The organism is Rhodococcus ruitaii (assembly GCF_055230935.1).
This window is the reverse complement of sequence record NZ_JBUYWC010000003.1, coordinates 517,507-618,911: the sequence shown is the minus strand read 5'-3', so window position 1 is coordinate 618,911 and position 101,405 is coordinate 517,507. Positions and strand designations below refer to the sequence as shown.

The following is a 101,405-nucleotide window of genomic DNA, read 5'->3' as shown; positions in this document are numbered from 1 at the left end:
CAGGTCCAGCAGGCATGGAACGCCGACATCCCCCGCATCATCTACGGCCAGCAGTACTACCTCACCGCCTGGACCCCCGACCTGCAGGGCGCACTCCCGTCCTGGCAGCTCGACATCGACCTCTCCCGCGCATGGCTCGAAAACTGACACGTATCGGTCGGACATGATCCCAGTTATGAGGAGGAAAGCAGCGTATGAGTGTCAAGATCCACGCCCAGAGCATCTACACACCTCGGATGCCTGGATTCGATACCGATGGCGAAGACGGATACAGCCGCATCAATGCAGGCGCGGTACGCGTCTACGAGAAGGTACTCCGCCCCGACACCGTGGTCGATGTTCACTTCCTGCCACGATCGACCTACCGAACCTCCCACAGCTACCTGGAGATGCTCAACAACGCCGAAGTCGTTCGTAGTGTCATCAATGGTGCGGAACAGAACGACTGCGACGTCGTCTTCATTCGTTGCGGGAACGACCCGGGCGTACGCGAGGCCCGCGAGAGCGTGTCGGTTCCCGTGGTGGGAATGAGTGAGGCCGCCATGCATCTGGCGTGCCAACTTGGCTCCAGGTTCGCCGTCATCGGCGTCGACGACAAGTCGACGCCCCTCGCCGAGCGCAATCTGCGTCTGTACGGACTCGAGAACCGGGCGATCGCGCGCCGCCCCGTCCGTGTCCCGCCGGGCGATGCTTTCCAAGAGATCGTTCGGCAGGGTGCCCGTTGGTTCGATTCTCCCGAATTCGTCTGGGAACACGTCGTTCCTGACTTCGAAAAGGTGGCACTCGAGTGCATCGACGAGGGAGCCGAGGTGATCGTCACCGGATGCGCGCTCTTCGGGAGCCTCACACTCGCCGGATACGACAAGATCTCCGGCACGGACGTTCCCGTCCTGGAAAGCCTCGCAGTCGGAATCAAGACCGCCGAGATGCTCGGTGATCTCCACCGCAGCATCGGACTGGCGACCAGCAAGCAGCTGACCTACCGTTCGCAGCTGGCACCGGAAGTGCGTGACCACCTCGTAAAACCCTACTTCGCGTAGTGTCCTGCTCGAGCAGACCCGACTGCTCTCGCCCGCGCCTGTGCGACGGTGTGAGATCGTCGGCGTCCCCGTTCGACAAGAACGACCACATCGCCGCCCTCGGCGACGCGTTGACGCAACTTCCCGGCGGCGGAGCGGGGTCAGGGCTGGTCCACACCGATTCCGGTGGCTGCTCGAAAGCGTTCCTGCAGCCTGGACTGTCCTGCACACCGCCTGGCCACCTGCCCCTGCACCGACAACCCGCAGAGGAGAACCGGCGGTCCCAGCGCCGGCGTCCCGTCACGCTTCGTTGCGGGTACACTGCCACCGGCGATCGATCCGCAGGCCAGCGGGGTGACGGAGCGTGTCAAATCAAATGAGACGTCTCAGGGTGTTGGAACGTAGCTAGTTTCGGCTCGTCTGGCGGGATCGTTGATGGCGGCCCGCTCGGGCAGCTTCGGCGGGCGCGGTCGTCGGCTGAACCTTTCTGGGTGGGCGTGGTAGGCGGCGTCGAGCACAGTCTGGCGCCGGGCCCGGACGTCGCTGGCGGTGCCGTAGTGGACGCTGGCGGGGGTGTGCAGTCCAATCCCGGAGTGGCGGTGTTCGTGGTTGTACCAGGTGGTGAACTCGGTCATCCATGCCCGCGCCTCACCGATCGAGGCGAACCTGTCGGGATAGTCGGGCACGTACTTCATCGTCTTGAACTGGGACTCGCTGTACGGATTGTCATTGCTGGTCCGCGGCCGGTTGTGCGATCGGGTGATATCCAGGTCGACAAGTAGCGAGGACAACGGCTTGGAAGTCATCGCTGCCCCACCGTCGGCGTGCAGATACCCGGGCGCGGTGCCCTGTGTGGTGATCGCCTCAGCGACGCGGTCGGCGGCGAGATCGCCGTCCTCGATGGTCTCGATGCGCCAGCCCACGACGTAGCGGGAGAAGATGTCCAGGACGACGTACGCGTGATACCAAATACCCTTGGCCGGGCCCCGCAATTTTGTGATATCCCACGACCACACCTCGTTTGTTGCGGTCGCGACGAGTTCGGGAATCGTCCTCGGCGGATGGGTCGCCTGCCGGCGCCGCTCCCCGGATTGGCCGGCCGCGGCGAGGATTCGGTGCATGGTGCGTTGGGAGCAGTAGTAGCGCCCTTCGTCCAGCTCACGGGCCCATACCTGCGCCACCGACAGGTCGGCGTACTCATCCGCGTTGAGAACCGACAGGATCGCCTCCCGTTCGGCCTCGCTGAGCTCGGCGGGATGGCGGGCCTTCGGGTGCGGACCACACGCCCGGGCCTTCGGGTTGGTCGGCCGGTGGTGGGTGGCCCTGGACCGGCCCACCAGGGCGCAGGCGGCCACCACGCCGAGCAGCTCGGTCAACGCTGTGGCGGTCTCGGCTTGCCAGGTGCGCCACAGCGACCGGGCCATCATCGGCTTCGGCCCTGCTGCGAGAGTGCTTCCAAGAACGCGACACCTTTTCCCAGGACCTCCAGGGCGGCCTCACGGTCGGCGAGAACCTGGTCCTTGCGTGCAGACTCCGCCTCGGCCTTGGCCAGGTCACGTTCCAGTTCGGCGATGCGGGCCTGCTCCGGGCTTCGCGGCGGGCGTCCGGACTTCTTCGATCCGCCCAGGGTGCCGGCGGCGATCGCGGCCCGCCATTCCTTCACGTGCGAATCGTAGAGCCGCTCCCGGCGCAGCACAGCGCCCTTGGAACCGGCGGGGGCCGCATCGTACTCAGCAACGATCCGGCGCTTGAAATCCGGGGTGAAGGACCGACGCTTCGCGCGGTCGGACCGCGGCCCTTCCGGGGCTGCCTGAGCGACGAGTTTCAGCTCGGCAGTCTCGGAGGGTCCGGTGGCCCCGGTGGTCGTAGTGCTCGGGATGGTCATGCTGGGAACTCCTATCCAAGCCCCAGCCTCATTCCGCACTGACCGGGTGTCTCACTTCAGTCTGGCGGATAGGGGGCCAGGGAAAACACCTTGACGCGTCCGATCGACGTAAGGCGTCGAGCTGATGCCTGTTCGGCACGACCGGCACAACCGGGGAACTCTTCGATTCGCCTGGATCAGGAGCCTCCACCTCCAGGTTGGACTGGCACCTGCCTGACAAAGGACGGCACGTCAGACCCAAGCCGACGGTATATCCGTGTAGACATCCCCATCGCCACACGTGAACCAACCTCGAGGCGAATCACATATGCGAGCCGCCATCGACCCGCACCTCAGTGCCAGTGATGAAGTAGGCGTCGGGCGAACCGAGCATCGCAACCACCGAGGCGACCGAATCAGGACCGGCGAAGATCGCGTCATCGGCGAGCGCCAGCGCCGGAGTTGCTTTTGCGAAGAGACCAAGATCCGCGTCATCAGGCAGACCGGGCCCGATGCTCTGCTTGGCATCCCCGCTCCCATCGGTCATTCCCGAAGAGATCGAACCCGGCTGCACAGCATTGAAGCGGATGCCTTGCTTGCTGTACTCCTGCGCCAGGGCGTGCGTCATCGCTTGTATGCCACCCTTCGACGCCGCGTATGCCGACATGTACGGGTGCGCAAACATTGCCGAAGTGGAGCTGAAATTGACCACCGCGGGTCCACTCCCCTCGCGGAGAGCAGCGATGGACTCACGGGTCACCAGGAAGGTCCCCACCAGATTGATGCGCAGCACCTGTTCGAAGTCGGCGAGCGTGGTGTGCTCGAAATGCGCCGAACGCAGTACGCCCGCCGCGTTGACCAGGGTGTCGAGCCCGCCGAGCCACGTGGTTGCTGCGCTTACCCCGGCGCGCACCGACTCCTCGTCACCGATGTCCATTACTACGGGATGCAGCCGGTCGGCGGCATCGCCCGCCTTGTTGACGGTGTCCTTCAGCCCGTCGTTACTGATATCGGCGGCAACGACCCGGCCGCCCTCGGCGAGAAGGCGCAGAACGCTCGCCTGCCCGATCCCGGAACCACCGCCAGTGATGAGGGTCCGGCGGCCTGAGTAGCGCTGGAGCTGTGTCATGCGAGATTCTCCTGTGTCGGCGAGCTAGGGTCGAACGAGCCCGACTTCCACTATGCTGAGGGCCGCAAACCCCGAGGTGTGATCCTCCCACTCAGTGGGCAAGCGCAGTGAGTGGATCGTCGCCGCCGCAAGCCGCCAGATCCCTCTTCGATCGATTTGCTGACGTCCCGTCTGCGTGAGACCCGGACGCTGATTCCCTCCTGGACGAGTTCGCTCCTCGGTCGACAAGTACCGACCGATGTCGGCCGCTCAAAGGAATCTCCCATTGTCGATCATGGCGAAAATTGCTGAGATGGAGGAAGATCCACTGTTCCGGACGACCGATCCACCTCAACACACCGAGGATGCTCATGTACAACAGTAATCGGTTCGCCTTCGCCAAAATCTTCGTCGACGACATCGAAAAGCAGGCCGACTTCTACTGTGCGGCATTCAGCATGACGGAGAAGAACCGGCTCGCAATCGGAGAAGGCTCCAATGCCGTCGAGGAGATAATCCTCACCAGCGGGCGCGGCGATGATTCGTCCCTGACCGTGTGGCGCTACATCGAGCGCCCCACTCCCACACCGGGCGAGTCCGTCCTCGGATTCAATGTTCCCGACATCGAGGCCGCGGTGCGTGTCGTCGAGGCGGCAGGAGGATCCGTCGAGACTCCGATCGAGCGGATGACGGACCTCGGTTTCGCCGTGGCCTTCGTGAAAGATCCAGAGGGTCACCTCATCGAGATCGCACAAAATCTGTAGACGAAGAAGGACATTGCATTCGGGAAGGTTACGGGGACTTCAGCGGTCGGATTGCCGTCCTCCCCACCCGCCACGAGTTCGGGGCCGGGTGGGGTGGCACGTCAGCGATTCCTGCTCACTGCACGTCCACCGGGGCTTCGGCCGGATACCGGCGTGTTGCCATGCTGTAGAAGTCGGTCAATTGCGCCACGAAGGCAGCGTTGTTCATCGGGTCGCTCGGCTCCCCGACCGTAGCTCCCTTGCTACGCATGCCGTCGATCAACAGTCCGAAGACCTTCTCGCGGGTCAGGTCGTCGGTGTGATCCTGGTAGCGCTTGACATCATCGAGATCGTCGAGCAACAACGAGGTGTAATGCACGAGCATCCGCATTTCGTCCACACCGAATCGTCTGATCTCTTTGTCGCCGTTACGGACAGACCATTCATCGTCGCCGACCGGATGTAGCTCGGTCGTGATGTCCAACTCAGGGTAGTCGCGTTAGTCCCTGGCCCCGTTTGCCTCCCGGCGGTGGTACATCCGCGAGTTGTCGGTGAGGAACGCTGTGTTCCAGAACGGTGCCGCGATCCGCGCCGGGTCCTCGTCCGGACCGTCGGGCCAGTAGGTGAAGCCACCATCCACATCGGACTTGCTGAAATAAGTGAGGACCTGCGCCGACTTGACCTCCCACTCGTCGAAGAGACCGCACTTGGACATGATCGCCAGCAGCCAGATCGGCGTGTTGAACAGCCCATACCGCGGAACACCGCAGCGTCGAAGTGACCGGCATCGAAGCTGTGGGACGGCCCGCACACGTTGAACAGAAGGTTGTGCACCATGCCGTACTTCGCCCCGTGAAGTGACTTCGCGGTGTCGAGAAGCTTGCTCCCGAGGTAGATTTCCTGCAGTTCGGGGTGGAAGACGACGCCCTCGTTTCCGAGAAAGCTTCGGAAGACCGGTGCCACGAAGTCCGACAGCTTCGCGTCGGGCTTCCGGTCTCTACCACCCGAGATCGCCAGGTATTCCTCAGTGGATGAGAAGTGGTGCGCAAGGATCAGGCGCCACGGACCATTCGAACGAATCACCGAGAATAGTGTATCGATCTCCGCTGGTGTGTAGTAGTTCTCGATCAAAGATGGCGGGCGCAACGGGAATCATCGGATGACGCTCGACAGTTGGAGCAATGATCAGAACCTGTGGATCCCGGGAGGGCGCACCTTCCCGGATGATGATCGACGAAGTTACAGGAATCTGATCAAGACCAGCGTTGGCGCGCTGGCGGGAAGGCACGCCCGTGCTCACGGTAGTACACGAAGACCAGGACCCGAACGAGGCCGGCGCAGGCCGGTCGCTGCTCGATGAGATCGTCCGCGACGGGGCCCGGCAGATGCTCGCCGCAGCCCTGCAGGCCGAGGTCGCCGACTATATCGCCCGACATGCCGGTGCAGTCGACGACCACGGCCACCGACTGGTGGTGCGCAATGGGCTACCACGCTGAACGCGACGTGATGACCGCCGCCGGTGCGGTGTCGGAGAAGGCGCCGCGGGTCAACGACAAGCGCATCGACCCCGCCACCGGCACGCGCAAGAAGTTTGCCTCCGCGATCCTGCCGGCCTGGGCCCGCAAGTCCACCCTGGTGTCCGAGGTGTTGCCGCTGCTGTATCTGCACGGCCTGTCGACCAGCGACTTCGGGCCCGCGCTCAAGCAGTTCCTCGGTTCCGGTGCGGGCCTGTCGCCGGCCTCGATCACCCGCCTGACCGCGCAGTGGCAGGACGAGGCGAAAGCCTTCGCCCGGCGGGATCTCTCGCAGGTCGACTACGTGTACTGTGGGCCGACGGAATTCATGTGAAAGTACGTCTCGAGCAGGAAAAACTCTGCCTGCTGGTCATGCTGGGGGTGCGGACCGACGGAACGTAAGGAACTCGTCGCGCTCACCGACGGCCACCGGGAATCGACCGAATGTTGGGCCGATCTGCTGCGGGACTGCCGCCAGCGCGGCATGCGGGCCCCGGTGCTCGCGATCGGGGACGGAGCGCTGGGATTCTGGCGGGCGCTGCGGGAAGTGTTCCCCGACACCCGGGAGCAACGCTGCTGGTTCCATAAGCAGTCCAACGTTCTTGCTGCACTTCCGAAGTCGGCGTATCCGGGTGCGTTGGCGGCGATGAAGGAGATCATCGGGGCCGAGGATATCGACAAGGCTCAGCTCGCGATCGCGGCGTTCGAACGGGACTACGGCGCGAAGTACCCCAAGGCGGTGAAGAAGATCGTCGACGACGCCGACGTGCTGCTCGAATGCTTCCGGTATCCGGCCGAACACTGGGTGCATCTACGTACGACGAATCCGATCGAATCGACCTTCGCGACAGTTCGTTTGAGGACCAGAGTGACGAAGGGACCAGGCTCGCGAGCGGCGGGGATGGCGAGGGCCTACAAGCTGATCGAAGCGGCGCAGTCGCGGTGGCGGGCCGTCAATGCCCCGCAGCTGGTCGCACTGGCGCGAGCGGGCGCGCTGTTCCACAAGGGCAAACCCCTCGAACGGCCGGTCGACATCACCCCGGAACCCTCGCCCAACACTTCGGTGTCCGGGGTCGCCTGACGACCCCCGATCCACAGGATTTGACTATTCCTCCATGTAGCCCATGTATTGCAGTAGATCCTCGGGCAGGGCGCGGGCAACCTCCCTCGAGCAAGCGAGGTACTGGTTCTCCTCCTGGCGACCCAACCGACTGCTGTCGTGACGGCCAGTGCGCGCCGCACCGCGTCGGAATTGTTGGCTCCGCCGCCGTGCCACAGTGTGCCCGAAAAGATCATCCCCGATCCGGCCTTCATCTCGGCGGGCACGGTGTCGTCCTGTGTGTACTCCCTCGACTCCACCTTGTGGCGGCCCGGGATGACGCGCGTGGCGCCGTTCTCCTCGGTGAAGTCGGTGAGTGCCCAGATTGCGTTGCAGTAGCCCCTACCTCCACCGAGGCCGATCGCCGCGCCGCGGCAGGGACGGCACCGTGCTCGCCCTGACCGAGCACGCTGATCAACGGCCTTCACTCGAGTTGCTTGCGCCCTGTCGACGCGGTCCTGCCAGTAGTCCAGCCATTCAGGCGAGGGGAAGATGTGGGTCTTGCCCGCTGCCATGGCCGCGACGACGAGGTCCGCCACGTACTCGGTCGATACACCCTTGTCGATGTCGCTGTTCACCTGCTGTCGCAGTTCCTCGAGTTTCGGATCTGCCTGTGCTCTCGGCACATGCCCGGCCGGCGCATTGCGCTCGTCGTCGCGGATGGCTGTTGCAGTGTAGGCCGGGCACAGCACCGCGACTCCGACATGCGGGTACTCCGTGGCGAACTCGTGGGCCATGCTTTCCGACAGCGCCGTCACGGCTGCTTTCGACGCGATGTACGGATGGAGGGGCGCGGTAGTGGTGAAACCGGCCATCGATGCGGTGTTGACGATGTAGGCCTCGTCCTGAGCAGCCAGGATGGGAAGGAAGATGTTACAGCCGTTGACCACGCCCCAGAGATTGACGCCAATCGTCCACTCCCAGGTGGCCAAGCTGGTCGTCGCGAAACGCTGCATTCCGCCGACTCCGGCATTGTTGCAGAGCACGTGGACCGCCCCGAAGTTCTGCATCGTGACATCGGCGAGTGCTCGGATCGAATCTGCGTCGGCAACGTCGGTCCGGACAGGGAGAACCTCGCCGAGCGCCCCGAGTTCAGCGGCAGTGACGGCGAGGTCTTTCTCGTCGAGGTCGGCGATGACGACCTTCATGCCTTCCTTCAGAAACCGCGTGGCAAGGCCACGGCCGATTCCGTTCGCGCCGCCAGTGACGACGGCGACGCGTCCCGCAAGTTCCTTCATATTTCGAACTCCTTCGCCAAGTGCGGTTTCGGATCGATCTTGCGATCCGCAATGCCGAGGTCAGATCTGGGCTCGCACCTTGTCCACCCGCTGTTGCCACACGTCGAACCATTGGGGGTGCGGAAAGATGTGTGTCTTGCGGGCCGCCATCGCGTCGACCACCATCCCGGCGATCTCCGCGGGGGATATCCCTTCCTGCTCCAGCGTGGTGTAGACGGATTCGCGTCGTTCGTTGAGGCTCGGATCGGCAACAGCACGCGGGATGTGCCCGGGAGGGGCGTTGCGTTCGTCATTGCGGATCGATGTGGACGTGTACGCCGGGGACAACACCGCGACACCCACGTGCGGATACTCGATCTCGAACTCGTTCGCCAAACATTCGGACAACGCCACCACTCCGGCTTTGGTCGCCTTGTAGGTGGCCTGGTACGGGCCCGCCGTGAAGCCTGCCATCGAGGCGGTATTCACGATGTACGCCTCATCCTGCGCCGCAAGAATCGGAAGAAATATGCGGCAACCGTGCACGACGCCCCACAGATTGACTCCGATCGTCCATTCCCACGTCGCCTGACCGACGGTGTCGAAGCGTTGAGTCCCGCCGACACCGGCGTTGTTGCACAACACGTGGACCGCACCGAACCGAGCGACCGCAGCATCGGCGAGCGCTTGGACCGACTCTTCTCGTGCCACGTCCGTCTTCACCGCAAGCACCTCACCCGAGGCAGCCAACGACTGCTCTGCCCGCGCAAGATCTTCCTCGTTGATATCAGCAACGACGACCTTCATTCCTTCGAGCAAGAATCGCTCCGCGAGACCCAATCCGATACCGTTGGCGCCGCCGGTGACGACCGCGACGCGGCCGCGTAGTTCCTTCATGATGCTCCTGTCCGCCGTCCTATGCCGCGCGCACCCGACCCCGACGAGCCAGACGCCTATGCCAGGAAGAGCTCGAAAAATGTTCTCTTCCATAGGCGTATATGAATCGATTCCACACCATCCGGCCACCCGCTCAGTGGAACACCCATTTTTTGCTATCGGCGCCGCTGTCACCCTCTTCGCCTCCTCTACGGTCGCACCGCCGAGGATTAGCGGTCCTCACCGACTGAGAGGGGTCAATTTTCGGTTGCCGGAAAGGGGTCAAGATTCAGGTGTCGTTGACAAAACCCTGGCCTATGCGTTCAGTACCGAATCCCAATCCGTCGATCCGGCGACCTGCGCGACCGGTATCGGTGTAGCTCCATGTCAGGCCGTGTACAGTGCACTTCTCGACTACAACTTCGAAACCGGCGAGTTCGATCCGGGCATTGCGGAGTTGTTCACCACCGAAGACGGAAAGAATTGGACCTGAAGCGCCATCCCGCGATGCTGTCGGCGAGCGCGGCGGTCGCCACGACGATCGACTGGGAGTCGTCGATCCCACGACGCTCTCGGTCACCTCCGAGAAGGTCGACTACCAGCTCGACTTCGGCTCGCCGAAGCCTTCACCTATATTGCCTCGCCACCGCGATCAAGGGAATAGGCCATGACTTCGGCACAAATTTCGAGACGCGACTCCACGGAACCCGAGCAACGCCACACGGCCCCGATCACTCACCGCTCCTCGTAACCTGGCTGCCGGCGTCGGCGCAGGTCACGACCACCGGCGTAGGCCGGACTGTTCGTCGCTGCAACTGCAGTCCCAGAAAAAAGAGCGCGAGGGCCAGGCAGGCGACCACCGCTCCGCCGAGCGCGATGGCCGAACCACCACCGGGTACCAGTTGTGCTCCGATCAACGGCGCGAGTGCAATACCGAGATAGTTCGTGGTGGAGAACCAGGAGAGTGACACCGTGGCCAACTGCGGCGCGATCGAGATCAGTTGATCCTGACGGGGAACGATCACCAAGTACGAGGCCATGCCGTATGCCGCAAACCCGGCAGCGGCCAATGCGTAGCTGTTCCCGGCGGACATGAGAAACAGCAGCGTGCATGCCAGTAGCGCACTGCCGAGCAAACCGACTGGGCCGTGACCCCATCTGTCGTTGAGCAGACCTCCGACCAGATTACCAACGATGGCCGCCAAACCGAGTATCAGCAGCAGGAGCGCCAATGGAGTTCCCGTTCGGCCCGACACTTCGGAACCGAATATGTACGCGATGTCCATAGCCAGTACGGCGAGAACGTTGCCGGCCAACGCGATCAGGAGAAGCGGATTCGAGAAGACCGTGAGCAGCGCCCGACCAACCGTCACGTGGCCGGTCGGCAGATCTCGCATGAAACCGAGCATTGCAAGTGACACCAGAGTTGCCAGCCCAGCTACGATTGCCATCGAGATCCGCCAGTCCGTCATAGCCGCGAGCGTGGTCGCGATAGGTGCGCCCAGCACGGATGCGGCCGTGAAACCCAGACCCACCGCCGCCAAGGCACGCCCACGCTTCTCGGGTGCGACGATCTCCGGCGCTACTGCCATGGCCACCGGCACCACGGCTGCCGCGCCCAGCGCCGAGATCATACGACCGCCGATGAACCAGGAGAGGCTGGGCGCCGCAGCCGCCACCAATGTGCCGACGGCAACGACGACGAGGCCGGCTGTCAGGACGGCGGTTCGAGAGCGGCGAGAGAAGACGGACGCAAACAGAGGAGCGCAGAGCGCTGCGACGAATGCGTAAGCCGTGATCCCGTAGCTCACGCTACCGATGGAGGTATCGAGCGATGCTGCGATATTCGGAAGGAGTCCGGCGATATTCAGAGAGTTCGTCGAGACGACGAACGTTGCCACGGCAAGTAACGCCAGTCGGACGGGCGATGAGCGGACGTGCACAGCACCTCTATTGCTGAGAATAGGCCGAAGACACCTGACCATGAACGGTTCCCACGGCACTCTCGACCTGTTGCGTGACCGTCGATTGCTCCTCACAATCGATTTCGCACCCACCGTAGCCCCGGATCGGAATCGACGAGAGTGTGCATCCCGTTGATCGGGAGACCAGACGTGGCAGGATGTCGGAGTGAGTGCTTTCACCTACGAGATGCCTCTGCTCCGTGGCCGACGATTTCTGTGGAGTTCATCAGATTCACCTGCCCCGCAGTGGATCTCGTGCCTCATGACACGCCTACACTGTCACATCACCGGCGGATCCGGACCCAGCGGCGTCCGCGAGCCTGTAACGTGCGCTATTCCGCGACCAGTTAGCGACTGCGACAACCTGATCCAGGACCACCCTTGCGCTTCCTCGACGCTCAGTACGCCCTGGCAGACGCAATTCGCATCGACCACCACTCGGGAGCGCAGCCATCGACAGCCTCCCTCCCACATCGTGGGACGTGCTCACCGCTCCCTGGTATCCCTGTCCGAGCCATGCGAGCATCTTTCACAGGACACGTCGGACGAGTGAGCCACGGACGGCGAACCCCTGTTCACTGCCTCGGCAGCATTGTGCCATCGCATACCAGGTCGACCAGCGACTCGATCTCTTCCGATGTCATCTCGCGTTGCTTGAACAACGCGATGGACATCGCGGTGGCCGTAAGCAGGCGCACCACCATCACAGGGTCGACGTCGGGGCGCACCTCCCCGCGACCGATGGCGCGGCCGACCATGGCGAACCACCCCGGTTCGAAGGATGCCGACCACGCATTCAACTTCTCATTGAGGTCCGAGTAGCGTCCGGAGATCATCGTGGCCTGTAGCCCCCGTTCGATCGGGTCTGCCGCGATCGAAGTAAATTGGATGACGAAAGTGCGGACGTCCTCTCTCCAGGAACCGGTGTCGGGGGCGTCACCCCGCTGCGCCTCGTGGAAGCTCAGCGCGTCGGCCAACAGGTCGCTGGCGGTGGGCCACCACCGGTAGACCGTCGCGCGGTTCACGCCGGAGCGTTCTGCCACTTCGACCACCGGTAGTTCGACCTTACCCTCGGCCAGCATGGCCAAGCAGGTCCGCAGGACGGCTTCGCGGATGCGATCGCTGCGCCCTCCGGGACGCACGCGCCGTCGTTGCGACATTGTGCTCAATGGCCTCACCCCATCAATGCTTGGCCGCGCACCCGACGTCAGTTCCGGCCGAACGCGACGCACCACCTCGATCCATTGCCAAGAGCCTAACGGTGAGTCACGGACCCCGAGGAACGTCATCCCCAATAGCGACGAAGTGTTGCTTTTAATGATGAAAGGCCCTACCTTCAGGATGACCTCCGGTTCGGACGCGACGCTGAAATGCACAGCTGAAGCCGGGTGTTCAGCACTTGACCGGTGAGACAAGGGTCCGCCTCGGATGGCGACGAAATGATGGGATGAAGAATGACACTGCGAACTTTGCCGCCAGATTGCTCGGTTGACGAAATTGTTGCGGCGATTGAGCGTGACGGTGCGTGCATAGTGCGGGATGTGCTGTCCGACGAAGCATTGACGACGCTGGACCGCGATGTGGCGCAACTGATTGAGCAGACGGAGGCTGGCACGGACGAGTGGGCCGGAACACAGACGAAGCGAACCGGTGGCCTGGTAACGCGCGCTCCGTCGTCGCGGCCGGTGATAACTCACCCGCTCGTGTTAGCCGCGGCAAACGCGGTGCTGGGGACGTTCTGTGAGCGGATCCAGTTGAACCTCACCCAGTTGATTACGATTCTTCCGGGCCAAGGGGGACAGCCGTTGCACCGTGACCGATTCGTGTGGGGAGGCGGCGGCACCGGCTTCGAGGGCGCCGGGGCGGTGCCGCGCGACGTAGAACCACAGTTCAATGCGATCTGGGCTCTGACCGATTTCACCGAGGAGAACGGTGCGACGGTCATGGCACCAGGAAGCCAGCACTGGGAGTTCGGCGGCACCGCACCTGAGCGCGAGGCACGTCCGGAGGAACTCACCCAAGCAGTGATGTCGCGGGGGTCGGTGGTTCTGTACACCGGCTCCGTAATCCACGCGGGCGGGCAGAACCGCTCGGACGCATCGCGCATCGGAATGGCCATCACCTACAGCTTGTCGTGGTTGCGCCAAGAGGAGAACCAGTACTTGTCTTGCCCGCCGGAGATCGCCAAGGATTTGAACGACTCGGCGCTGACAGAACTATTGGGCTACACCATGGGGAACTTCGCGCTGGGGTTCTGCACCAGTCCCAACCCGGCGGACTCCCCTAGGTCGACGACTCCGGAACAGCTGCTCGGCCACCTGGGCAGTCACTGACCCGCTCAAAGCTCCCACCACGACAAATCAACGCCAATCGTGGAAATCCCAACCGCAGTCACGGACTGACCAGGCCGTTCGAGCTCTGATGTCCCAGCTTCGGGCAATCGAGCACAGGCGACTCAAGCAGCGCCGACATGTGGGCGGCATTCCCACAACTCGGTGCTTGTAGCACCCGGCCGGTAAGCCGCTGCGGGTGCACGATGCTCGTTCCACGTCTGTCCGACCGTCGGACAAAGCCCGCCTCAGGAGCCGCCGGCACATGCGCACGGCGTCAGCGAACTGACTCACGATACCGAGGAGAAACTCACATGGCGCACAAAAAGTTCCACTTGGGCTACTTCACGAAGTTCGGCGCCACCTCGTGGCCGGACGATCCCGGCGGCTTCGGTTCCCAGTGGGCTGATGGCTCGTACCACAGCGAGTTGGCCAAGCAGCTGGAGGCCGCGAAGTTCGACTTCATGCTGTTCGAAGACACCACCGTGGTGGCAGACACCTATCAGGGCTCCATGGAGTTGGATCTGAAGCATGCGGTGCTGGCGCCGAAGAATGATCCGTTGCCGTTGTTGCCGGTGGTCGCTCAGGCAACGAAGCACATCGGGCTGATCGCGACGGCGTCCACCACGTTCTATCCGCCATATCTGTTGGCACGACAGTTCTCGACTATCGACTCGTTGACGGGCGGACGCGCAGGCTGGAACATCGTGACTTCCAGCGAGAAGAACGCGGCAGCCAATTTCGGGCTCGACAGATTGCCGCCGCCGACTGTCCGTTACGACGTCGCCGACGAGTATGTAGAGTTGACCCGGCAATTGTGGGACTCGTGGGAGGACGGTGCCCTGATTGCCGATGCGGAGACCGGCACGTACGTGGACCACACCAAGGTGCGCACCATTGATTTCGCCGGTGAGTACTTCAAGTCCCGCGGACCCTTGAACACGTTGCGTTCCCCGCAGGGCACGCCCGTACTGTGCCAAGCCGGTTCATCCAAGCGGGGTCGTGAGTTTGCCGGTAAGAACGCCGAGGTCGTTCTGGGAATGGTGCGCAGTGGTATTGACTCGATGAAGGAGTACCGCGCGGAGATCCGTGCGCGCGCCGCCGAGAACGGCCGCGATCCGGACAGCGTCAAGGTGATGTTCCTTACCCCCGTCGAACTGCATACCGGGAATGGCCCGACGGAGCGGTCCGAGGCCAAGAAGCAGGCCGACTTCGAGCACAACATCGTCATGTCTTCGTCGACGATGGACATCGACTTCTCCCAATTCGACGTTGACAAACCAGTACCGGATGATGCGGAGGCGGCTGGTCATACCAGCGCCCTGGACGGGATGCGCAAGGTGGGCAGGGAACAGGGTCTGACGTTGCGGGACATCTTCTCCGGCCCTCGCGGGGGCGGTGGTTCATTCCTGTCCGGCACCCCCGAAGAGGTTGCGGAGAAGATGATCGAGGTGATGGCAGAGGTGGGCGGCGACGGCTTCTTGATTGAGGGCTCCGGTTACAACCAGCAGCTCCCGACCCTCGTGAACGAGTTGGTCCCCGCCCTGCAGCGGGCCGGAGTTGTGCGAACCGAATACGTCGGCAAGAACTTCCGGGAAGTTCTTGCCGAATTCTGACCGTCGTCGCACATCCCTCTTCCTTTGACGGGTTGGGGTCGATCCGGCATTGGTGAGCCCGGATCCACCGCCGATGTGACGGTGTGATCGTATTGTAAAGCGGGAGAGCCCTGCAGAGCACAGGATCCGAACCACCACACCAAGATTCGTCCAAAGAATAGAGGTATATCGCTGGCTGATGCAGCAGTACGCGATGGCACAAGTGCAGACAAGACATGAAGCGAGGCTGCCGTTCCCAGCGTGGGTGAGTTGAGTCGAGCGGTTCACAGCAATCCTGCACGCAGGGCGAGATACCGGATCGACTCGACGATGACGATTTCCAGCCTGGCCGTGGCCGGGGACCATGCCCGCATGGAGTCCTCGCATCCGCGCGCCGATGGCTCGCGCCGACACCGTGCGTTCACCCGGCCGACAAACTCGCCCACTCGGCCGCGCACAAGCGGACCTCTAAACGGAGCGAGGGCGGCGCCTCCCTGCGCCGCGCAGTCACGTACTCGTCCCTGATCATCGAATGAGACGATTCGTGGTGCGTCCGCGTTCGCTTCGGAGGCAGTCGATCTCAACCCTTCACGAGCAGGACCCGGCGACACAGTCGACGACCGCCCGGAGCTTCACGATGGCGGTGGTGGGTGCAGCAGAGGTCCCGCAGCGGGCAGCGAGATCGGCGCGGCGGTGATGAGATAGGAGCGGTACCCGACACGGGGACGAGGTGGGTGCGGCGGTCGCGCGAGGGGCGTTCCTTCCGTGGGTGGCACGCGCATAGGCAGCCACGTCTGCGACGGTCGACGTTGTTGCAGCAGAGGATGATTCACCTGCATCTTTGTGTTCGATGATTTTGTGTTGCGAAGTTTGTGCTTCGGCAGTCGCAGCGAGCCCCGATTGCAGCACCGGCGATGGTAAAAAACGTCAATCATCTCGCTGCCGAGGACCCTGGGACACGGTGACCTACCTGCCGCGAGCTCGGATGGCACCGAGTAGCGGTTGCCTCGGTAGGCGACCAATGCCTGCCGCGCCGCGGTGTCGGCTTCGTGATGGCCACCGGTGCGGCGCAAGTGGCGGCGTGAGGCGCGCGGACGGCGACGGCCACCGACGACCGCCCGCCTGCGGTTGGCCGCAGGAGCGTGTCTCCGCGCACCCAGCGGAATGTGTCGAGTCTCGCCTGCCTGCTCGACCGTCACATCATCCGGTCGAACCACAAGCCGCGGGTCGGATCGCCGAATTTACGGACGATGCGGTCACGATCGTCGATCAGATGCGGCTGAGTCGTTCGCCGGGGCGAGCACCGTTGCCGCCACCCCGAATAGGCCAGCGATCCGACGAGCGGATCCCTGGTCTTCGCCAGCCCACACCCGGCGGATGGGGTTGTCGAGTTCGACCCAATCCCAATAGATTTCCACGCCTGGCGTGCGCGGTGTTCGAGCAGTCCGTGTCGCTGGCGCAGGACACGCACGCCGGCCGCAGATTCCGCTGGCGAATCCGGCGGGTCAAGGATTGGTACGCGGTGGTGTAATCGAGAGTTTCGCGTTCATCGCAGGTCTGATGGAAGACCTGCAATGGATCCAAGATACGCTGACATCTGTTGCATATGAAAGTGTACTGCGGTACTTTCTCTGAAACTCCCAGCCGTCTCGTCGTCAACCTGACATTGAGTTCAGTTGTTGCCGTGAAGATTTCGACCTGACTCTTGATTTCCGGTCGGATGCATTGATGCGTGACCCGCTGGCCCATGCGGCCACCGGCGTTGTCGGCAGGTCGAGGCGCTAGCCGACCTGCCCGCTTATTACACCTGCAACCAGAGAGATGAGCATGACGGACGAACACGAGGACGCGACCGATGATTCACTTGAAGACCGCGCGCAGGATGCGGCTTCTGGACCCCGCAACTGGCTCACCTTCGTTCTGACACTCGCCTTCACTACGATCGCAACGTCGATCCCGCTGACGATGCTCAACAGTGTGATCCCGTTCCTCGGCGAGAACTTGAATGCCTCCCCGGCCACCATCAGTTGGCTGAGTATCGGTACCCTCATCGCCTCGGCCGTGACCATCCCACTTGCGGCTCAGCTCGGCGAGCTGTACGGCGCCCGTCGTGTGCTTATCGCCGTGTTGTGTGTCTCCGTAGCAGGCAATGTCATCGCGGCCACCGCAGCGAGCGTCGGCATGATGATCCTGGGCATGTGCCTTGCCGGAATCGGATACGGAACGTTCCCGCTCGGCTACGCGTTGATTGGCGAGTACCTCGAAGGGTCTAGGCAGTCGATGGGCGTCGGGCTGATGGGTAGCTCACTTCTCGCTGCCATCGCGTTGTCCAATCTGGTCTCTGGTCCGATCGTCCAGACCCTCGGCTACTCGTGGGTCTTCTGGGCATGCTCGATCGTCTCTGCCGTCAGCCTCATTCTCGCTCGGCTTGTGATACCCGAATCGAGGATCGTAGTCGGCGGTCGCGTCGACTGGGCCGGCTGCACCTTGCTCGCAATAGCGGTCGGTGCGCTGCTCGCGGCGTTCAGCAAGGGCTCCGAGTGGGGCTGGAGCTCCAGTTTGACAGTCTTGCTCCTTGCCTGCGGCGTGGTTGGACTCGTAGCCTGGGTGCTGGTCGAGAAGCGTGTCGAGACGCGGGGTGCCGTGCCGACCGTGTCGCTCCGCGTTCTGGGACAGCCGTCGGTCTACCTCTCCGGCGCGATGACTCTCTTCGGCTTGGTCTGTGCCTACGGATTCACCTTCATGATTGCGTACTATGTGGTGATACCCGAGGCGGTTGGCTACGGGGTCGGCTTCGACTTGCGCCAGGTCAACTATCTGATGTTGGCCAAGGGGGTGATCGGTGCCGCTGCCTCTCTTCTTGCGGCCAAGTTGGATGTCATCTTCGGGCCGAGGGTTATGTGCCTGGTGTCCGGGGTGCTGGTCGGTGCGGCCGCTGTGGTGTTCCTCCTCGCGCACACCCAAGTCTGGCACGTCTATCTCTCAACCCTTCTCAATGGAGCGGCGGGAGGGGTGCTGATTGTGTCGGTCATGAATCTCATTCTGAGCTCGGTTTCCGATCAGGATGCCGGACCGGCCTCCGGCATCAACCTGATTCTGCAAGCCATCGCCGGTGCCGTCGGAATCTCGATGGTCGGCAGTATCCTGACCGCGGGAACGGACCCGGTCAGCGAGATCCCGTCACTCGGCGCGTTCACGGCAACTGCATGGGTGTTCGTTCTGTGCTGGGTCGCGGCCATGGTGTGCGCAGGGCTCCTCGCATATCGAAAGTCCCGCAACGACTCCCCAGATGCCGTCGAGCCACCCCCGTCCAAGGAACCGTTCAGCTCAACAGACCCGGTAGCGGACACTCTCTGAGCCCTGATCCACCGTCGTTGATTCCAAACGATTCTCCCGCCGGATGCTGGTGGGGTGACGTCCTTCGGGCACGGGCTGGTCTGCCGGTCTGTCCGGCCCTCCACTGCGGTCTCCGGTCGTACCCCGTCCAGCCGGGTGGTCAGGTGGTAATGGTGTCGGTGCCGAAGAGGTTGTGCCAGGCCCTCTCCGACGGCCACCACCCGTTTGACAGATGCTGGTTCAGTCTGCGTCCGGGCGACGTGATCCGGCCGGGATGGTGATCAGGTGGGTGAGCAGGGCCGCCGACGGCGCGGGCGTGGTTGAACGCGATCACCGCGTGCGTCAGCCACGCCACGTTCGCCGCGTGCTTCCCGATGGCAGGTGTGCGAGTGGGCCGTATTTGAACGGTGACCTACTCGACGATCGCATGGTCGCGGTGCGGGCATCGGCTTCGAGTGTGGTCAGGGTCGAGTCGGTGACGAACTCGTGATGGCGGTGGGCGGCGAGCGTCTCGTCCTGACCGACTTGGGCGGCCGGGTTCAGCCATGCGACCCGACGCATCACCAGCAGGTAGGTCACGTGCTCGTGATTTCGGCGTGAAGATGGTGACCTCGGCTTCTGCGACCTCGGCGTCAGAGACCCACCGCGCTCGTCCTCGTCGATCGAGGCAATCGCCGCCCGGCTCTGCGGGTTCATCCGGGCGGTCACTGCGAACCACTCATTAGCCCGCTGGGCGGCGACGAACTGGTTACAGAAGTAGGCGAGTGGGTACGAGCCGCGCGTCAGGTCGGTCATCTCCGGTCCGGCCGTCCAGGCCGCACCGGGAACCTGCACGGTTCGCGCGTCCGGTCGAGGAGCCAAGACTGAGAGGGTTGAGGCCAGCAGCAGGTCTGTCTTATCCAGCGCACGATTCATTTCGTCCCGCATGCGGTCACGCAGGTTTCTGGTCCCGGGCCTATTCCTCGCCGGTACGGAACATCTCAGCTCGGGGCGAATGCTGGACGTCCGACACCGCGCCACTCAGGAATCCCCGGGCCGGTCGAGGGCGATGGTTTCGGACACGACGACTCGTGGATAGACAACGGAACTCGCGGTAAGCAGGCGACGACATCGTGCGTATCCGGACACCTAACTCCGTGCAGCACTGACGCCTGCGCGGCGGCCGAAGTAGCTACCGTCACCGGGGCTGGCTCCGCTGGCGTATTCGCCAGCACAGACGCCGGCGGTGCACCGTCCCGCGGCGAAGAGTCCCGGAATCGTCTCTCCCGAAACATGCAGGACTTCGGAGTCCACGGTCGTATTCAACCCGCCCAACGGGAACCCGCTCGTCATCCCACGCAGGTCGAAGGCGGCGATCGGAGTTCCAATGGGCTTCAGCCATTTCCAGCACTTGGAGAACATCGGGTCGGATCCGCGCTCAGCATGCATGTTGTAGACGTCCAACGTAGAGGTCAGCGCTCCGCCGGGTAGCCCCATCTCTGCTTCGAGTTCGGCAGCGGATTCACACACCCACTTCGGCTGCAGGCCGACCGATACCGGTCCCAGGGCTTCGTCGTGTGTCTGCTGGTCGATGATCAGAAACGCTTCGTTGTTCTGGTGGAACAGCATCGCCTGCCCGATTCTGCCGGGATAGGTGTCCTCGGTGATGAATCGTTGGCCATGTGCATTGACGACAATTCCTCTGACCATCAGCTGAGGCAACGTATGGACGGCCACTTCTGCTGCATCCATGTGGGCTGTCGCGGCGCCGAGTGCCTGCCCGATCCGGATGGCGCGGCCGTCGTGCGCCTCGATCGCGGACCCTGGACGGTCTACGAGGGCGGGAACGTTGTCGCGCAGCATTTCTTCGTCGAATGCGAAACTCCCCATCGCGAGCACGACACCGCGACGCGCACGAACGGTGAGAAGTCGACCATACCGTCGCGCGACCACACCCACCACGCGACCGTCGTCATCGACCACGACGGTCTGCACCCGAACGTCGTATTCGGCTTCGACACCGAGACGTTCGGCTGTCTCGACGAGCGGTTTCATGAGCATGTATCCGCCGCCGCGCTCGCCCGTCTCCTTGTTGTCCATCTGCGGAAGATGCCCACGCGGCGCAGGCAGGATGACGTCTTTGAAGGGCGCCGCATTCTCTCCCCCGGAATACATCAGCCCTTCGTCGTTGCCCGGTTCCCAGCCGGGCTCACCCAGAACTCCTCCTTGAATGACGCTCCTGCGTCGACCAGCCAGTGGTAATGATCAACACTGCCTTCGCAGTAGGGATCGATCTTGGCTTCATCGGCAGCCGGTCCGAATGCGGCCGTCATGAACGCCTTCATGTTCTCGGTCGTGTCGTCGAATCCGCACGCCTTCTGCAGCGGCGTTCCCCCACCGAGATAGATGAACCCGCCCGCCATCGACGCTGCGCCACCCCAACCTCCCGAGCGCTCGAGCACCAGCACCTCGACGCCCGCGCGCGCAGCCTCGATGGCTGCTGCAGCGCCCGCGACCCGATATCCTCCTGCTACAACGACGTCAGCGGCGATATCCCACGTAGTGATCTCCGATTCGGGAATCGGACGGACGGTATCGGTAAGCATGAAATCTCCTCGGGCAAGGGGAGACGGCAAGGTGCCGCACGGTCTCACCGCGAGAATGCCCACCGGGAGAGAACCTCCCACCCAGTGGTCTATGAACGAGGCAATCGCATCAGTGACCTACAACACTTCTGTCCAATCGTTTTTGCTCAGTGTGATTCGCAGTCGACACCACGGCGTCACCGCTCGCGGCACCGAAATACACCCATCTCGACTCAGGAGAACAATCGATGTCCGATCCTTCAACTCGCTCGCCCGCCGGTCACCTCGACGGCGCAGCGGTGCCGAAATCGGCGGCCTTGGTCATAGCGGCCCTGGTCCTCGCAGAATGTGTGAGCGCATTCGAGGCCGGAATGATCTTCATTGCCCTGCCTCGCTTCGGCGAGATCTTCGATGCGCCCGCGTCGACCACCGGGTGGGCGGTGACTGCCTACATGCTGGTGGGCGCGACGACGGCGCTCGTCGGTGGCCGCCTCGGCGACATGTACGGACGCAAGAAGGTTCTCATCATCGCCATGCTGGTCTCGACGCTCGGTTCGGTGATCAGCGTCTTCGGTGATTCTATGGGTGCAATCATCATCGGCCGGGGTGTGCAGGGCGCTGCAGGCGCGATCCTGCCGCTCTGTTATGGCCTTGCACGCGAGCTGTTGCCTCCGGGGAAGGTGGCCCTCGCCATCGGATATATCGGCGGAGCAGCGCTTCTCGCCGGATCGGGCGGCTATTTCATCGCAGGAGTACTGCTCGATGTTGCGGACTGGCACATGATCTTCGTCTTCGCCGCCGTTCTCGCTGTCGTCGCGTCGGTCGTGGCCGTACTCGTCCTTCCCGGAACTCATACGCGCACAGACCTGCCACGATTCGACTATCTGGGCGCCGCCCTGCTGACGCCGGGCCTGATCGCACTCCTGTACGGCATCACCCAAGGACCCGCATGGGGCTGGACAAGTCCCGGTGTCGTCGGGCTCATCATCGGAGGCATTGCGATCCTCGCCGTGTGGACCGCGTGGGAACTCCGTCAGGAAGAGCCCCTCGTCAAACTTCGGGTACTCGCCACCAAGCGAATGACTCTCAATCTGGTCGCGTTGTCGGTACTCGCTCTGGGTCCCGTCGGGGCCGTACAGATCGTTACTCCGATGGTTCTCCAGGCTCCGACCTCGTTGCCCATCGGACTCGGAGTGTCCGCGACCGTCGCGGGCCTGATAGGTGGCATCGGTGCCATCGTTGGGTTCGCCGCGTCTCCGATTGCAGGGCTGGTCGCAGGACGCTGGGGCGGCCGGACCGCATTCTTCGTCGGGGCTGCGCTGTTCGCCGTCGCCAATCTGATGATCCTCATCGGTCACAAGTCACTCGCCGTCATGATCGGTGTGTTCGTCGTCGCCGCAGTGGCAACGGCATTCGCATACACCGGATACCCGAAGATCGTCATCGAGTCGGTCCCCGAGAACGTCACGAGTGTGATGACGGGCGTGCTGACCACTGCCCGACAGGCGTTCTCAGCGGTGAGCGTGGCCATCGTGTCGGTCATGCTCTCCCTGTGGACCGTGCCGGGAACGACGATGCCCACGCTGACGTCGTTCAACCTTGCGGTGGGGTGGTTCATTCTGTGTTCGCTCGTGGTGGCGGCTATCTGCCTGTTCATCGGCCGCCCGAAGCAGGAGACAAGCACCGTCGCTGACGCGGTGGACGAGAACGGTGCCGACATGTCGGCCGCTCCCGCCTGACCAGTAGCCTGTTCCGACCAGCGGGAGACTCACTGTACGCTCCCCGACCTGACCGACACAGAGGCCGATGAGATGGCCGCCCAGTTCGCCGCAGGTGTGGAATTCGGCTTCGAACAGGATATCGAGGTCTGGAAAGAACAAGACTGCGATCGACAACCCGCTGCTGTCCGAGGAGGACGGTCCGGTGTACCAGCTCCGCCCGCTGGTACAGCCAGTTCTACGCCGACGTCGAGGCCGTCACGGACGACATGACCACATGCTTCGAATTCGAGCTCGACACAACCCGGGCAGTGTCGAGTTGGAAGCAGTAGCTCGACGAGAACCTGGCGAAGATGGAGGCCGAAGCGCACGCAGCGCGCTGACACGACGTTTCAAGGGCAGTCCACACGGAAGCAGTGTGGACCTGCCTATTTCTATCCACAAAATCATCCCGCGAAGCGGGAGATCGCCTACGGATACGTGCTGCCGGATCGTAGGGTTTCGATATGGCTGACGAGAAGATATTTGTGGTCGACCGCGTGGTCACGAAGGCCGGATGTGCGCGCGCGTTCGTCGACAAGTACATCGCGGAGTACGCACCGGGTGGACGCGGGCGGGGGATGACCCTCGATCGGATTCTCGTGAGCCCACCGATCTGGTCCGACGAGGAAACCAACGTCGTCACGATCACCTGGACTGTGGATGGGGTCGAATCCTGGTGGCAGATGACCCGACAGGGCCGGCGGGATCCAGATCTGGGTCGATGGTGGACGAGAATGGACAACCTGGTCATCGAACGCTCGCGCACCATGGCCGCCGAATCCGGCGATGTCGAAAGGCTTTCCGATGTATAGCGTGACCAGAGTCGTGCATCTTGCCGCGTCCGCCGACGCCTCGGATCGCGCCGAGTACATCGAGACCGTCCGAATCGCAGTCAAGGATTTCGGCGCACTCCGGCATCTCGTCGCGCCTACCCTTCCCGGAGTGATCAATGGGGGGGACGCACTTGTCCACCTCCAGTTCCCATCGGCCGAGGATGCTGCCTGCTATACCGCCGAACTCGATGCGGCACTTCGTGGTCCCATCACGGTCAGGGTCGACGGGATCGGATATGCCGCGCGTTCGGCGCAGACACGCGTAGGCGAACCTCGAACCATATACCGCGCCTTGCTGATACGAGTGGATCCTGATACCCCGGCTGACTCCGTGGAGCAGTTCGAACGCGATCTGTTGAAGATGCCGAACTACATGTCTTCGATGGCCGCGTGGCGCCTGAGCCGAGTCACCGACAGCGTCGGCAGCACCGAGTGGACACACGTCTGGGAGCAGGAGTTCACCGACCACGCCGCACTCATGGGGCAATACTTGAACCACCCCGTGCATTGGAGTGTCGTCGACCGCTGGTTCGACCCCGAATGCCCCGAGTCGGTGATACGTGATCGCGTCTGTCACACGTTCTGCACCGTCGACGACATCGTCGTCGAATAGCGCAGGGGTGCTCGGACTGCCGAGGACGGTCCGAGCACCCCTACGGACTGGAACGACTCAATCGAACAGTGCGCGCATCATCTTCCAGATCTCCTGGCGCGCAGACTCGGTCTGAGACAGTGACGGGAACGTCAAGAACCCGTGGAAGAGTCCGTCGAATCGCCTATGTCGGACCTGCACTCCCGCCGCAGCAAGGCGTTCCGCATAGTCGTCGCCGGACGAGCACGGCGGATCCAGCTTAGCGGTGATCACGAGGGCGGAGGGTAATCCGGCGAGAGATCCGCTCCGCGACGGGACCACTCGTGCATCGTCGGTGCCATCCGGAGCGTACTGCTCCCAGTACCACTTCATCGCTTTGGTCGTGTTGTAGTATCCCGACCCGAACTTCCGGTACGACTCGGTGTCGAAATCATCGTCGATCACCGGGTAGAACAGCGCTTGACCGAACACTGAATGCCCGTCGTTGTCGCGAGCCGCGATCGCGACCGTCGCAGCGAGGTTTCCGCCGGCGCTGTCGCCGACGAGCACGATCCGCGACGGATCGCCCCCGTAGGTTGTAGCGTTGTCCGCGGTCCACTCGAGCGCTGCGTACATGTCTTCGTGCGCGGCCGGCGCCCGATGCTCGGGCGCAAGACGGTAGTCGACGGACACCACGACGGCACCTACACCCGCGGCCATGGCGCGGCAGAATTCGTCATGGCTGTCGAGGTCGCAGAAGACGAATCCGCCACCGTGGGCGAATACGACCACCGGAAGCGCAGACTCAACGCTTTCGGGGCGGTAGATGCGCAGCGATAACGCTGCGCCTCCTGGGCCGTCGATGGTGACGTCGTGTACTTCCCGCATGGCAGGGAGATGCTGGAGCGGCGCGCGTCTGCTGCGGATGATCTCGCGTAGTTCCGGAGGTGGAAGCGTCGTAACGTCGGGAAATCCGGAGTTCAGGGCATCGAGCATGGATGCAACTTCTGGGGGCAACGACATAGGTCGGTCTCCTCGTTGTGGTGCGAGATCACGCTAGGCCCACTGACGAGCTCCCCGAAACGCTTTCTCCCGGCCAGCGGTCCGACACATCGACGACTCCGGCCATCACGCTCAGTGGGACAGTATCTTCACTTGCCGCCGCTCGGAGCCGACGATGAAACCTGAACGCACATCCGCAGCGCGGTCCCGGCCGTGCATCACGTACAGCGTGGAGGAATCGACACGATGGCCACTTCTCCCGGCACTGCTCCAGCACCGGACGATGTCTACGATCCGGATGTCCTGCGAATGGTCGAAGCGATCCGCGCGCGGAGAGGCGGCTCGTTGCAGGACACAGGAATCGACGCCGCGCGCAACTCACTCGAGTCGATCACACGGCCACCCGGGCCCGATATGCGTTCCGTCGAGGCAGTCGAATTTGCCGGCCCCCACGGCATGATTCCCGTGCGCATCTACCGTCCGCACTCCGCGCCGGAACACGGCGCTCCTGCGCTGGTGTGGTTTCACGGCGGGGGCATGATCATGGGCACACTCGACTCCTTCGATCGTCTCGCGCGTGAAGTCTCGGAGTCGACGCAGGCCGTGGTGGTCAATGTCGACTACAGGCTCGCACCCGAATATCGGTATCCGGTTGCCCACGACGAAGCCTATGCCGCGCTGCAATGGGTTCACGGCAACGCTGATGATCGAGGTGTGGACGCCACACGCATCGGGGTCGGAGGAGACAGCGCCGGAGGTGGTCTGGCCGCTGCCACCGCACTGCGGGCACGCAACGACAACGGCCCGCACATCGCACAGCAGGTCCTGATCTACCCGGGGCTCGAGCGCCGGTGCGATCGGCCGTCTATGCGGCGCTTCGCAGACAGCCCCTTTCTCCGGGCCGACGACATCGATTGGATGAAGTCCTTATATCTGGGCAGTGACCCCGCCACAGACGATGAATACGGAACACCGGTTCTTGCAGACGATCTCACGAGGCTTCCTCCTGCTGTCGTGGCATGTGGGTACGCCGACCCCCTCCGTGACGGGGTGGAGGACTACGGAAAGCGTCTGCAGGAGGCCGGCGTGCCGACGGCGATCATTCGGTACCCAGGTGTCGGGCATGGTTTCTTCATGCAGACCTATGCCCTGTCCAGGGCCCGTCAGGCGATGGCAGAGGTCGGAGCACTGGTTGCTTCGCGGTTCACCCACTCCGCCTGACCGCACCTCCGGCACTCACCATCATTTTGCGTGACTCGCTTCACATCGGCGGCTTCGTGTGGCACTATTTCCTAATAGAAATTACGACGTCCACGCACTTTGACGCTGAGGTTGTAGGAGCACATATGACAATTTCGGTCACAGCCAACCACGCGACGCCCAGTTCAGTACTCGATCGCGTCAGTCTTGTACTCGATGCGTTCGACGGCACTGGGCGTCTCACCCTCGCCCAGATCGTGCGCCGAACGGGCCTTCCCCGTTCATCTGCCCACCGCATACTCGAGCGCCTCGTCTCGATGCGCTGGCTCCACCGCGAGGACCGCGACTACGCCCTCGGATTGCGGTTGATGGAACTCGGTTCACTCGCCGTGCACCAGGACAGGCTGCACGCCACCGCACTACCGCATCTCCAGGAACTCCACCGCGTCACCGGCTTCGTCGTCCACCTCGCAGTCCTCGACGATGAGGATGTGGTCTACCTCGAAAAGCTCGGCGGGCGGCTCGCCACGGCCGTTCCCACGCGTACAGGGGGGCGTCGTCCGGCCAACACCACAGCGCTCGGCAAGGCACTCCTGGCTTACTCGGGCGCCCTCGGCAGCACCCACGACTATGTCCGCGAACAAGGAATCGCCTACGAAGCCTCCAACTCTTTAGCCGGATTCGGTTGTATCGCAGCCCCGATCGGCCCTGTCGGTTCTGCCGTAGCTGCAGTGTCGGTGTGCGGGCCGCTGCCCCACCTGCGTTTTGAACACAAGCTGACCGCACCGGTTCGAACCACTGCAACCGCGATCTGGCGCAAACTCGACCGCAATCACGTCGTCCCGACACTCCAGCGGCGTCGACCCCTGCATGCGATACCCAGCGCCAAAGAGTCTCAATACGTGTGACCGACAGCTCCGAACAGGATCCGGCACCTACCGATCTTCGTCTTCACGTTCACCGGGCGGATCTCCATCCTGCCGGTTCGGTACACCTTTCCAACTGCCTGGATTTCGGGGGCGAGGAATCCCGAGCTCGTCGACATCACTGAGCGCGAATCGATCTGCCGCTAGGTCGATGTCGTCGAGCAGTCGCTGCGACAGTTCGATCTCGCCTTCGAAGTATCGTTCGGCCCACCACAGGCTCATCTGCGAATAGCCCCAGCCGGGTTCACGATCGGAATGTGCGGCATGCCTTCCCGCTCGATTCAGCTTGTCTTCGAGATTGGCTATATGGTCGTGGACAATCGCCTTCAGCTGCTCCGGGTCGTTGAGATGCCCCAAGTACATCCGGAGCATGACAGCATGCTTGAGGACCGGTGTCTCCACGGGCGCCTCACGTGACCACGTACGTACCGCGTCGATACCGCGCTCGGTGATCGAGTAGACCCGTCGGTCCCGCGCGTGCGTCTCACGCACCATGCGGGACTGCACGAACCCCAACTTCTCGAGCTTCTTGAGTTCCGCATAGACCTGACTCACCGACGGACTCCAGTAGAAGAACCCGATACTCCAGTCGGCCCACTTCTTCAGGTCGTTGCCGGTGAGTTCCTCGCCGAACGACAGCATGCCGAGGACAGCCCAACTCGTGGCGGGAAGGGCGGGATACTCGTCGATACCGGATTCTGACACCACGGAAGCCTAACAATGTGGATGTACAGTGCGCGTCCCGAATCTCCCACTGCGCGGGATGAACACCCTTCCTGACTCTACGACGCGGATAGCGTCAGCGAACCCGGCTCTCCTGCGCCCTCACTAGAGCCTTGAACGTTTCGAAGCCGACGCCCCGGCTTCAACCCAACCGAACTCGCGGCCACCCCGACAAGGAGACATCGTGACCGACCACAACAGGCCTGACGTACTCGCACCCGCGCAACTTGGCCCGATCACACTGCGCAATCGCATCATCAAAGCCGCAACATTCGAAGCCGCCACTCCCGGCGCACTCGTCTCCGACGATCTCATCGAGTATCACCGTCGTCCAGCGGCCGGAGGCGTCGGTATGACGACGGTGGCGTACTGCGCCGTCGCACCGGAGGGCCGGACGGAAGCGGATCAAATCTGGATGCGCCCCGGAAGCCGTGCCCGGTCTGCGACGACTCACCGACGCCATCCATGCCGAAGGCGCTGCGGCCTCGGCTCAGATCGGGCACGCCGGCCCCGTGGCCAACGGCGCGAGCAATGGATTGCCGGCACTCGGACCGACACGCCAGCTCAATCCCCTGAGCATGCGCACCGTTCACTCAGCGACACTGCACGACATCGAACGCATCCGCCTGGCTCACGGAAACGCCGCCCGTCTTGCCGTCGAGTCCGGCTTCGATGCTGTCGAAATCCACTTCGGCCACAACTATTTCGCAAGCTCGTTCCTGAGCCCCAAGATCAACAAACGAAAAGACGCGTACGGCGGGTCCTTGGCGGGCCGCGCCCGGCTGGTACGTGAGACCGCACGCACGGTCCGGGACGCTGTCGGCGGAAAGATCGCGATCCTTGCGAAACTGAACATGGACGACGGTGTGCCCGGCGGCTTCTGGCTCGACGAGTCTGTGCAAGTGGCGCAGTGGCTCGAGGAAGACGGCTCACTCGATGCCATCGAGCTCACCGTGGGTAGCTCACTGCTCAACTCGATGTATTTGTTCAAGGGAGACGTGCCGATACGCGAATTCGCTGCGGCGATGAGTGAACCTGTCCGCACCGGCATGAAACTGTTGGGCAAGCACTTCCTCAAGTCGTACCCCTACGAACCGTTGTTCATGCTGGAACAAGCTCGCCAGATCCGCGCCGCGGTGAAGATGCCGCTCGTCCTGCTCGGAGGGGTCACCGACCGTGCCGGAATGGACACCGCCATGGCCGAAGGCTTCGAGTTCGTCGCGATGGCCCGGGCATTGTTACGTGAACCGGATCTGATCAACCGGATCGCCGACGACGAGGAACACCGTTCCCTGTGCATCCACTGCAACAAGTGCATGCCGACGATATTCACCGGCACCCGCTGCGTACTGGTGGAACCGGCTCTCTCGCACTGACACGGGACGGGTCCGGGGCCGGGCGGTGAATTGCCCGGCCCCGATCCGTCGATGACGTGGGAGCCGGCTATTTCCCGCGATACGCGTAGAACGCCGGTGTGTGATCGACGCGAAGACGCGTGAGGTTGCGATAGCTGATCAGCCACGTCCCGTCCACCCTGCGGTATTCCTCGTGGTAGTGACCCCAGCCGTGCAGGTGCTCCTCCACATCGCCGTTGGTCCACCACAGCACGTCCTCCATCGCCCAGACCCCCGTCGCCGTGGTGTCGGAGGTGAGGGTGATCTCCGGGTTGTGCCCGTGATGAGCCGAGGTGACGGTGACCGCGCCGTCGAGGAACCCCCGGATCATGTTTTTCAACGGCTCGCGGCCCACGACCGCGCCGGGACGCTGGGCGGGCGGCAGATGACTGTGATCGCCGCCCTCGAGCCGGAACGTCTCGCTGACGACGTCCTCGGTGTGCAGGTCGGGGTAGCGCTCCCACTGCTTGGTGTCCATCACCCGGAGCCGGGCCGCGAACAACCGCTTGATCTCCTCGATGGCCAGTGTCTGCTCGGCAGGTGTGAGTGTCAGTTCGGTGCCCGACATCAGAGCTGACGTAGATCCGCGGGCGACCAGAACGCGCGCATCGAGGTGATGCGTCCCTGCTCGTCGAAAGTCATCACGTCGATCGGTTCGACCACATAGGTGGTGCCGCTCATGGGAGTGGAGACACGGAAGTGAAAAGCGGCGTTCGCGCCACTGATCTTCACCGCGAGCAGTTCCGTCTTCTGCGATGTACCGTCGAGTGCGCTGTAGAACTCCGTGATCGCTTCGCGCCCGACCTTCGGCTCACTGCCCACCGGGTCCTCGAGGGTCGCGTCGTCGGTGTACAACGCGGCGATGTCGGTCGACGAACCCGACTCCAGTGCGGTCATGTACCCGGTCACAGTGGCGCGGATGATGTCGGCAGAAGGCATGCTCTCGGTTGTGGACATGAGCGCGACGCTACGGCGGTTCGACCTCGACACGGATACAGTTTCCCGTTGAGCGAGAGACAAGTATCTCGCGTCGTGTTCGACCGCTGATCGGGACCCCGCCCGCGGCTGCGGATCGAGTGCCCGACACTGGAGTAACACGATTTCGGAACGGAGCTGAGTATGACCGCGGAACATGCAGTGCTGGATCCACGCACGATGCGTGATGTGATGGGCAACTTCTGCACGGGAGTCACCGTGATCACCGCACTCGACGGTGACGAACCACTGGGCTTCGCGTGCCAGTCCTTCACGTCGGTGTCGCTGGAACCACCGCTCGTGTCGTTCTGCCCGGCTCGCACGTCGACGACCTGGCCCAGGATCCGCGAGGTGGGCACATTTGCCATCAATGTCCTCGCCGAGAGCCAGCGCACGCTGTGCGGGGCATTCGCAACAAGTGGCGGAAACAAGTTTCGCGGTGTGCGCTGGTCGCCGGGCGACAACGGTGCGCCCGCCATCGACGGCGCACTTGCGCGGGTGGAAGCGACCATCGAAGCCGAGCACGACGCCGGCGACCACACCATCGTCGTTGCCCGCGTCACCGGGTTGACCACCCTGGATCCGAACAGCCCGCTGCTGTTCTACCGCGGCAACTACGGCACGTTCGAGCAGATGTGACCCACGAGGCGGAATAGCGGTCGCCGGGAGCGAGTTGCACCGAAGGTGTGCCCGGCGGCCGGTGCCGGGCCCGGACGCAAAGGATCCCTTCGGTGACCGTTCCCCTCTCCATCCTCGATCTGGCGCACATCGGCAAGGGCGAAACTGCACGCGACAGTTTCGATGCGAGCGTGAAGATGGCGCGGCTCGCCGAGAAGTGGGGCTACCGGCGGATCTGGTACGCCGAGCACCACAACATGCCGGCGATCGCGTCGTCCGCGACAAGTGTGCTGATCTCGCATATCGCCGCGCACACCTCGACGATCCGTCTCGGCGCGGGTGGCATCATGCTCCCCAACCATTCGCCCCTGACCATCGCCGAGCAGTTCGGCACCCTCGAGACACTGCATCCGGGTCGGATCGACCTCGGGCTCGGCCGCGCACCGGGCAGCGACCAGAAGACGATGCGGGCGCTGCGCCGCGACCCGTCGTCGGCCGACAGCTTCCCCCAGGACGTGCTCGAACTCCAGGCGTACCTGCGCGGTGATTCGCGCATTCCCGGCGTCGATGCGATCCCCGGCAAAGGCACCGACGTCCCGCTCTACATTCTCGGATCGTCGCTGTTCGGCGCGAAACTCGCCGCGCTCCTCGGTCTGCCGTACGCATTCGCGTCGCACTTCGCACCGCAAGCCCTCGAAGAGGCGGTGCAGCTGTACCGGAACGAGTACCAGCCGTCGGAGCAGCACCCCGAGCCGCACGTCATCGCCGGTGTCGGTGTGATCGCGGCCGACACCACCGCCGAGGCCGTGGACCTGTTCGAGAAGGCCAAGCGTCACCGTGTCGTGCAGATGGTCGGGCGCGGCCGGACGTTCACCGAGGAAGAGATCGACTTGCTCCTCGACTCCCCCGCCGGGATGCAGGTGCTCACGATGCTGCGCTACACCGCCGTCGGCACCCCGGGCGAAGTACGCGACTACCTGGACCGGTTCACCGAGCGCTCCCAGGCCGACGAGCTGATCGTCGTGTCGTCGGCGCCGGGTCGCGACGCGTGGCTGCGGTCGCTCGAACTGGTGGCGCAGGTGAGCGGTCTGGTCCCCGCGTGACGATTCCTGCTCGGGTGGAAACGGGAATGGGAAGGTAATCCCACCGATATCTACTCGTGGGTACACTTTTGGGCGGCCGGCCGGCCATTCGCGGCGGGCACCGAGACACCCGCAGGAGCACAATGAAACTTCGCACCCGCGTCATTGCCGCCGTCGTATTCGCCGCCGCAACGTTCGCGGCCCCGGCCACCGCCGGTGCCGAAGAACTCCCCGACGACGGACCCACCATCACGATGACCGTCACGAACCACACCGACGCTCCCATGATCTACGCCGGGGACAGCAACGAATACGGGCGGTGGGTCGACAAACCTGCAACGGTCATCGCAGCCAACGCGACCGTGACGATCAGCGGCGTCGCGTCGGACCGGCGCGGGTTCGGGCTCCAAGTGTCCTACACGATGCCGGGCGACGCGCACGTGACGTTGATGTCGAACAATTACGGCACCGGTCCCGCCAATGCCGACGGAACGCGGATCGACGGGGGCAACCGGCACGGGTACTCCATCACGTCGCACGTCGAAACGGGCTTCCCGTTCGTGAAGTCGACCTACACGGTCGCTCGTCCCTGACAGAACGGTCACACCCGACACGAGAAGGGGCCGGATGCCGCTCCCTTGGCCAGGGGTGTGGCATCCGGCCCCGCGTTCTCCGCAGGCTCAGCGGGTCGCAGCGTCCTTCACAGCCAGGTGCGCGAACAACGCGCTCGCGCCGATCGGGTTGCCGCCACCGGGGTAGACGGTGCCGCTCGGCGCGGCCATCGTGTTACCCGCCGCATACAGGCCGGCGATCGGAGCGCCCTCGGTGTCCAGGACGCGACCGACGGTGTCCGTCTTCAGCCCGCCCTTGGTGCCGAGGTCGGAGATGCCGAACTGTGCAGCGTGGAACGGGCCCTTCTCGATCGGGACCAGCGCGGAACCGCCACCGGTGAACGCGAGGTCGTAGGGCTCGTCACCGCGGCCGAAATCCTCGTCGACCCCCTTGGCCACGAGCTCGTTGAACCGCGCGACCGTGGCTTCGAGCGCCTCTGCGGGAACACCGATCTGCTCGGCGAGCCCGGCGAGCGTGTCGGCCGTCTTCCACAGCCCCTTCTCGACGTACTCCTCCGTCTCCACCAGCGGCACATTCGTCGCGGCGACCGGCGGCACCACACCACCACGATCGTCGTAGATCATCCAGAACGGCAACGTCAGGTCGCCGGCCTTCATGCGGTCGATGACTTCGCGCCCGAGCCGGTCGTAGGGTGCGTACTCGTTGGTGAAGCGCTTTCCGGCCTGATCGACGAAGATGCCACCGGTGAAGCAGAGCGCGAAGGCCGAGCGGCCGTCCGGGTGGGTCAGTCCCGGCGACCACCATGCCTCACCCATGAGGTCGACATCGGAGCCGACGGCAATGCCTGCCTGGTGCGCCTTACCGAGGTTCGACCACGGCCCCATCGAGTCGCGGGCGACGCCTGGAACACCGTACTTGCTGCGCATCTCGTCGTTCTGATCGAAGCCGCCGGCTGCGAGGACAACGCCCTTGCGGGCGCGGATCCCGCGACGCTCCCCGCCCTTCGACACGATTGCACCGACCACGACGCCGTCCTCGATCACAAGTTCCTCGAGCGCGGTGAGGCGGTGCAGGTTCACGTTCGGGTACTTGCGCAGGGCGATGAGGAACCGGCCGACCAGGGCACGCCCACCGATGAGCGTGTCGGGCAGCGCTTCGCCGTTACGTTCGCGTCCCAGAGGGCCGCGGATGGACTCGTTGAGTTCCGGGTCGTCGGCGACCGGCAGCGGCTTCGGGACGATGTGACGTCCCTCGGCCCGTGCCTTGGGAGCCTTGCCGAAATAGTCGGGCCACGGGTACACCATGAACTCGATGTCGTCGTCGGACTCGAGGTAGTCGATCAGGGGCGCGCCACCGCGGACATAGGCGTCCTGCAGCTCCCGCGGGGTCCGGTCGCCGACAACCGAGTGGTAGTAGGTGAGCGCATCCTCGATGGTGTCGTCGTCACCGGCGCGCGCGAGCACCGCATTGGTCGGAAACCAGACCCCACCGCCACCGGAGTATGCCGTGGTGCCACCGAAGTACTCGGACGCTTCGATGAGGGTGACCGCCAGGCCCTCACGCGCCGCGGTGTACGCGCCGCAGGAACCTCCGGCTCCCGACCCGACGACGAGTACGTCGCATTCTTCCGCCCAATCCACCATGCTTGATGCCTTCCGCTGATCGGTTCTGTGGAACACGCCACAGTGTGCCCGCGCGGACGTCTTCACGGTCGTGGAATTCCGCTGATCGGGAAGGCATCGAGGAGAGACACACCCGCTCAGCTGTCGCGCTTACCCCGTGGCTTCCACACCACCAGCGCATTGCTGCGGGGCATGGGAACAAGATCGCGTCGGGCGGAACGCAAGTGGGCGATCTCCACCGACATCTCCGCGACCCGCTGCTGCAGGGCTTCGACCTGATTGGTCAATTCGATGATCCGCTTGATACCGGAGAGACTGACACCCTCGTCCTGCGACAGCCGCTGGACCTCACGAAGCAGTTCGACGTCGCGCGGCGAGTACCGGCGACCGCCACCGCTGGTGCGGTGCGGGGTCACCAAACCGAGCCGATCGTAATTACGCAGCGTCTGCGCGTGCATCCCCGCGAGTTCGGCCGCGACCGAGATGACGTAGACACGGGCATCCGGGTCGGGCGGATTGCGGAAACCTGGCGTCTCGCTCATCGTGCACCTGCCCATCCTTCACGCGGATCGAATCCACCGGCCTCTTCGGCCTGAAGATATGCAGTCAGCGCCTCGGTCGCCTTGTCGTCGAGGTTCTGCGGGATCGCCACCTTGAGGGTCACCAGCAGATCGCCCGAGCCACCTCCGCGTTTCGCGACCCCACGACCGCGGACCCGCATGACCCGGCCGTCTGCGGTACCCGGCGGAATCTTCAGCCCGACGCGCCCTTCCAGTGTCGGCACGGACACGGTACCGCCCAACACCAGTTCGCCGTAGCTGACAGGGAGCACGAGAGTCAGGTCGTCGCCTTCGCGACCGAACACCTTGTCGGAGCGCACATGCACCGTCACGAACAGGTCGCCCGACGGCGCGCCGCGGAGTCCGGCCTCGCCCTGACCGGCAAGTCGGATCTTCGATCCGTCCTTCACCCCCGCCGGAACGCGGACCGTGATGGTGCGGGTGCGATTCTGCACTCCGGATCCGTGGCAGTCGTGGCACGGGTTGTCGATGATCGAGCCGCTGCCGCGGCAGTCGTCGCACGGTTCCGAGAATCCGAAGGCGCCCTGGTTGCGCGAGACGATGCCACTGCCGTTGCAGTTCGGGCAGACCCGCGGGCTGGTGCCCGGTTCGGCGCCGCTGCCGTGACAGGTGGTGCACGGCGCGGGGCTGGTCATGCGCAACGGAACGGTGACGCCCTGCACGGCATCACGGAAATCGAGGGTGGTTTCGGTCTCGACGTCGCTGCCGCGACGCGGACGCGACCGGGCACCACCGGGGCCCCCACGGTTGAACATGCCGCCGAAGAGATCGCCGAGACCACCGTCGCCGGCTCCTCCTCCGCCGAACAGGTCGCCGAGATCGAAGGTGCTGCCACCGGCGGAGAATCCGCCGCTGCCGGGCTGGAAGCCGCTACCGCCGCCGGGGAAGCCCCCGGAGGCGAACAGGCGGCGGGTCTCGTCGTACTCCTTCTTCTTGGCGGGATCGAGCAGCACACTCTTGGCTTCGGTTACAGCCTTGTAGCGTTCGGCGGCTGCCTCGTCGCCGGGGTTGGCGTCGGGATGCAACTCCCGCGACAGCTTCTTGAACGCCGATTTGATCTCCTCGGCCGATGCGGACGAGGAAACGCCCAGATCCTTGTAGAAGTCCTTCTCGATCCACTCCCGTTGGCTCACTGGGCGCCTCCTCCTTCCACTGATGTTGCTCTAACTCTGCGTGTTGTTCTTACTCTGCGCCGGACTCGTCCGACGACTTGTCCTGCAGTGTGTCCGACGGATCGCCGTCGGTCACGGTCACCATCGCGTGTCGCAGGATCCGCTCGTTGTAGCGGTAGCCCTTGCGCAGGACCGTCCCGAGAACGGGATGGCTTCCGTCGCCTTCCATCTGGACCGCTTCGTGGAGTTCGGGGTCGAAGGGGTCGCCTTCGACGCCGAATCCGGCGAGCCCGAGCGAGTCGAACACCGTGGTCAACTTATCCGACATAGCCTTGAGCGGGCCCGATTCGAGATCTCCGTGGGCACGAGCACGGTCGAGGTCGTCGAGCACGTCGAGGAACTTCGCCGCGACCGTGGCCTTGGCTTCCTCGACCGCTGCAGTGCGCTGGGCATCGGACCGTCGCCGGTAGTTGGCGTACTCGGCCGTGACGCGCTGCAGATCCGCAGTGCGCTCGGCGAGTTCGTCGGATTCCGGCGCCTCCACCGATGCCTCGGTGGCTGCCTCCGCGGCGCCCTCCGAGTCAGGAGCGGGCTCGACCACGTCGCCTTCGAGGGTTTCGGGGTCGCGAACCTCGAAGGTGTCCGGGTCGATCCGTCGCTTGTCGGTGACGGTGACCGGCTCCTGCTCGGGGGTACCCGCAGTCACTTCTTCTCCGTGTCGTTCGGCTCGTCGACAACCTCGGCGTCGACGACGTCGTCTCCGCCGGCTGCTGCGCCGTCACCGGCTGGCGCACCCTCGGCGCCCTGCGCCTCGTAGATGGCCTGGCCGAGAGCCTGCGACTCGGTCGCGAGCTTCTCGACGGCGGCCTTCACCGCAGCGATGTCGGAACCGGCGAGAGCGTCGTTGGCTTCCTTGATGGCAGCCTCGACCTTCTCCTTGACGTCGGCCGGCACCTTCTCCTCGTTGTCCTTGATGAACTTCTCGGTCTGATGCACGAGCGACTCGGCCTGGTTGCGAACCTCGGCCTCCTCGCGACGGGTCTTGTCTTCCTCGGCGTGAGCCTCGGCGTCCTTGACCATCCGGTCGATCTCCTCCTGGGACAGACCGGAGCCGTCCTGGATCTTGATCGTGTTCTCCTTGCCGGTGCCCTTGTCGCGAGCGGTGACGTGCACGATGCCGTTGGCGTCGATGTCGAAGGTCACCTCGATCTGCGGGACACCGCGCGGAGCCGGTGCGATGCCGCCGAGTTCGAAGGAACCGAGCAGCTTGTTGTGCGCCGCGATCTCGCGCTCGCCCTGGAAGACCTGGATCTGCACGGACGGCTGGTTGTCGTCGGCCGTGGTGAAGGTCTCGGACCGCTTGGTCGGGATCGTGGTGTTGCGCTCGATGAGCTTGGTCATCACGCCGCCCTTGGTCTCGATACCCAGCGACAGCGGGGTGACGTCGAGCAGCAGGACGTCCTTGACCTCACCCTTGAGCACGCCGGCCTGCAGGGCAGCACCCACAGCGACGACCTCGTCGGGGTTGACACCCTTGTTGGGTTCGCGGCCACCGGTGAGCTCCTTGACCAGTTCGGTGACGGCGGGCATACGGGTGGAGCCACCGACGAGCACGACGTGGTCGATGTCGCCGACCGCAATGCCTGCGTCCTTGACGACCTGCTGGAACGGTGCGCGGGTGCGCTCGAGGAGATCATTGGTGATCTTCTGGAACTCCGAGCGGGTCAGCTGCTCGTCGAGGAAGAGCGGGTTCTTGTCCGCGTCGACCGTGATGTACGGCAGGTTGATGGACGTCGACTGCGAGCTCGACAGCTCGATCTTCGCCTTCTCGGCAGCCTCACGCAGACGCTGAAGGGCCATCTTGTCCTTCGTCAGGTCGACGCCGTGCTGCGACTTGAACTTGTCGACGAGCCAGCTCACGATGCGCTCGTCCCAGTCGTCGCCACCGAGGTGGTTGTCGCCGGAGGTGGCACGCACCTCGACGACGCCGTCGCCGATCTCGAGGAGGGACACGTCGAACGTGCCGCCACCGAGGTCGAAGACGAGGATGGTCTGTTCCTTCTCGCCCTTGTCGAGCCCGTATGCGAGCGCGGCCGCGGTGGGCTCGTTGACGATGCGCAGGACGTTGAGACCGGCGATGGTGCCGGCTTCCTTCGTCGCCTGACGCTGGGAGTCGTTGAAGTACGCGGGGACCGTGATGACCGCGTCGGTGATGTCCTCGCCCAGGTACGACTCGGCGTCGCGCTTGAGCTTCATCAGCGTGCGAGCGCTGATTTCCTGCGAGGTGTACTTCTTGTCGTCGATCGCGACGTTCCAGTCGGTGCCGATGTGGCGCTTGACCGAGCGGATCGTGCGGTCGACGTTGGTGACCGCCTGGTTCTTGGCGGGCTGACCAACCAGAACTTCGCCGTTCTTGGCGAACGCAACGACCGACGGGGTGGTGCGTGAACCTTCAGCGTTGGCGACGACGACGGGTTCGCCGCCCTCCAGAACGGAGACGACCGAGTTGGTGGTCCCGAGGTCGATACCGACCGCACGAGCCATGATTTCCTCCAAATGCTTTCGAAACGTTCCTTGCTCAACCTGAGCCTGTCCGACTCACACTGAGCGCGGTCGACTCGACTTTGCACCCGCAGCACCCTGCAAGTCAAGCAAGTTGAGTGACATGCGCTCAAGTTGTCTGATGGGTCCAACGGCAGGTACGGACGGAATGTTCCGAATGTGATCCAACTCACTCATTGTCGTCGTCCGCAGGGATCTCATCAGCCACATCTCTGCTGCCGTCCTACACGGATTCGACGTGTGGGACGTCGATCTGACGTGCGTTCACCTCACCCGCGACCGCGCCTCCGGTGGTAGCCGCATCAGCACTCGACGCAGCAGGTAGGGCACGCCGACAGTAGTTACAACGGCAACGGACAGACACAGACCTCCGCCGCAAAGGTTGTATCTGTCCGCTGCTCCGCTTTTACGCCGGCCGGGCTTCTACGTCGGCCGGGTCCTACGCCGACCGAGCCTCGTTCGCCTTCGTGATGAAGTCGATCTGCTCGGGACTCGGCCCGCAGAACTCCTGCTCGATCCGCTCCGCATTCTCGGTGTGCATGCGGTACATGCTGTCGCGCAGGCCCTCGTCGCCACCGTGGAACTGTTCGAGCAGCCCCATCCACTGCGCCGCCATCTCCTGAGCTTCGGGGGACCGCGGATCCATTCCGGCGCTCAGTGCGGCATCCACGCGCGGAATGAGAACCTGCCACGACGTTTCCGCCGCCGCAATCGTCTCGTCACCGAGCAACGCGCGCCGCTCGGCAAGATCGGCCAGCTGGGATTCGCTGAAATACCGTTTCACTGTGTCGTCCACGTCGATCACTCCTCTGATCACTTCGAGGAAGTCGGCGACCGAGGCGTCCGGCGACGTGCGCACTCTCCGGGAGAGCATCTCGACATGCGCACGCAACGTGCGTGTCGCGGTGAGTTGCTCATCCAGATACGTACGGTGCGCATCGAGAATCTCCGACAGCGACAAGTCCCCGTCGGTGACCGCGGCGATGGTCTCGAGCGACAGACCCAGTTGACGCAACGCCAGCACTTCGTAGAGTCGCTGCACATCGTCTGCCTCGTAGAGGCGATGCCCCGACGTCGTCCGTCCCGACGGCCGCACCAGTCCGATGTCGTCCCAGTGATGCAGTGTCCGCACGGTCAGGCCCGTCGCCGAAGCGAGCGGCCCTACCTTCCACGTCTCGGTGGTGCGCATCGTTCACCCACTTCCACCGGCGCTCTCTGCGTCGGCACGATCGACGCTAGGACCTCACGTAACGTGAGGATCAAGCCCGAATTTGCCGGGGTATTCCCGTCGGGCTTACCACAAAATCGGTATTCTTCTGTACATTTCTGCGGAAACCAGGAACGATCGTGTCGCTCGGTCTCCGGGTGCGATGCCGAGAGCCGGCATCGAGACATCTGCTCGAATGGGGGCAACTCGGCATGTCCGTAGGCGTAGGCCTGAGGGTCGGCACCACCGTGTCATCGGTTGCCGTCACGTCCCCCACCCCCGGACGACCCGACCCGGAACCCATCGAACGGCGCACCGCGGTGCATCTGCATTCCGACGGCACCGCCACGCTGGGCGAACACCACCTCGCCGACGGCAACACCAGTTCGTTCACCGATTTCGTCGACCGGCTGGGACGATCCAACGGCGTCCGGGCCAACGACGGCGCCCTGTCTCGCGCAGAAGACCTCGTCGCGACCGCGATGGAATGCCTCATCGCCGACGCCGGGACCATGATCGGCGACGAGAACCACACCGTCGTGGCGTCCCACCCCACCGATTGGCCACCGTCGACAGTCGCGCTGCTCCGCAACGCCCTCGACTATGTGGGCCTGCGACACGTATCCCTCATCTCCGATGCCGAAGCTGCCGCCGCATGGTTCGAATCGCAGGTGTCACACCAGACCGGCAGGCTCGTTGCGGTCTACCACATCGACCCGCACGGATCGACCGTCACGCTCGTCCGCTCGGGTGTGGTCGCGGGTAAGGCGTTCCGCTTCGCCGAAGACGACGCCCCCTCGGTCTCCGTGCAGTTGTCGACGGCACTCGGAGCGTTCGGTTGGCTCGTGACCAATCTCGACGCGATCGTCGTGACTCTGGACGAAACGGTCGACACCAGCGCCGCACAGATCGTCACCCAGTCCATCAAGGCGGGTCTCGGCGTGCGGTGCGCCCTGGCACCCGACCCCCACCAGACGATGGTTCGCGGCGCCGCGCTCGCTGCCGCCGCAGGGTCGGTGGATCTCCTCGGATCCACACAGGTGCTTCCCGCCGCTCGCCCGTCGGGCTCGAAGCGTGCCGACCTGGACCCGGAAACCACGACGGTGATCGCCAAGATCACGCCTACTGCTGCGGTTGCACCTTTAGATTCCGGCAGGGGCGCGGCGTTCGCGAGCACGGCAACGTCCGACAAAACGGGTCCACCCGACACCGCGGATCCGACAGGTCCTGATACCACCACCGACGATCCCGGCAGGAAGCCGAAGATCGGCGTGTGGGCCGCAGCCGCGGCCGTGGCGTTGCTCGTCGGCGTCGGCGTCCTCATCTTCACACTGCGCGATACCTCAACCGCGAACGCGAACCCACCGGCGACGACCACGCCGAGCGCAGTCGTCCCGACGGCCACGCAGCCCCAGCCTCGTTCGACGTCGGCGACCCCCACGACCTCGGAAACCGCCGAGACCCCGACGACCGCCGACGTCGCCGAGGCCGAGTACACCGCGCCCGGGTATGTGCCCACTGTCGTCCCGCAGCCGCAGTACGAGGCAGAGCCCTCGAGCTCCGAGTCGTCGACGACACCGGAGGAGAACACCTCGGCCACCACTGCACCGACGAGTAGCAGCACCGGTTGGTCGCGCCGCAATCCACCGAGGGAGCCGAGCATCGAATCGGGAGGTGGTGGGTCCAGTTCGTCGTCGCCGGCTTCACCGACGCCGACATCTCCCGAAGAACCGGAGGAACCGGAGGACCCCGGAACCACGTCAGCCGCCCCATCATCGTCGACCACAATCACAACCTCCGGGGAGATTTAGCCGGCTCGGTCCATTCGGCCCTTTCAAGATCAATATTCGGTGCCGTACGCTATCCCAGAACTGCCCGGATTCACCTCGCAAAGTTCGCAAAACAGCTGTTCACGTACAAGATCGACCAACTACGAAGGGCCTCCATGCGTCACTCGTCGGCGTCGCGCGCCGCAGTCCGTACCACCATCCGTCGTGCTGCCGTTGTCGCGGCATCAGCGGTGCTGTTGATCGGACCGCTGGCCGCCACCGCGAACGCCGCTCCCGCGGACCACACGCCCGAACTCCCGGCAGAACTCGTCGAGGCCGTACAGCGAGATCTCGGACTCACGCCGGAGCAGTACCTCGATCGCGCAGCCCGCGCCCAGGAACTGAACAGCTACGCGCGCGACTTCCGCGCCGAGCGCCCCTCCGACTTCGCCGGAGCATGGATGAGCACCGACGGGAACCCCGTCGTCGCCGTCACCAACCAGGACGCCGCACGCCAGGCCGAGCAGGACGGCTTCGACGCCACGGTCGCGCCCGTCTCCGCCGACGGCCTCGAGCAGGCCCTTGCAGAACTCAACCGCTGGGTCGCTGCACTGCCACGTGAGGTGTCGTCGCAGGTCAACAACACCTCGATCGATGTGCTCAACAACCAGATCGTCGTCGACATCGTCAACTCGCCCGTCGGCCGCGCACTGAACCTGCCGTCGCTCATCGCGAACATCCAGGTGCAACTGACACCCGGCATGCCGCCCAACGACCCCGCCCCGCTCGGCGGCGACACCTACATCACCGCCGACGGTGATGTGCGCGATACACCGATCGAGCGCATCGGCATCTGTTCGTTCGGGTTCAACGGCGTCGACGCGAACGGCGACCCCGTCAACATCACTGCCGGCCACTGCGACGCCGTGGCCCGCGAGGACGGCGGGTCCACTGTGTACCTGCCCAACCGCGGGAATGTCGACGAGAGCGTGCAGATCGGCTCGTTCACCGATTCGACGGCGGGAACCGACAGCACGCTCGACTACGGCATCATCTCGCTCAACGACGCCGGCGTCGACGCCGGGCTCGACCGCCCGACGGTGCGTGGCGGAAACGGATCGACGCTGACGGTCACCGGTACCGCTCGTCCCGTGGTGGGCGCTCCGGTGTGCAAGTCCGGACAATCGTCGTCGTTCACCTGCGGTGTGGTTGCCGCCGACCGCGTCGAGACGCAGCTCGTATACGCCAACGGCAACGTGAGCACTATTCGCGGCTTCGCGACCACCGCGTGCACTCTCGCGGGCGACAGTGGCGGCGCAATCGTCACGGGCACCCTCGCGCTCGGTGTGATCTCGGGTTCGAACAGTGCCGGCGCACCCAACTGCGTCGAGGCCAACCTCGTGCTCTCCACCACGGGCGGGACGTCGAGCCTCGGAATCGCAGTCGGCGATATCGCAGACGCCACCGGGACCCGCGTGCGCACGGCATCCGCGCCCGCATAGCCACAGAAGTCACACGCGACACACTGGTAGTCGGGCGTCGGACCCGGGTTGCCGGTATCAGCCCATATGATCGTGTCGCCGATCCGCTCCGATCGGCCTCTCCACGCACGCGTGGAGGTCACTGAGAAAGGTATCCATGCGACGCTCCTCCGCACGCCGGGCAGCCGTCCTCGGCTCAGCAGCTGCGCTCCTCATCGGGCCGGCAGCGCTGGTGGCCCACGCCGACCCGGCTCCCGCCCAGACCACGGACCTGCCCGCCGCGCTCGTCGACGCGTTGGATCGAGACCTTCAGATCGGCCCCGAGCGGTTTCTTCAGGACGCCGCACGCAGCCAGGACCTCGCACGCTTCGCGGAGACGGCCCGCGAGCAGTTCGCGGCCGTGTTCGCCGGCGTGTGGCTCGACGACCACGGCACGCCCACCGTCGGGCTCGCAGACGGTGAGGAGTTCGACGAAGCTCGCACTTCCGCCGAGGACGCCGGGTTCGCCGTGCAGCGGACCGAGGACAGCGAGAACGCCCTCAACGACGAATTGAAGGCGCTCAACGACTGGCTCGAGACGCAGCCGCCTGCCATCGCCGATGTGGTTCGCGGGGTCGCCATCGACGTCGTCAACAACGACGTCATCGTGCGCGCCGAGAACGTTGCCGGCTTGGAGCTGCCCGACTTCCTCTCGGGTGTCCGGGTGCTGTTCGCTCCCACCGATCTGACGCCGCAGCCTGCCGCCGACCTGCATCCGGTTGCCGGCACAGCCGCGCCCGACGCCCTGCTCGGGGGCGACGCATACGCATCACTCGGACAGGGAACGGGCCTGCGCTGCTCGCTCGGCTTCAATGCTGAGGACAACCGCGGTCCCGTCAACATCACCGCCGGTCACTGCGACCCGAACCGGGCTCAGGCCGGCACCCAATGGGCATCCGACGTGTACCAGTTGCACGGGGAGGCACTCGGCCAGCATCTCGGCTCGTTCGAGAAGACCAGCCTGGACGACAGCGACTACGCGATCATCCGCCCCACCGATGAGGCCGAGGGCCGGTTCGAGAACAACGGCGTCCGCGTGCCGGGCGCCGCTCCCCTGCCGATCACCGGCACCGCCGATCCCATCGTCGGCACGCCCGTGTGCAAATCAGGTCTGCGCACCGGCTACAGCTGCGGCCTCGTGACCGCGACGAGCCAGAACGTCGAGATCGGCCACCGCGTCCTGCAGAACGGTTTCTCGACCAACCTGTGCGCGCTCCAGGGCGACAGTGGCGGCACGCTCGTCACCGGCACCCTCGCCATGGGCATCTCGAGCGCCTCGAACGTCGGCCAGTACGGCATGTGCGAGATCGCCAGCATCGTCAGCGGCCTGCTGGGCGAATCCCCCGAACTGTTCGCGACGCCGATCAACTCGATCCTCGCCGAGAACCCGGGCCTGACGATCCGCACCGGTTAACCCTCGCGCAAGCGCTCTCGCGTAAGCACCACAGTGCCCGCCTTCCACACGGATGGCGGGCACTGTCATTTCCCCGCCCCACCGTTCCCCCCGCCCCCTTTCCGAGCGAATGAATCGTTCGTCTCGGTCATCGAGCGCAATGGCGCATTCGCTCAGTCGTGGGGTCGGCGAGACGGGAGCGGCGGGGCCGGTGCGGTGTGTCGGTCCGGCACCAAGATCGAAGCGGGATACGCTTCGGAAATCTCGTTCGGCCGCAAAACGAATGATGGCGGGAACGATCCCCCATCGGCGGCAAACAACAGGGAGGTTCTGCAGATGTTCGGATCGGTCACGGGAAGCGCCGATGTGGTTGTGAACGCGATCAACTTCTTGCTTCAACTCCTCTGGTTGAGCTGACGCAGAGAGCGAAAGGCCTCGTCATCCACCGGATGACGAGGCCTTTCTACGCGTGTGTATCAGTTCGCGTACTGCGTGGTTCCCGGAGGTGCAAGCAGCGTCTGGATCAAGCTGACGCCCGCAATGGCGAGTGTCGGACCACCGACAGCGATGGTGCCGATCACCGTACCGATCGGGAAGCCGGCGATGCAGCCGACTCCGGCCGCGGCCAGGCCGATGACGCACCCGAGAATGCCGCCGACAAGACCACCGACGGCAGTCGCAATGCCGAGCTGCGACGCGAAGTTCTGCTGAGCCTTGAGGTTCTCGTCCGGCGAAGCAACGTCGGTCACCTTGAGAGCGACCGGCGTGATGCCCTGGGCAACCTTGTCCTCGGGAGCAACCGGAGTTGCCTGCGAGAGGTCGGCGACCGGGGTAAGCGTGAGAGTCTTGCCGTCCTCGCTGATCTCACGCTCGAACGGCAGCTGAATGTCGCCGAGCTGAACCGCGAGCGGCAGGCTGACGACGGTGTTACCCCCGTCGTCCTGCAGTTCGACATTCTGGCCGTCACCCGAGACCTGGAAGGCACCAGCGTCAATTACGGTGACAACGGACTGGCCGTCGACATGCGACTCGTAGTTGATCTCATCCTGGGCCGCCGGAGCGTCCGGGGCCGCATAGGAGGTTCCGGCCGTGATGCCCATGGCGGCGATGGTCATCGTCGCCACGGCGGCAAGCTTCCTGAGCTTCATGTATTTCCGTTCTGTGACATGGCGCACGTCCTGAGGACGCCCCCAAATTTCCCTGTACGCGTAGGACTTCCGAACCCCCGACGCTCGTTCTATATGTCCGAAAGTCACGTCCGGCACAGAATCATAACCGACCTCACAGCAATTTGTTATCCGGGTAGCGCCTGATAGATGCCGAATCGTGGCCGAAACCGATCGCACGTCACACATTCTGCATGGAGCACTTAGGCCATCCTGGCTCGAAATTGCGAAATGCCCGTCTATACGGTGACTGCCGCACCGGCCCTCACCACCGGAACGCCCGACTACCCACCGGTAGCCCGAGCCTAGTTACCAGCGAGTAACTTAGCGTGCGTTACGATGCGGAGGCTTATACCAGGCGGCGGCTGGCCGCGAGCGACACGAAAGGCCACGTATGAATGCCCTGACGATCACGTTGGGCACGATCGGTGTGCTGCTGAGCATCCCCGCTTGGGGCTCGTTCTTCAACGGGGTGTGGAAGATAGTCAGCGCCATCCGGATCGGTCAGCCCGCTCCGGACAGATGGCGTCCCTTCTTCCCGCGTTTCAAGCAGTTGGTCGTCGAGTTCCTCGCGCACACCCGCATGAGCAAGTTCCGTACCGTCGGCTGGGCCCACTGGCTCGTGATGATCGGCTTCCTGCTCGGTTCCATCGTCGCGATGGAGGCCTACATCCAGACCTTCAACCCCGAAGGTCACTGGCCCCTCATCGGCGGCACCGCGGTCTACCACTTCATCGATGAGCTCCTGGGCATCGGCACGGTGATCGGTGTCTTGGTGCTCATCGCGATCCGCCAGCTCAACCACCCGCGGACCCCCGCACGCATGTCGCGCTTCAGCGGCTCCAATTTCAAGGCCGCCTACTTCGTCGAAGCCGTCGTCCTCATCGAGGGTCTCGGCATGATCCTGGTCAAGGCCGGCAAGATCGCTACCTACGGTCACGCCAACCCGTGGACCGACTTCTTCACGATGAATGTCGCGAAACTGCTGCCTGCCAGCCCCGAAATGGTGTCGGTCTTCGCGTTCCTGAAGCTGATGTCTGCGATGGTCTGGCTGTACGTGGTCGGCCGCAACATCAACTGGGGTGTTGCCTGGCACCGGTTCTCCGCGTTCTTCAACATCTACTTCAAGCGTGAGGACGACGGCGGCGTCGCCCTCGGTGCCGCGAAGCCGATGATGTCGAAGGGGAAGCCCGTCGACATGGAAGACGCAGATCCCGACAACGACACGTTCGGCGCCGGTCGCATCGAGGACTTCTCCTGGAAGGGCTGGCTCGACTTCAGCACCTGCACCGAGTGCGGCCGCTGCCAGTCGCAGTGTCCCGCCTGGAACACCGGCAAGCCACTGTCGCCGAAGTTGCTGATCATGTCGCTGCGCGACCACGGCAACGCGAAGGCCCCGTACCTGCTGGCCGGTGGCCGCACCGATATGGGCGGCGACGAGGTCGGTCTCGTCGACAGTGAAGGCAAGGTCGACGAAGCCGCACTCGCCAAGATCCCCGAGGCAGCGCGCGCCGAAGCGGGGCGCAAGCTCGTCGGCGAATCGGCCGAACTCGTCGAGGCCGGCGAACTCGCCCCCGTCATCGACACCGAGACGCTGTGGAGCTGCACCAGCTGTGGTGCGTGCGTCGAGCAGTGCCCGGTGGACATCGAGCACGTCGACCACATCATCGACATGCGCCGCTACCAGGTGCTCATCGAGTCGGACTTCCCGTCCGAGCTCGCGGGTCTGTTCAAGAACCTCGAGAACAAGGGCAACCCCTGGGGCCAGAACTCCAAGGACCGTCTCAACTGGATAAACGAGATGGACTTCGACATCCCGGTGTTCGGGCAGGATGCCGACAGCTTCGACGGTTACGAGTATCTCTTCTGGGTCGGCTGCGCCGGCGCCTACGAGGACCGTGCCAAGAAGACGACGAAGGCCGTCGCCGAGTTGCTCGCCACCGCCGGTACCAAGTTCATGGTTCTCGGTGCCGACGAGACCTGCACCGGCGACTCCGCTCGCCGCGCGGGCAACGAGTTCCTGTTCCAGCAGCTCGCGCAGCAGAACATCGAGGTCCTCGACGGTGTGTTCGAGGGTGTCGAGCAGAGCAAGCGCAAGATCGTCGTCACCTGCGCGCACTGCTTCAATGCTCTGAACAACGAGTACCCGGAGGTCGGCGGCAACTACGAGGTCGTCCACCACACCCAGCTGCTCAACCGCCTGGTGCGGGCAAAGAAGCTGATTCAGGTCTCGTCGGTCGGTGAAGATGTCACCTACCACGACCCGTGCTTCCTCGGTCGCCACAACAAGGTGTACAACGCTCCGCGTGAGCTCATGGCGGCGTCCGGCGCGAAGCTCGTCGAAATGCCCCGCCACGGCGAGCGGTCCATGTGCTGTGGTGCAGGTGGCGCCCGCATGTGGATGGAAGAGCGAATCGGTAAGCGCATCAACGTCGACCGCGTCGACGAAGCGCTGAGCACCGACCCCAAGAAGATCGCAACCGGCTGCCCGTTCTGCCGCGTCATGCTGACGGACGGTGTCACGGCACGTCAAGAAGAGGGCAAGGGCGAAGGCGTCGAGGTCGTCGACGTCGCGCAACTGATGCTCGAGTCGATCTCTCGCGTCGAGCCGGAGACGCTCTCGGCGAATCTGAAGGTTGTTCAGGAGCCGAAGACTCCGGTCGAGGTCGAGGCTGTTGCCGAAGCTGTCGAAGAAGAGCGGGTCGAGGAGGTTGTGGAGGCAGCTGAAACTCCAGCGGCCCCCAAGACCACGGGTGCTCCGAAGGCCGGCGGACTGCAGATGAAGGGCGGACTCAAGGGCCCCGGCGCCAAGAAGGCAGCCGCTCCCGCGGCGGCTCCGGCCGCTGAAACTGCGGAGGCTCCCAAGGCAAAGCCCGGGGGTCTGCAGATGAAGGGCGGACTCAAGGGGCCGGGCGCCAAGAAGGCGACGGCTCCCGCAGCCGAGGCTGCACCGTCCGAAGCTCCAGCCGTCCCCAAGGCAAAGGCCGGCGGACTGCAGATGAAGGGCGGACTCAAGGGCCCCGGCGCCAAGAAGGCAGCCGCTCCCGCGGCGGCTCCGGCCGCTGAAACTGCGGAGGCTCCCAAGGCAAAGCCCGGGGGTCTGCAGATGAAGGGCGGACTCAAGGGGCCGGGCGCCAAGAAGGCGACGGCTCCCGCAGCCGAGGCTGCACCGTCCGAAGCTCCAGCCGTCCCCAAGGCAAAGCCCGGCGGACTGCAGATGAAGGGCGGACTCAAAGGCCCCGGCGCCAAGAAGGCAGCGGCCCCCGCCGCTTCGGAAGCTGCAGCTCCCGAAGCCGCTGCACCTGCAACCGAGTCGGCACCTCCGACCGCCAAGCCCGGCGGACTGCAGCTCAAGAGCGGACTCAAAGGCCCCGGCGCCAAGAAAGCAGCACCGAAGCCCGCAGCAACGCCTGCACGTGAGGCCGAGGAGCCGGAAGAGGCAGCGCTCGAAGCAGAGGCAGCGCCCGAAGCAGAGGCACCGAAGGAGACCGCGATCCCGAAGGCCAAGCCCGGCGGACTGCAGATCAAGGGTGGCCCCAAGCCTCCCGGCCGCAAGTAGGTAGGCAACGAAGAAGTGAGGCTCGCAACGCCGGTGGTCCGCCACCAGCATTGCGAGCCTCACTCTTGCGTTGCGAGCCTTCTGACTTTGAAGGTTCCCGTCGGACCGCTCCCCCGTTGCGCCAACGCAATTGCACCGCGAATCTTCGCCGCGACCGCACCGGGTGTCTCCACATCGGCCCACGTCCACCGCACCACCACCCACCCCGCGTGCCGTAGCCGATCCTCACGAAGCTTCTCCCGATAGACGACGTCCTCCGCGTCGGTCGTAGCGACACCATCGCGCCGATACTTGATCCGCCCGTCGAACTCGCCTATCACCCCGTGTTGAGGTAGCAGAAAGTCGACGCGTGCCAACCATCGGCCGGCTGCGTCCAACACATCGACCTGTGTAAGAGGAGTGGGTAGTTGCTCCCGCGACATCAACACTCGGCTGCGTGACTCGCCGACACTGTCACTTCGATCGCTCATGCAACGCACCGCTCGCAACGCGCGAGGACGGCCCGGACGGCTACCCATTCGCTCGACAGCATGTTCCAGCCCGCCGATGTCGACAAGCCCCTGACGCAATGACTGGTCGCCGAGCACCACGGCCTGCTCGAACGGCTCCGACACCGAAAGATCGAGGATGGTCCGAGCCACACCCAGGACACGAACCCCATGTTTCGCCCTCAGGTCGCACTCATCCACACGCGCCGCGTGCAGCACCCTCCCGCGCGACCGCTTGCTTCCGCTCGGCCGGCTCCGGGTCAAGTGGACGTCCTCGAGTGATATCCGCCAGGGCCGCAAGCCGTGGAGCACCGCAGCCGACACGTGGCTGAGTGCGGTGTCCGCAGACGCCACCTGCACTACAGCCAGCGAATGAAAAGCATGGCGACCGTAGTCGTCGGCAGCGTCGTAGGTGTCGCGGGGAAGGAAGACTCCGGCAGCCAACCGCACCCATCGGCCGGACGAGACGAGGCCGCGGATCTCCCCCGCTGTATAGCCGAGCGCGAGCGCTTCTCTGCGATGGATGAGTGGTTCGTCTCCCATGCACAACAGCGTCGCGTACTCGTCGGACGACATACCTCGAACGTCTCGTCGCAGCACGAATCTGTGGATGGATCGACCGCCTGTGGAGAAGTTCCATACAGCCGCCATGTGGAGGAATGGGCCTAAGCTCGTTGTCTGTGTTGTCTCGTGTCCTACCAGTTCTCGGAGCGGCGGCGCTCGCCCTCTCGATCACACCCACCGCGTTCGCCCAGGACCGGCTACCCGTGCCCTACGACTACCACAACGGGGTCGCCGTCGAACTGGCGAACCCGGGTGGTTCACCCGCCGGAGCGAACACGTCGTGCAGATCCGCAGACCAACCCGTCGTACTCGTGCACAACACCCTCGGCAACAAGCAGATCGGCTGGCAGACTCTGGCCCCGCGCCTCGCCAACGAAGGCCGGTGTGTCTTCAGCTTCACGTACGGCGAGTACGGCGGACCGTGGCCCGTCGACGCTGTCGGGGGCCTACGACCCATCGACGAGAGCGCTCGGGAACTGTCCGTATTCGTGGACGACGTCCTCACGCAGACCGGCGCCTCGCAGGTGGATGTCGTCGGCCACTCGCAGGGCACACTCGTCCCGACCTACTGGGTGCAGCTCCAGGGTGGCGCGGGCAAGGTCGACGACTACGTGTCGCTCGCACCGATGTGGCACGGCACCGACGTGTTCGGGTCAGAGACACCGGGCGCGATCCGTCCCGCTTTGGAAGCGGTGTGTCGGGCATGCGCCGATATGGCGCCTGGCTCACCGCTCCTGGACCGCCTCTGGAACACCGGGATTTTCGACCCGTCGATCGACTACACGAACATCCTCACCCGCCACGACCAGACCGTCGTGCCCTACACCAGCGGGTACGCGGAGGCGCCGAACGTCACGAACGTCGTGCTGCAGGACGTGTGTCCATCGAGCAACGCCGGGCACCTCGGTCTACTCGCCGATCCCACGGCCGTGGAGCTCGTACTGAGCGCACTGGACGATCACAGCTCCATCGACGCGGCGAGCTGCGGCCAGGAACGCTGAAGCTCGTCTTCCCAGTATCCCCACGAGTGAGTGCCCTCGGGCCGGAAGTGGAACGTCGCGGGGATGTCGAGTTCGTCCAACCGTTCCTGGAGCCGGTGAGTGCAGATGTTGGTGGCGGCCTCGATGACGCCGCCCACGACGACCTGGTCGAGCAGCGGCGGCGATTGCGGTGTCCGCGGAAGAGCCGGGTCCTCGTGCGGTCCGGGCAGACCCGATCCGTTCGAGATGTACAACGAGAGGCCGCGTAGACCTTCTGCGTTGACCGTCGGGTCGTGCTCCACCCAGCCCGCACCGTTGTATGGGCCCCACATATTCGTCGCGTCGGTCTCCCCCATGCCCTCGATGACCGACCGGAGGTAGGCCTGACCGAGTGGATCGCTGGTCTGCGCGCATCCGCTGTACGAGGCGACACCACGGTAGAGGTCGGGCGCATGAATCGCGAGAGAGAGCACCGACGTCGCAGCCATCGACAGGCCCGCAATCGCATTGACTCCCGTCGTGCCCAAGGCGTCGTCGATGACCGGGGGCAACTCCTCCGTCAGGAACGTCTGCCACTTGGCCACCCCGACAACCGGGTCTTCCTTGATCCAGTCGGTGTAGTACGTGAACATTCCCTCGGCCGGGATCACGACGTTGACGTTCTTGTTCGCGAGAAAGTCGAGGATTTTGGTCTGGTTGAGCCAGTTGGCGCCGTCCTCGCCGCCGCCGGCCCCGTTGAGCAGGTACAGCGTCGGACGCGGAGCAGACGTATCAGCCGGCGTGATGACCTGCAGGGGGATGTTTCTGTCCATCGACGGCGAGTACACGTACATGTCCGAGTACCGGTCGTCGATCTGCTCGATGCGGTCCAGGTGAGGTGCCGGGGCAGCGACAGCGGGCACGGCAGGCGCCGCAAGGGCGAACGCGACCGCAGCACACAAGGCAGTTCGGCGCAGAACGTTCATCTTCATGTAGCGGATTCGCCCTTATCGGTAGTCGGATGCAGTTCGATGACTCTACGCACCGCGGGGCCGACGACCGCAAGCGCCTCGGGCGACGTCATGTGCCAATGCGTCACAGGCACTGAATGATCATGGACTTCGCCGGTGACGGCGTCGGTCCAGCCCGTGACTCCACGACGACCGTCGGCTGCCGCGGTGAAGTACAGGACGTCGCCGTCGAACACCCCCGGGCGGTGCCTGCTGAGCAGCATCGAGTTGTGTTCCGCCGTGGTGATCAGTCGCTGCACCATCTTTTCGGCGTCGTCGACAGAATTACCGGTCAGTTCTGCGACGGTCGCGACGAGCCCGGTGACATCCTGCGGTTCGTTGCCGTCGAAGCCGAAGCCTGCGAGCAGGTCTGCCATGGACACCGGTGCACGGTCGTCGGCCGGCGGCTCCGACGACCCGTTCACGAAGCTGTCGAGCATCACGAGATTGTCCACCGATTCACCTGCGGCCTGCAGCTGCACCGCCATTGCATGGGCAATCACACCGCCCAGCGACCAGCCGAGCAGACGGTACGGCCCGTGCGGTTGCACGCGGCGAAGCTCCTCGACGTACCGCGTAGCGAGATGGTCGAGGGTGGCCGGTGCGAAGTCGTCTTCGAGAGCGGCGGGTGTCTGCAGACCGTAGACATCGGTATCGAGCTGCTGGGACAGGCCGGTGTAGCACCACGACAACCCGACGATCGGATGCACGCAGAACAGCGGTGTGCCCGAACCATTCGTGCGCAGCCGTACCACCGGACGGAGCGCGTCCGACATGTTCGCGTCGGAGCCCTCGGAGACCAATCGGGCGAGGCCCTCGACGGTCGACTCCCGGAACAGCCACTGCAAGGGCACCTGGGCGTCCACCTCTGTACGCAGGCGCGAGACGAGTTTCGTCGCGACGAGGGAGGTACCACCGAGCGCGAAGAAGTCGTCGTCCAAACCCACCCGCTCGATCCCGAGCACCTCGGCGAACACCGCCGCCACCGACTCCTCCACCGGCGACACCGGCACACGGAACTCACGAACCTCGAACACCGGATCCGGCAGAGCCTTCCGATCCAACTTCCCGTTCACATTCAACGGCAACGCCTCGAGCACCACGAACGCCGACGGCACCATGTACGACGGCACACGCCCACCGAGCGCAACTCTCAGCTCGGCCACATCGAGTTCCACACCCGACCCCGGCACCACATACGCCACCAACTGCGCACCCGCGCGCTCATCCACACGAGCAACCACCGCCACGTCACGGACACCGCCCACACCACGCAACGCCGACTCGATCTCACCGAGCTCGATCCGGAAACCACGCACCTTCACCTGGAAGTCCGTACGCCCCACATAATCCAACGCACCATCAGCAGTGAACCTCACAAGATCACCCGTGCGATACAACCGCTCCCCCACCGCAAACGGCGACGCCACGAAACGATCCGCAGTCAGATCCACCCGACCGTGATAACCCCGCGCCAACTGCACACCCGCCAGATACAACTCACCCGCAACCCCCACCGGCACCGGATGCAACCGCTCATCGAGAACATAGACACGAGTATTCCACTCCGGCACACCGATCGACACCGACGCACCCGATACCTCGGCGACCTCACCGGCCGTCACCGACACCGCAGCCTCGGTCGGACCGTACAAGTTCACCAACCGCGTATCGTTCGACGCCACGAACCGCCGCGCCGTCGACGCCGGCAACGCCTCACCGATCGCCAGCACCCGACGCAACGACCGAGGCAACACCCCCGACGACTCCACCAGCAACGCCTCGAGCATCGACGGCACCACATGCAACGTCGTCACAGCCTGCTCGGCGATCAACGCATTCAGATACGCCGGATCACGATGCCCATCCGGCGAGGCGATCACCACACGACCACCGGAGAGCAGCGCCGACCAGAACTCCCACACCGACAAATCGAACGTCGCCGCCGTCTTGAGCAACACCGCATCGTCCACGCCGAGACCGAAATGATCACGCTTCCACAGCATCTGGTTCACGACCGCCGCGTGCGGCACCGCCACACCCTTCGGCCGGCCCGTCGAACCCGACGTGAAGATCACATACGCGGTGTTCGACGGCCGCAGAGGAGAAATCCGCTCCGCATCCGACACCGGGATGTCCGCTGTCTCCGGCAGATCCGTGGTGCCGCGATCAATCGTGACAACCGTCCGGCCTCCGCGTACCGCAACATCATCGCGTCCGGAACTGAGCACAACCACCGGTGCCGACTCTCGGAGAATGTATGCCGTGCGTTCCTCGGGCTGGTCGGGATCCAGCGGCACATACGCGCCACCGGCCTTCGCGACCGCGTACATCCCTACCAGCAACTCGACGGAGCGGCGCATCATCAGGGCCACCGTCGTCTCCGGCCCGACTCCCACTGAAATCAACCGACGCGCCAGATGGTTCACTCGCGCGTCGAACTCCCGGTACGTGAGCGACCCGTCGTCGAACACCAACGCGGTCGCTGCCGGATCGCGGCGCACCTGTGCATCGAACAGATCCACCAGCGTCGCCGCCGTATCGACCTCGCGCTCCGTGTTGTTGAAGGACTCGACGACGCGGGCACGGTCATCGGATCCGAGGAGATCGATGTCGCCCACGGGCACGGACGGATTCGATACGATCGCATGAAGCATTCGTACGAAACGCTCGAGTATCGCCTCGGCGGTCGTCTCGTCGAACAGATCCGTCGCGTACGTCATGGATCCGATCACACCCGATTCCGAGCCGTCGTCACCGTATCGGTCCGACACGATCAGGTGAAGATCGAACTGCGAAACGTCCATTTCGGCCTCGACACCTGCGATCGACAGGCCAGGAAGCTCGAATGTCGCCTGCTCCAGGTTCTGGAACGACAGACCCACCTGGAACAGGGGATGCCGCGCAGTCGAACGAGCCGGATTGAGGACTTCGACGAGACGCTCGAACGGCACATCAGCATTAGCAAAGACGTTCAGGTCCGTCTCACGTGTCTGATCGAGAAGCTCTGCGAACGTGCGGCCGGAGTCCACACGGGTGCGGAACACGAGCGTGTTGACGAACATGCCGATCAGGCCATCCAGCTCGCGTTCGTGACGTCCCGCGACAGGGCTTCCCACCGCGACGTCGTCGGTACCGGCGATGCGCGCAAGGTACGCTGCCCAGGCAGTATGTACGACCATGAACAAGGTCGCATTCGCGCGTCGACCAAGCTGGACCAACCCGCGATGCAGGTCGGCATCGAGGCTCAGGTTCACTCTTGCACCTCGAAGCGATTGCACTGCGGGATGTGGCCGATCGGTCGGCAGATCCAGCTGCTCGGGCAGATCCGCCAGCTCATCGATCCAGAATCCGAGCTGCCTCGCCGCCAGCGATTCCGGATCATCCTCCGAACCGAGTATCTGTCGTTGCCACAAGGTGTAGTCGGCGTACTGGACAGGCAGCGGCTCCCAGGCCGGTCGTGCCCCCTCTGCCCGTGCAAGATATGCGGCCATCACATCCCGAGCCAGCGGGCCCATCGAGAATCCGTCGCCCGAAATGTGGTGGACGACGAAGACGACGACATACTCGTCACGACCGAGGTGGAAGAGCTTCGTTCGCAACGGTACTTCAGCGGTGACATCGAATGCCGTCGTCAGGACATCAGTCACGGCAGACATCAGATCTGCCTCGATGAGCGTCGTCGGCGCAAGATCGATCGCGACGTCGGCCGGGCGCAACACCCGCTGGACGCCGACACCGTCGACCTCCGGATACACGGTCCGAAGCACCTCGTGCCTGTCGAGCACGTCGCGTACCGCAGCCTGCAGCGCGTCGGGGTTCAGATCACCGGTCAACCGCAGCGCCATCGGAATGTTGTAGGCGGCCGACCCGGGATCGAATCGGTTGAGGAACCACATCCGCTGCTGTGCCAGCGACAAGGGGATGACGTCTGGGCGCGGCTGCGGCACGAGCTGCGCTACCCGACCCGAGCCGGCATCCACTTCGAGCCGGGCAGCGAGCGTTTGGACCGTCGCTGTATCGAACAGCGTCCGGACCGCGACTGTCGTATCGAGTGCGTCGCCGAGCCGCGCCACGACCCGCGTGGCAACCAATGAGTTGCCGCCGAGCGCAAAGAAGTCGTCGTCCAGACCGACCCGCTCCACTCCGAGGATCTCAGCGAATACCGCTGCAACTACCCCTTCAGTCGCACTCACCGGCGCCCTGAACTCGCGATGCCCGAACACCGGCTCCGGTAGCGCCCGCCGATCGAGTTTTCCGGACACGGTGAGAGGCAACGACTCGAGTACCATGAACTGCGACGGCACCATGTACGACGGCAGCACCCGACCCATCATGTTCCGAATCTGCGACGCATCCGCGTCGCCCGACGGAACGATGTACCCGATCAACTGGTCCGATCGCACTGCGACCGCACCGGCTGCGACACCATCGAGCGCACGCAACACGCTTTCGATCTCACCGAGTTCGATACGCTGGCCACGTAGCTTCACCTGTTGATCGTTGCGGCCCAGATACTCGAGTTCGCCATCTCGATTCCACCGCACCAGATCGCCTGTGCGGTACATCCGCTCGCCGGCGTCACCGAAGGGGTTCGCCACGAAACGATCTGCCGTCAGCGGTGCACGTCCCGCATAGCCTCGCGCGAGCTGAGCTCCCGACAAGTACAACTCGCCGACGACGCCGACCGGCACGAGATTCATACGCGGGTCCAGGACCCACGCCGAGGTGTTCTGGACTGCCACACCGATAGGAACCCGAGTCGCGGCGACCCCACGATACGTGTGGTGGGTGGCCTGCATCGTCACCTCGGTGGGCCCGTACAGGTTGTGCACCTCCGTCCCCAACATCCGACGGGTACGCTCTGCAGTTGCCTCGGCCAATGCTTCGCCACCGGAGAACAGCGATCGCACTACGCCGACGGGCCCCTCCCACACATCGAGCACTGCGTCGAGCACCGAGGGGACGAACTGCGCGACCGTCACCTCACCGCCGGCCAGCAGACGCGCGAGATACTCCGGATTGCTATGCCCGTCCGGCTCCGCGATCACCATTCGAGCACCGGACACGAATGGCACCAACAGCTCCCACACCGACGCATCGAACGTCACGGGTGTCTTGAGCAGCACCGAGTCCGAAGAATCGAACTCGTATTCCGTCTGCATCCAACGCAATTGGTTGACCAGCGATCCGTGCGACACGGTGACGCCCTTGGGCCGGCCGGTAGACCCGGAGGTGAACAGCACATACGCGGCGTTCTGCGGGTGCAAGCGGGAACGGCGTTCGCCGGCGTGGACCCGACCACTCGCATAGCCGGAAACGTCCACTCGATCGACGTTCACCACCGGGCGGTCGGTGCGGATCTGCCGACCCGACCTCGTCAGGACGAGCAACGGATCCGCTGTGTCGAGCACGTAATCGATTCGGTCATCCGGCTGATCCGGGTCGATCGGCACGTACGCAGCACCCGCGACCAGCACGGCCGCAATGGCGACCACCATCTCGGGCGAGCGCTCCATCGCTACTGCGATGCGGATTTCCGGTGCCGCACCCAACGACATCAGGTGCCGAGCGAGGCGGCATACCTGCTCGTGCAGCTCCGCACCACTCATGGGCGATCCGTCGTGCACGATCGCGACGGAGTCCGGCGAACGTTCGGCCTGCACCGCGATCAGATCGGGAACGAGCTGCTCCGATTCCGGTCTGTCGTCACCGCGGCCCGCGGCCAGCACGAGATCACGTTCGCCCTCGCCGAGCAGGTCGAGTGCACCGACTGCCATATCAGGACTACCAACCATCGCTTGCAGAAGCCTGACGAACCGCTCGGTGAACGCCACAATGGTGTCGACGTCGAACAAGTCCGTCGCATAGGTCATCACACCGCTCATACCCGCGGGGCAGCCCTGCTCGTCGACCCGATCCGAGATCGTGACCTGCAGATCGAACTTCGCCAACTGCAGGTCCGGGTCCATCGCCGACAAGGTCAGGCCTGCCAGGTCGACATGTGTGGTCTCCATGTTCTGCAAGGTCAACATCACCTGGAACAACGGATTCCACGACGTGGACCGAACCGGGTCGAGGACTTCCACCAAGCGTTCGAAGGGCACGTCCGCATGTCCGAACGCGCCGAGGTCCACATCCCGCACCCGAGACAACAATCCTGCGAATGATTCACCACCGACGACCGGAGTGCGCAGTACCAACGTGTTGACGAACATCCCGATCAGATCGTCCAACGCACGCTCACCACGACCCGCTACGGGGGTACCGATCACGATGTCGTCGGTCCCGGACAGCCGCGCGAGAAGTACAGCAAGAGCACCGTGAATCACCATGAACGGTGTCACGCCGTGAGCGGCTGCTAGCGCGTCGATGTCCGACCGCAATGACTGGTCGATCGTGAAACCATGCGAGGCACCGCGATACGACGCGATCTCAGGGCGTGGACGATCGGCCGGCAGCTCGAGCACACCCGGTGCACCCGCCAGGTTCTCCGTCCAGTACGCCACCTGTCGCGACAGCACCGAATCCGGGTCTGATTCGGAACCGAGAACATGTCGCTGCCACAACGTGTAGTCCGCGTACTGCACCGTCAGCGGTTCCCACGACGGAACTTCGCCCGAGAGCCGGGAGGCATACGCCACCATGACATCCCGCGACAACGGACCCATCGAAAAGCCGTCTGCTGCAATGTGATGCGCCACCACTACCAGCACATGCTCGGTGTCCGAGATCCGTAGCAACTTCATTCGAAGCGGCGGTGCCGCCGTCACATCGAACCCGGACTCCACTACTACCGCGGCGGCACCGAACACCTCGTCTTCCGAGACCGATTCCACGGCAAGAATATCCGAGTGTTCCGGTTCCTTCGACACCACCTGGTACCCGACACCATCGATCTCCGGATACACTGTGCGCAATACCTCGTGCCGCACGATCAGGTCCGACACCGCAGACCGTAGCGCATCCACGTCGAGCGGACCCGACAACCTGATCACAGCGGGAATGTTGTTCACTGCCGAGTCCGGATCGAATCGGTTGAGGAACCACATCCGCGATTGGGCCATCGACAGCGGTATCCGTTCCGGCCGGGGCCACGGCTCGAGTGCACTCACGCCACCGGATCCGACCACCTGCTCGACCGCGGCGGCAAACGCCTCCACCGTCGGCGCTTCGAACAGCAGCCGCACCGGCACCTTCGCGTCTGCAGCGGCACCCACCCGTGACACGACCTGCGTCGCGATCAGCGAGTTTCCGCCGAGTGCAAAGAAGTTGTCGTCCAGCCCGACACGTTCGATGCCGAGGACCTCGGCGAACACCGCCGCCACAGATTCTTGCAGCACACTCGTGGGGGCTCGGAATTCACGCACCTCGAACACCGGGTCCGGGAGCGCTTTCCGATCCAGCTTGCCGTTCACATTCAATGGCAATGCGTCGAGCACCACGAAGGCAGCGGGGACCATATACGAAGGCAACTGCGCTGCCGACTCACTCTTCGTCGACACCACATCGATCTCGGTGCCCGGCTCCGGGACAACGTACGCCACCAGTTGCGTCCCGGTTCGCTCGTCGTCCCGTGCGACCACTACGGCGTCTCGAATGCGGTCTACGCTCCGCAGTACCGTCTCGATTTCGCCGAGTTCGATCCGAAAACCGCGTACCTTGACCTGGAAGTCCCTGCGCCCCAGATAATCCAACTCGCCATCAGCGGTGAACCTGACGAGGTCACCGGTCCGATACAACCGTTCGCCCTCCCCGAATGGTGATGCAACGAAGCGCTCGGCCGTCAAGTCGACCCGACCGTGATAGCCCCGGGCGAGCTGAACCCCTCCGACGTACAACTCGCCCGTGACACCAATCGGCGTGGGATGGAGCCGCTCGTCGAGCACGTACACCGTCGTGTTCCACACCGGGACACCGATAGGAACAGACGATCCATGCACCGCATCCGCGACGTCACCGGCGGTGACCGACACCGCGGACTCCGTCGGACCGTACAGATTCACCAACCGCGCCTCGTTGCGCTCGACGAACCTCCGCGCCGTCGCCACGGGCAGCGTCTCGCCGATCGCCAGCACCCGCCGCAACGACGACCCCAACCGGCCATCCGATTCGACCATCAGCGCCTCGAGCATCGACGGCACCACGTGCAAGGTCGTCACATCCTGCTCGACCACCAGACGGTTGAGATACGCCGGATCGCGGTGACCTTCCGGCGATGCGAGCACTATCCGGCCGCCCGAAGTCAACGCCGACCAGAACTCCCACACCGAGAGGTCGAATGTCGCGACCGTTTTCAGTAGCAGCGCATCATCTGATCCCAAGCCGAAGTGCGAACTCTTCCACACCATCTGATTCACGATCGCTGCATGCGGCACCGCGACGCCCTTGGGCCGTCCTGTCGACCCCGACGTGAAGATCAGATAGGCGGTGTTCGACGGGCGCAGGGGCCCACGCCGCTCGGCGTCCGAAACAGGCGACCCCGCCAGGCCCGACAGATCCACGCAGTCGATATTCACAGAGGGGGTGGTCCACTGCCCTGGCACGGAGGCGGCGTCTCCTGCGCCGGTGAGGAGCACCACCGGATTCACCGACCCGATGATGTCGGCGTTGCGCTCCGTCGACTGGTCGGGGTCGAGCGGCACGTAGGCACCACCGGCCTTCGCGACTGCGAACATCCCCACCAGAAGTTCGACCGAGCGGCGCATCATCAACACAACCGGCGACTCCGGCCCGACTCCGAGCGAAATCAGCTTCCGGGCCAGACGGTTCACACGCTCATCGAGCTCTCCGTACGTGAGCGTCTCGGCCTCGAACACCAATGCCGTTGCCACAGGATCACGACGGACCTGCTCGTCGAACAGGTCCACCAGCGTTGCGGACGAATCAACGGCGCGCTCGGTGTCGTTGACGAGTTCGGTTACCCGCGTCCGCTCCCCTGGCGTCAGCAGGTCGAGATCACCGACCGGCGCCGCCGGATCCGCGACGATCGCCTCGAGCATCCGCACGAACCGCTCTACGATCGATCGTGCTGTCGTGTCACCGAACAGATCCGTCGCGTAGGTCATGATGCCGTCGACACCCGATCCGGCACCGTCGTCGTCATACCGATCGGACACGATCAGATGCAGATCGAACTGCGAGACCTGCATCTCGGCTTCGATCCCCGAGATTCTCAATCCGGGAAGCTCGAACGTCGATCTCGCCAGATTCTGGAACGACAACCCCACCTGGAAGAGGGGATGTCGCGCCGTCGAACGTGCCGGATCGAGAACCTCGACGAGACGCTCGAACGGCACGTCCGCGTTCGCGAAAACGGTCAGGTCCGTTTCGCGAGTGCGCTCCAGCAGTTCCAGGAAACTCTGCCCGGGTTGCACGCGCGTCCGGAACACCAGTGTATTGACGAACATGCCGATGAGGTCGTCGAGCGCACGCTCGGTACGTCCCGCGACCGGGCTGCCGATGGCGACGTCGTCGGTGCCGGCCATCCGTGCGAGGAACGCCGCCCAGGCCGTATGCACGACCATGAAGAGCGTGGCGTTCGTCCGTCGCCCCAGTTGCACCAGTTCACGATGAAGCTCGGCGTCGATGGAGACGCCCACCGTCGCGCCGTGCAGTGATTGCACGGCCGGACGCGGAGTATCGGTCGGTAGATCCAGTTGATCCGGCAGGTCCGCGAGTTCCCGGGTCCAGAACCCGAGTTGCTGTGCCGCCAGGGATTCCGGATCGTCCTCCGAACCCAGTACCTCCCGTTGCCACAGGGTGTAGTCGGCGTACTGCACCGGAAGCGGCGCCCACGACGGTACCTCGTCGTGCATTCGTGCGAGATATGCCGACATGACGTCCCGAGCCAACGGACCCATCGAGAATCCGTCACCCGAGATGTGGTGGACGACGAAGACCACGACATGCTCCGAGCGATCGACTTCGAAGAGGCGCACCCGCAAGGGAACGTCGGCCGTGACATCGAATCCGGTCGTCACGAGCTCACTCACGACGGCGAACAGGTCCGCCTCCGCGAGGCGTGACGGTGCGAGGTCGATTTCCACGTCGGTGATCGGCAATACGTGCTGGACACCGACTCCGTCGACCTCTGGATACACGGTCCGAAGCACCTCGTGCCTACCGAGCACATCGCGCACCGCAGCCCCCAGGGCCGCAATGTCCAAGACCCCCGACAACCGTAGTGCCATCGGAATGTTGTACGCGGCCGAATCGGGATCGAACCGGTTGAGGAACCACATGCGGCGCTGTGCCGAGGACAGTGGAATCGTGCCCGGTCGTCGCCTCGGAACCAGTGGCACCGCGACACCGGTCTCCGTCAGACCGTCGACCGCGGCAGCAAACGCCTCCACCGTCGGCGCTTCGAACAGCAGCCGCACCGGCACCTTCGCGTCTGCAGCGGCACCCACCCGTGACACCACCTGCGTCGCGATCAGCGAGTTTCCGCCGAGTGCAAAGAAGTTGTCGTCCAGCCCGACACGTTCGATGCCGAGGACCTCGGCGAACACCGCCGCCACAGATTCTTGCAGCCCACTCGTGGGGGCTCGGAATTCACGCACCTCGAACACCGGGTCCGGGAGCGCTTTCCGATCCAGCTTCCCCGAGGCGTTGAGCGGCAACGCCTCGAGCAGCACGACCGATTCCGGAACCATGTACGACGGCACACGGTTCGACGCCGCGTGCAACACGCGGCCGGTGTCGGTGTGGCCGTCGCGGAGTACTACGTAGGCCACGACCCGGTCTTGCACTACGACGACTGCTGCCGACGACACCAGTGGATCGTCACGCAATACCGCTTCGATCTCACCGAGTTCGATACGCACTCCGCGTAGCTTGACCTGGAAATCACTGCGCCCGATGTACTCGAGGTGCCCGCTACGGTTCCTCCGGACGACATCGCCCGTCCGGTACATGCGTGCGCCCGCGTCGAACGGATCGGCTACGAACCGATCAGCGGTCAGCTCGGGCCGCGCCACGTATCCACGTGCCAGTTGCCGCCCGGACAGATAGAGTTCGCCCGCAACACCGTCCGGCACGAGACGGAGGCGCGCGTCGAGGACGTAGGTCGCAGAGTTCCACACCGCGGCACCGATCGGTACTACCGGACCTGTGCCGTCGACGACGGTTTCGGTGGCATGAACTGTGAATTCCGTGGGCCCGTACAGATTGTGCACCATGGTGTTCGGCAACGTCGACATCAGCCGGGACACTGTCGCGCCGGGGAGGGCTTCACCGGCGACAAGGACGGCCCGCAGGGAAGTACACGCATCCGACGACATGTGTGTGACGAAGACGTCGAGCATCGACGGCACGAACGACACGAGCGTGACACCGTGTGCGTCGATCATCGAGGCCAGATAGTCGGGATCTCGATGTCCGTCCGCGGAGGCGACGACGAGGCGCGCACCTCGTGACAGCGGTGCGAACAGCTCCCACACGGAGACGTCGAACGTGAACGGTGTCTTCAACAGAACTGCGTCGTCCCCGCCGAGTCCGAATCGTTGCGAAATCCACGCTATCTGATTCGCGACGGCGCCGTGGCTGACCGCCACACCTTTGGGACGTCCGGTCGAGCCGGAAGTGAAGATCACGTATGCGGTGTTGTCCGAGCGGAGCGGGCCACGCCGTTCGGTGTCGGTGATCCTCGAAGCCGGCCATCCGGAGAGGTCGAGTTCGTCCAGGAGCAGCGTCGGTGCCGACACGGTAACCGACCCCTGCTCGGAGGTGGTGGTGAGCACGAGCACCGGCATCGCGGACCGAAGCACATAGTCCGTCCGCTCGGCCGGGTGTTCCGGATCGAGCGGCACGTATGCGCCGCCCGCTGCCGACACAGCATGGACCGCGACCACCATGTCGGCCGAGCGAGACATGAGAACACCAACGGTCGAATCCGGCCCTACGCCACGAGATATCAGCTTTCGCGCGAGCCGGTTCACCCGCGCGCCGAACGCCGCGAAGGAGAATTCCACGCCCTCTGCCACCACAGCAATCGCATTCGGAGTGCGGGCAACCTGGTGTGAAACCATACTCGAGATCGTCTGTGCGCCAAGCGCATGATCCGGTCCGATCTGCGCAGACAGAATCCGTGCGACCTCCGGGGCAGTGAGCAAGGCGAGGTCACCGACTGCCAATTCGGGATCCGCCACCGCCGTGTCCAGCACCCGCAGAAAACGGTCGGCGAAGTCGGCAATGGTCCTTCGGTCGAACAGATCCGTCGCGTACTGGATACGCACGGCGAGCTCGTCCGACTCCACGACGGTCACCTGCATGTCGAACTTGACCGGCATGTCGCCGAAGTCGACGGGCGAGACCGTCAGCTCATCCATGGTGAATGCGGTGGGGTTGTCGTACTCGAACGCGAGCATCACCTGAAAGAGCGGGTTGCGCGCCTGCGACCGCGGCGGATCGAGCACCTCGACGAGACGTTCGAACGGGACGTCGGCATGGGCGAAGGCCGCGAGGTCGATGTCTCTGATCTGATCGAGGAGTTCTCCGTACGATCGTCCACCGTCCACATCGGCACGGAGCACCAGGGTGTTGACGAACATGCCGATGAGGTCGTCGAGTTCCGCGTGGCCACGGCCCGCGACGGGTGTTCCGATCGAGATGTCGGTCGTGCCGGTCGATCGCGCCAACAGCACTGCCAGCGCAGCATGGACGGCCATGAACATGGTGGTGCTGTGTTCCTGAGCCACACGCCGCAACGCCGCACTTGTTGCGCGATCGACGCGGAAGTCGTACGACGCACCCCGGTGCGACGCGACCATCGGCCGTGGCCGATCCGACGGCAGATCGATCTGATCCGGTATCCCTGCGAGAGCATCGGACCAGTAGGCGACCTGCCGCGACACGAGGCTTGCCGGATCGTCCTCCGTCCCGAGGGTCTTCCGCTGCCACAGCGTGTAGTCGGCGTATTGCACAGCGAGGGGCGCCCACGGTGGCGCGTCTCCACGCACGCGCGCCGAGTACGCTGCCATCACGTCGCGGGCCATCGGACCGGTCGAGAAGCCGTCGCTCGCGATGTGGTGGACGACGAGCACGATCACATGGTCTGTCGCGCCGGCATCGCCTGTGGTATCGACCTGGAAGAGGCGGGCTCGCAACGGAACCTCAGAAGTCACGTCGAACCCGGTCGTGACGACGTCCGTGACCGCATCGACGATCCGGTCGGCGGCGACAGCAATCGGGGACAGATCCGGTCGTACATCGGAGACGGCCAGTACGTGCTGCACGCCGACCCCGTCCACTTCCGGATAGACGGTGCGCAGCACCTCGTGACGGGCGATCACGTCGTCGACAGCAGCCCTCAGTGCGGCGGTATCCAACGGGCCGGACAGCCGGATCGCCATCGGAATGTTGTATGCCGCCGATTCCGGATCGAACCGGTTGAGGAACCACATCCGGGCCTGCGCCAGCGACAATGGGATACGATCGGGCCGCTGCTGCCGAACCAACTGCTCGACATCACCGGTACCCGCCACTGCGTCGACCGCACCGGCGAAGCCCTCTACTGTCGGCGTCTCGAACACCATCCGCACGGGAACTCGCGCGTGCACCACTGCACCGACTCGCGACACCACCTGCGTCGCGTTCAGGGAATTGCCGCCGAGCGCGAAGAAGTCGTCGTCGAGGCCGACCTGTTCGATGCCCAGCACCTCCGCGAAAGCCGAAGCCACGGAACGCTCGATATCGGAGGCCGGCGCCCGGAACTCCCGCACTGCGATCACGGGCTCGGGTAAGGACAGTCGGTCCAGCTTTCCCGAGGCAGTCAGGGGCAGCGTTTCGAGGACGACGACCGCATCGGGAATCATGTACGTGGGCAGGCGATCTGCGATGAGTCCGCGGACGACATCCGGGTCGAGGTGTTCACCTGCAACAGCAACAACATACCCGACGAGCCGATCCGAGACGACGGCGACCGCAGCTGCCGCGATCGGGTCCAGCGCCCGCAGGACACTCTCGACCTCACCGAGTTCGATACGCAGACCACGCCGTTTGATCTGATGATCGCTTCGGCCCAGGTATTCGAGTTCCCCTGCCGACGTCCAGCGCACGACGTCTCCCGTGCGGTACATTCGCGTGCCATTCGCCGAATAGGGGTCGGCGACGAAGCGCGGTGCCGTCTGGCCGGTGGCGTTCTCGTAGCCGCGCGCAACCTGAGCTCCCGCGACGTAGAGTTCGCCGCGCACGCCGACCGGTACCGGCTGCAGACGCGCGTCGAGCACCAGCAATGTCGTATCCGCGACCGGTGTCCCGATCGGAATCCTCTGCGCAGCGTCGGGTATACCTACCCGGTGAGCGACCTGGATCGTGGTTTCCGTCGGTCCGTACAGGTTGTGAACCTGGGCGCCGAGCAGATCGCGGACACGTTCGGCAGTATCGACCCGGAGTGTCTCGCCGCCCGAGAACACATGCTGCAGCGACGATCCTGGGTCCTCGTCGAGCACGAGGTCGAGCACCGACGGCACGAACTGAGCGACCGTCACCTTCTCCGCAGCAATCACCGAGGCGAGATATGCCGGATCGGTGTGACCGTCCGGGACAGCAACGACGAGGCGGGAGCCGAGACGCATGGGCAGCAGCAACTCCCACACGGACGCGTCGAAGGTCACGGGCGTCTTCCACAGGATCACGTCGTCGCCATTCAGGCCGAGGGTGTGCTGCATCCAGTCGAGTTGGGTGCCCAACGCGCGATGTGTGACGGCGACGCCCTTGGGTCGGCCCGTGGATCCCGAGGTGAAGAGCACGTACGCGGTGTGATCGGATCGCAACGGCCCGAGCCGATCGCCGTCACGTATCGGTGTCGTGCCGTACGACGCACCGACGGCCGTGACGTCGAGCACCGGGACCGGAAGCGCAGCCGTGGCGGTACGGACCAGCGCAAGCGCAGGGTTCGCAGTCTCGACGATGTGTGCGATGCGCTCGGCGGGATGGTCGGGATCGAGCGGGACGTACGCGCCACCTGCCTGCAGGATCGCATGGATGGCAACGAGCAGGTCGACGCTGCGTTCCATGCACACCGCGACACGTGTCTCCGGGCCGACCCCGCGTGCGATCAGTTCGCGGGCCAGCCCCGCGACACGCTCGTCGAACTCGCCGCGGGTCAAGGCCATGTCGGTCGACGTCACTGCGGTGGCCTCGGGATTCGGGTCAGCACACCCGTCGCCGACATTCCCGCCCGGCCCGACGCCTAGCGCCAGGACCGCGGCCTGCTCAGCGTCGTCGAGCATCGGCAGGGCACGGACACGCAGTTCCGGGTCGGCCACCACCGCGTCGAGCACCCGCCTGAAGCGCTGCGCGAACAAGACGACGGTTGCCTCGTCGAACAGGTCGGTGGCGTACACCCATTCGGTGTCGATACCGGCGGGGGTGCCGTCGTCCTCGAATGCCTCCGTCACCGTGATCTGCAGGTCGACCTGGGCTCGGCCGAGATCCGCATCGACCGCATCGATCCGGATGTCGTCCAGTTCGATGCGAGTTCGTTCCATGTTCTGGAGGGTGAGCATCACCTGATAGAGGGGATTTCGTGCCTGCGATCGCGGCGGGTCGAGTGCCTCGACGAGTCTCTCGAACGGCACGTCGGCGTGCGCGAACGCCCCGAGGGCGATGTCGCGGGCGCGCGAGAGCAACGCCGAGAACGGATCGTCGGGATCGACCCGGGTGCGGAGTACGAGGGTGTTGACGAACATGCCGATCAGGTTGTCGAGAGCCTGATCGCCGCGACCGGCGATGGGGGTGCCGATGACGATGTCGTCGGTGCCACTCAGACGTGCGAGTTCTGCACTCAAGGTGCTGTGCAGCACCATGAACAGCGTCGCGTTCTGTGAGCGGGCCAGATCCAGGAGGCTCTGATGCAGCGCGGTGTCGAGACTGATGCGGTGGGTGGCGCCGCGATGGGAGGCGACGGCCGGTCGCGCGCGATCGGCCGGCAGCTCGAGCACGTCGGGGACGTCCGCGAGCGTATCGGTCCAATACGCGATCTGACGTGCGATCACGCTCGTCGGGTCGTCGTCGGAACCGAGTATGTCGCGCAGCCACAGGCTGTAATCGGCGTACTGGACCTCCAACGGCGCCCATGCCGGTGATTCTCCCGCCGACCGGGCTGCATAGGCGATCGCCACGTCGCGCAGCATCGGTCCGATGGAGAAGCCGTCTGCAGCAATGTGATGCACGACGAAGACCAGCACGTACTCCTGGTCGCCGGTTCGAAGCAGACGAGCGCGCATCGGAACCTCCGACGTCACATCGAATCCCGCCCGGAATACCGCGGTGACGACGTCCGCGACCTTGTCGGGTTCGACGTACTCGTCGTGAAGGTCGGGAGCGACGTCGGAGGCGAGCCTGATGACCTGCACCCCGGCGCCGTCGACTTCGGGATACCAGGTCCGCAGAATCTCGTGGCGTGCGAGCAGGTCTCGTACGGCCAGGCGCAGTGCGTCGACGTTCAACCCGCCGGTGATCCGGATGGCCATGGGGATGTTGTACGCCGCCGACTCCGGATCGAATCGGTTGAGAAACCACATCCGCTGCTGCGCGAACGACAGCGGCACCGGATCGGGACGCTTCTGGGCGACGAGCGGGAGCCGGGCACCGCTCGACGCGAGATCCGATACCGCGGCGGCAAGTGCTTCGACGGTGGGGTGTTCGAAGAGGGTGCGCAGTGGCACGTCGACTCCGAGAGCCGCACCGATCCGCGACACCACTCGGGTGGCGATGAGCGAGTTGCCTCCGAGTGCGAAGAAGTCGTCGTCGAGGCCCGCGCACTCGACGTCGAGCACCGTTGCGATCACCTCTGCCACTGTGTGTTCGATGTCGCTGCGGGGCGCCCGGAACTCGCGGACGCTCACGTCGGGTTGCGGCAGTGCACGTCGGTCGAGTTTGCCGGATGCGTTGAGCGGCAACGCGTCGAGGGGCATGACCACATCGGGAACCATGTAGCGCGGCAGTGCGCGGCCCGCGGCACCGCGCACCGTGTCGCTGTCCACCACGGTGCCGTCGGCGGGGACGACGTACGCGACGAGTCGAGGCCCGTGATCGCTGTCGTGCACCACGACGACGGCCCGGGCGACTTCGTCGAGGGCGACGATTGCGGATTCGATCTCACCGAGTTCGATGCGCAGTCCACGGATCTTGACCTGGAAGTCGGTGCGGCCGAGGAAGTCCAGGGTGCCGTCGAGAAGCATCCGCACGCGGTCGCCGGTGCGGTACAGGCGTGCACCACCGGGACCGGCCACGAATCGTTCGGCGGTGAGGTCGGGTCGCCCGTGATACCCGCGCGCCAACTGGATTCCGCCGAGATACAGCTCGCCGGGGATACCCGTCGGTGTCGGGTGCAACCGCGCGTCGAGGACGTGGACGGTGGTGTTCCGGACGGGACGGCCGATCGGGACCGTGCCGCGGTGGTTGCCGTCGCTGCGTAGCACCGTGGAGGTCACGGTGGCTTCGGTGGGGCCGTAGGTGTTGTCGAGGACGGCGCGGGAACGGGCCGCGACGTCGGCGGCGAGATCGGCGGGCAGGGCCTCACCACCGACCGAGAGGTAGCGCACCGAGTCGGGCAGTTCGAGGTCCGGATCCGCCAGGAACACCGCGAGCATCGACGGTACGAATTCGAGGATGTTCACGTCCTCGTCGCGCGACAGTTGCGCGAGGTAGGCGGGGTCGCGGTGGCCACCGGGGATGGCGATGACGAGTCGCGCGCCCACCTGCAGCGGGTAGAACAGCTCCCACACCGACGCGTCGAACGTGATCGGTGTCTTGTGCATGGCCGCGTCGCCGGGTCCGAGGTCGTAGCGTTCACGCATCCAGGCGATCTGGTTGGCCACGGCACGGTGTTCGACGGCGACGCCCTTGGGTCGTCCGGTGGAACCGGACGTGAAGATGACGTACGCGATGTTGCCGTCGCGTAGCGACCCGAGCCGATCGGCGTCGGTGAGGGGCGCATCGGACAGACCCGACAGCGCGGCGTCGGCCTCCACACGGTCGACTTCCACCACGCGGTGTGTGCGCGGCAGGGTCGACCGTTCGGCCGAGGTGGTGAGCACGAGCACGGGACGCGCGATGTCGAGGACATACTCGGTGCGGTCTGCGGGATGGTCGGGGTCGAGTGGCACGTAGGCGCCGCCGGCCTGCAGCGTCGCGTAGATCGCAACCATCATCTCCACCGAGCGGGCGGCATGGATACCGACGAGAGCGCCCGGTCCGACTCCGGCTCCCACGAGGTGCCGTGCGAGCCGGTTCACCCGCGACGCAAACTGCCCGTACGTCGTCGCCTCGCCCGCGAGCACGAGGGCGACCGCATCGGGCGTGCGCGCTGCCTGTGCGGTGAAACGGGTGAGCAGAGTGCCGGTTTCCGCCTCGGTTGCGGTGGCGTTGACGGCGAGCGCGAGGGCGCGTTCGTCGGGTCCGCGCAGGTCGATGTCGCCGATCGGGGCGTGGGGGTCGCGGGTGGCGGCGTCGAGGATCGCCGTGAGGTGTTCTGCCAGCCGAGCGACAGTGGGGTCGGTGAACAGGTCGGTCGCGTACGTGATCGAGCCGTCGATGCCGGTACGGTTCCCGTCGGCATCCGTGCTCTCCCCGAGGTGGATCTCGAGATCCAGTTTCGCGCCGACCGCACCGGCTTCCACGGGTGCGACGGTCAACCCGGGCAGCGACACCTCCGAGCGGGTGAAGTTGTGCACGACGAGCAGCGTCTGGAACAGCGCGGAGTACGCGGTGGAGCGCGCCGGGTCGAGGAGTTCGACGAGTCGTTCGACAGGCACGTCGGGGTGCGAGAAGGCGGCGAGGTCGACGTCGCGGGCCTGCATGAGGACGTCGTCGAAGGTGGCGGCGGGATCGACCTGCAGTCGCAGCACGAGGGTGTTGCCGAACATGCCGACGAGGTCGTCGAGAGCGGGCTCGCCGCGACCCGCGACCTGCGTGCCGATCGGAATGTCGGTGCTGCCGGACCACCGGGCGAGCAGCACCGCGACGGCGGTGTGCACGAGCATGAACAGCGTGACACCGCGCTCGCGGCTGAACCGCTCGATGCGGTCGGCGAGTTCGGCGTGAAGCGAGAACAGCGCGGTGCCTCCGCGGGACGACTGCACGGCCGGACGCGGATGGTCGGTGGGCAATTCCACGAGGTCGGGGAGATCCGCGAGCGCACCGGTCCAGTAGGCGAGCTGCCGTGCGACCAGCGACGACGGATCGTCCTCACTACCGAGCAGGTCTCTCTGCCACAGCGCGTAGTCGGCGTACTGCACGGGCAGTTGCGCCCAGCCGGGAGCCTGCCCGCTCGTGCGCGCAAGGTAGGCAGTGACGAGATCGCGTGAGAGCGGGGCCTGCGATCCGCCGTCGCTGGCAATGTGGTGGGCGACGACGGCAAGCACGTGCTCGTCGCCAGTGATCCTGAACAACCCTGCGCGCACGGGAACTTCGACGCTGAGATCGAAACCGCGGGAGGTGAATCCGGTGAGGTGCGACTCGATCTCGTCTGCAGCGACGTCGACCGTGACGAACTCGGCAACTGCACGATCCGCCGGTACGATCACCTGCGTCGGCCCGGTGTCCGTGTCGGGGTACACGGTGCGCAGGGCTTCGTGGCGTTCGAGGACGTCGAACAATGCGGCTCGCAGCGCGTGCTCGTCGAGGACGCCGGTCAGCCGCAGCACGATCGGGATGTTGAACGCAGCCGACCCGGGATCGAAGCGGTTGAAGAACCACATCCGCTGCTGCGCGAGCGACAGCGGAATATGTTCGGGCCGGTCGTATTCCACCAGCGCGGGCCGGGAACCCTCCCCCGCGGTGTGCGCGACCACCGCAGCGAGCGCCCCCACCGTCGGGTTCTCGAACACGGCCCGCACCGGCACCGTGGTCTCGAGGGCCCCACCGAGTCGTGCGACGAGCGCAGTGGCGACGAGCGAGTTGCCACCGAGTTCGAAGAAGTCGTCGTCGAGACCGACCCGGTCGGTGCCGAGCAGGTCGGCATAGACCGCGGCGACGGTGTGTTCGACGGGGCTCTCCGGCGCCCGGAACGCGCGGGCCTCGAACCCGGGGGCGGGCAGGGCCCGGCGGTCGAGCTTGCCGTGCGCGGTGACCGGCAGGGTGTCGAGAACGAGGATCTGCGCGGGCACCATGTACGCCGGAAGTGCGTCGGCGAGCCGGTCGCGGACCTGCTGCGGATCGACGGTGGCTCCCGCCGCGGGCACCGCGTATCCGATGATGCGGTCGCCGGTGTGCGGGTCGGAATGCACGACGACGACCGCCAGCGCGACGTCGTCGCCGCGAGTGAGCGCAGCTTCGATCTCGCCGAGTTCGATGCGCAGGCCACGGACCTGGACCTGCGCGTCGCTGCGGCCGACGAAGTCCAGTTCGCCGGTGGCGGTGCGCCGCACGAGGTCGCCCGTGCGGTACATGCGGTCGCCGGTGAACGGGTTTGCTACGAATCGGGACGAGGTGAGCGCGGGGCGGCGGTGGTAGCCGCGGGCCAGACCCGCCCCCGACAGGTACAGCTCGCCGATCACGCCGTCGGCAACGGGCCTCAGCCGGTGGTCGAGCACCACGGCACCGGAACCCTCGATGGGCGTTCCGATGGTGATGGTGTCGCCCGGCGCCAGCGGTTCGGTGGCGGTGATGATGATGGTGGTTTCGGTAGGTCCGTACGTGTTCGCGAACCGGCAGATCGGCCCGAATCGCTCGACGAGTTCCGGTGGGCACACGTCGCCGCCCACCAGCACCGCCCGGAGATCGGGAAGATCACTGCCGGTGAGCGTGCCGAGCGCTGCTGGGGCGGTGAGGACGTGCGTGATGCGCTCGCGTCGCAGCAGGTCGGTGAGCTCGGTACCGCCGACGACCTCCGCCGGTGCCACCACCGTGGTGGCACCGGCGGAGAACGCGGCGATCTGCTCGAACACCGATGCGTCGAAACTCGACGACGAGAACCGCAGCATCCGCGAGGTCGTGTCCAGGCCGAGCTCCGGCCGGTGCTCGGCAGTGAACGCCGCCAGGCCGCGGTGGGTGACGACCACACCCTTGGGGGTACCGGTGGACCCCGACGTGTAGATCATGTATGCCGCGGACGACGCAGTGATCGACGGTGCGAGCGGCGTATCGGGCTGGTCGTCGGCCTCCACCGACAGCCACGGCACATCGGAGGGGCCGGTGCCGATCCCGACGCTCGCCCCGGAATCGGCCAGCAGGTATTCGATGCGCGCCGTCGGCAACGCCGGGTCGATCGGCACGAACACGGCACCGGTCTTCACGACCGCCCACAGTGCGACGATCGCATCGATCGATCGCGGGAACGACAGTGCCACCACGGTTTCCGGAGCGACACCGCGTCCGAGGAGCTTGTGGGCGAGCTGGCTGGAGGCGCGGTCGAGTTCGGTGTAGGTGAGCGTGCGGTTCCCGTCCGTCGCGGCAATACCGCAGGGGTTCGCGGCGACACCGGTGGCGAAGATGTCGGGCAGTAACCGCACCGGCAGTGCAGCGGGAATCGCGTGCGCGAGGGCGCGGGCACTCTCGGCGTCGTCGAGCACCGGGAGCTCACCCACCGTGAGCGTCGGGTCGGTTGCGATCGCGCGGAGCAATCGCGTCCAACGTTCGCTGAGGGTTGCGGCGGTGCCGGCGTCGAACAGGTCGGTCGCGTAGGTGAGCGACGCGGCCAGCGCCGCGTTCGCGTCGTCACGGATGGTGAATTCGAGATCGACCTTCGCGACGTCGATGCCGGGATCGAGGGGTTCGACCACGAGGCCCGGTAGTTCGAGGACGCCGGTGCCCTGATTCTGCACCGACAGTGACACCTGGAACAGCGGTGCATGTGCCTGCGAGCGGACGGGATCGACAGCGTCGACGATCTCCTCGAACGGCACGTCGGCATGGCCGAAGGCCGCGAGGTCGGTGTCGCGGACCTGTTCGAGGAATTCCGTGAATCCGGTGCCCAGGTCCATCCGGGTGCGCAGGACGAGGGTGCCCACGAACATGCCGACGAGGTCGTCGAGCGCGGCGGCCCCGCGACCGGCGATGGGCGTGCCCACGCTGACATCGCCGGTGGATCCGAGCCTGCCGAGCAGTACGGCGAGTGCGGCGTGCAGGACCATGAAGCGCGTTGCGCCGTGGCTGCGGGCAAGGTCGTCGAGTGCGCGCACGGTACCGGTGTCGATGCGGAAGTCGGTGCGGGCGCCGCGTTGCGAGGCGATGGCCGGTCGCGGACGGTCGGCGGGCAGGTCGAGCACCGCCGGCACGTCGGCGAGCGCTTCGGTCCAGTAGGCGAGCTGACGGGCCGCGATCGACGCGGGATCGGAGTGATCCCCCAGCAGGGCGCGTTGCCACACCGCGTAGTCGGCGTAGTGCACGGCGAGCGGCGCCCATTCGGGTTCGGCTCCGGACAGTCGCGCCTGGTAGGCAACGAGGATGTCGCGGGCGAGCGGCACGGTCGAGGTGCCGTCGGCAGCGATGTGGTGGACCACGACGACGAGCACATGCTCGTCGTCCGCGAGGCGGAGCAGCGCCCCGCGGGCGGGGGTCTCGACGGTGACGTCGAACCCGCGACCGGCGACGGCGACGATCTCGTCGTACAGCGTGCCGGGGGTGACGGCATGTGGAGTGAGGTCGAGCGGTGCGTCGGCGAGCACCACCTGATGTGGGTCGGTGCCGGTCGCGGGGAACACCGTGCGGAGGGTCTCGTGCCGCTGCACGACGTCGCCGACCGCTGCCTGAAGTGCATCGACGTCGAGGTGCCCGGACAACCGCACGGCCACGGGGATGTTGTAGACGGGCGACGCCGGATCGAACCGGTTGATCAACCACATCCGCTGCTGCGCAGGCGAGAGCGGGATGCGCTCGGGTCGCTGCCCCGCGACCAGGGCCGGACGAGTTTCCGTCGCGCCGCCGCGGGTCGCGAGGGCCAGCGCCGCGACCGTCGGGTTCTCGAACAGTGCACGAACCCCGAGCGACGAGTCGAGCCGCGCGATCGCCCGCGTCGCCGACAGTGAGTTGCCGCCGAGTGCGAAGAAGTCGTCGTGCGCACTCACCCGGTGGAGGCCGAGGATCTCGGCGAAGACGTCGGCAACGCGCTGCTCGTCCACTCCGCGTGGCTCGACGAATTCTGTTGCCGCGAAGACAGGCTCGGGCAGCGAATGGGTATCGATCTTGCCTGCACCGGTGCGCGGGAAGGCATCGACGACGGTGATGGCTGCCGGCACCATGTACGCGGGCAGCATCTGCGCGGCGTGCCTCGACAGGTCGGCCGGATCGAGCGAGGCGGCCATGTGCGACGCGGTCACATAGGACACCAGGGTGCCGGTTGCCCCATGCGACACGGTCACCGCCGCATCGACACCGGGATGGCCGGCGAGGACCGCGTCGATCTCCGGCAGCTCGATCCGGTGGCCGCGCACCTTCACCTGGAAGTCGGTGCGTCCCAGGTAGTCGAGTTGACCGTCGACCCAGCGCACGAGGTCGCCGGTGCGGTACATGAGCGCGCCGTGCACGGGGCCGGCGACGAAGCGGGAGGCGGTGAGCGCTGATTGCCCATGGTATCCCCGGGCCAGCCCAGCTCCGTACACATACAGTTCCCCCGGGACCCCGGCGGGCACGGGATTCAGACGTGCGTCGAGGACCACTGCGCCGGTGCCGAGGGCGGCCCGGCCGATCCGCACAGGATCACCCGTCGCCATCGGTCCGAAGTGGGTGGCCATGATGGTCGACTCGGTCGGTCCGTAGGCGTTGAACATCTCGCGTCCCGGCGCCCAGCGCTGCACGAGCGACGGATCGCAGGCCTCACCGCCGACCACGACGACTCGAATACGCTCGAGCCGTTCGGGATTCAGGGTGGCGAGGGCGGCCGGGGTGAGGAACAGGTGGGTCACTTCCGTGAGGTGTTCCTCGAGTTCGGTGCCGCCGTAGACGTCGGTCGGGACCAACTGGAGTACTGCTCCCCCACCGATGGCCATGAAGAGCTCGAGCAGCGACGCATCGAAACTCGGTGACGCGAACGCCGCGACCCGGTCGCCTGGCCGCACCCGGTAGCGGTGCTGTTGCTCGGCGACGAAGGCGGCGAGTCCGCGGTGAGTGACGACGACGCCCTTGGGCACACCCGTCGACCCGGAGGTGTAGATGAGGTAGGCGGCGGCGTCCGGACACGGCGCGCGACCGGTGATCGGCCTGTCGTCACCGCCGCTGTGCGGCGACACCCAGGTGAGGTCGCCGGGGGGAGCCACGGCGGCGATACCGAGGCGCGCACCGGAGTCGGTGAGCATGTGTTCGATCCGCGCCGCGGGGTAGCCGGGGTCGACGGGCAGGAAGGTAGCGCCCGTCTTGGCGACGGCCCACAGCGCGATCACCGAGTCCACCGAGCGGGGCACCGCCACCGCCACGACCGATCCGGGCACCGCGCCCGCGTCGAGGAGGGCGTGGGCGAGGCTGTTCGAGCGTCGATCCAGCTCCCCGTAGGTGACGGCGACGGAACCGGAAACGAGCGCGAGAGCCTCGGGGTCGGCTGCAGCATCGGCCAACAGGTCCGGCAGCGACCGGTACGGGGCGCCCTCCGGCGCCTGCAGGAGCGCGAGGCGTTCGCCGTCCGACAGCAGATCGATGTCACCCACGGCCGTCGACGGAGCGGTTGCGGCACCGGACAGGACGCGCACGTACCGCGCGAGCATCGCGGCGGCAGTGCCGTCGTCGAACAGGTCGCGCGCGTACGTCACGGTGACGGTCGCGTGGTCGTCGTGCTCGGTGACGGCGAATTCGAGATCGAACTTCGCGATACCGAAATCGACGGGGAGCACGTCGATGGCGAGTCCCGGTACCGACACCGATGCCGGACGGGGCACCTCGAGCGCGAGGACGGTCTGGAACACCGGGTTGTGTGAGGTGGACCGAGACGTACCGAGCGCATCGACGAGCCGTTCGAACGGCAGGTCGGAGTGCGCGTAGGCGGCGAGGTCGACGTCGCGTACGCGTGCGAGTACGTCGGCGAACGACTCGCCGGATGCCACCGGCACGCGCAGCGGAAGGGTGTTGACGAACATGCCGACGACCCCGTCGAGGTCGGGCTGCCCGCGACCGGCAACGGGTGTGCCGATGGTGACGTCGTCGCTGCTGCTCAGCCTGGCCAGTAGCACGGCGAGAGCGGCGTGCAGCACCATGAACAGTGAGGCGCCGTGCTCCCGCGCCAGCTCCTCGAGGCGTGAGTAGAGCTGCGAGTCGAGGTCGGTACCGACGGTGCCGCCGCGGAACGACGGGACCGTGGGCCGCCGGCGGTCGGTGGGTACGTCGGAGACCTCGGGCGCACCGGCGAGGGTGTGGCGCCAGAAGTCGAGCTGACGGGCACCGAGCGAGCCGGGATCGTCGACATCGCCGAGCAGGTCGTTCTGCCACATCGCGAAGTCTGCGTACTGGACGGGCAGCGGCTCCCACGTCGGGGCGTGGCCGACGACACGGGTTCCGTACGCGGCGACGAAGTCGCGGGCGAGGGCTTGCATGGACCAGCCGTCGATCGCGATGTGGTGCACCACCAGGACGAGTACGTGGCTCTCGTCCTCGTCGCGCAGCACCGTCAGTGCGACCGGTGGTGCTGCGGTGACGTCGAATCCTCGCCCGATGACCGCGCGCAGACGTTCCTCGAGCGGGCCGTCGAGTGGTTCGATCGCCGGAGCCCGGCCCGCGTCGGCGACGGGCAGAATCTGCTGGTACGGGCCGTCCCCGTCGTCCGGGTAGCGGGTGCGCAATGTGTCGTGACGCCCGACGATGTCGGCAACGGCAGCGCGCAGTGCTTCTTCGTCGAGCACACCGGTGAGCCGCAGTGCCACCGCGACGTTGTATGCGCCGGACGTGGGATCGAAACGGTTGACGAACCACATGCGCGTCTGCGCCGGCGACAGCGGGATGCGTTCGGGGCGTGGTTGCGCAGTCAGCCGTGGGCGCTGATCTGTGCGCTGTCCGTCGATGATCCGAGCCAGCCCGGCGACCGTGGGATTGTCGAACAGGTCGCGTACCTGCAGGCGCGTGCCGAAGCGGGCGTCGAGCCGGGCGAGGAGCCGGGTCGCGGTGAGCGAGTTGCCACCGAGGTCGAAGAAATTCGTCGCGGCTCCGACGTGGTCGCGGCCGACGAGTTCGGCGATCACGCCGGCGACGATATGTTCGGTGCCCGATGCCGGCGCCACATGTTCGGCGGATCCGAACTCGGGGTCCGGCAGGGCTTTTCGGTCGAGCTTTCCGTTCGCGGTGACCGGCATCGCATCGAGCGACACGGCGAGGGTGGGAATCATGTGTCGCGGGAGTCGCGACGCGGCGTGCGCGAGAGCTGCGTCCGCGTGCTCGGAGCCACCGTCTCCGACCACGTAGGCGACGAGGTGCTCGCCGGCGGTGTCGTCGCGGTGCAGAACCACGACGGCCTGCGTCACGGTCTCGTGTTCGAGCAGCACGGCTTCGATCTCGCCGAGCTCGATGCGCTGACCTCGGAGCTTGACCTGGAAGTCGCTGCGGCCGACATACTCGAGTACGCCGTCGGCGCGCCACCGCACCAGGTCGCCCGTACGGTACAGGCGCCCGCGTCCTGCGGTGTCGGCGACGAAACGTTCCGCTGTCAGTTGCGCGGCGCCGTAGTAGCAGCGCGCGAGCTGCACACCACCGAGATAGAGTTCGCCTTCGACTCCGATGGGCACGGGGCGCAGACGCCTGTCGAGCACCCGCACCGACGTATTCCATACAGGTGTACCGATGGGTACCGGGGTCTCGCCGGGCACCGTCGCGTGCGCGGTCACATCGACGGCCGCTTCGGTCGGTCCGTACAGGTTGTGCACGGGTACGCCGAGTGTCTCGGCCGCTCGCGACACACTCGCCGCCGCAAGCGCCTCACCACTGGTGAACACCTGCCGCAGGCCGCCGCACCGCGACACGTCGCCTTCGGTGAGGAACACGTCCAGCATCGACGGAACGAAATGCACTGTGGTGATGCGGTGTTCGCTGACGACTCGCGACAGGTAGCGGGGGTCGCGGTGTCCGTCCGGGGTCGCGAGCACCATCGTCGCGCCCGCGAGCAGCGGCCAGAACAACTCCCACACCGACACGTCGAAGGTCGCCGGAGTCTTCTGCAGGACAACGTCGTCGCCGGTCAGCGGGTACCTTCCCTGCATCCACTGCAACCGGTTGACGATGCTGCGGTGCGAGATCGCGACGCCCTTGGGCCAGCCGGTGGAACCGGACGTGAACAGCACGTACGCGAGGTCGCCGGTGTGCAGGGGCCGGTGCCGATCGGCGTCGGTGATCACAGCGTCGGAGAACGACAGCGCGTCGGGAAGCGCGTCGAGCACGCGGGCAGGACGTGCCGTGTCGAGGACGTGCGCGGTGCGCTGCTCGGGCTGATCCGGGTCGATGGGCACATAGGCGGCGCCCGCGGCCACGATGGCGTGGATCGCGACGAGTTGCTCGAGTGACCGCGGCATCGCGACGGCCACGAGGTCGCCGGAGCCGATCCCGTCGGCGATCAGCCACCGGGCGACCCGATTCACGCGTCCCGCGAACGATCCGTAGCTCACCACTGCCCCGCCGTCGACGACGACCGCCGTGTCGTCGGGCGTGCGTGCCGACTGCTCGGCGAGCAGATCGGGAAGGGTCGTCGCGGGCAGCACCCGGTTCTCGCCCTGCTCGAACGTCGCGATCACATCGAGTTCGCCGGGTACGACTACCTCGACGTCGCGGACGTGAGTGTCGGGATGCGCGACGAAGGTTTCGAGCACACCGAGCAGTCGCTGCACGATCCGCTCGACGGTCACGCGGTCGAACAGCTCGGTGCGGAACCGCACGCTCAACCGCAAGGTGGGTTCGAGGATCGCCATCACGGTGATCGGGTAGTGCGTGGCGTCGCGGGCATCGATGCCGGTCACGTGCATCCCGGCGAGATCGGTGGTGTCGTCGAATCCCGCACGATCAACGGGGTACGACTCGAAGACGGTCAGCGTGTCGAAGAGGGTCCCGGCACCGACGCGGCCTTGGATCTCGGTGAGCCCGACGTGGTGGTGCTCGAGCATCGCGACCTGGTCGTCCTGCACGCGCCGGAGCAGGTCGACGACGGTGTCGGACTCGTCGAACCGGACCCGCACGGGAAGGGTGTTGATGAACAGGCCGAGCATGTACTCGACGCCGGGCAGTTCCGCGGGGCGCCCCGACACGGTGGCGCCGAACACGACGTCGTCGCGGCCCAGCAGCCGCCCGAGCACCAGTGCCCACGCCGTCTGCACCAGAGTGTTGACGGTGACGTCGGTGTCGCGGCGGTCGACGAGTCCGGTGCGCAGCCACGCGGGCAGTTCGATGTCGATCTGCTCGGGGTCGGCGTCGAGCACCTCCGCGGCGTGCGGGGCGACGAGTGTGGGAGCGGTGAGCCCGGACAGCGCGTCGTCCCATGCCTGCAACGACCGGCTGCGGTCCTGGACGCTCCACCACTTCAGGTAGTCGCGGTAGGGCACGGGTTCGCCGAGCGAGTCGGGTGAGACATAGCAGGACAGCACTTCTCGTACGAGCAGCGGCATCGACCACCCATCGAGGACGAGGTGGTGGTTGGTCAGCACCAGCACCGCATCGTCGCCGGTGCGCACGAGAACTGCCCGCAACAGCGGCGGACGTGCGGTGTCGAACGGCGAAGCGCGCTCCGCATCGAGCACGTCCGCGAGACCGTCCGGACTCACCGAGACCTCGCGCCACGGAACGTCGACGCGGCCGAGCACGATCTGGGCAGGCGCGCCGGTGTCGTCGTGGACGAACGCGGTGCGCAGGTTGGCGTGCCGGGCGACCACGGCGTCGATCGAGGCGCGCAGCCGTGTCGCGTCGATGCTGCCGGTGAGATGCAAGGTGAGCTGGGCGACGTAGACGTCGAGCGACCCGGCAGCGAGCTGCGAGTGGAACAGCAAACCCGACTGCAGCGGCGGCAGGGGCCAGATGTCCTGCACGCCGGGATACTCGGATTCCCACCGTTCGATCTGGCTCTGCCCTGCCGGTACCAGCGGCACATCGGAGGGGGTGAGACCGCCCGCACCGGGAGTATCCACATGGGTGGCAAGAGCTTCGAGGGCGGTGCGCCAACGCGCCACGAGACCGCTGACGAACTCGGCCGGCACCACCCGCGGCACGTACGCGAAGGTCGCGGTCAGGCACGGCCCGTCGGGACCGTCCACCACCATGGCGTTGATGTCGACGGCCGAAGACACCGCGAGCCGCGAGGTGCGTGTCGGGTCGAGGTCCACCTCGGCGGGCACCCAACCGATGTCGCGGATCTCCTCGGGAATGTGCCCGGACGTCAGGCGCCCGAGATAGTTGAACCCGATCTGCGGGATACCCGCGGAGGCGAGGACCGGGCGTACCTCGTCGTCGAGATGACGGAGGATTCCGTATCCCACACCGTGATTCGGGACTTCGGCAAGTTGCTCTTTGACGGCCTTGAGCACCGTTCCCGCGGCGGGTCCGCCCGCGAAGGCGTCGTCGAGATCGACCGATTCGGGCACCGCTGGACACACCGGGTAGACGGTGGTGAACCACCCGGCAGTGCGAGCGAGGTCGGCACCCTCACGGTCACGGCCGTGCCCTTCGAGCATGATCGGAACCGCGCGGTCGTACGGTGCCAGAGCCAGCGCGAGCGCGGCGATGAGCCCGTCGGCCGTGCCCGAACGGAACACGGCGGGCAACCGCGTGAGCACCGCGGCGGTGGTCGCGGGATCGAGTTCCACGCGCAGCCGTTCTGTGGTCGCGAGCGTGTCGACCTGCGGATCGAGCTCGCCGATACCCGGAAGCGGTGTCACCGATCCGAGGGTGCGCTGCCAGAATCCGAGTTCGTCCGCGTACACGCCGTCACGGGCGTCGGAGTGCAGTGCATGCGCCCATCGGCGGTAGGACGTTCCGACCTCGGCCAGTGCGGGCTCCGCATCCGCCGCGATCTGCAACCATGCCTGCGCCAGGTCGGGTAGCAGCACACGCCACGACACACCGTCGACGACGAGGTGGTGCGCCACGAGCAGCAGCCGGCCGTGGCCCTCGGCGGGGTCGAACCATACGCACTGCAGCATCGCACCGGCAGACGGGCCGAGACGCTGTGTCGCCGCGTCGCATTCGGTGTCGACGAGATCGCCGATCGACGCGGCGTCGGCAACGGTGATCCGTTCGATCGCCACCGCACCGTCGGGAACTGCCGCCGGGACGTGCCAGGTGTCGCCGGTGAAAGTCGAGCGCAGCATGTCGTGTCGGGCGAGAACCGCGGTGATCGCGGCGGTCAGCTGCTCGCCGGTCAGGTCGACCGGGGTCGTCACCAGCACAGCCTGTGCGAACATCGAATAGTCGCCGCGGCGGAGCATCTCGTGCACGATCGGGGTGAACGACACCGGGCCCACACCGCCACCGTCGAGTTCGGCGAGGACCGTGTCGCCGGGCACCGCGGATGCAACCCTGGCGAGCGCCGCAATCGTCTTGTGCTCGAATATCTGTCGCGCTGTGATGTGCAGGCCGGCGCCCTTCGCGCGTGCCGCGAACTGCATCGCGACGATGCTGTCGGCGCCGAGCGCGAACAGCGAATCGTCGGCGCCCACGCGGTCGACGTCGAGCAGTCCCTGCGCGACCTCGGCGAGCAGGCGCTCGGTGGCGGTGACGGGAGCACGGAACTCGGCCGACGCGAATCGAGGCGCGGGCAACGCGGCACGGTCGAGCTTACCGGCGAGAGTGACGGGCACGTCGTCGAGTTCGACGACGGAAGCAGGCACCATGTGCGCCGGCAGGGTGCGTTCCACGCCGTCGATCAACGACTCGGCGTCGAACGTGGCACCGGTACGCATGACCACGTACGAGACGGGCACAACGGAATTCCCCGTATCGTGGACGACGGTGGCCGCGTACTCCACGCCGTCGAGCGCGCGCAACGCCGCGTCGATCTCGCCGAGTTCGATGCGGAATCCGCGAATCTTGACCTGAAAATCGGAACGTCCCACGAAGTCGAGTTCGTGATCGGTGGTCCACCTCACCTCGTCGCCCGTGCGATACAACCGCGTGCCCGGATCGAACGGGTTCGCCACGAACCGATCCGCCGTCTGCCCCGGACGATTCAGATAGCCGCGCGCGAGCCCGGCACCGCCGATGTAGAGCTCGCCGACGAATCCGACCGGGACGGGCCGGAGCCTGCGGTCGAGAACCACGGCCGTGACCCCGTCGATCGGACTTCCGATCGTGATCGGTGCGCCGCTGGTCAACGGATTTCCTGCGGTGACGACGATGGTGGTCTCGGTGGGCCCGTAGCTGTTGACGAAGCGGCACGTGTCGCCGAACCGAGCAACGAGGTCGGGGGTGCACACGTCGCCGCCCACCACGACGGCCTCGAGATCGTCGAGGCCCGCGGGGTCGACGATGGTGAGCACCGTCGGCGCCGACACGATGTGTGTGACGCGGTGACGACGCAGGATCTCGGCGAGGTGGTCTCCGCCGATCACATCGGCCGGGGCCACGACCATCGCGGCACCTGCGCTGAACGCCTGCAACATCTCGAAGATCGACGCATCGAAACTCGCCGAAGAAAACCTCAGCATCCGCGACTGCGCCGTCAGGCCCAGCTCAGGTCGTGCCTCGGCCGCGAACGTCGCGAGCCCGGCGTGCGTGACGACGACGCCCTTCGGTGTCCCCGTCGAGCCGGACGTGTAGATCATGTAGGCCGCGTGGTCGGGACGCAGCGGAGGCGGGGCGACAAGCCTGCCCGACCGGTCGGCAGCGATCGGATCATCGACCGCGATCCAGTGCGGCCCCTCCGGGAGCTCGCCGATCCGCGCATTCACCGAAAGACCCAGCTGCACACCGGAATCGCGCACCATATAGGCGATGCGTTCGGTGGGCAGCGCCGGATCGATCGGCACGAACGCGGCCCCGGTCTTCGCCACCGCCCACATCGCGATGATGGCCTCGGCGCTGCGGTCCATGCTCAGCGCGACGAATTCCTCCGGCCCGGCACCGGCGGCGGTCAGCACTCCGGCGAGCAGGTCGGAGCGCTCATCGAGTTCGCGATACGTCTGGGTCCTGACACCGTCGACGATTGCAGGTCCGTCGGGATTGCACGCGACACCGGCGGCGAGCAGGTCGCGTAGCAGCCGCACCGGCCGGGTGGCCGGCCCGCGCGCGGGGACGAGCCCGGCGCGTTCGTCCTCGTGCAGCACATCGAGCGCACCCACCGGCCCGGCAGTCGAAACGAAGCCGTCGAGGAACTCCACGAACCGTGCGTGATGCGAACGCAGCTCCGCTCGCGAGTACAGGTTCGGGTTGGCCTCGAAATCGATGTGGGCGGGGTCGTCGGCATCGCTCGGATAGATGTTGAGCGAGAGATCTTCGACGGGCCCCGTGCTGAGCACGTGCAGCTTGCCGATGGCGTCGCCGAGGCGGACCTGACCCTGGAACATCATGATGTTCACCGCCGGTCCGAAGAACCCACGATCCGCGCTGCCGTACCCCGTGTCGCGGCGCATGTCCTCGTGCCGGTACCGCTGGTGACGCAATGCCCCGGTCAGTTCGAGCTGCACGCGGCGCATGAGATCGGAGGCGGTGTCGTCGGGCCCCACCGTCATCCGGATCGGGACGACGTTGGAGACCATGCCACCGGAGCGCCGCAGTTTCGCGGTGGTGCGGGCGGAGACAGGCAGACTCAGCACCACGTCGCGTTCCCCGGTCACCCGCGACAGAAACGCCCCGAATGCAGCGACGACCACCGTCGCGAACGTGGTGTGCTCGTGTTCGATGAGCAGCCGGTCGACGGCCTCGGCCACGTGGTCGGGCAGCGGTGCACTCCACCGCACCGGATGCGAGCCGACGGGGGCCGCGCGGCCGGCGAGACTGATGGGGTGCGGAAGGTCGCGGATGCGGTCGGCCCAGTGGTTGCGGTCGGAGTCGAATCGGGTGGACGAGCGGTAGCGGGCTTCGTCCTCGACGATGTCGGGCAGCGCGCTCACCCCGAACGGTGCGGGATCGCGGCCCTCGACCGTTGCGGTGTAACGCTCGGCAATGCGGTTGCTGAAGGTCATCGCGCCGAAACCGTCGAGGGCGATGTGGTGGACGCGGGTGTAGATGAAATGACGCCGCTCGGCGACACGGAGGACTGCGCACACGATGAGCCGGTCGCGGAGCATGTCGAGGGGCGCAGCCCACTCGGCGCGAATCCACTCGATCGCGGCCGCTTCGGGGTCGTCCTCGTCGCGCAGGTCGATGATCGTGGCCCGGTCGTGGAGGGTGTCGTCGATGACCTGGAGCGGCTCACCGTCGATTTCGTAGAGCCGCAGCATGCCGGTGCCGATCTCGCGAGCGGCCTCTGCCCCGGCGTCGGCGAAGATCTCGGGGTCGAACTCGCCGTGCACATCGAGGTACTGCGCGATCGTCAGCGGCACATCGCCGAGTAGGTGTTGCGCGAACCAGATGCCACGTTGGGCAGTGGACAGGGCAAACCCGCCAATAGACGCATTCCCGCTGCTGTATCCATTGGACCCGAACTGCGACGACACACGTCTCCTACCCGCGCGCCCCCCGGAGCTGCGACGAAATCGTTATAGAACGCTTACTTTCCCGCTACAGGATCACCGGACCGGGCGTGCTTCGCAACCAGAGTGTCGATCTTGTCCGGGTCGATGTTGATGCGTGACAGATCGTAGTCGTAGTGCTCGAGAAGTTTCGGATCGATGACACGACGCCACAGCGGCGGGAACAACGACAGGATGATGAGCACGGCATATCCCGCGGGAAGTTGCGGCGCGTCGTCCATCGACCGCAGCGTCTGGTAGCGCCGCATCGGGTTGGCGTGGTGGTCGCTGTGTCGCTGGAGGTTGTACAAGAACAGATTGGAGCACATGTGGTTGCTGTTCCAGCTGTGCTCGGGTGCCACACGCACGTACTTCCCGTCGTCGCGCTTGCGTCGCAGCAGTCCGTAATGCTCGAGGTAGTTGGCGCCCTCGAGAAACATGATCGCCATGGCGGCCTGCACCACGAGCCACGGTGCGATCTGCCAGCCGAACAGCGCGATGAGAACCGCGTACAGCACGACACTCATCGCCCACGCGTTGAGGAGGTTGTTTCGCCGGAGGTTCCAGAACGACACGCCGCGTCGGGCGAGTCGCGCCTTCTCGTATCTCCACGCCGACGCCAGGCTCCCCGACACGGACCGCGGCAAGAACTTCCAGTAGCTCTCGCCGAACCTCGCGGTCGCGGGATCTTCCGGGGTCGCGACACGGATGTGGTGTCCGAAATTGTGCTCGACGTAGAAATGTCCGTAGAACGACTGGGCGAGGGCGATCTTCGCGAGTCGTCGTTCGATCTTGGTGCGCTTGTGACCCATCTCGTGCGCCGCATTGATTCCGACGCCACCGACGATGCCGAGTGTCGCGGCCATCGCAAATCGTTCGGCCCAACCCATCGGCTGCGACGCCAACATCCAGCAGCCGGAGAACAGGCCAGCGTACTGCAGCGGCAGGTACACATACGTACAACGCCGGTAGTACTTGTCGTTCTCGAGGCCCTTCATGACCTCTTCGGGCGGATTACTCGTGTCGAGCTTCGTGAAGCGGTCCACGAGCGGGCAGACGACGGCGATCATGATGGCGCCGGCCGCCCAGAAGACACCCAGATGTAGGTAATGAACCAGAACCCATGCGAGGAACGGACTCAGCGGGATGGCGAGGCCATACAGCCACAGATACCTCTTTGGATCTCGCCACTGACGCCGACCGGCCCCCTGCTGCGTGTTCGGTGCAACAGAGCTTCCTCCCCGATTCAAAGACACGATCAACCCGCTCCAAGCCACTCGGGAGACGCCCCCGAGCACGATTCTTGCTTGCCCACAGAAACAATCTGATTTCTGTGACCCCCCGACGCGGGTAGATGCTACCGAATCCCGCCGATCTCACCACGGTCCTGCCACGGCGATGTGCCCCAACGCACACGTCGGCGGCGCCGCACCTCACGATGCAACGCCGCCGGCAGAAAGCTGTGGGGTCGAGTCAGATGACGCGGACGCCCTGAGCCTGCGGACCCTTCTGCCCCTGTCCGATCTCGAACTCGACGCGTGCTCCCTCGTCGAGGCTCTTGAAGCCCGAGCCCTGGATCTCGGAGTAGTGCACGAAGACGTCAGCTCCGCCGCCGTCCTGCTCGATGAAGCCGAACCCCTTCTCTGCGTTGAACCACTTGACTGTTCCCTGCGCCATTTCCGAGTACTCCTAAATCGTCCCGCTTCATCACCCCGACGAAGCAGATCTTGCATGGAGCCCCAATCATTGCACTGATACGGACAAACGTCGCCCCCGAGTTCCGACAAATTCTGCGTGTCGTGAAAATCCGGGTGAAATCCATTTGCTCGACAGTGGCACGATGGTCCTCGTGAACAACGAGGATCAGGGCCACCTACATCATCGAATGACACGCACACTCGAGCAGTCGTCGAAGCTGCAGAACGTGCTGTACGAGATCCGTGGGCCGGTACACGCCCACGCCGCCCGCCTCGAAGCCGAAGGTCACCGCATCCTCAAGCTGAACATCGGCAACCCGGCACCATTCGGATTCGAAGCCCCCGACACGATCGTGCAGGACATGATCGCGTCGCTCCCGCACGCGCAGGGCTACTCCGAATCACGCGGCATCGCCTCCGCGCGCCGCGCCATCGTCACCCGCTACGAACTGGTGCCGGGCTTCCCCAAGTTCGACATCAACGACATCTATCTGGGCAACGGTGTGTCCGAGCTCATCACCATGACGATGCAGGCGCTGCTCGACGACGGCGACGAGGTCCTCATCCCGGCGCCCGACTACCCGCTGTGGACGGCGATGACCTCCCTCGCCGGTGGCACACCGGTCCACTACCTGTGCGACGAGACGAACGAGTGGAACCCGGACATCGACGACATCGAGTCCAAGATCACCGAGAAGACCAAAGCGCTGCTCGTGATCAACCCGAACAACCCGACCGGCGCGGTGTACTCGGCGGAGATTCTCACGCGGCTCGTCGCGCTCGCCCGCAAACATCAGCTGCTGCTGCTGGCCGACGAGATCTACGACAAGATCCTCTACGACGACGCCAAGCACATCTCGTTGGCGACGCTGGCCCCCGATCTGCTGTGCCTGACGTTCAACGGACTGTCGAAGGCCTACCGTGTCGCCGGGTATCGCTCGGGCTGGATGGTCATCACCGGACCGAAAGACCACGCGTCCGGGTTCCTCGAAGGTATCGATCTGCTCGCCTCCACCCGCTTGTGCCCCAACGTCCCCGCGCAGCACGCAATCCAGGTGGCGCTCGGCGGCTACCAGAGCATCGACGACCTGGTACTACCCGGCGGGCGTCTCCTCGAGCAGCGTGACGTCGCGTGGGAGCGTCTCAACGCGATCCCCGGTGTCAGCTGCGTCAGGCCGCGCGGCGCGCTGTACGCGTTCCCGAGACTCGACCCCGAGGTCTACGAGATCCACGACGACGAGAAGCTCGTCCAGGATCTGCTGCTGCAGGAGAAGATCCTCATGGTGCAGGGCACCGGTTTCAACTGGCCGAACCACGACCACCTGCGCGTCGTCACGCTGCCGTGGGCACGTGATCTCGCGGTGGCGATCGAGCGATTCGGCAACTTCCTGTCCAGTTACAGGCAGTGAGAAATCGTTGCCAAAAGGAGACCTCAGCAGTGCGGAAACGGAAAAGGCCAGGTCGGAGTAGGTCGACCCCCGGTCCGTATGGGGGATTTGTCCGAGGGTGATCGGACCCACACATCAATCGCCTTCCCGGATCGGTGAAACTACAAGTAACTTGGGCTCTGGCACTCCGAGTGCCGGGCTCCCTGGCTCACGCCATCCCCCCTTGTGCGAAGCCAGGTGAAGGTGGCGGGGACACCCCCTGCTCCCCGCCACCACCAGCCCTTTCTCCCCCACCGCGAGACTCCCGCCCATCTATGGCTAGCCTGTTGCGGTGAGTCACGGACACGGGCACGGACACGGCCACTTCGAGGGCCCCGCACCACTCGCCCCTCTCGCCGCCAGGATCGTCGTCGGCCTCCTCGTCGCGATCGGCGCGATAGTGCTCGTCGGCACAGCGATGCTGTGGCCGAGCGAGCAATCCGTAGACATTCCCGCACCGTTTCAGACCTCCGACGGCGGCGCCGTCGTCACCGAGGCCGGAACCGTCGTCGAGCAGAGCACCGGGTGGTGCGGAAGCGCATCGCTGGGCCGGGTGTTCTCGGGTGAGCCGACGCCCCCACCGACCCAGGCGTTCGAATGCGAGCGCAGTGTCATCGACATCGAGTCGGGGCCCAACGCGGGTACCCGCACGCTGCTCGAGGTCATTCCGGGCGCCGGCCAACCCGAACTGCACACCGGCGATTCGATCCGCCTGGTGCGCCAGACCGATCCGTCCGGCGCGACGATGTACTCCTTCTACGACTTCGCCCGAGGCCTGCCACTCACGCTGATCGTCGCGGCGTTCGCGATCGTCATCGTCGCGGTCGCGCGATGGCGCGGTCTGCGCGCCCTGATCGGGCTCGGTGTCGCGTTCGGTGTGCTCGTGATGTTCATGCTCCCGGCATTGCTCGACGGGCAGCCTGCCGTCCCGGTCGCGTTGGTGGGCGGGTCGCTGATCCTCTACGCGGTGCTGTATCTCGCACACGGTGTCAACCTGCGGACGAGTTCCGCACTCCTGGGCACCCTCGCGTCGATGGCCCTGGCGGCCGTGTTGTCGTACGTCGCGATCGAGATGACGCATCTGACGGGCCTGTCGGAAGAACAGAACACCGACGTGCAGCTCTATATCGAGCAGGTGTCGATCACAGGGCTGCTGCTCGCCGGCTTCATCATCGGTTCGCTCGGTGTGCTCAACGACGTGACGATCACTCAGGCGTCGTCGGCGTTCGAGCTTGCAGCCCTCGACCCGCGGGCCTCACGTCGGGAGATCTTCGGGTCGGCGATGCGCGTGGGCCGCGATCACATCGCCAGTACCGTCTACACCCTCGTCCTGGCCTACGCGGGTGGCGCCCTGCCCCTGCTGCTGCTGTTCTCGATCGCAGGTCGGTCGGTGTCGGATGTGATCACCGGTGACGCCGTCGCCATCGAGGTGGTCCGCGCGTGTGTCGGCGGTATCGCGCTGACCCTGTCTGTGCCGCTCACCACCGGAATCGCCGCGATACTCGCGCGCACCGGCGCCCCCGCTGCTCCCGCCGGCCGCCACTCACGCTGACGAACTTTCGCCCGTGTGTCCGGGTTTCCGCGGGTCGTGAGGCAACGGAAACCCAGGCAGGTGGGGGAAAGTTTATCCACAGGCGCCGGAGTTATCCACAATGTCGCCTTTGCGCGGGTTTCGGGAAGTGTTTTCCGGCAGGCTCACGGCATGCCGGATCCCACACCGCTCACCCGAGCACTCCTCCGTTCGCGCGGCGTCTCCGATGACCGCATTACCTACGCGATTCGGAACGGCAGTCTCGCGCCGATATCGCGCGGACTGTATCTCCGTCGCACCGACTACGACGCGCTCGACGCCGTCGGCCACCATCGCGTCCGTGCCAGGAATGAAGGATCCCGGCTCGAACCGGGACACGCACTGAGCCACGTCTCGGCGGCACTACTCCACGGCGTCGATGTGTGGGACGTCGACCTTCGTCGGGTACACGTCTCAGGGAGCAAGGGGCGCATCACCGAAATCCTGCATCGGCACCAGACCCAGCTATCCGACGGAGACGTCGTCGACATCGGTGTTCCCGTCACCTCAATCGAGCGGACCATCGTCGACCTTGCCCGGTCACTGCCTTTCGAGCAGGCCGTCGTCGCGGGAGACGCCGCGCTGAGGCTCGACCCGTCCGCGCGCGATCGACTTTCCGGCGCCGTCGACGCCGCATCGTGGGGTCACGGTGCGGGGGCAGCCCGTGCAGTCGCAGCGTTCATCGACGGGCGCAGCGAGAGTGTGGGTGAGTCCCGGTCGCGGGTGCGCATCGCTGAGTGCGGCCTGCCGGCGCCGATCCTGCAACAGGCCGTCCAGACCCGCAATGGACGCACCTACCGCCTCGACTTCTTCTGGCGGGACAGCGGGGTCATCGGTGAGTTCGACGGACTCGGCAAATACGACGACCGCCGCGATTTGGTGGCGGAGAAGCGCCGAGAAGACGCCCTCCGCGACCTCGGATTCCAGGTCGTCCGCTGGACGTGGCGTGATCTGGACCGGTTCGACGTCGTCGCAGCAGGGATCGCGCGCGCCGAGGACGGTCGAAAACGTGCGTGACGGAATCCTTCCACCACTTTCCTGGGTTTCCGTTCCCTCATGACCCACGGAAACCCGGACACACGGAGGAAACTCAGAGGCCAGGCAGCGGAATCTGCGGGAGCGGAGGCAGCTCGATCGTCGGTAGCTGGATGATCGGCAGGTCGACACCGGGGATCAGCTGCGGCGGCGGCGGTGGCGGCGGCTCGGGAGCGGGCGGAACCGGACGAGGCGCTTCCTCCGTCACCGTCGTGGTGACAGGAGGCGTGGTCGTCACGGTCGCCGGTGCGACTGCCGGCTGCGGGCTCGGGACGACCCGTGACGGTGTGGGTGTCACGACCGTCTCGGTGGGGCTGGCGCCCTCGTCGTCGGACGACCCGGAGAACAGACTGTTTCCGGCCCCGAGACCCACACCGATCACCGCGACCACTGCCAGGGCAGTTCCGGCAAGACCCGCACCGGAGATCTGCTTGCCGCTGACCTCCGGCCCCTTCCTTGTCAGCGCGCCGATCCACGACCTCTTCGCCGTGGCGACGGCAGGTTCCGGCTGGGCCGACGCCTTCACCGGCGCGGTGACCACCGGGATCCGCTCGGTGACCGCCGACATGTCCACCGCGCGAGGAACGATGTGGGTCAGGGAGCTCACCGGCTGGGACGACGGCGGCTTACTTGCGAGGATCGCGGCGCCCTTGGCGAGCACGAGTTCGGGCTCGTGCGGCACAACCAGCGGAAGTCCGATCCACGAACGCAGCACTTCCTGCACGAGGGGGATGTGAGCGCCGCCACCCAGCAGAACCACCGCTTCGGGGTTACTACCGGAACGCGCGATGACGTGGTGCACGAACTGCGCCGACGACTCGACGCACTGCGCGATGAGCGGGTCGAACGTGTCGCGCGACATGAGCACGACACCGGCAGCACCGGGCACGGCCACGCTGTCGGTCTCCGACAGCTGCTCCTTCGCCTCCCGGCATTGCGCCGACAGCTCGTCGTCGGCTGCCGGGTCGTCGGGTCGCCAGACTCCGTTGGTGTCGAGCTGGTGTTCGCGGATCACCTGATCGAAGAGGCGCCCACCGATGATGTCGGTGCGTTCGGCGAGGACCTCGCGGAGACCGAGGTCGACGACGGTGACAGTGAGACCCGAGTCGCCGAGGTCGTAGAACACGGCGGTGTTGCTGCCCAGCTCACCGGTCGCTTGCAGGTACGCGAGCGCTGCCTCCGGTTCGGAGACGAGTGTGAAATTGTCCAGATGCTCGACACTCATCGACGCGCGGATGTGTTCGGCCTGCACTTCGTCGCGATAGACGATGCCCACCGCATCGATCGACTCACCGGCGATACCGGTCTGGCTCAGCACACCCAGCGTGCGGGCAGCGAGCTGAGTGGGCTTGTCCTTACCCGTCTCCACCACTTGGAATTGGAATCCCGCGGACGGCGCAGTCCGGTCGATCGGACGCACGATCCGGACGGCGCTCCCCCCCACGGTTACACCGAGAACCGAACTCATCAGCCGCCTTTGACAGTCGTTGTCGCGCCGGCTGTCAGCCACCCCCGGCGCTTCGCACCCGACCGATGGTACCCAATGCGATTTTCCATATCACTCGGGTCGGCGACCTACGGTGTTCGCCACGCCGAAACCAGCGTGACAATCGGAGAACATGACCACTACGCCGCGACACCCAGCCGCGAATAGGTCCATCCGGAGCTCTCCCACGCCGCGCGGTCGAGGCACGCTCTGCCGTCGAGCACAGCACGGGTGTTGACCACCGACCCGATCTGCGTCGCGTCGAGATCGCGGAATTCGGGCCACTCGGTGAGCACGAGCACCGCGTCGGCCCGAGCACAGGCCTCGAGGACGCTCGTCGCGTAGCCGAGGGTCGGGAACACCTGCCGTGCGTTGTCCATCGCCTGCGGGTCGAACACCGTCACCGCCGCACCTTCGAGTTGTAGTTGACCTGCAACGTTGAGCGCCGGAGAGTCACGGACGTCGTCGGAGCCCGGTTTGAACGCGGCGCCGAGCACCGCGATGCGTGCGCCGAGAACCGAGCCGCCGCACGCCTGCCTCGTCAGTTCCACCATCCGCGTCCGGCGACGCATGTTGATGCTGTCCACCTCACGCAGGAAATGCAGCGCCTGGTTGGCGCCCAGTTCGCCGGCGCGGGCCATGAGGGCGCGGATGTCCTTCGGCAGGCAGCCACCACCGAATCCCAGGCCGCTGCCCAGGAAACGTCGGCCGATCCGGTCGTCGTGGCCGAGGATGTCGGCGAGTTCGACGGCATCTGCACCCGCGACCTCGCAGACCTCGGCGATCGCGTTGATGAACGAGATCTTCGTGGCAAGAAAAGCATTCGCCGACGACTTCGCGAGCTCTGCGGTCGCGAGATCGGTGACGAGGAACGGCACACTCCGGTCGATCAGCGACGAGTACACCTCGCGCATGATCGATTCTCCGCGTCCGTGACCTTTGTGCTCCACTCCGCACACGAGACGATCCGGCGACAAGGTGTCCTGCACCGCAAAACCTTCACGCAGGAACTCGGGATTCCACACGAGTTCGACGTCGGCGCTCGCCGCAGCGCGGGCCCGTTCGGCGAGGTCGACCGCTGTCCCGACTGGCACCGTCGATTTGCCGACGATCAGCGCGGGCTCGGTCAGGAGTGGACTCACTGCGTCGACGACAGCGTTGACGTGCGACAGATCCGCCGCGTACTCGCCCCGCTTCTGCGGGGTACCGACGCAGATGAAGTGGACGTCGGCGAATGCGGCCGCGTCGGCGTACGAGGTGGTGAAGGTGAGACGTCGGGCTTCGAGGTTCCGGCGGAGGATCTCGGCCAGGCCCGGCTCGTAGAACGGCACCTCGCCCGCTTCGAGCTTCGCGATCTTGCCGGCATCGATGTCGACCCCGAGCACCTCGTGTCCGAGTTCGGCCATGCAGGCCGCGTGCGTGGCTCCCAGATACCCCGTTCCGAACACTGCGCAGCGCATACCCGATTTACTACGCAGCGGATGTGAGCGCCGGGCAAACCGCGGGAAGCACCGAGCGAACGCCCGATGTATTTCCTCATCGGGGATCAGCCGGGGGTCAGCGTCCCGTCGAGGACGTCACGCGCTCTGCGCTCGACGAACAGCGGCACGAATTCCCGAACCTTGCGACCGTCGAATTCGTGCCGTTGTTCGTCCACCAGCTTTTCGATCTCTGCAAGGGGAACTTGCGGGAAGCGGGTGCTCAACTGCTGGATTACCCGGGAGATTCCCTGATCCTCCGAAGTGCTGCTCATGGGAGAATTATCCCCTCTTCAACCTGGATTCTCACAATCAAAACGGCATCGAAACTTGTGATGTGACACAAAGCTCCCCGAATCTTCCGAAACGGCCGGATCGCACAAGACGAGGGCACGTGAACTCGGCCACCTCGTCGTCCGCGAGCGTCCATATGTTGTCCGACGGTGGGTGTACCTTGATGCGTCCGGGCTTCCGTGGCCGACACGACAAGACGGTGAGGGACAGCACGTGACCGAGACAAGTCGGCAACACACCTACGCCAGGCCCTGGCCTGCACTGTGGGCGCTGTGCCTGGGCTTCTTCATGATCCTCGTCGACACCACCATCGTTGCGGTGGCGAACCCGGCGATCCTCGAAGCATTCTCCGCCGACATCAACAGCGTCGTCTGGGTGACCAGCGCCTACCTCCTCGCGTACGCGGTGCCGCTGCTGATCACCGGACGCCTCGGCGACCGGTACGGTCCGAAGAAGCTGTACCTGACCGGTCTGGCACTGTTCACGGTGGCGTCACTGTGGTGTGGCCTGTCCGGCAGCATCGAGATGCTGATCGTCGCCCGGGTGTTCCAGGGCTTCGGCGCCGCCATGATGACCCCGCAGACGATGGCCGTCATCACCCGCACCTTCCCGCCCGACAAGCGCGGCACCGCGATGGGGCTGTGGGGCGCGACCGCCGGTGTCGCGACACTCGTCGGCCCGCTGGCCGGCGGGGTCCTCGTCGACGGGCTCGGCTGGGAGTGGATATTCATCGTCAACGTGCCTGTCGGTGTCATCGCGTTCCTCGCCGCGATGCGATACGTACCCGCCCTCGAAACGCACCCGCACAAGTTCGACATTCCCGGTGTCGTGCTGAGCGCTTCGGGCATGTTCCTTCTGGTGTTCGGTCTGCAGGAGGGCAACACCTACGACTGGTCGCTGCGGATCTGGCTGATGATCGGAGCCGGACTCGTCCTGCTCGCACTGTTCATCTGGAATCAGTCGCGCAACAAGGACGAGCCACTGCTCCCCCTCGTGCTCTTCCGCGACCGCAACTTCTCGATGGCCAACATCGCGATCACGTCGATGGGCTTCTCCATCACGTCGATGATGCTGCCGCTGATGTTCTACGCGCAGAGTGTGCGTGCACTGACCCCGACCGGCTCCGCTTTGCTGATGGTGCCGATGGCCGTGCTGTCCGGTGTACTCGCCCCGTTCGTCGGCAAGTTGGTGGACCGCACACATCCGCGCTACATCGCGGCACCGGGATTCCTGATGCTCGCGGTCTCGTTGGCATGGTTGGCGCTGGTGATGACACCCCACGTCGCGATCTGGGAGTTGCTGCTGCCGATCTCGTTGACGGGTATCGCCAACGCGTTCATCTGGTCGCCGCTCGCCGCGACCGCAACGCGCAATCTGCCACCGCATCAGGCAGGCGCGGGGTCCGGCATCTACAACACCACCCGGCAGGTCGGTGCGGTCCTCGGCAGCGCGGCCATCGGTGCACTCATCACCGCACGCCTGGCTGCCAACGGGTTGTCCGGCGCAGGTGGTGTGGAGGGTATGTCCGGCGAGATCCCCGAATTCGTCCGCGACGGTTTCAGCTCGGCGATGGCGGAGTCGATTCTGTTGCCGGCGGCGGTGCTGGCGATCGGCTTCGTTGCGTCACTGTGTTTCGCCCGTCCCCTTCGCGCGGACGACGAAGGTCCCGGGTCGCGGGACGACCTTCCCGCGCGCACACCCGCTTCCGACACCCGCAATCGCACGCGCGAATAGCCGATAAGCGCGCGGGAAGCCGACGCGTCAGAGACCGGGCCTGGCGGTGATCGTCCCCTGATCGATCGCGTCGACCAGCAACGCGTGATCTCTGATGTTGCGCGCCGCGTACGTCTTCGCGAAGGCCGTCATCGATTCATCGAATTCGGTGTCCGATCCGAGGTATTCGGCGATGGCAATACGGTCGCCACTGCGGGCATGCGCGTAGGCCAGCGTCCGTCCGCACAGCCGTCCGTACAGTGTCATCCCCGCCGGCGACATCATCTCGATCGCCGCCGATCCCTTGCCGTCGCGCAACTGCCGCAGGTAGAAGTCGCGTCGGACGCCGTCGACCCCGGGGCCTTGTTCCCAGCCGAGAAAGATGTCGCTCGTCGCCTGCATCAACCGCTGGCCGTTGACGACTCGCTCTCCTTCGTTCTGGAACGTCGGCCCCTCGACGTACCCGGACAGCACCGATTTCTGTGCTTCCTTCGCCTGGAGGAACAGCGGATCTTCGTCGTCGGCGCCGAGCAGCAGGAAGATGAACGCGCGGGTGCCGACGCTGCCGACACCGACCACCTTGCGCGCCGCCTGCACGAATTCGAAACCTTCGAGCAGGACCCGGCGGTCCCACTGCAGCGTCGACCGGTACGAGCGCATGCGCTGATGCAGCTCCCCGTACAGCGCCGCGGTGTCGCCCACGGCCAGTGCTTCTTCCAGCGGGACGATCAGCGGCGGATTGTGGATGATCTTCCGCTCCCCGTTCACCAGCTCGGTGAGTTTGCTCAACGCCTGCACGCTGTCGCGGGTCTTCGACTTCTCGAGCATCTTGCGGGTGCGTTTCTTCATCGTCGCGTCGAGTTCGTTCCGCAGCTCGATGAGTTCGGTCGTCGGTTCGATGTGCGAGTACCACACAGCGAGATTGCCGCGCTCCGCCTGGATGAGCATCGCCTCCCGGTACTCGGCGGCGCACGCCCTCGTGATCCGTTTGACCTGCTTACCGCTGAACCCGTTCTCCAGACCCGCGACGGCCAGGCTCGCCACCAATCGTTTGACGTCCCATTCGAACGGGCCGGGGTAGGTCTCGTCGAAGTCGTTGACGTCGAACGCCAGCTTGCGCTCCGGGGTCGCGAAGATCCCGAAGTTACTCAGATGCGCGTCGCCGCACAGCTGGGTGCGCAGGCCCGAGTTCGGAGTACGCGACAGGTCGTCGGCCATCACCAGGGCCGCGCCCCGATAGAACGGGAAGGGCGACGACGCCATCCGTCCGTACCGCACAGGCACCAGTTCCGGCACCCGCGACCTCGCCTGCTGCTCGAGTAACCCGATCGGGTCGCGCGCGGAGCTCGTGTCGACTTCGGCGAGCGCCTCCAACGGCGTCACGTGCCGAGCGGCGCGACCGCGCTCTGCTCGCTCTTCACGGGTCGGATGCGCAATCACATCGGACGCAGACATCGCTACTCGCTTCTGTCAGACCCGCTCGGGGTTCCACGTCACGATCGCCCAGATGACGACGATGTCGACCGCGATGATCAGGATCGACCACCACGGGTAGTACGGCAGCCACAGGAAGTTGGCAACGATCGACAGCGCGAGGATGCAGATCGCTGCGAACCTTGCCCAAGTAGCGCCGGTGAACAGGACCAGGCCTGTCAACGTGACGAGGATGCCGAGGATCAAGTGGATCCATCCCCACGTGGTGAAGTCGAACTTGTAGATGTACTCGATGCCGGTGACGAACACTTCGTCCTTGGCCAGGGCCGCGATGCCCTGGAAGATCTGCAGGACACCGACGGTGACGAGAAGAATTGCTGCGCCGAACGCGGTTCCCTTGGCAACAGCCTGCTTGGTATCCGAATTCTGGGACATGACCGTTCCCGTCTCGAAGAGGGGTGGGACGGGATTCAGTGTGCACCGTCGTCGACCATTCGACGGGAGAACGGAACAATTCCGACGTAATCCGGAATTCGGGTAACTATTGTGGACCCATCAGCGTTCGAGAGGTGACCCGGCATGCCCGAAACTCTGATCACCCCGGACGCGACATCCGGTCGACGCTGGTGGGCCCGCGCCGCCTTCGCCTTCGCCTTCCTCGCAGTGGTCGTCCCCTTGCTGTTCGCTGGGGTCCTGAGCACGACGGGGATTCTCCTCATCGGGATCGGCGGCACGGTGGTCTGCATGGCTGCCCTCTACTGGTTCCTCGCCGGCCGCGCCCCACTGCGCTGGGCGACGCTTGCCGTGGCGGTGCTGGCGCCCTTGACGGTGTGCGTGTACTTCGTGCGGGCGAATCTGCTCGCGTTGGTGATCACGTCGCTGATCCTCGCCGCCCTCGCGATGGCCTGTGGCCGCACGGCGTTGCGGCGCAGGACATCTGCCGACGTGATGCTGGAGATTCCCACGACACCGCCGAGACACCCGTTCCTCATCATGAATCCCCGATCCGGGGGCGGGAAAGTCACGAGGTTCGATCTGCAGCACAAAGCCGAGAAGCTCGGAGCAGAGGTGGTTCTGCTCGACGAGACGAACTTCGCCGACGTCGACGAACTCGCCCGCCGGGCAGTCATGGACGGTGCGGATCTGCTCGGCGTGGCCGGCGGCGACGGGACGCAGGCACGTGTCGCTGCGGTCGCCGCCGAAACCCGGGTGCCGTTCATGGTGATCAGCGCGGGAACACGCAATCACTTCGCGATGGATCTCGGCCTCGATCGCGACGATCCCGCGCGGTGCCTCGATGCACTCCGCGACGGCGTCGACATCCGCATCGATCTCGGGCGGATCAACGGGCGGGCGTTCGTCAACAACGCGTCGTTCGGTGTGTACGCCGAGGTGGTACGCAGCCCCGCCTACCGTGATGACAAGACCGGGACCGTTCTGAAGCTGCTTCCGGATCTGCTTGCCGGACAATCCGGCCCGGACCTGGTCGCGCAGATCGGCGACATCACTGTCCGCTCCCCGCAGGCGGTGCTGGTGAGCAACAACCGATACAGCGGCAGCGACCTCGCGGGGATGAATCGTCGGGATCGGCTCGATCGGGGCGTGCTCGGCGTCGTGACGGTGTCGGTCGCCGGTGCCGGTCAGGCAGTCTCTCTGCTGCGACGAACCCATGCGCGCGGTCTGACCCAGCACGAAGCGTCCGAGGTGATCGTCGACGCCGACACCCCCGAGATCTCGGTGGGGGTGGACGGCGAATCTCTCCTGCTGACCACCCCGGTGCGGTGCACGATCGAGCCCGGCGCGCTGCGAGTGCGGGTGCCTCGGGAGCGCCCGGGCATCAGGCCGTCGCCGCCTCCTGTCGACTGGGTCCGGTTGCGTGCGCTGGCGAGGTTCGAGCCGGTGCGTCGACCCCCTTCTCTCAACTGAGCTGAGCTGAGCGGCCTGAGTCCAGGGGGCGGGGGTTACCGGGGTGGGCCGGGGGAACCGGCTCAGATCCACCCGTTCTGCTGAGCACGCCGCGCGGCTTCGACCCGCGTCGTCGTCCCCGTCTTCCCGATCGCCGACGACAGATAGTTGCGCACCGTCCCCTGCGACAGGTGCACCGCGGAGGCAATGACGGCGACGGGCACCCCGTCCAACGCCGCGCGCAGTACGTCGCGCTCGCGGTCGGTGAGGGGATTGTTGCCGCCGACGATGGACTCGGCGGCCAGGGCCGGATCCACTACACGTTCGCCTCGCCGAACGCGCCTCACCGCTTCGGCGAGTTCGGCGGCGGGGGTGTCTTTGACGACGAACCCCGACGCACCTGCTTCGAGTGCGGAGCGCAGGTAGCCGGGGCGGCCGAAGGTGGTGACGATCAGCGACCGCACGTCGGGGAGTTCGCGGGCGAGTTCGCCCGCCACCACGATCCCGTCGAGCCCCGGCATTTCGATGTCGAGTAAGCACACCTCGGCGTTGCTCGATCGGGCTGCGCCCAGCACTTCGTCGCCTCTGCCCACTTCGGCGACGACGTCGATGTCGCCTTCGAGGCCGAGCAATGCCGCCAGCGCACCGCGGACGAGTGCTTGATCGTCGGCCAGCAACACGCGAATCACCCGAACACCACTTTCAGTTCTGTACCCACTCCGTCGGGTCCTGCGCCGACGGAGAATTCTCCTCCTGCCGACCGGACCCGGTCGCGGATACCTCGCAAGCCGTTGCCGTCGCGACTGCCATCGACGCCCCCGCCGTCGTCGACGACACTCAACAAGCCTCCGCTGAGACCGATCACGCAGCTGCGGGCGTTGCTGTGCCGGACCACGTTGGTGACCGCTTCCCTCAGCACCCAGCCGAACACGAGACGGTGGCGGGGGTCGACGACCGACGCGTCGCCGCGCAGTTCGACGCGGATGCCGGCGTCGTCGAGTGCGGTGCGGGCGCGGTCGAGTTCGTCGGCAAGCCCCGCGACCCGCAGCCCGGTGACCGTGGCCCGCACTTCGCCGAGCGCCTCGCGGGTGAGCGAGCGGATCGCAGCCAACTCCGCCTTGGCGCGTTCCGGGTCGATGTCGATGAGGCGTTCGGCGAGTTCAGCTTTCACGGTAACAGCGGTGAGGCTGTGTCCGAGCACATCGTGCACGTCTCGCGCGACACGGTCACGTTCGGCCACGATGACGAGTTCGTTGCGCAGGGCCTGGTATTCGTCGTCGCGGTCGCCGACCGCGCGGATCACGGCGGTGATCGTCCCGACCAGTACGACGATCACGGTGTAGAAGAAGTCGTCGCGCAGGGTCCCCGTCCACCATGGCACCAGCAGACACACTCCGACCATGGTCGCGAAGACGATCATTCGGGGTACGAGCGTCAGGACGAACATCGCGAACGACACCACGAA

57 protein-coding genes and 4 pseudogenes (1 of these 61 running past the window's edge) are annotated in these 101,405 nt (G+C 65.3%); 27 read left to right on the top strand and 34 right to left on the bottom strand.

The features are described 5' to 3' along the window. Positions 1–194: 194 nt before the first annotated feature. Positions 195–1,040 carry an aspartate/glutamate racemase family protein gene (locus ACZI8W_RS05795; protein ID WP_463367527.1) on the top strand — a complete coding sequence of 282 codons (846 nt, stop codon included), beginning with the start codon at positions 195–197 and terminating at the stop codon, positions 1,038–1,040. A 365-nt stretch (positions 1,041–1,405) separates the two neighbouring features. Here ACZI8W_RS05795 and ACZI8W_RS05790 read toward each other — a convergent pair whose 3' ends face one another. The 3 genes from ACZI8W_RS05790 to ACZI8W_RS05780 all read right to left on the bottom strand — a co-directional run bounded on the left by ACZI8W_RS05790 (position 1,406) and on the right by ACZI8W_RS05780 (position 4,012). Continuing rightward, a complete protein-coding gene (locus ACZI8W_RS05790; RefSeq protein ID WP_463367526.1) occupies positions 1,406–2,443 on the bottom strand; it encodes an IS3 family transposase in 1,038 nt (345 codons plus the stop codon). Continuing rightward, positions 2,443–2,904 (bottom strand): transposase, encoded by a 462-nt coding sequence (locus tag ACZI8W_RS05785; protein ID WP_463367525.1) that lies wholly within the window; start codon positions 2,902–2,904, stop codon positions 2,443–2,445. Before ACZI8W_RS05785 ends, ACZI8W_RS05790 begins: the two co-directional genes overlap by 1 nt. Before the next feature lie 301 nt (positions 2,905–3,205). Continuing rightward, a complete protein-coding gene (locus ACZI8W_RS05780) occupies positions 3,206–4,012 on the bottom strand; it encodes an SDR family NAD(P)-dependent oxidoreductase (RefSeq protein WP_463367524.1) in 807 nt (268 codons plus the stop codon). Between the two features lie 350 nt (positions 4,013–4,362). Between ACZI8W_RS05780 and ACZI8W_RS05775 the strand changes: the two genes are divergently transcribed. Next, the gene (locus ACZI8W_RS05775) at positions 4,363–4,755 is read left to right on the top strand and encodes a VOC family protein (protein ID WP_463367523.1); all 393 of its coding nucleotides are present in this window, start codon (positions 4,363–4,365) and stop codon (positions 4,753–4,755) included. Between the two features lie 115 nt (positions 4,756–4,870). Here ACZI8W_RS05775 and ACZI8W_RS05770 read toward each other — a convergent pair whose 3' ends face one another. Next, positions 4,871–5,218 carry a hypothetical protein gene (locus ACZI8W_RS05770; protein WP_463367522.1) on the bottom strand — a complete coding sequence of 116 codons (348 nt, stop codon included), beginning with the start codon at positions 5,216–5,218 and terminating at the stop codon, positions 4,871–4,873. Between the two features lie 15 nt (positions 5,219–5,233). Next, the gene (locus tag ACZI8W_RS05765) at positions 5,234–5,449 is read right to left on the bottom strand and encodes a hypothetical protein (RefSeq protein WP_463367521.1); all 216 of its coding nucleotides are present in this window, start codon (positions 5,447–5,449) and stop codon (positions 5,234–5,236) included. Positions 5,450–6,026: 577 nt separating this feature from the next. On the opposite strand from ACZI8W_RS05765, the gene ACZI8W_RS05760 reads away from it, so the two are divergent. Continuing rightward, entirely contained in the window at positions 6,027–6,230 is a 204-nt protein-coding gene (locus tag ACZI8W_RS05760) for a hypothetical protein (protein WP_463367520.1), read from the top strand. Beyond that, positions 6,169–7,098: pseudogene (locus tag ACZI8W_RS05755) on the top strand (IS256 family transposase); the annotation flags it as partial. The gene ACZI8W_RS05760 and the pseudogene ACZI8W_RS05755, both read left to right, overlap by 62 nt. A gap of 62 nt (positions 7,099–7,160) precedes the next feature. Here the strand turns inward: ACZI8W_RS05755 and ACZI8W_RS05750 are convergent. The 4 genes from ACZI8W_RS05750 to ACZI8W_RS05735 form a co-directional block, all read right to left on the bottom strand. Beyond that, positions 7,161–8,585, bottom strand: a complete 1,425-nt coding sequence (locus tag ACZI8W_RS05750) for an SDR family NAD(P)-dependent oxidoreductase (protein WP_463367519.1) — start codon at positions 8,583–8,585, stop codon at positions 7,161–7,163. A 60-nt stretch (positions 8,586–8,645) separates the two neighbouring features. Further along, positions 8,646–9,461 (bottom strand): SDR family NAD(P)-dependent oxidoreductase, encoded by an 816-nt coding sequence (locus ACZI8W_RS05745; RefSeq protein ID WP_463367518.1) that lies wholly within the window; start codon positions 9,459–9,461, stop codon positions 8,646–8,648. A gap of 710 nt (positions 9,462–10,171) precedes the next feature. Further along, on the bottom strand, positions 10,172–11,341 hold the full coding sequence (locus ACZI8W_RS05740) for an MFS transporter (protein WP_463367517.1): 1,170 nt from the start codon (positions 11,339–11,341) through the stop codon (positions 10,172–10,174). A 638-nt stretch (positions 11,342–11,979) separates the two neighbouring features. Beyond that, positions 11,980–12,564 (bottom strand): TetR/AcrR family transcriptional regulator C-terminal ligand-binding domain-containing protein, encoded by a 585-nt coding sequence (locus tag ACZI8W_RS05735; protein ID WP_463367546.1) that lies wholly within the window; start codon positions 12,562–12,564, stop codon positions 11,980–11,982. A gap of 294 nt (positions 12,565–12,858) precedes the next feature. On the opposite strand from ACZI8W_RS05735, the gene ACZI8W_RS05730 reads away from it, so the two are divergent. The 3 genes from ACZI8W_RS05730 to ACZI8W_RS05720 all read left to right on the top strand — a co-directional run bounded on the left by ACZI8W_RS05730 (position 12,859) and on the right by ACZI8W_RS05720 (position 18,686). Next, positions 12,859–13,737, top strand: coding sequence for a phytanoyl-CoA dioxygenase family protein (locus tag ACZI8W_RS05730; RefSeq protein WP_463367516.1), 879 nt, complete (start codon positions 12,859–12,861; stop codon positions 13,735–13,737). A 311-nt stretch (positions 13,738–14,048) separates the two neighbouring features. Further along, positions 14,049–15,350 carry an NtaA/DmoA family FMN-dependent monooxygenase gene (locus ACZI8W_RS05725; RefSeq protein WP_463367515.1) on the top strand — a complete coding sequence of 434 codons (1,302 nt, stop codon included), beginning with the start codon at positions 14,049–14,051 and terminating at the stop codon, positions 15,348–15,350. A gap of 1,806 nt (positions 15,351–17,156) precedes the next feature. Continuing rightward, positions 17,157–18,686 (top strand): MFS transporter, encoded by a 1,530-nt coding sequence (locus ACZI8W_RS05720; protein WP_463367514.1) that lies wholly within the window; start codon positions 17,157–17,159, stop codon positions 18,684–18,686. A gap of 321 nt (positions 18,687–19,007) precedes the next feature. Here the strand turns inward: ACZI8W_RS05720 and ACZI8W_RS05715 are convergent, their stop codons facing one another. Together ACZI8W_RS05715 and ACZI8W_RS05710 are read right to left on the bottom strand one after the other, a co-directional pair. Next, positions 19,008–19,526, bottom strand: a complete 519-nt coding sequence (locus ACZI8W_RS05715; protein WP_463367513.1) for a hypothetical protein — start codon at positions 19,524–19,526, stop codon at positions 19,008–19,010. Between the two features lie 267 nt (positions 19,527–19,793). Further along, positions 19,794–21,250 (bottom strand): annotated as a pseudogene (locus tag ACZI8W_RS05710) (FAD-dependent oxidoreductase). Between the two features lie 227 nt (positions 21,251–21,477). On the opposite strand from ACZI8W_RS05710, the gene ACZI8W_RS05705 reads away from it, so the two are divergent. From ACZI8W_RS05705 to ACZI8W_RS05690, 4 genes and pseudogenes are all read left to right on the top strand, one after another. Continuing rightward, a complete protein-coding gene (locus ACZI8W_RS05705) occupies positions 21,478–22,968 on the top strand; it encodes an MFS transporter (protein ID WP_463367512.1) in 1,491 nt (496 codons plus the stop codon). Between the two features lie 63 nt (positions 22,969–23,031). Next, positions 23,032–23,279, top strand: a pseudogene (locus tag ACZI8W_RS05700) (3-ketosteroid-9-alpha-hydroxylase); the annotation flags it as partial. A 174-nt stretch (positions 23,280–23,453) separates the two neighbouring features. Then, on the top strand, positions 23,454–23,801 hold the full coding sequence (locus tag ACZI8W_RS05695; protein WP_463367511.1) for a hypothetical protein: 348 nt from the start codon (positions 23,454–23,456) through the stop codon (positions 23,799–23,801). Further along, positions 23,794–24,435 (top strand): Dabb family protein, encoded by a 642-nt coding sequence (locus ACZI8W_RS05690; protein WP_463367510.1) that lies wholly within the window; start codon positions 23,794–23,796, stop codon positions 24,433–24,435. The genes ACZI8W_RS05695 and ACZI8W_RS05690 overlap by 8 nt, the downstream gene beginning before the upstream one ends. A gap of 57 nt (positions 24,436–24,492) precedes the next feature. Here ACZI8W_RS05690 and ACZI8W_RS05685 read toward each other — a convergent pair whose 3' ends face one another. Beyond that, positions 24,493–25,416, bottom strand: a complete 924-nt coding sequence (locus ACZI8W_RS05685; RefSeq protein ID WP_463367509.1) for an alpha/beta hydrolase — start codon at positions 25,414–25,416, stop codon at positions 24,493–24,495. A 225-nt stretch (positions 25,417–25,641) separates the two neighbouring features. On the opposite strand from ACZI8W_RS05685, the gene ACZI8W_RS05680 reads away from it, so the two are divergent. Both ACZI8W_RS05680 and ACZI8W_RS05675 read left to right on the top strand, forming a co-directional pair. Then, positions 25,642–26,616 carry an alpha/beta hydrolase gene (locus ACZI8W_RS05680; protein WP_463367508.1) on the top strand — a complete coding sequence of 325 codons (975 nt, stop codon included), beginning with the start codon at positions 25,642–25,644 and terminating at the stop codon, positions 26,614–26,616. Between the two features lie 125 nt (positions 26,617–26,741). Further along, positions 26,742–27,503 (top strand): IclR family transcriptional regulator, encoded by a 762-nt coding sequence (locus tag ACZI8W_RS05675; protein WP_463367507.1) that lies wholly within the window; start codon positions 26,742–26,744, stop codon positions 27,501–27,503. Positions 27,504–27,530: 27 nt separating this feature from the next. Here ACZI8W_RS05675 and ACZI8W_RS05670 read toward each other — a convergent pair whose 3' ends face one another. After that, entirely contained in the window at positions 27,531–28,163 is a 633-nt protein-coding gene (locus ACZI8W_RS05670) for a PadR family transcriptional regulator (RefSeq protein ID WP_463367545.1), read from the bottom strand. 265 nt (positions 28,164–28,428) lie between these two features. Here ACZI8W_RS05670 and ACZI8W_RS05665 point away from each other — a divergent pair. Beyond that, a pseudogene (locus ACZI8W_RS05665) lies at positions 28,429–29,620 on the top strand (NADH:flavin oxidoreductase). Between the two features lie 67 nt (positions 29,621–29,687). Here the strand turns inward: ACZI8W_RS05665 and ACZI8W_RS05660 are convergent. Continuing rightward, on the bottom strand, positions 29,688–30,206 hold the full coding sequence (locus ACZI8W_RS05660) for a nuclear transport factor 2 family protein (protein WP_463367506.1): 519 nt from the start codon (positions 30,204–30,206) through the stop codon (positions 29,688–29,690). Further along, positions 30,206–30,595 (bottom strand): nuclear transport factor 2 family protein, encoded by a 390-nt coding sequence (locus tag ACZI8W_RS05655; RefSeq protein WP_463367505.1) that lies wholly within the window; start codon positions 30,593–30,595, stop codon positions 30,206–30,208. The genes ACZI8W_RS05660 and ACZI8W_RS05655 overlap by 1 nt, the downstream gene beginning before the upstream one ends. A gap of 162 nt (positions 30,596–30,757) precedes the next feature. Here ACZI8W_RS05655 and ACZI8W_RS05650 point away from each other — a divergent pair, with 162 nt between their 5' ends. The 3 genes from ACZI8W_RS05650 to ACZI8W_RS05640 all read left to right on the top strand — a co-directional run bounded on the left by ACZI8W_RS05650 (position 30,758) and on the right by ACZI8W_RS05640 (position 32,906). Further along, positions 30,758–31,252 carry a flavin reductase family protein gene (locus tag ACZI8W_RS05650; protein WP_463367504.1) on the top strand — a complete coding sequence of 165 codons (495 nt, stop codon included), beginning with the start codon at positions 30,758–30,760 and terminating at the stop codon, positions 31,250–31,252. A 92-nt stretch (positions 31,253–31,344) separates the two neighbouring features. Next, a complete protein-coding gene (locus tag ACZI8W_RS05645) occupies positions 31,345–32,334 on the top strand; it encodes an LLM class flavin-dependent oxidoreductase (RefSeq protein WP_463367503.1) in 990 nt (329 codons plus the stop codon). A gap of 122 nt (positions 32,335–32,456) precedes the next feature. Next, positions 32,457–32,906 carry a hypothetical protein gene (locus ACZI8W_RS05640; RefSeq protein WP_463367502.1) on the top strand — a complete coding sequence of 150 codons (450 nt, stop codon included), beginning with the start codon at positions 32,457–32,459 and terminating at the stop codon, positions 32,904–32,906. An 87-nt stretch (positions 32,907–32,993) separates the two neighbouring features. Here the strand turns inward: ACZI8W_RS05640 and ACZI8W_RS05635 are convergent, their stop codons facing one another. The 6 genes from ACZI8W_RS05635 to ACZI8W_RS05610 all read right to left on the bottom strand — a co-directional run bounded on the left by ACZI8W_RS05635 (position 32,994) and on the right by ACZI8W_RS05610 (position 39,952). Next, a complete protein-coding gene (locus ACZI8W_RS05635; RefSeq protein ID WP_463367501.1) occupies positions 32,994–34,529 on the bottom strand; it encodes an FAD-binding protein in 1,536 nt (511 codons plus the stop codon). Between the two features lie 116 nt (positions 34,530–34,645). Then, positions 34,646–35,050 (bottom strand): heat shock protein transcriptional repressor HspR, encoded by a 405-nt coding sequence (locus tag ACZI8W_RS05630; protein ID WP_463367500.1) that lies wholly within the window; start codon positions 35,048–35,050, stop codon positions 34,646–34,648. Then, entirely contained in the window at positions 35,047–36,222 is a 1,176-nt protein-coding gene (gene dnaJ, locus ACZI8W_RS05625; RefSeq protein ID WP_463367499.1) for a molecular chaperone DnaJ, read from the bottom strand. Before dnaJ ends, ACZI8W_RS05630 begins: the two co-directional genes overlap by 4 nt. Positions 36,223–36,271: 49 nt before the next feature. Continuing rightward, positions 36,272–36,907: a nucleotide exchange factor GrpE gene (gene grpE / locus ACZI8W_RS05620; RefSeq protein ID WP_463367498.1), complete on the bottom strand. Its 636-nt coding sequence runs from the start codon at positions 36,905–36,907 to the stop codon at positions 36,272–36,274. Continuing rightward, positions 36,904–38,745: a molecular chaperone DnaK gene (gene dnaK, locus ACZI8W_RS05615; RefSeq protein WP_463367497.1), complete on the bottom strand. Its 1,842-nt coding sequence runs from the start codon at positions 38,743–38,745 to the stop codon at positions 36,904–36,906. The genes grpE and dnaK overlap by 4 nt, the downstream gene beginning before the upstream one ends. Before the next feature lie 457 nt (positions 38,746–39,202). Further along, complete coding sequence (locus tag ACZI8W_RS05610; protein WP_463367496.1) at positions 39,203–39,952, bottom strand: MerR family transcriptional regulator; 750 nt, start codon at positions 39,950–39,952, stop codon at positions 39,203–39,205. A 158-nt stretch (positions 39,953–40,110) separates the two neighbouring features. Between ACZI8W_RS05610 and ACZI8W_RS05605 the strand changes: the two genes are divergently transcribed. The 3 genes from ACZI8W_RS05605 (at position 40,111) to ACZI8W_RS05595 (ending at position 44,673) form a co-directional block, all read left to right on the top strand. Next, positions 40,111–41,781: a DUF7159 family protein gene (locus tag ACZI8W_RS05605; RefSeq protein WP_463367495.1), complete on the top strand. Its 1,671-nt coding sequence runs from the start codon at positions 40,111–40,113 to the stop codon at positions 41,779–41,781. A gap of 134 nt (positions 41,782–41,915) precedes the next feature. Continuing rightward, positions 41,916–43,241 (top strand): S1 family peptidase, encoded by a 1,326-nt coding sequence (locus ACZI8W_RS05600; protein WP_463367494.1) that lies wholly within the window; start codon positions 41,916–41,918, stop codon positions 43,239–43,241. Positions 43,242–43,377: 136 nt separating this feature from the next. Next, positions 43,378–44,673 (top strand): S1 family peptidase, encoded by a 1,296-nt coding sequence (locus ACZI8W_RS05595; protein WP_463367493.1) that lies wholly within the window; start codon positions 43,378–43,380, stop codon positions 44,671–44,673. A 455-nt stretch (positions 44,674–45,128) separates the two neighbouring features. Here the strand turns inward: ACZI8W_RS05595 and ACZI8W_RS05590 are convergent, their stop codons facing one another. Then, positions 45,129–45,800 (bottom strand): DUF8020 domain-containing protein, encoded by a 672-nt coding sequence (locus ACZI8W_RS05590; protein ID WP_463367492.1) that lies wholly within the window; start codon positions 45,798–45,800, stop codon positions 45,129–45,131. A gap of 412 nt (positions 45,801–46,212) precedes the next feature. Here ACZI8W_RS05590 and ACZI8W_RS05585 point away from each other — a divergent pair, with 412 nt between their 5' ends. Then, positions 46,213–49,377 (top strand): (Fe-S)-binding protein, encoded by a 3,165-nt coding sequence (locus tag ACZI8W_RS05585; RefSeq protein WP_463367491.1) that lies wholly within the window; start codon positions 46,213–46,215, stop codon positions 49,375–49,377. A 59-nt stretch (positions 49,378–49,436) separates the two neighbouring features. Here ACZI8W_RS05585 and ACZI8W_RS05580 read toward each other — a convergent pair whose 3' ends face one another. Next, positions 49,437–50,441, bottom strand: a complete 1,005-nt coding sequence (locus ACZI8W_RS05580) for a hypothetical protein (RefSeq protein WP_463367490.1) — start codon at positions 50,439–50,441, stop codon at positions 49,437–49,439. Between the two features lie 104 nt (positions 50,442–50,545). On the opposite strand from ACZI8W_RS05580, the gene ACZI8W_RS05575 reads away from it, so the two are divergent. Next, positions 50,546–51,430, top strand: coding sequence for an esterase/lipase family protein (locus ACZI8W_RS05575; RefSeq protein WP_463367489.1), 885 nt, complete (start codon positions 50,546–50,548; stop codon positions 51,428–51,430). On the opposite strand, the gene ACZI8W_RS05570 is transcribed toward ACZI8W_RS05575, so the two are convergent. The 4 genes from ACZI8W_RS05570 to ACZI8W_RS05555 form a co-directional block, all read right to left on the bottom strand. Then, positions 51,388–52,380 (bottom strand): alpha/beta hydrolase, encoded by a 993-nt coding sequence (locus ACZI8W_RS05570; RefSeq protein WP_463367488.1) that lies wholly within the window; start codon positions 52,378–52,380, stop codon positions 51,388–51,390. The genes ACZI8W_RS05575 and ACZI8W_RS05570 overlap by 43 nt on opposite strands. Further along, the gene (locus ACZI8W_RS05565; RefSeq protein ID WP_463367487.1) at positions 52,377–85,886 is read right to left on the bottom strand and encodes a non-ribosomal peptide synthase/polyketide synthase; all 33,510 of its coding nucleotides are present in this window, start codon (positions 85,884–85,886) and stop codon (positions 52,377–52,379) included. Before ACZI8W_RS05565 ends, ACZI8W_RS05570 begins: the two co-directional genes overlap by 4 nt. Positions 85,887–85,939: 53 nt before the next feature. Next, positions 85,940–87,151: an alkane 1-monooxygenase gene (locus ACZI8W_RS05560; protein WP_463367544.1), complete on the bottom strand. Its 1,212-nt coding sequence runs from the start codon at positions 87,149–87,151 to the stop codon at positions 85,940–85,942. 223 nt (positions 87,152–87,374) lie between these two features. Then, positions 87,375–87,578 (bottom strand): cold-shock protein, encoded by a 204-nt coding sequence (locus ACZI8W_RS05555; protein WP_054717809.1) that lies wholly within the window; start codon positions 87,576–87,578, stop codon positions 87,375–87,377. 163 nt (positions 87,579–87,741) lie between these two features. On the opposite strand from ACZI8W_RS05555, the gene ACZI8W_RS05550 reads away from it, so the two are divergent. The 3 genes from ACZI8W_RS05550 (at position 87,742) to ACZI8W_RS05540 (ending at position 91,612) form a co-directional block, all read left to right on the top strand. Further along, positions 87,742–89,007 carry a pyridoxal phosphate-dependent aminotransferase gene (locus tag ACZI8W_RS05550; protein ID WP_463367486.1) on the top strand — a complete coding sequence of 422 codons (1,266 nt, stop codon included), beginning with the start codon at positions 87,742–87,744 and terminating at the stop codon, positions 89,005–89,007. 310 nt (positions 89,008–89,317) lie between these two features. After that, complete coding sequence (locus ACZI8W_RS05545; protein WP_463367485.1) at positions 89,318–90,577, top strand: YibE/F family protein; 1,260 nt, start codon at positions 89,318–89,320, stop codon at positions 90,575–90,577. A gap of 150 nt (positions 90,578–90,727) precedes the next feature. Beyond that, complete coding sequence (locus tag ACZI8W_RS05540) at positions 90,728–91,612, top strand: hypothetical protein (RefSeq protein WP_463367484.1); 885 nt, start codon at positions 90,728–90,730, stop codon at positions 91,610–91,612. A gap of 73 nt (positions 91,613–91,685) precedes the next feature. Here the strand turns inward: ACZI8W_RS05540 and ACZI8W_RS05535 are convergent, their stop codons facing one another. The 3 genes from ACZI8W_RS05535 to ACZI8W_RS05525 all read right to left on the bottom strand — a co-directional run bounded on the left by ACZI8W_RS05535 (position 91,686) and on the right by ACZI8W_RS05525 (position 94,869). Further along, positions 91,686–93,098: a DUF7159 family protein gene (locus tag ACZI8W_RS05535; protein WP_463367483.1), complete on the bottom strand. Its 1,413-nt coding sequence runs from the start codon at positions 93,096–93,098 to the stop codon at positions 91,686–91,688. A gap of 158 nt (positions 93,099–93,256) precedes the next feature. Then, positions 93,257–94,576 (bottom strand): UDP-glucose dehydrogenase family protein, encoded by a 1,320-nt coding sequence (locus ACZI8W_RS05530; protein WP_463367482.1) that lies wholly within the window; start codon positions 94,574–94,576, stop codon positions 93,257–93,259. A gap of 86 nt (positions 94,577–94,662) precedes the next feature. Then, positions 94,663–94,869, bottom strand: a complete 207-nt coding sequence (locus tag ACZI8W_RS05525) for a three-helix bundle dimerization domain-containing protein (RefSeq protein ID WP_463367481.1) — start codon at positions 94,867–94,869, stop codon at positions 94,663–94,665. 232 nt (positions 94,870–95,101) lie between these two features. On the opposite strand from ACZI8W_RS05525, the gene ACZI8W_RS05520 reads away from it, so the two are divergent. Then, positions 95,102–96,622, top strand: a complete 1,521-nt coding sequence (locus ACZI8W_RS05520) for an MFS transporter (protein WP_463367480.1) — start codon at positions 95,102–95,104, stop codon at positions 96,620–96,622. Positions 96,623–96,649: 27 nt separating this feature from the next. Here the strand turns inward: ACZI8W_RS05520 and ACZI8W_RS05515 are convergent, their stop codons facing one another. Beyond that, positions 96,650–98,056, bottom strand: coding sequence for a DUF2252 domain-containing protein (locus tag ACZI8W_RS05515; protein WP_463367479.1), 1,407 nt, complete (start codon positions 98,054–98,056; stop codon positions 96,650–96,652). Positions 98,057–98,071: 15 nt separating this feature from the next. Next, positions 98,072–98,470: a DUF7144 family membrane protein gene (locus ACZI8W_RS05510; RefSeq protein WP_463367478.1), complete on the bottom strand. Its 399-nt coding sequence runs from the start codon at positions 98,468–98,470 to the stop codon at positions 98,072–98,074. Between the two features lie 144 nt (positions 98,471–98,614). Here ACZI8W_RS05510 and ACZI8W_RS05505 point away from each other — a divergent pair, with 144 nt between their 5' ends. Beyond that, on the top strand, positions 98,615–99,961 hold the full coding sequence (locus ACZI8W_RS05505) for a diacylglycerol/lipid kinase family protein (RefSeq protein WP_463367477.1): 1,347 nt from the start codon (positions 98,615–98,617) through the stop codon (positions 99,959–99,961). A 62-nt stretch (positions 99,962–100,023) separates the two neighbouring features. On the opposite strand, the gene ACZI8W_RS05500 is transcribed toward ACZI8W_RS05505, so the two are convergent. Continuing rightward, the gene (locus tag ACZI8W_RS05500) at positions 100,024–100,629 is read right to left on the bottom strand and encodes a response regulator (protein WP_463367476.1); all 606 of its coding nucleotides are present in this window, start codon (positions 100,627–100,629) and stop codon (positions 100,024–100,026) included. Beyond that, positions 100,626–101,405: the 3' portion of a sensor histidine kinase gene (locus ACZI8W_RS05495; protein WP_463367475.1), read on the bottom strand. It continues 306 nt past the right edge of the window; 780 of the gene's 1,086 nt are visible here — the last part of the coding sequence; its start codon lies beyond the right edge, outside the window; its stop codon occupies positions 100,626–100,628. The genes ACZI8W_RS05500 and ACZI8W_RS05495 overlap by 4 nt, the downstream gene beginning before the upstream one ends.

Coding starts and splice junctions, on each gene's coding strand:
- ACZI8W_RS05795 (WP_463367527.1), top strand. CDS start 195: ATGAGTGTCAAGATCCACGCCCAGAGCATCTACACACCTCGGATGCCT.
- ACZI8W_RS05790 (WP_463367526.1), bottom strand. CDS start 2,443: ATGGCCCGGTCGCTGTGGCGCACCTGGCAAGCCGAGACCGCCACAGCG.
- ACZI8W_RS05785 (WP_463367525.1), bottom strand. CDS start 2,904: ATGACCATCCCGAGCACTACGACCACCGGGGCCACCGGACCCTCCGAG.
- ACZI8W_RS05780 (WP_463367524.1), bottom strand. CDS start 4,012: ATGACACAGCTCCAGCGCTACTCAGGCCGCCGGACCCTCATCACTGGC.
- ACZI8W_RS05775 (WP_463367523.1), top strand. CDS start 4,363: ATGTACAACAGTAATCGGTTCGCCTTCGCCAAAATCTTCGTCGACGAC.
- ACZI8W_RS05765 (WP_463367521.1), bottom strand. CDS start 5,449: ATGTCCAAGTGCGGTCTCTTCGACGAGTGGGAGGTCAAGTCGGCGCAG.
- ACZI8W_RS05750 (WP_463367519.1), bottom strand. CDS start 8,585: ATGAAGGAACTTGCGGGACGCGTCGCCGTCGTCACTGGCGGCGCGAAC.
- ACZI8W_RS05745 (WP_463367518.1), bottom strand. CDS start 9,461: ATGAAGGAACTACGCGGCCGCGTCGCGGTCGTCACCGGCGGCGCCAAC.
- ACZI8W_RS05735 (WP_463367546.1), bottom strand. CDS start 12,564: ATGTCGCAACGACGGCGCGTGCGTCCCGGAGGGCGCAGCGATCGCATC.
- ACZI8W_RS05730 (WP_463367516.1), top strand. CDS start 12,859: ATGACACTGCGAACTTTGCCGCCAGATTGCTCGGTTGACGAAATTGTT.
- ACZI8W_RS05725 (WP_463367515.1), top strand. CDS start 14,049: ATGGCGCACAAAAAGTTCCACTTGGGCTACTTCACGAAGTTCGGCGCC.
- ACZI8W_RS05720 (WP_463367514.1), top strand. CDS start 17,157: ATGACGGACGAACACGAGGACGCGACCGATGATTCACTTGAAGACCGC.
- ACZI8W_RS05705 (WP_463367512.1), top strand. CDS start 21,478: ATGTCCGATCCTTCAACTCGCTCGCCCGCCGGTCACCTCGACGGCGCA.
- ACZI8W_RS05695 (WP_463367511.1), top strand. CDS start 23,454: ATGGCTGACGAGAAGATATTTGTGGTCGACCGCGTGGTCACGAAGGCC.
- ACZI8W_RS05690 (WP_463367510.1), top strand. CDS start 23,794: ATGTATAGCGTGACCAGAGTCGTGCATCTTGCCGCGTCCGCCGACGCC.
- ACZI8W_RS05685 (WP_463367509.1), bottom strand. CDS start 25,416: ATGTCGTTGCCCCCAGAAGTTGCATCCATGCTCGATGCCCTGAACTCC.
- ACZI8W_RS05680 (WP_463367508.1), top strand. CDS start 25,642: ATGGCCACTTCTCCCGGCACTGCTCCAGCACCGGACGATGTCTACGAT.
- ACZI8W_RS05675 (WP_463367507.1), top strand. CDS start 26,742: ATGACAATTTCGGTCACAGCCAACCACGCGACGCCCAGTTCAGTACTC.
- ACZI8W_RS05670 (WP_463367545.1), bottom strand. CDS start 28,163: ATGCTGTCGTTCGGCGAGGAACTCACCGGCAACGACCTGAAGAAGTGG.
- ACZI8W_RS05660 (WP_463367506.1), bottom strand. CDS start 30,206: ATGTCGGGCACCGAACTGACACTCACACCTGCCGAGCAGACACTGGCC.
- ACZI8W_RS05655 (WP_463367505.1), bottom strand. CDS start 30,595: ATGTCCACAACCGAGAGCATGCCTTCTGCCGACATCATCCGCGCCACT.
- ACZI8W_RS05650 (WP_463367504.1), top strand. CDS start 30,758: ATGACCGCGGAACATGCAGTGCTGGATCCACGCACGATGCGTGATGTG.
- ACZI8W_RS05640 (WP_463367502.1), top strand. CDS start 32,457: ATGAAACTTCGCACCCGCGTCATTGCCGCCGTCGTATTCGCCGCCGCA.
- ACZI8W_RS05635 (WP_463367501.1), bottom strand. CDS start 34,529: ATGGTGGATTGGGCGGAAGAATGCGACGTACTCGTCGTCGGGTCGGGA.
- ACZI8W_RS05630 (WP_463367500.1), bottom strand. CDS start 35,050: ATGAGCGAGACGCCAGGTTTCCGCAATCCGCCCGACCCGGATGCCCGT.
- dnaK (WP_463367497.1), bottom strand. CDS start 38,745: ATGGCTCGTGCGGTCGGTATCGACCTCGGGACCACCAACTCGGTCGTC.
- ACZI8W_RS05610 (WP_463367496.1), bottom strand. CDS start 39,952: ATGCGCACCACCGAGACGTGGAAGGTAGGGCCGCTCGCTTCGGCGACG.
- ACZI8W_RS05600 (WP_463367494.1), top strand. CDS start 41,916: ATGCGTCACTCGTCGGCGTCGCGCGCCGCAGTCCGTACCACCATCCGT.
- ACZI8W_RS05595 (WP_463367493.1), top strand. CDS start 43,378: ATGCGACGCTCCTCCGCACGCCGGGCAGCCGTCCTCGGCTCAGCAGCT.
- ACZI8W_RS05590 (WP_463367492.1), bottom strand. CDS start 45,800: ATGAAGCTCAGGAAGCTTGCCGCCGTGGCGACGATGACCATCGCCGCC.
- ACZI8W_RS05585 (WP_463367491.1), top strand. CDS start 46,213: ATGAATGCCCTGACGATCACGTTGGGCACGATCGGTGTGCTGCTGAGC.
- ACZI8W_RS05580 (WP_463367490.1), bottom strand. CDS start 50,441: ATGTCGTCCGACGAGTACGCGACGCTGTTGTGCATGGGAGACGAACCA.
- ACZI8W_RS05570 (WP_463367488.1), bottom strand. CDS start 52,380: ATGAAGATGAACGTTCTGCGCCGAACTGCCTTGTGTGCTGCGGTCGCG.
- ACZI8W_RS05555 (WP_054717809.1), bottom strand. CDS start 87,578: ATGGCGCAGGGAACAGTCAAGTGGTTCAACGCAGAGAAGGGGTTCGGC.
- ACZI8W_RS05550 (WP_463367486.1), top strand. CDS start 87,742: ATGGTCCTCGTGAACAACGAGGATCAGGGCCACCTACATCATCGAATG.
- ACZI8W_RS05540 (WP_463367484.1), top strand. CDS start 90,728: ATGCCGGATCCCACACCGCTCACCCGAGCACTCCTCCGTTCGCGCGGC.
- ACZI8W_RS05535 (WP_463367483.1), bottom strand. CDS start 93,098: ATGAGTTCGGTTCTCGGTGTAACCGTGGGGGGGAGCGCCGTCCGGATC.
- ACZI8W_RS05530 (WP_463367482.1), bottom strand. CDS start 94,576: ATGCGCTGCGCAGTGTTCGGAACGGGGTATCTGGGAGCCACGCACGCG.
- ACZI8W_RS05525 (WP_463367481.1), bottom strand. CDS start 94,869: ATGAGCAGCACTTCGGAGGATCAGGGAATCTCCCGGGTAATCCAGCAG.
- ACZI8W_RS05515 (WP_463367479.1), bottom strand. CDS start 98,056: ATGTCTGCGTCCGATGTGATTGCGCATCCGACCCGTGAAGAGCGAGCA.
- ACZI8W_RS05510 (WP_463367478.1), bottom strand. CDS start 98,470: ATGTCCCAGAATTCGGATACCAAGCAGGCTGTTGCCAAGGGAACCGCG.
- ACZI8W_RS05505 (WP_463367477.1), top strand. CDS start 98,615: ATGCCCGAAACTCTGATCACCCCGGACGCGACATCCGGTCGACGCTGG.